Source organism: Pseudoalteromonas sp. OANN1 (assembly GCF_024124685.1).
Lineage (GTDB): Bacteria > Pseudomonadota > Gammaproteobacteria > Enterobacterales > Alteromonadaceae > Pseudoalteromonas > Pseudoalteromonas piscicida.
Genome location: NZ_JAMXSE010000003.1, coordinates 1 through 115,343 on the forward strand (window position 1 = coordinate 1; position 115,343 = coordinate 115,343).

The window sequence follows — 115,343 nt, forward strand, 5'->3', positions numbered from 1 at the left end:
TGGATTGTTAGTATGTAACATGAGAGTTACTCCTTAGTTGTTTTGAACAAAGATTCGACACCTTTATCAAAACGGGTAACTCTCAATTTTTCAAATCGAATTGTCAGGTCTGGTCAGAACTAATTCATATAAATTAATTCTCGCGGTATTCGTAACGTACACCGCCACGTATACTTGTACCGCCACCGTTGTTTTTCAGAGTTAATCTATAGCTGCCACGAGGAAGGTATCTTCCGATATGAGTACCTCGATCAATTTCTCTATCATCACGGTATAAAATTAATTCCATATCATGGCCATCATAGTTTCTTTCTATTGTGAAAAAGTAAGAATTACAAGTACCGCCAAAGCTTGAAAAATTGGTAAGAGTAATTTCTTGATCTACTTTAGCACTTGCATACTTTGTATATTTATAGGTCTCGCAGCGTCCCCATTCAGCATTTAATTCAGCTGCTCTTTGATTTACGTCTAGCTCGCCACTTTCAGAACGGTCTAGCAGCTCAGCCATAGTAATACCTTCAGCTTTAGCGACCGCTTCAGCTCTTTGAACTAATCCACCTTCGGCTTGAGCATAAGATATAGCAGAAGTGCTAACCAATGTCGCTAACATAAGCGATTTTAATAAACCGGTAACTTTCATAATATTCCTTTGTCCTTGAAGTTATTTTGTATGATGAGAAAAAGAGAGTGATTTTGTAACTTGACTCTTGAAAGCCTTTTCTCAGAATCAAACTCGGAGAAAATTTTAATTTATCTATGTTCCTATTACAATACAAGGTAGTTCGAAATTTACTTCTAATTATATGATTGCCAGTATCATAACAATTTGTTATTAAATAATTTATATTGAATTGCTTCAGAGCCTTAGAGTTGTTGTTAGCGCGCTATTGATATAGGTAACTGGGTGAAAAATAAATAAATTTATCCTTTATTTCATCCGAGGGGTATTAAGTGGGGTATCGCCACTTTTTCCCATGTTAATAGTTAAATAGAAACAAAAGCTTAAGCTCTGTATGGGCGACATGATGTAAACATCATCTCCTAAGCACTACACGCTTTAAAAACCCAGCTTCGGCTGGGGTTTGTGCTTTTTATATTTGATACTAGGTGCTACACGCTCAGGCAAATGAACTTCTATTTCTTTGAGGTACTCGACTCCATGAGTAATAATTCCCAAACTTTTTCTCTATAGCACCTTGCTGCTTTTATTTATCCCCCAAGAATATAAATAAACGCCCTTATATCATCCAAACACCGTGGATGTGTAGCCCATAACTGCTTATTCGTAAGAATACCCACTCGCTCTTCAGCAGATGTGTAATGATAGATAAGGTCTTTATTCTTTTGTGTTATTTTTCGTGATTTAATTTTTCAATTTCATAGCAGAGCATCAAAGTTTTTAGTGCTTTATATCTTTATTCACCAACTCCCTCACTACCGGCCACTTTTTGATTCCCTCTAATAAGGCGTCTGTTGTCCACTCGACCTCATTAAATGGGATGTCAGGTTGATAAAAATCACCATTGCCACGAGCTCTATTTACATAGACTTTATTAGGAATAATGACCTTGCTCAAGCCTGATGGGGTATCAACCAACCTTACATCCATATAGGTTGAATCTGAGCTACTTGGGGCGCCAAATAACACTGTATTTGAAAACAACTTAAAAGTATCGACAGCATCCAGACAGGCGCTGCCACATTGCCCCGGCACGATCACTATCGCTTTATTTTTAAAGTCACTTTCAGCTAGCTGCTTTGAAGCATTGTTTGCTTGTGGCTTATGCTCTACATAAAATGGCTTTCCAGCTTCTAAGGATGCACGCATACCTACAGACACTGCTTTCACCATTTCATGCATCTCAGGCTGGTCGCGTAATACAGTTATTAACGACTCTACATACTGAGTATTATCTTTTGATGCTCGCCACCACACCTGTGATTTTTCGTCATGTTTATCTTTTCGATAATTAACGATTTGCTGCCCCCATAATTGCTCGGCGATTTTCAAACTCCAATACGTTGAACCACCTTGATTATGACGAAGGTCTAATACCACAGCTGTAGCTGTGAGAAGTTGTTCGCGTTGCCTAGCTAAGTCAGCAAATAGTTGCTGGTAATTTGATTTTTCTGTTTCGTTAGGTGCAAAGGTGGGCATTGCTATCCAGGCTATATCTTCGACAGGCCAATGTAAACCGACCTCCAACTTATCGCCATTGTAAGCATTTACTAGATGTTGACTAACACTATCTGGTCGTTCTACCCACTGTAATTGTAGACTGTAGGCCACGCCACTCGATTGCACAAAGTCGCATGTTTTTAATGGTGGTAAAAATGGATTACCGTCGTCGATTAATAATCGCCACCCTTGATTCCACCAATGACCTGGCTGCTCAACTTGACCATGAAACTTAAACAACGTGTTACGCATTAACGGCTTAATAGGTGTATCATTACAGCTTATGATCTTGTCGCCCTTAGTCACTTTATCATGCTCGCTGTAATACACTTTTAAACCATCACCACGCCAGACTACCGAGAACCCCGGCCAACGTCTAGGTTGCCTCACCGATTTTGGTAAAACCGCCACAGCGCCAGCATGACCATCCTGTAAAACCGTATTAAAACGGGCAATTGTGGCCTCATAGCCTGAGGCATTTTTTGATCTTTTCAGCAAGCACTAAGGCTTGTTGCTTTGCGTTTTCAAGTAACTGTGCAAAGCCAGGATTGTGGCTATCCAACATACCGGGGTGGTTAGTAGCTGATTGCTGATAGGCGTAATGGATATCTTGTTTTGCAACAGCTTGCCACTGCAGAGCTGTGCTAGGCAGGTTGTCGATTGAATCGTTGTCATTTCCAAGCGCATGAGAATTCGTTACAAGCACACAAAGGCAGCTCGCTAACGTTCCAAGGTAGGTGTTAATTGTTTTTTTCATATAGGTGCTTTTAATTATTATAATTTGACTATTTAACACAGCACAAAAAATCGAGAGATAGTGAGCTCTTTCACAATGACAAGCGCAATATGACAGGATAAATCTCGACCTAAAAAATCATCAAAATAGAAGGCTGATTGCTCAGCTTACCAACTCACTTACTATTGCAAACAAATCACTTTTGGTGCGAATTGCGCTAAACCCATGACCAATAGTGAGCTATTGATGCACTAATTTACCTAGTTACCACTTGGATAATTGAAAGTGAACTTAAAGGATTAGTTATCTTATTCTTAATCCAATCTCAAGTTAGCTACAAACTAGCGATACCTGCTCTTGGCCTTTTTTATTTCTTGTTATGACAACATGGCAGTCTTTAATTGATGTGCTAGCATTACCTTGACCACTATTATCTGAGTTATATATGGGCACGCCCCGATCTTCCACCCTACTTAGCCATTCGGTGAGCCACTTCATGCTACCAGCGGTTTCCTCATTTAATGCTCTGTCTTTGGCCCAAAGCCTAACCCCTAAGACGCCACCACCAATAGGAATAATCTGGCCTTGTTTATCGAGTGCTTTCATGAGACTTCCCTCTACGGCTACACTTGTTCCATTAGTTGTGAGCAAATCCAACTTCACCCAAGCATTGGTGCCATCTTTAAAATTTATTACCAACACAGGTTTCAGGTTTAAGCCTAGTGATGATAACCCAATATCTAGACCCAGATCAGCTTTTAGCTGTTTTAGTTGTGTATGAATGAGAGTGAATTGATTTTTAACCTTTTTGTCTGTTTTAATCCGAGTGGCAATTTTACTTATGAAGTTGTGCTCGGGTAAGGCAATTTGAAATGCACTTTCAAATTCCTCGTCGACTAGTAACGTGATCTCAGCTGTCCGTTTACGGAGCACCTCTACAGTCTTTTGAACTTCGATTAGTTTTTCTTTGAGTTGCTGTGACATAACCGAGCCTGGCCCGTGATATTCAATACTAAATGCGTGGTATTTATTAGGTGCAGTTACTTCATCAGTACTTAGGTCTAAAACAGATTTATAAAGTGTTATTTTAGGTGATGAGTGAACGAGATCTACAACATATATCCGCTCGCCTTCATAGCGAGTGACTTCTTCTACTAGTTTTTGCGAGTGCTCTGGACTACAAGCATTACATAGTACTGTTCTTTCAGCATGTACATAAGTGCTGCACAGACTCATGATTAACACACTGAGATATAAGAAATACTTCATTTGAAACAATGTCCTTTTGTGTTTCTAAAAAGTGTATTTTGGTTGGTTTTTTGTGAATGTCAATAGTGGGCGGATTTATCATGCAAAATAAATAGCAGTGGTTTGATGGGGATAAAAGAGCATAAGGATGAAGCTACACGATTGCTTGTAGTCGTAAAGACACCGCTTTGATTACATCCGTTTGAGAACGATTTACCCTAATTTAGGTCTTACTAACTATAAGCTAACTTGAACGCTAGCAATTGTGATTCCTTAGAATGCTTTAACTTTGGTTTTTAATAACTCCCAGAAATCCTACATTGCTTTTGAGCAAGCACTTATCTAGGGTGGAATAGTATTAGTGAACTTAGTTTTTCATTCAGCTAGCTAACTTTTGTGTACAGCTTTAGGTTGGTTATGTAAATGTAGTCAAATGTCACACTGCGTAAAAGGGTGTGATCTTGCTTTACTTCGCACAATGAAGGAGTAAGGTGATGGTAGAGTTTGAAGGAGATCCAAAGATGAAAACACAAATTGCAATACTTGCTTTATTTATGACTCCCTTGTTTGTCAATGCAGGTGAGGTCGCTGTGACTTGGAAGGACTTTAAAGAGTATCGCGATGTTAGACCTGGTAATGAAACGCGAGGTTCGTTTCATAAACGGGTTGAAAAGCAACTACAGAAGCATCTAGAAGAATTAGCGACGAAATTACCCGAGGGCTACAAGCTCGCAATTACCTTTGATGAGATAGACCTTGCTGGTGATGTTCATTACGGTACCACTGATATTCGGGTGATTAAACCAATCCATTTCCCTCGTTTTGAAATTAGCTATAAGTTAACAGATAAGTCTGGTAAAACCATCGCAGAGGAAAATGGCGTGACGTTAAAAGATATGTCGTTCATGGATAGAATAAAAAGAGGCATGGACGAATCTTTTTATTATGAAAAGCGTCTCTTAACTGATTGGTTTGAAAATGACCTGATTAAAAAGGTTAGTTAATTAACAGGCATTAGCCTTGAGATAAGCTTACACGCAGCGGCCAAGCTGCGTGTTTGGTTAACTAGCTGGCTATTTAAATGTAGCCAGTAGCTGTAGTAAGGATTGTAACTTTTTAACAACCAGTGCGAGTTTTTGCTCGTCAATTTTTTCAGTTGTCGATAGGCCTTCAACGTCGGCTGCAACATCCAAAACATAAGGTTTAAAGCGCTTTGCTTCAAACGTAAACCCCGCTTCTTCTGTAAATAACGCTTTAAACTTACCATGACCTTGCTGCTGCAATTCATCGAGTTTTTTATCAGCATCCAGCGCTTGGCGGTATATGATCTTGAGATTTTCATTAAGTTGTTCGATAACGGCTTGCATGGTCATTCCAAACAGATTTTCAAAGCTCCATATTTTAAGGGTTTAGGGATTAAATGTCAGGTAGTAAGTTGGCAATAATTTCCTTAAACCACACATGGCTTCAATTGTGTCGCGTCTTATACCAATTCGCTTACTTAAGAGATCTATTTTGAAGCGAGAAAATCTAGCCGATAACCAGACGAAAATTTTGGTATTTAAACTGAACTCGGGATAAGAAGTAAGTTAATTCAATAGTTTAAAGGTTGCAGTATCACTTTAGCCTGAAGTTATTTCTAAATACAAGGCAAATTTGTGCGTCAATAGCTGGCCTATTGCAAGCAAATTTAACGCAGTAGTAAGGGATGACTGCTAGAGAACAAGTTGTTATCCCTAGTTCAGGTTATTTAGTTGCTCTAAATGAGAAATTTTTAACGCAGTTAGTGTCAGATTTACTCCTTCAAATTGAGCAACTAGTAAGACTAATTGGTATTAATCTAGAGGTTAGGCTGCATACCACACTTAATAAAGCATATCTCGTTGTTTCTCAGACAACTCATCGTGATCTTTGAATTGGCTTCTATATTCTTTTGGAGTAAGCCCTGTTATGCGCTTAAATGTCCGCCTAAATTGGCTGTCATCGTTATAACCTAAGTTATCGCTCACGACGTTGATTGTTTGTGATGTCAAAACCAAGAGCTCGCAGGCACGGTTAATCTTGATTTGCTCTATTAATTTTAGAACGGTCATGTTGAGCAGCGTCTTGACCCTTCTTGCTAGTGTTCGCTCAGTTAAGTTCAAATGGTCTGCAAGGTTTGATACCGATAGGTCGCATGCGAGTGTCTTATCAACCCAATGAAATACTTTTTTCAATAACGGATCGTCAAGATAAACCAGATCCAAGTGCCTAAAGGGCAAATAGTCTAAATGTGGTCGAGGTAGTACTAAAAATTTGAATACATCTCGCGCAACACTTTCTTCGAATTTATGTCGCATAAGATTATGGAATATTTGTAAATAGCCATTGGCGCCAGAAGTTGTAGCGTCACCATCAGGGTGATAAATACACGCTAAATGATTATTCCATTTTACTTTAGAAAAGCGTGAAGCCGCTTGATCCGTTAACCACCATGTAATCGTGGCTTTCGTTTGATTTAAGCGCCCAGACTCCGCGTGTAATGCGACGCCGGTGCAATATGACCAAACTTGCGTTTCGCTGGGTAACTTTTTTAGCTCGTTAATTAATCGCCCATAGGTAATAGGCAAGCAATGGAGATCTGTACTTCCCCAAAAGCCAGGTAATAATATCGCGTCGTATTGATAGTCATTGATAACGTTATCGACGTTGAGCTTGATGTTGTGTGCGCATGTGACTTCAGTTTTCTCTAAGCCTACCCAAGATACCTCAAATGCGGGTTGAGATAGCCGATTATTAACGGTCTCTAATAAGTCTAAAAAGTAAAATAATCCTGCAGGCATGCAATGTGGGTATAAAAAAAGCCCAATCCTTATCATTGTCAGAAACTGTCCGTATTTGGTCCAATTATGCAATGATACCACGTTTACGTTTTGCATACAATTCGGGGTGTAATGTTAATTTAGTGTGATTTTAATCCGACAGGGGAGTTCTATTTTGAGCATTGAAACTCAAATTGCATCTCAGCCAAGCAAAATGAAACGCTTTACTGAGCTGCTGATACGTTTTCGATATGTGGTTACGCTGATAGTCGTCGCCATTTGTATAGCCACAAGTCTTGGACAAAGCAGGGTTGGCTTTAGTAGTGACTACAGGTACTACTTTGGTTCGCCATCACCTGTGATTGCTGCGATGGATGAATTAGAAAGTGATTATGCACTTTCCGATAGCATCTATATTTCTATTAGCCCTAAGTCTGGGGGAACTGTATTCGACAAAGCTGTGCTATCTGCTGTGTTACATGCAACGGAAGAAGCTTGGAAAGTTCCTTATGCGACGAGAGTTGACTCATTGAGCAATTATCAAAATACAGTAGCAAATGATGATGATCTTACTGTCGCGCACTTATTTAAATCTGAAAGTGAATTAATCGGCTCTAATATTGATTATATCCGTCAGGTTGCGCTTGCTGAACCTATGTTGGAAAACCGTATTGTTTCTCAAAATGGGGAACACACAGGTGTCAATGTGGTGCTAACGCTTCCAGGTAAGTCGCCGATGGAGACTTCTGAGGCCGTATCTGCAGTGAGAGAATTGGCTCAAGAGCTTGAAGCTCAGTACCCGGTAGAAGTTCGATTATCTGGCGTACATATGCTAAACCACGCTTTTGCTGAGATAGGTATGCAAGATATCGTGAACATCATGCCTGTTATGTATATGGTGATGTTGGCGATATTGCTGGTGTTATTCCGCTCTGTATTGCAGGTATTAATGACAGTTGCAATAGTGCACTTATCGACTATTACAACGATGGGAATTGTTGGCTGGCTTGGTATCCCGCTTACGGCTCCATCTTCAATCGCTCCGACTATTATTCTGACATTAGCAGTTGCTGATTCTGTTCATATCATAATGAGTTTTGTTATTGCCAAACGCCGTGGTGTGAGCGATGCCGAAGCAATTAAAGAGTCAATGTCGGTTAACTTCTTGCCAATTTTACTGACTAGTTTAACAACAATTATTGGTTTTGTTGCCTTGAACTTTGCTGATGCACCTCCTTACCATGACTTAGGCAATATTACGGCGATTGGTGTATTTATTGCGTTTGTTTTATCGATCACATTATTGCCTTGCTTACTGTATATTTTACCAAATTGGATTAAGCAAAAAGAGCAAGACACAAAGTTTTCAGATAAAATTTGGGCAAAACTCTCTCACTTTATTGAAAGTAAATATAAGACCGTCATTATTATTTTCTCTGCATTAACTATTGCTTTTATGATCCCTATTCCAAATCTTAAATTAGATGATAGGTGGGTTGAGTATTTCTCTGACAAAACACAGTTTAGAAATGATGCAGACTTTGTTCAAAAAAATGTAACAGGATTATACAGTATTGAGTTTAACATTCAGTCTTTAGGCTCTCAGGGAATTAGTGATGCTGAATATTTAAATACGCTAGATGATTTTGCGAAATACTATCGTAGCTTTGATAACGTTTATAATGTGAGTGTCTTGACCGATACCATGAAGCGATTGAATAAAAACCTTCATGGTGATGATCCAAGCTTTTATCGTATACCTGAAAATAAAGAGCTCGCTGCGCAATACTTATTGCTATACGAAATGTCACTACCATACGGTCTAGATCTAACCAATCAGATCAATATGGATAAATCTAGCTCGAAGGTAGTCATTACGATGAAAGATGTTTCAACTAATGAGCTAAGAGAGGCGGCAGCTAAAGGCGAAGCATGGTTAAAAAATAATGCGCCAGCTTATATGCATGCGATTGGTTCAGGCGCTACGGTGATCTTTGCTCACCAGTCAGATGTGAATATTCAAGGAATGGTCACAGGCACATTATTATCTCTCATTATGATTTGTATTGTCGTATTTATTGCAATGCGTAACATCAAATATGGCCTTATTAGTGTATTACCTAATGTATTACCAGCGATCTTCGCGTTTGGTGCTTGGACGCTGTTAAGAGGGCAGGCCGGAATGGAAGTTTCTATTGTGGTGTCTGCAACACTAGGTGTCATAGTCGATAACTGTGTTCACTTCATGATCAAATACTTGCGTGGTAAAGAGCAATTTAACCTTGCCCCTGCCGATGCTATTAAATACGCGTATCAAAATGTGGGAAATGCATTGCTATTTACGTCAGTTACGTTAATTGCAGGTTATACCGTCCTAACTATGTCTTCTTTCTCGTTGAATAGTTCTTTAGGTTTGATGTCTGCGTTAACTGTGGTAGCAGCTCTATTAGTCATCAACATTTTACTTCCAGCGATCATTTTGTTTGTTGACCGTGCCGAGCAACGAGCTGCTGATGAAAGATTGATCAACGCGCAACTAGCATCATAAGGAGAAATAATATGCTGAATTTAAAAAAGGTTTTTGTGGCAACTAGCTTGCTAGCTAGCTCGACACTCACATTTGCAGCGAGCGATGAAGATAAAGGACTACAACTTGCCCAGCTGGCAGATCAAGTGGATTCTGGTTGGGTAGATCAAACCGTTGATATCACCATGACGCTGCAAGACAGAGCGGGTAATCAAAATATCCGTAAGGTTAGAAATGAGATGCTTGAAGTTGAGGATGATGGAGATAAAAGTTTGGTGGTATTTGATACCCCATATGATGTGAAAGGCACAGTGATGCTGTCGTTTAGCCATAAGGTTGGAGATGATGATCAGTGGCTTTACCTACCAGCGCTTAAGCGAGTAAAGCGTATTTCGTCTAGTAACAAGTCAGGCCCTTTTATGGGAAGTGATTTTGCATACGAAGATATGAGTTCACAAGAAGTTGAAAAGTATACCTACAAGTTTATCCGAGAGGATGAATTTGAAGGCCAAGCGGTCAATGTTGTTGAGCGTACTCCGGTATATGAAAACTCAGGGTATTCAAAACAGCTTGTTTGGTTGGATAAAAAGCGCACGATTCCGCTTCAAATAGAATATTTTGATCGTAAAGGGAGTGCTTTAAAAACCCAGCATTTTAAAGGCTATCAGCTTTACAACGAGAGATTTTGGCGCGTTGACGATTTGCTGATGGTGAACCATCAAAAGGGCACGCAAACTACGATTTCTTTTGATAATTATAACATTAGCCAAGGAGTACGATTGACGAATTTTGCACAAGCAAACTTGTCACGTATTAGGTAAAAAACAATTGGCTGAGTGAGCGTTCACTCAGCCAAGCAGCAAAGGATTAGAGATGAAGTTAATAATGATGCTGTTAGTCGGTGTGTTAACCACCTTTGCTTGTATTGCGGATGTGGACATTAGAGGTACTGCGAACTTCAGCCAGCGACAATATACGGATGCGCAACCAGAGCACCATGAGAGTCAATCTTTGATTTTTATTGAGCCTGAAATATACCTGCCAATCAATACAAATTGGAGTGCACTTGCCAAACCTTATGCAAGGTACGACAGCCTCGGAGCTGCAAGACATCAGTTAGATTTTAGAGAGCTTAATCTGAGTTACATTAATGGTAACTTTGATGCAAAGATAGGAGTGAGTGAGGTATTTTGGGGCGTTACAGAGTCCCAGCATTTAGTTGATATTGTTAACCAGACAGATGTTTTAAGTAGTATTGATGGCGAAGATAAGCTCGGTCAGCCTATGCTACAACTTAATTGGCTTCATGGCAGCGGTTCGCTGCAAATGTTTGTAATGCCATACTTCAGAGAGCGAAATTTTGCTAGCAAAGTACAGCGTTTACATCCTGATGTTGTCATTAGTTCACAGTCTAAATATGAAGATAACCAAGAAAATAGCCATACAGATTTCGCATTGAGAGCGACAAATTCTTTTGATAGTTGGGAGCTTGCCGCTTCATATTTTATTGGTACAAACCGTACACCGAGCATGCTACTGGAAAATGGCCACTATACACCTTATTACAGCCAACTTACCCAGTATGGATTGGAAGTTCAGGGGGTTTTCGGCGGATGGCTGATTAAGAATGAAACCATTTATCGAAAAGGCCTACATGATTGGGCTATCGCGCATACTAGCGGTTTTGAGTACACACACGCAGGTGCTTTAGGTCAAGCAGATTTAGGTTATTTGGTTGAATATAGCTTTGATGAATTAGATGAAAACAGCACTTCCAGTTTCCAGAATGACGTCTTTTTTGGGGTTCGAGTTGCAATAAATGACGTTTCTGGGTCTGAGTTATTGATCGGTGCCATTCATGATATTGACGCGCATCACTGGTCGATGTTTAGAGTAGAAGGTAGTACACGAATAACTCCCGCTTTGAGATTAAGAACTGAGATATGGGTCGGGGATGAAACCAGAGAAAACGATCCGTTTTTTAGCACGAAAAAAGATGACTTTATTCAGTTAAGTATTGAGTATTATTTTTAAATGTTAATTATTTAAATGAACATCCTGCAATATTAGTTATTTTCAATTTTAAAATTTCCCTTTTGATTTTTGCCCCTTTTTAGGGGCTTTTTTGTTTGTGATTAACATAATAAATATTTTGTAACAAAGTTGTTTATTGTGTTTATATCTTGTGTCAATAATTGGCTGGTTTTGGTCGGTAATTGCCATAAAAAAGGTTCTACGAAAACATACAATAATTCTATTATTTATTTAATGATGGAACCAAAATGGAGTATTTAAATAAACTGGTTAGTTCAATAAATGCGCCAGTCTCAATATCGAATCTACAGCTCAACAATCGCGTTGTAATGGCACCTATGACTCAGGAAAGCTCTGTAAAGCATATTCCTGGTAAGGTGCAAGTCGAACACTACGGACAAAGAGCAAAGCATGGCGTTGGTCTCATCATTACAGAAGGAACCGTTATTCCGCATGCATCTGCTAATGGACATTTCAACGTCCCGCTTATGTATTCGGAATCCGCACTGTCGGGTTGGCGCAAAGTGGTTAATGAAGTGCACCGCTTTGACAGTAAGATCTTTGCGCAGCTTTGGCATGTCGGTGGTGTAAGAGAAGCTGCAATGCCACCTGAAGTTGGTGTACCTGCAGTTAGCCCCAGCGGACTGTCAGCGCCAAATATACCAAATGGCAAAAAGCTAACCATCAAGGAAATTGACGAGGTCATTGCTGCGTATGCAAATGCTGCTAAGAATGCACAGCTTTGCGGGTTTGATGGTATTGAAATACATGCTGCCCATGGATACTTGATCGATCAATTCTTATGGCAAGCGACTAACTTACGAAGCGACCAATACGGTGGTGGGGCAAAAAACCGTTATCGCTTTGCTGCCGAGGTTGTGACTGCTATCCGTGATGCGGTTGGTCCCGATTTCACTATCGGTTTCCGTTGGTCTCAATGGAAGATTCAGAATTTTTCAGCGCGTGTTTTCCAATCACCAGAAGAATTAGCTCCTTTCTTGCAAACAGTTTCCGAGGCCGGTGTGGATGTTTTTCATACGAGCACAAGAAGGTTTTGGGAGCCTGGATTTGAAGGCAGTGAAAGGACACTGGCAGGCTGGACAAAAGCGATTACACAAAAACCTTGTATAGCCGTTGGGGGAGTCGGACTTGGTAATGACTTCTTGCTCGGTGGGCCGTCAAGCGCCAGTCAACATGTTTATGAAAGCTTGATCCGGGGACTAGAAGAAAATGAGTTCGACTTGATTGCAGTAGGTCGAGCGCTACTCGCAGACCCTGCGTGGTTTTCAAAATTAAATCAAAGAAGTACGCAAAATAATAACCATGTTTTGGCTTAGCGATATTTTCGCTAAAGCGCCAAGCATTGGATGAATAAGTTTATAAGGACTGAGATTTATGTCAAACCAGAATGTAGCGGAGTTATCCCGTCAGATACTGCAACTCGTATTTCGTGAGCGAAAGTTGGTAGAGTCCGAAGTTTCGCAAGCGGACGAGAACCATGAGTATTTAAGTGAAGATGAACTGTATCCTCACTTAGATAAAATAGAGCGGATGGTCGCGAAGGGTGAGCCGATAACAATGGTATTACCGGCCTATCCGGGAAAATCACCAAATCGCAATAAAACATTGAGTAAATACCCTGATTTAGCCGAGAAGCATTCTATCGATATGCTTCATGTACTTTGCGACAGAATTGAAAAAATCTATTCGCCGGGTGTAAAGGTATTAATTTGTTCCGATGGGTATGTGTTCTCTGATCTTGTACGGATCCCCGATACAGACGTACATAGCTATACCGAGGCTATCAAAGAATATTACAGCAGCAATTATCCTACCCAATTTGATTTTTACGACATTAAAGATGCCTTCCCCGAAATAAAATGTTTAGACGCGATGCGAGAAGAGTTAATGATCCGCTATGGTGAGTCATTGGTTAGTTTAACAAATCGCTCGCAAAGCGAAAAAGAAACTCGCTCCATGTATCAAGGAATAACTAAGTTCTTATTTGAGGATTTTCTTGGTTTAGTTGAGTTTGCTGGGGTGAGTAAAACTCAGGTACAAAAAGCAGCTAAGTCTACGGCCTTAAGGGTAATACTTCGAAGTAATGCTTGGAGTAAGTTGCTAGAAGTGAGATACCCAGAAGCCTTGAGATTATCCATTCATCCACAATTTAGAATTTCGCAAAAAATCGGTATCAAACTCGCTAATTCAGCAGATTGCTGGCGCACACCATGGCACTCAGTCGCAGTACTGAAAAAGGATCAAATTCACCTTGCTCACAGAAATATGGTGAGCGAAAGCAGTCACCGATTGATGTTTAGTCAAGGAGCGCCAAGTCATTATGTTATGTCTTGGGAAAATGGAGCAGCAGCGCATGTATAAGCTCGCAATTTTCGATCTGGATGGCACCTTGATTGACACGCTCAGCAGCATCACCACTAGCGTCAATATTTTGCGCGGAAAAGGTGGGCTTGACGCTGTGGATCAAGACGTTGTTTTACCATTTATTGGTAAGGGAAGTGCAAACATGCTGCAAGCACTCTGTGGAACTTCTACTGGATCGTTACATGAAACTGTAGCTGCATACAACAAAGTATATGACGACAACCTATTCACTCAGCTCACTGTTTATCCCGGCATAGTGCAGTTACTTGAAAGCTTGCATGCACAGGGAGTGAAAACCGCAGTTGTAACCAATAAATATCACCGTCAGGCGCTAGATGTATTGGAGTACTGCTTTAAGTATTTCGCATTCGATGCAATTCAAGGTGTCACCGATGAAACGCTCAAAAAACCGAATCCTACTCAGACTTTAAGGCTTATTGAAAAGCTTAGCGTTCAACCCAATGAGGTGGTGTTTATTGGTGACTCTGAAATCGATCAATGCACAGCACAGGCCTCGAATATTGATTTCAGGTTTGTTACTTGGGGATACGGTGTGGCAGAGCAGCTTAAGCTTAAAGCCGATGAAATTGTGAGTTCGGCTACAGAATTACAAAAATCAATTTTAAGAAGTGTTTAAGAGAACATCATGGAAATTTATAATTATATAAAAATAAACGATAAGGTTGCATTAGCAGGTCAGCCATCAGCACATGAGTTTGAAGTGTTGATAGCAAATGGTGTGAATTGCGTTATCAACATTGCACCATATGACGAGCGTTATTCTATCGAGAATGAAGCTGAACTAGTTGAAAAGCTCGCTGCGACATATATTTATTACCCAATTGATTTTGCGAACCCAACTCTTGCCGACTTTGCAAAAGTAGAAGCATTGCTTTTGGATAACCAAGATAACAATGTGCTATTACATTGCGCTGCCAACTACCGAGCTTCGCTGTTATTTGGGCATTTTGCGATCCGCCACTTAGGCTGGAGCCGAGCAGAAAAAAATGCCTTAATCAATCAGATTTGGTCATTGGATGATTTCCCTGCTTGGAAGGTTTTAGATGAAAAGTTAGAGGCTGGATTAAACGATGATATTAATACGCGGGTAGCTGATGTTATCGAAAAGTACTTAGTACAAACTGGTGACGGTTTTGCAAAGCAGGGTCGAGCTGAGCTCGCAAAAGCTATTGCGGCATTTACGAGCCAAGACCAAGCAGTGCAGCTTGTGCTACCTGGGTTTCCTTGCAAATCACCAAATATAGATGCGAAATCATTTTCTAACTTACCAGATTATGGTGAGGTATTGGCCTTAGAGCGAATGCAGTCTTTGTGTGATGATATCCAAGATATTTATCCAGTTGGCGCGAAATTAACCATTATTAGTGATGGCGCAACTTTCTCAGATCTTGTTGGTGTCGATGACGCTATTATGCAGGAATACAATGCGGCATTAAGAACGTTAACCATAACTCATGACATACAATGGGCAGATTTAACCGATTTATGTCAATTAGAAAAAGCAAACTCAGAGTATGACTCTGCTTATCTAAGAAAGCAGCTACTTAAGAATTTAACGACGAATCCCAGAGCACTACAAAATTATACTGATAAGGTTAAAAAAGATGCGCAGCTTCGCATCGAACATGATGATTTATGTAGCTACCTATATAACGATGTTTGTCTTGTACATCTCTCACAAAATGATAGAGACGATTACTTAGCAAGCATATGCGATAAAGCCTACGAGATGATGTTTCGAGGAAAGGCGCTGACGCATAGCATCAATGAACGATTCTCAAACCATATCCGTTTATCAACGCACCGATACGACAATACAGGGCCAAAGTTTACTATCGCTTTGTCGGCGAACAATCAACAAGTGCTAGCACCTTGGCATGCTGTTCCTGTGATGCGTTTGAATGGCAATGTCGAGTTGATGCCGCATGCAACGGCTAAGGAGCTCAATGTTGCTAATGTGACTTTCGAAAATAGCAACTGGATGTATATAGAAGTTTCAGAAGCGCGCTTTACAGCAATGCAGTTTGAAGTGCTGAAGTCACCACGTTTCGGACTGAGAATAAACCTACCTTCAGATATCACCTATCAAGAGTTGTCTCCTCAATTCCTCACGATGTTAAGTCAAGAATTTGGTTTTGTTTTACTACCAAATGCAGGCCTTGAAGAAGAGCAGGAATTAGTCGAGTTAACTGCGCCTTTTGGTGAGATTTATCAATGGCAGTTTGGACCTGTTCACGTGGTGAAGCCTGAAGAGAAACCTCATGGATTTGTTCACTCCATTGAAAAAACACCATTACATTGGGATTTGAGTATGTTACCGCTCGATCATGAGCGTGTTATTGATAATGAGCGTTTCTACGCATCAACCTTTTTACTTTACTGTAAAACAGCTGCGCAGCCCGGCGAAGGGCAAACAACGATTGTTGACAGCCGTAATGTGTTGAAGCTTGCAGGTCGAAAAAAGGTGAGAGAGTGGCAAGAAACAGAAGTTATCTATTCCACAAAGATGACTTATTTTGGCGGTGTGCCGCGCGTGTACCCTTTGGTGTTTGAACACCCAAAAAATGGTGAGTTATTACTGCGTTATCAAGAGGGTAGCGACTCTCAGTTGCAAACTTTTGAACTGAGTTCAGAGCAACTGGAAAGCAATGCATTTAATGCGCTGATCTCTGAAGTCAACGCATTGTGTTATGACGAGCGCTGCATGATTGCCCATGATTGGCAGGATGGTGACTTAATCATAGTAGACAATCATTACACCCTACACGGAAGGTTGCCCATGACGGAGCTTTCGATGAACCGTGAAGTGTGGCGAGTACAGGTAATTTAAGGAATATATAAAATGAATAACAAAATGACATTTGAACAAATAGATAACAATATTGATGGAATTATTAATCAAATAGCTGCGGCGAGTGCAGATATTGAAGCACTGAGAAGATTACCAGAAAGCACGGTTACTCTGCTCAAAGAGACCGGTGTATTCAGTATGGCGATGCCAAAATCAATGGGGGGCGCTGAGCTAGATCCAATCAATCAAATTAAATTGATTGAGAAAATATCTCGAGCCAATAGTGCGGCAGGGTGGTGCACTATGATCGGTTCAGACAGTGGTTACTTTGCAGCAATGTTACCTCAAGAGCTGGCAACAAAAACCTATCCAAACCCTCATGTTATCAGTGGTGCAGCTCTATCACAAACGGGTAAAGCGCGTAAAGTTGCGGGCGGTTATATGGTAAGTGGTCGCTGGCCCTTTGTCAGTGGTTGTAATAATGCTGAGTGGTTGATTGCGGGTTGTAAGGTGTATGACGGTGAAGACATGGTGTTACTAGAGGGAGATATTCCGCAAACACTGCAATGTTTTTTAAATATGTCAGATCTCGAAATCCTTGATACTTGGCATGTGATGGGGCTACGGGGCACTGGTAGTAATGATGTCGCATTACAGCAAGAGATATTTGTGGCAGAAGAAATGACGTTTAGCTTCCAGCAACCAAGAAGTTTTCAGGATGGGGCGCTTTATCAATTCCCCATGGCCTTTATGTTTAATTTCTCTGCTGTACCGCTTGGGGTGGCACAATCTGCATTAGACTTTTTCCTTTCGGAAGCAAATAAGCCAACCAGGCAAGTGCATCAGGCAGGGCAATTTTTAAAAGGCCGGGCATTAAAAGATGAATCTTTTGTACAAGGTGCAGTTGGCGAAGCGGCAACTAAACTTAGAGTGTTAAGAGCATTTTTGTATCATGAAGTTGAGCAAATCTGGTCTTTATTGAAGCAAGGTGAGATGCCTTCACCTGTGCAACAGGTGGCCTTTTTAGCTGCTACCACTGAAGTATTTAGTGGCTGCCAAGAGATTGTAGAAACGTTAGTTAAGTGTCGTGGTGGTTCGGCGGTTTATCAGGGAAACCCATTAGAGCAAGCGCTTCGAGACATCGTCACTATGAATCAACACGCCATGACATCGCCGCGTAATCAACATCAATTGGGGAGAGCCTTACTTGGTGTTCCTCCAGAGCAAATCTTACTTTAAAAGGTGCAACCCGTATCCTTGATACGGGTCATCTCCTACACTTGTTAAAGAGCAAGGAGCCACGAAATGAATTCGTTAGAAAACTACTTTTTTCCTTACCGCGAGGGAATTATAGGTACAGAGCACAAGGTTTCTAGAAATAATCAGAGCAAGTCTTTAATTTATGCTGATTGGACGGCTAGTGGGCGATTATATGAGCCAATTGAACGCTATATAAATCAAGAGCTAGGGCCTTATATTGCCAACACCCATACTGAGTCCAATGAGACTTCTCGGGTGATGACTAAGGCATACCATGAGGCGCAAGATATTATCAAAGCGCATGTTAATGCGGATGATAATGACATCTTATTGTTTACTGGAAATGGTTCAACAGCGGCTGTAAATAAGTTGCAGCGTTTAATGGCATTGAAAAGCCCTCGTGTTGGTGATGAGCCCCTTCCCGTGGTTTTTGTTACACATATGGAGCATTACTCAAATCACGCTTCATGGCTGGCGTGCGACGTCGAAGTGGTTGTTATTCCTGCGGCTAAAGGTAAGCCAGCATCAGACTTAGCTGCCTTTAAACGTTTATTATCCGCATACGAGGGGCGTAAGATCATTGGTGCATTTAGTGCGGCCTCTAATGCATCGGGTGTATGTACACAACTCAGTAGCTTAGCGGCTTTAGTACATCAATATGGTGGTGTTTGTATTGCCGATTTCGCCGCCGCAGCCCCGTATCTTGAAATCAATATGCACCCAGAGCGGGACGAGTGCCGTTTAGATGCGGTTTTTTTCTCCCCACATAAGTTCCTTGGCGGTCCAGGTGCTTCAGGTGTGCTGATATTTAATAAAAATTTATATCAGCTAAATACGCCAGATCAACCCGGTGGTGGTACGGTGGAATCTGTAGATAAACAGGGTAATCCCACTTACATCGCAGACATTACACAAAGAGAAGATGGTGGAACGCCTGGTACATTACAAGCTGTTCGTGCTGCTTTGGCTGTGGTACTAAAGGAAAAAATGGGAGTGAAAAACATTCTTGCAAGAGAAAAAGAGCTCAGATTTTTGCTTGCACAGCAGTTACGAGAAATTTCAGGCCTTCATATTGTCGAAGATCAACCAGTTGAAAAACTGGGTATTATTTCCTTCTTTGTTAACAACCTTGACCACAATGACATTGCTGAGGAGTTAGATAACCAATTTGCGATCCAGGTTCGAGGTGGGATCTCTTGTGCAGGTTATTATGCACATCATATTTTTAAGAAGGAATTTGAAAAGCTTGGATGTGGTGTAAAAAGTGCGACGCCAGCAGGCTGGGTAAGAATTTCGTTACACCCGACAATGACGACAGCAGAAATCAATGAAATCGGCACTGCCGTTAAGGCTGTTGTTGAGCAGCTAAAGTCGAATAAAAAAGCCAGTAGTAAATTAAGCACAGATAAGTTAATGGCTCTTCGTGAGGTGGAACTATTTTCGCCTACAATAAACTGGAATAAACAGAATGAAGGAGTAGCAGTTGGTGTTTAACCTTTATTTTTTCGTTATTATGGATGATGAAATAAGTTAAAATTTATCCTAAAGGTTTAGTTTTTTACGTCGATAACTAACCTGATCCATCAAAAAGTCAGGTAATCACTTATGAATATTTCCGGAAGTAACCTACCTGCTATGTCTGGAGCTGGTCAAAGCGGTGAAGTATACAGCGCCGTTTTGGCAAAAAAGCAACAGAAAGCAGATGGACAGGCCGCGCTTGCTTTAATTGAATCTGCGGGCAGCAGTGCAGCAGCACAAACGCCAGCTAAATCAGTGACAGCAACGCTAGGCAACAACATCAATACATATGCGTAAGCTTATGTCTGATGGCACGTTGTCTTCGGCATGTCCGATAGATATGTGCAAAGCAATCGGTGCTAGGGTCATTAGCACCGATTTTTTGCTATTTTAGTCTAGTAAATTTAAGTCAATCGGCGTTTTACTTGGCTGACCACCAATTTCTCGCACTAATTTAGGCACCAAGAATCCCGGCAGTACTTCCAAAAGCTCAGCCATTATCGCCTTGGCTTCACGCTCTTCTACATCAAAATGACTAGCGCCTTCTACCTTATCGAGTAAATGCAAATAATAAGGCAGTATATCTGCATCGAACAGGGCTTCACTCAATTGGGCTTGGGTTGCGACATCGTTATTAATTCCTTTAAGTAGTACAGCTTGGTTTAGCAAGGTCACATTGGCTTGTTTAAGCTTTTGCATTGCCGCTTTAAAAGTACCATCGATTTCATTTGCATGATTAATGTGATTTACCAAAATCACCTTTAAATGACTCTTTGCTAAACGTTGGCACAATTCCTCGGTTACTCTCGCTGGGATCACCACCGGTAAGCGGCTGTGAATACGTAAACGTTTGATTTGTGGTATAGCCTCTAACTGTTCTAGCACCCAAGCTATCATGTCATCTTTGGCCATCAGCGGATCACCGCCACTTAAGATCACCTCATTGATTTCATGATGGGCGCGCAAATAATCAAATACAGGCTCTAAGGTGCGTTTGTTGACCTGATTATCCTGATAAGGGAAGTGGCGTCGAAAACAGTAGCGGCAGTTGATCGCACAACCAGTTTTTAGCATGAGTAATACCCTAGAGCGGTACTTATGTAACAAACCTGGTACAGGCGCGTCTTGTTCTTCGAGTGGATCTTTACTAAATCCCGCTTCAGTTAAATATTCCTGATGTACAGGTAACACTTGTAAAAGCAAGGGATCATGACGATCTCCGTGGCGCATTTTAGCGATAAATGGGCGAGGTACTCGCATAGGAAACAAGCGCTTAGCTGCAAAGTCTCGTGCATCAAACTGGTCATGCAACCCCAAGATGTTGAGTAGCTCTTGTGGGTCGGTGACAACATTTGCTAATTCTTTTTGCCAGTTAGTCTGCAAATTTACTTCATTTATTTGTATCATTAGCAGGTTAATTACTCGAATATACGTAGATTAGAGGATACGATGGCGAATTATAGCACCAACGAGTTCAAGGGCGGCCTAAAAATTATGATGGACGGCGAGCCTTGTTCTATCTTAGAAAATGAAATGGTCAAGCCTGGTAAAGGACAAGCGTTTAACCGCGTTAAAATCCGTAAGCTTATCTCAGGTAAAGTACTAGAGAAAACATTTAAGTCTGGCGACTCAGTGGAAGGCGCAGACGTAATGGATACTGATCTAGCGTATTTATACACTGATGGTGAGTTCTGGCATTTCATGAACAACGAAACATTTGAGCAGATCGCAGCTGATGAAAAAGCACTTGGCGATAGCGTAAAATGGTTGGTTGAAAATGACGTTTGTACTATCACACTGTGGAATGGTAACCCAATCGCAGTAACACCACCTAACTTTGTTGAGCTTGAGATCACTGAAACCGATCCAGGCCTGAAAGGCGACACTGCGGGTACTGGTGGTAAGCCTGCAACGCTGAGCACAGGTGCTGTTGTTCGTGTTCCTTTGTTCGTTCAAATTGGTGAAGTGATCAAAGTTGATACGCGTAGTGGCGAATACGTAAGCCGCGTAAAATAATAGCGTAAAGCAATTTACGATGTTTTATAAATCCCAGCATGTTGCTGGGATTTTTTTGGAGTAAACAATGACGGTGAACAATTGGCAGCCAAGTGCAACGATAGAGACGCTTAGGCAAAGGGCTGCGATTTTAGCGAAGATACGGCACTTTTTTGCTGCTCGTGATGTGATGGAAGTCGACACGCCGAGCCTTTCTCAAGCCTCAGTGACTGATCCTCACTTAGATACTTTCCATACTCGATTTGTTGGCCCAAATCACTGCCAAGGCTTGCCGTTATTTTTACAAACGTCACCTGAGTATGCGATGAAAAGACTACTTGCCGCGGGTAGTGGTGCGATTTTTCAATTATGTAAGGCTTTTCGTAACGAAGAGTCAGGGCGTCATCACAATCCAGAATTTACGATGTTAGAGTGGTATCGTCCGGGCTTTGACGAATTTGACTTAATGGCAGAAATCGATGAGTTGATGCAGATGTTATTGGACTGTCCAGCTAGTGATTCGATGACTTACCAGCAAGCCTTTGAGACCCATCTTGGATTTGACCCTTTAAGCGTGTCGCTGACGGAATTGAAAGCGCACGCCAATAAATACGGTTATGGTGATATTGCAGCTATCGAGAATAATCCAGATACTTTACTGCAATTGCTATTTTGCATGGAAATTGAGCCTAAAATCGGTCAGCAGCAACCTTGTTTTGTTTATCACTTTCCGGCATCGCAAGCGGCACTGGCAAAACTTAACCCGAAAGACAATCGCGTTGCAGGGCGTTTTGAGCTCTATTACCGCAACATGGAACTCGCCAACGGATTTAACGAATTGACGGATGCAGTAGAGCAAAGAGCGCGTTTTGAGCAAGATAACCAACTCAGAGCTGAGATGGGATTGCATCCAGTGCCGGCTGATGAGCGGTTATTGGCTGCACTTGACGCGGGGATCCCCGATTGTGCTGGTGTTGCACTGGGAATAGATAGGCTAGTCATGCTGGCGCTAAACAAAGCGAGTATCAGCGAAGTGCTCACATTTGATGTTTCGCGGGCTTAGCGCCGCGAAACAAAGCGAGTAAGTTCTTTTTGAGTGGTTTCTGTGAGCTTTTGGGCACTTTGGCATTCAGCTAACGCGCCATCAATTTGTGATTTAGATTGCTGACCCAGTTCGACAATTTGTTGCACTGCTTGGTGGGTATGTTTTTGCGTTTCTTCAAGTTGGTGTACCGCACTAACGATTTCTTCTAATTGCGCTTGATTGCGTTCAAAGTCATCACTCATCGAAATAAAGCCTTGAGAGGTATCGCTGATGGCTTTCTCTGCTGAGCTTGAATGAGAAATCAATTGTTCTGATTCTTGATTGGTTTCACCGACTAGCACATTCATTTGATTGATAAAATCGCTGATCTGGCGGGTGGCCGCATTGACCTTGACCGACAGCGCACGAACTTCATCGGCAACCACTGCAAAGCCACGCCCAGCTTCACCTGCTCGAGCTGCTTCAATTGCCGCATTGAGCGCAAGCAAGTTGGTTTGGTCAGAAAACTCTTCAACCATTTTTAGAATGTTGCGAATGTTCTCACTATTTTCTTTTAGGCCTGAAACCGTCGATGAAAAGTTACCTAGTAGCGTGGTGATTTGTTTTACTTCAGCGACAAGCTTAGTTAGCGACTGTGATGAACCGCGAACAAAGTGCAAGCTTTCAGTGTTGGCCTGATAAACCTGATCGGTATTGTGCACAATACTTTGTAAACTGTGACTGACCTGATCGGAAGCGGCAATAATCGTGTCACCTTGGCTCAGCTGCTGCTGTCCATACTTTGCGGTACTTTGCATGGAGCTGGTGATATCGCGGTTGCTTTGTGTCGCCGCAGCGGCACTTTCGTATGTTTTTTCCAATAATAGACTAAGGTGGGTGGTAAAGGTGTTGTACTGCTCGCTTAAATCTCTAAATTCGTCATAAGTGAATTGTGGCAGTTTCGCATCTAAGTTACCGTTTTGGCGATTAACACGCTCCAATGACTCTTTCATCGCTTGTACAGGTCGTACGATTAAAAAGCGCATATAGAAGACGGTAAACGCAAACGCGGCAAGGATCACAATAGTGATAAGCCAAAACAGTCCCATACTCGCACCGGAGTGAGCAAGTTCAGAATATAGCCAAACCAAGCTAATAACCTGAAATAGGAGTAAAAAGCCTAAATTGCCAACAATTTTACGAGAAAGGGTATAGAAAAACGTCTGTTCTACAAAATTATAAATGCGCATATATAAACTCATATTGGGCTCATCATTGTGCCACTTTATTTGTCTCAGTATAGATGAGCTAAATGGAATAACAATGCTAAAGCGATCAAGCAGTTACTCAATTGGGGTGGCGTAGGCGCCAATGCCCTGTAAATACATTTTGGTTTGGCATGGAAAGTTGGTGAAAATACCATCCACCCCGAAATCTAGCATCATATCTATGTCTTGCTGTTTATCGACCGTATAAGCAAATACCTTTAATCCGCGAGATTTTGCGTCCAACACATATTCATGATTAATAAAGTTTTTGTCCATATGAATGCTGTAGGCATGGAGCGATTCGGCAAATTGCGCATAATGAATTGGAATAGAAGCGGTTAACGCGCCAATTCTTACCCAAGGTAATTTTTGCTTTAGCCACAATAGTTGATGATGGTCAAAAGAGGAGATGAGTAGCTGCTCTCTGGTGATCACGCCTTGCTGGATATGTTCTTCAATATAGGTAACGAATTTATCTAGGCCAAAGGTATGCTTTAGTTCTAAATTGATATCTGTCTGTTTGCCTATCGTAGCGAATACTTGCTGCAACGTGGGAATTGATTGCCCTTTACCGGCATCAAGCGTAGCAAGGTAGGCTTGAGTTTGTTCATTAACTCTACCCACGCCGTTGGTGGTTCTGTCTAGCCAAGTGTCGTGGATAATGGCGTAATCATCCGCGCAACTTTGCACATCCAACTCAATACCATCAACGCCAATATGGAGAGCCGCTTCTATTGCAGCAAGTGTATTTTCTGGATAGCTGCCACTGGCTCCACGGTGCGCTAAGACTTGAATCATGCTTTTTTCCTTGTAATAGACCAAGTTTCAAAACAGGCTGCACTAACTACCAACAACCCGCCAAGTAATGTTGTAAGTGTCAACGTCTCGTGTAACAGAATATAAGCTAATAGCGTTCCATACAATGGCTGTAAACAAGAAATTAACCCTGCAGTGGTGGCAGATAAATAACGTAGGCTAGAGGCAAACAAGGCGTGTGGAATTGCCGTAAATATTGCTCCTGCAAGCAAGATTAACCAGATGTTTTCTGTGGATACTTGCTGAATTGGCACTTCCACAAATGCTAACAGCATGAGGCATGCAACAAGCGTTTGATAAAGCATTGTGTGTGGGCCGCTATAGTGAGAAAAGAAGCGCTTTTGGAGCAAGTTGCGCAGCGCAAAGAGTGCGCCCGAGAATACGCCGGTAATAATCCCCAAGGTAACTTGGTTGCCAAGATTCGCTTCTGGTACTAACAGATAGATACCAAATAACACCGCGCTCGCACTGATAAAATCTTTTAGTTGTACACGGCTGCGAGTGAAAAGTGGCTCTAAAAAAACGGTGATCACGGGGTAGGTGAAAAAGGCAATGATCCCAACTGCAATTCCCGCCATTTGCATGCCTGCAAAGTAAGTCACCCAATGGAGTCCCACGATGACACCAAGAACTAAAGCAGTTAGGTAATCTTTTGTGTGTATTAATTTTATCGGCTGCCGTTGTATTTTGAGTAAGAGGAGTAGCACAACGAAAGCAACGGCGGTACGGTAAACGGTGATATCCAGTGCTGAGAGTGAAATTAATTTTGAAAATAATGCTGTTCCACCAAATAATAAAACGGCACTATGAAGCGAGAGCAAAGCGGATTGTTGTGGGCGCATATTGAATATTAGAACTGTTTTTTAGCAGTCTATCATTTAATCGCTTTGAGATGACAAGATTGTTGACACTTGTCACTCAACATTCTGCGCTTAAACGTAAATAATAATAAAAAGAGTGAATCAGAGAAGCTTGTGTCCATTACCACAGAATTTACCCTAGTTGAGAAACGGCGCTCATTTTGGAATGCCGGACCCCTTATATTTTCAACCTTTTATTTTTTCCCATTGATATTTAACTGGGCGCAATTGAGTGCAGTTAATATTGCGTTGCAAGTTGTTGTGTACCTTAGTTTTGTCGTGCTCTATTGGCAGAGTATTACAAAAACGGGCAATGCGTTGGTGATGAATTTAGTACTGATGGCAGGGCTTTGTGTCGCAGGTAGTTGGGTGACGACCGGGACGAGTTCGTTATTTGGCTTTATTGCTTTTTTCTGCGGTTTTAATTTTCTGCCTCGCTATAAAATCATTGCGATGCTGGTCATCATAGCGTTGGTATTGCTAACGGCTAAATTTATCGCCACCCAGCAAACGGTTTATTTCTTGATGCCTGCACTGTGTGTGGCGTGTGGACTCTTTATTTTTGGTTGGATGTCACACCGAGAGCGAGTACACAAAGAGTTGCAGAGGCAAAGTGAAGAGGAGATTAAGCGATTAGGCGCCGTGGCTGAGCGAGAGCGTATTGCGCGCGACCTACATGATTTACTCGGCCATTCACTCAGCTCGATAGCATTAAAAGCTGAGCTGGCGAGTAAATTTGCTGCTGCAAATGCATTAGAGCAAGCGCAATCAGAAGCGCAGCAGGTTGCAGGCTTAGCGAGAGAAGCACTAAGCGAAGTGCGCCAAGCCGTCACCGGCTACCATCAGCTAGCGCTTGATGCTCAGCTGCACATTTTGGCATCGAGGCTAAAAGATAAGGGCATTGCCGTAACGCTAGAATTGCAGGCGGTCACTTTAGATAAAGTAAGCGAAGCCTGTTTGTGCTTTTTTGCTAAAGAAATATGCACCAACATTATTCGTCACAGCGATGCAGATAAGGTTTGTTTCACACTGCGGCAAACTGACAATAATGTCTTTGTAGAAATTAAAGATAATGGCTCTATAAAGTCCATAAAAGAAGGAAATGGTTTAATGGGGATCCGTACCAGACTGAAAGAATGTGGTGGCCAATTATTTTATCACACCGAACAGGGCGGATACTTTAAGGCAGTATTAGGGGAAGTAGGATGATCAAAGTTTTTATTGTTGAAGATCAAGCATTAGTAAGAGGGGCTATCGCGGCATTATTGAGCTTAGATAGAGAGATTGAAGTGGTTGGCGAGGCTGAAAATGGTCAAGTTGCAAAGGAAAAGTTAGCAAAGTTAACGCCTGATATCGTGCTAACGGATATTGAAATGCCACAAGTCACTGGACTTGAGCTTGCTCAGCACTTACAACAAAAAATGCCAGACACAAAAGTAGTTATCATGACGACCTTTTCTAAAGCGGGTTATATTCGTCGTGCGATCACTTTAGGGGTAAATGGTTTTGTATTAAAAGAAGCTCCAAGTGAGTACTTGCTATCAACGCTGAAAAAGGTCATGAATGGATATAAGGTTATTGACCCAGAGCTGGCTTTGTACGCTTTGGAAGATGCTGATCCACTTACCGACAAGGAACGCAAAGCGCTGCGCTTAGCCAGTGAAGGACTAAAAACCGCTGAAATCGCAGGGCAGCTATTTTTGAGTGAGGGAACGGTAAGGAATTATTTATCCGATGCTATCGCAAAATTACATGCGACAAACCGGGTAGATGCAGCAAGAATTGCTAAGCAAAAAGGATGGCTGTAACTAGGTGTAATAGCATATATCCAGTTAATACTTCAAAATAATGCTGTGCGGTAATATACTGCACCATTCGCCAAGTAATAATAATGTATTAATTTTGAGTGCAATAATGGATCCTAAATTACTTATTCAAGTTACCGCAATAACGACTGTGATCTGTACAGTTTTTATGGCCGTAAACTGGTTTATTAATAAAGGCCTACCAGGCACTCGAGATTGGCTTATTTTCATTGCGCTCACTGCAATTGGATGTGGCCTGTTGGCCGCCTATACACTTCCCATTACGTTCTCAATTTTTATTCCCAATCTCACTATCGCATTTGGGCTTTTTTATCTGGCTCGTGGTGTTGATGCGTTTTTTAGTGTGAAAAGCAATTACATGCCTTGGTATGTATTAGCCGCATTGGGTATTCCCAGTTTTACTTACTTTTTGTACGTGGATTTTAATTTTATCGCTCGCGTCGGGATCAACTACTTAGTCTGGGCGATGGCGATGATTTACTGCCTGCGAGCGTTAAATAAAGGCCATAAATTATTATCACAACAGTTTAGTGCGGCACATTGGGCGTTTGGCCTATCGTGCTTGAGCTTATTGGCCGTGTTTACTTTTAGAGTAGTCATGCTTGGCGGCTACTCAGTGACAGACAGCCTTGTTTCGGCAAATTGGGTTAATCAGTTTTTTGCTGTCTCTGTGAGCACGATGCCGCTGCTGTTGTGTTTTTCTTTATGCCTGTTATGTAGCAGCCGTCGTGAAAAAGAACTCTGCCTGTTAAAAACTGCTGCTGAGCAGTCAGCGCAAGTAAAAGGACAGTTTTTAACGTTATTAAGTCATGAACTGAGAACACCACTAAACGCCATTGTGGGTCACGCAGAATCACTTAAAAAAGTGCCGCGTGAGCCCAATCGCCATGCTCAATTATGCGATGTTATCGTCCACGCCGCGATGTCGATGTCAGACTTAGCCAATCAAGTATTATTGCAAGCGAAAGGGGAATATGCGGCGCAAAATCGCGTGCCTGTCTCGCTTTATAGTCTTTCGCAAGAGTTAGTTCGCCTCTTACAGCCGCTGGCATTGGCTAAAGGGTTGAGTTTGAGGGTCGAGGTTAAAGGCCTGTATCCACAGGACGTTCATGTCGTCGAGCAAGATACATTGTCTTTGGTACTTAGAAATCTGCTCTCGAACGCGATTAAGTACACAGATAAAGGCATTATTACGCTGATCCTTGAAGGTACAAGTCGCGCTGAGGATAAGCAAACTATCCGCTTTGCAATTAAGGATACAGGCAAAGGACTGACTGAAGTACAAATGGAAAAGATCTTCGAACCCTTTGTCACATTAAATACCGAACAATCCATCTCGCAAAGTGCAGGATTTGGGTTGGCGTTATGCAAGCAACTGCTGCAAGGGTTAGACTCTGAGCTTAACGTCGACAGCAAGCTTGGCAATGGCACCGTGTTTAGCTTTGAGTTAGATTGCCAGTGTAGTGATTCACCGTTACAGAGCGCAGAGTTTAATACAGAGAAGCTAGCACTCAATGTGCTTGTTGTTGAAGATAACGCCATGAATATTGATGTGATCAGCACCTATTTAAACGATATGGTGAGTGAGTTTTCTATTGCTAAGTGCCTCGCAGAAGCTGAGGTCGCGCTATTAGAACACAATTTCGATATTATTTTGTTGGACATGCGACTGCCAGATGGTAATGGTCTTGAGTGGTTTAAAGAAGGCTTCAACGAAATTGGCTTCACCTCCAGCGTTAAGGTTATCGCGTTAACGGGTGATGGCGATCCTGAATTGAAAAGGCGATGCCTCCGAGCTGGCATGCAGGACTGTTTAACTAAACCTATCATGCCAAGCCGTTTATATGCGGCACTGGAATGTGCGACTGTAAAAACAACTTCTCGCTTGGAATGTAAGACTCTGATTGATCAATCAAGATTTATGGATCTCGCAAATCGTGAAAGTTCAGGCGTGCTGGCGACGAAATTGATGTATTTAGCAGATCGATTTGAGTACGAAATTGCGCAAATTAAAGGGCTCACAGAGTTGAATGTAACTGACTTAGCCGTTGATAAACTTGCCTACATTGAAAACGAAGCACTGGAGCTTGGCATGGTGAATTTTGCCGAGCTTGTTCAAGCAGCAACTGCGCAGCTAAGTTACTCGGAAGAGCAAGTTGATTGGGACGGTCTTGCTATGGTTGCTAGACGCTCAGTTGAGCGTTTATTAGAACTTCATGCCCAAATTGCAACACTGGAGTCGGTATCAAATTCAGTGGTTAATCTATCTGCATAAAAAGATTCATCGATCTTGGCCTAGGTCATTAGGCTATTTTGGGTTAAAATAACAGCATAGCTTATTTAACAAGACAGTAATGCCAAAACAGGATCCCTATCTCGATAGAGAACAGCAAAAATACGACAATCCAGTACCTAGTCGCGAATTTATCTTAGAACACATTAAAAGCGCGGCCAAACCACCTTCTTTCTCTCAATTGTGTAACGATTTAAAAGTGCAAGACGAAGAACGTCAAATTGCGCTTAGACGCCGCTTGCGCGCAATGGAGCGAGACGGTCAGCTGCACTTCAATAAATTTAAGTGTTACACCATTCCAAGTGATGATGGTCTAGTCAAAGGCCGCGTTGTTGGACACCGTGATGGCTTTGGCTTTTTAGAAGTGGAAGGCGAACCCAAAGATTGGTTTATCACCAAGTATCAAATGGAGCGTGTGCTGCATGGCGATTGGGTGTTAGCGAAGGCTGGCAGTCGAGGCTCAGGTGGTAAGGTGGAAGCGCGCATTGTGCGGGTACTAGAAAAAGAGCGTGCGCCAGTCGTCGGTCGTTATTTTGTTGAGTTTGGCATGGCAGTTGTGGTGCCAGAAGACCCTCGCATTACTCAAGATATCATCATCGTACCTGGTCAAGAAAATGGTGCTCGCCATAATCAAATGGTGCAGGTAGAGATCACTCAAAGCCCTAGCAAACAAATGAATGCAATGGGTAAAGTACTTGAGGTGCTCGGCGATCATATGGCACCGGGTATGGAAATTGAGGTGGCACTTCGCAATCATGACATTCCTCATGAGTGGCCAAGTGAAGTAGAAGCACAAGTTGCAAATCTTGGTGAGTTTGTTGAAGAGTCAGCCAAACAAGGCCGTGTCGACCTTCGCGATTTACCGTTAGTGACCATTGATGGTGAAGACGCCCGTGACTTTGATGATGCCGTATATTGTGAGCGTAAAAAGTCAGGTGGTTGGCGTTTATGGGTTGCTATTGCGGATGTGTCTCATTATGTCGGTAAAGGCACTGCGCTTGACAAAGAAGCGATTGAGCGTGGTAACTCAGTGTATTTTCCTGAGCAAGTTGTGCCAATGCTACCTAAGGTGCTATCGAACGGTTTATGTTCATTGAATCCGAAGGTAGACCGTTTATGTATGGTTGCGGAAATGACCGTGTCCGAAGCGGGTCGTTTGTCTGGCTACCGTTTTTACGAAGCCGTGATGAACTCTCACGCTCGTCTTACTTACACCAAAGTCCATGCGATTTTACAAGGTGACGAAAAGCTTAGAGCGGATTATCAGCCTCTTGTGCCTCATCTAACTGAGCTCCATAACATGTATATGACGCTGAAGGCTGCAAGGCAGGAGCGTGGTGCAATTGAGTTTGAAACCCTAGAAACGCGCTTTGTATTTAATGCTCATCGGAAGATTGACTCTATCGTGCCTGTGGTTCGTAACGATGCCCACAAACTCATTGAAGAGTGCATGATCTTGGCGAATGTGTCAGCAGCAAAGCTGTTGGAAAAACACGAAGCCCATAGCTTGTACCGTGTTCATGATGAGCCAGATCCTGAAAGGTTGAGCCAATTTAGACAATTCTTGCAAGACTTGGGTATTGAAAGCCAATTACCTAACGATCCGTCGCCAGAGGAGTTGACCCAAGCGCTTGAGTCATTGGGAGATCGCCCTGAAAAAGAATTGATCCAAACTATGTTACTGCGCTCAATGAAGCAAGCGGTATATCAGCCAGAAAATATTGGCCACTTTGGTTTGGCATTAAAAGCCTATGCACACTTTACCTCACCTATTCGCCGTTATCCGGATCTGGTGGTACACCGCGCAATCAAAGGCATTTTACAGCAGCAACAACAGCCAGTAAGTGGCGCTTACATCTACAATGAAGATGAAGTGAAACAACTAGGTGAGCAGTGCTCGATGACAGAGCGCCGCGCTGATGACGCCACTCGTGAAGTCGCTGATTGGCTTAAATGTGAATTTATGCAAGATCATGTTGGCGATGAATTTACCGGTGTGATCTCATCGGTCACCAACTTTGGATTATTTGTGAGGTTGGACGACCTGCAGATCGACGGGATGATCCATGTTAGCAATTTAGGGCATGAGTACTTCCACTTTGATGGTGCAAAGCAATGTTTGATTGGTGAGCATAGTCGCACAGTATTTAGACTCGGCGATAAACTTACCGTTGTGGTCGCTTCAGTTAGCTTGGATGATCGTCGCATCAACTTAGCTTTAGCTGAAGAAGGTCAGCAAGACAGATATGCAAGGCGTCGAAAATCGCCAAAAAGCACTGCAAGTAGTGTTCGTGAGCAGCTAAAAACGGGTAAAATCCCGGGAGCTAAGCGCCGTGACGGTGAAGCGTCTGGTCGCGATAAAGATAATAAAGGCGATGACAAAGCCAAAAAGCGCAAAAGAACGACCCCTAAGGGGGAGCTCAAACAGGCGAAAAAGGCAGGCACGCTGAAGTCGAAGAAAAAATCGACGAGTAAAAAAGCCAAAGCGGCAAAGGGCAAAGCAAAACGCCCAGGCAAAAACGAAAGAAATCGTAGCAAAAAAGCGCAATAGATTATAAAGCGGGAGCTTTAACGTGAGTAACGAATTAATTTTTGGCTTTCATTCAATCGAAGCCATTTTGAATAACGCGCCGGAGCGCTTTTTAGAAATTTATGCACTAAAGGGACGTGAAGATCAGCGTTTAAATCAAGTCGTAAACGATGCCCGTAAGTTTGGTATTTCAGTGCAGTTTATGCAGCGTAAAGCGCTTGATAACAAAGCGAATGGTGAGCAACATCAGGGCATTATTGCTAATGTTAAAGCGGCGCGCGCATACAATGAAAAAGATCTTGATGAGATCATTCAGAGAGAAACCACGCCGTTTTTCTTAGTGTTGGACGGAGTTACCGATCCTCATAACTTAGGTGCATGTCTACGTAGTGCGGATGCAGCAGGTGTACATGGTGTGATCGTACCAAAGGATAAGTCTGCAAAGCTAAATGGCACTGCAAGAAAAGTAGCGTGTGGCGCTGCAGAAACGGTTCCGCTTATCCAAGTAACCAATCTTGCTCGCACATTGCGTGATATTAAAGAAGCCGGTGTGTGGGTTGTGGGTACTGCAGGTGAAACCGATACAGCTGTTTTTGATGCAAACCTGACTGGGCCTATGGCCATTGTAATGGGCGCTGAAGGTGATGGCATGCGCCGCTTAACTCGAGAGCATTGCGATGAACTGGTTAAGATCCCGATGGTAGGTAGCGTGTCTAGTTTAAATGTATCGGTTGCGACCGGTGTGTGTTTATTTGAAGTGTTAAGACAGCGCTCAGCACTTTAATCACTTAATAAGCGCTGGCTTTTGCGGCGCATCTTTAACGGCTTAAAGAGCTTTAAGAGCTTTAAGAGCTCGCAAGGTAAACTTGCTCCTACACGATTCTGTCTGTGGCAGGAGCCGAATTATTCGGCGAGCTTTTAAAACCCGCAAGATCAACTTACTCCTACACAGGTCTACCTTTGGTAGGAGCCGATTTATTCGGCGAGCTTTTAAAACCCGCAAGGTCAGCTTACTCTCACACAATTGTACAGGGTATTACCCCATTAAAATTTCTTGCAACTCTCTAAGAGACTCTACGGTATAGGTTGGCTTGATATGGTCGGGGCAGACTTTGCCATCATGCTTTAACCAACAGCTATCAATCCCAAAGCGGTTTGCGCCTAAAATGTCACTCGCTGGTGTGTCGCCAACCATTAATACTTTGGATTTGTCGGGATTCCCCAACAGCGTTAACGTATGCGCAAAAATACTCGGATCTGGTTTTGCTTTACCTACCAACTCAGAGATCACCACTTCAGAAAAACGATCCACAAGGCCGGTATGTTCCAATCTTTTTTGCTGAAGCGCGGCAAATCCGTTGGTAATAATAGCCAAAGTACATTGGCCTTTCAGGCTGTCGAGCAGGGCTTTAGCTCCCGGTAACGGTTGGCAAATTTCAGCCATCGCTGCCAAGAATCCCGCGTTGAGTGTTTCTGGCGCGATATCGAGTTTTTCAGCCCAGCGACTAAAGCGCGTTACCTGAAGTGTTTTTGCGTCAATCTCACCATTTTGATACTGCACCCAAAGTGGCGCATTTAAGCCGTTATATTCTTCGAAGTCCTCGTCAGTGAACACAACGTCATATTGAGTAAACAGCGTTTGTAATCCAAGTTTGGCATTAAAGCTAAATAAGGTTTCATCCGCATCAAATAAAATATGTGTATAGTTCGGCATTATAAATACATCTCTGGGTGATTAAAGGGCGCCATTGCGAGCAATAAGGCTTGCGTGTAGCTACTTTCTCTGGTGGCAAGGTGGTTGGTTAGTAAACCGATAGCACCGCCTTGTTGCTTGATATTAGTGGTATTGAACAGGTCATCCATTACATGTCCTAGCTCTTCACCTTGTTCAAGACGCGCGTAGACCGATGCCGGTAGCGGCAAATTACAACTACGGCCGACACTCGTACGACGGTTATCCGCAATGACGACATAAGCAAAAGTAGCTGCACCGTATTCAAATTTGGCAGCGCCTCCTTCCATGGCACAATAAAAATCGGCTTGATGATGTTGCTGTAAGTAAGTAACACGATTCTCTGCGCCTTCGCGGGTGGCTTGTTCACCTAAAGGCTGATCCGCAACGAGGCTCGGCGCTGAGATACCCTGACAGTCAATTTTTGCATTGGGAAAGTACTGCGCAAAGATGGTTTTTGCAGCATTGATTTTTACTGGGTTTTTAGACCCCACTAAAATGGTAAGCACGTCCATATAACAACTACTCGTGATGCCCTAAAAGGCGTCAGTGTAAAGTGTGATATGGAGCGATGCAAGGAAGCTATTATTCCTAATCAAAACATCAGCTGGGTTAAATCGGTAAATCGACTGGCGCCATATTCTCAAGGGCACGTTTCTTTACTAATAATTCTTTGATAAGTGGAGTCAGTACTAACTCCATTGCCAATCCCATTTTTCCACCCGGCACAACTAACGTGTTTACACGAGACATAAAGCTGCCTTCGATCATTTGTAAATAGTAAGGAAAGTTAACATCTTCGATGCCACGAAAGCGAATAACCACAAAACTTTCGTCTAATGATGGTATGTCTTTAGCACTGAATGGGTTAGAAGTATCCACGGTGGGCACACGTTGAAAGTTAATATGCGTGCGAGAAAACTGGGGAGTAATGTGATTAATGTAGTCATCCATTGAGCGCACAATTGACGTCATGACGGCTTCTTTGGAGTGGCCGCGCTCATTGGTATCGCGAATGAGCTTTTGGATCCATTCAAGGTTGATGATAGGCACCATGCCAATCAATAAATCAACGTTGCTGGCCACATCATATTCTGGGGTCACGACACCGCCGTGCAGTCCCTCATAAAACAGCATATCGGTGTTTTGTTCTAGTTCTTGATAAGGAGTAAAAGTGCCTGGTAGCTGATTAAATGGCACGGCATCGTCAAACGTATGAAGGTAGCGACGGACTTTGCCATTGCCGGTTTCGCCATAGCTTTTGAACAGACTTTCTAATGCGCCGAAGTCATTGGCTTCTTCACCAAAGTAGCTAATGTGCTTACCTTCTTGTAGCGCTTCGCGACGCAATTTATCCATTTCTGGGCGAGTGTAGCGATGAAAGCTATCGCCTTCGACATAGGCGGCTTTGGTATTAAGACTGCGGAATATGTGTTTTATCGCGCTTGTCGTTGTTGTAGTGCCTGCGCCTGAACTACCAGTAATGGCGATAATAGGGTGTTTGTCTGACATAAATCTGCCTTAGCTTTCATCATCCGTTAATTCGATGTTACGCGAAGCAAAGTTTTTGGCAAGCTTTGCTTGAGGGCGAGTGTTGGGTATCATAGCGGGGTGATATAACTACAATGAAAAATCAAAGGAACGTCCATGCCCATTTCAATGCGTGTGAAGCTCGCAGTTTGTTTATTCGCTTTCGCGTCCTGTTTACCGGCTTATTCAGCCATGCCCAAAAGCCAAATTTGGCTAGCTGAATTAGGTGAACATTTCAGTGCTAAACCAATTACCGAAAACACCGCGTATTTTAATCAGCCGCTAGTGACTGATTCTGGGGTTTACTATACCGCGGAAGTCAGCGCTGATGGCAATAGCCAAACGGATCTGTTTTTTTACGACTTTCAAAGCCAAAACACAACCAACCTCACGCAATCTCCTGTCTTTGAATATTCACCCACACTACATCCTAATGGAAAAGGATTAACGACGATTGTGGTTGAGGGATCCGGTAAGCAAAAACTGTGGTTTTATCCGTTTGATAAGGCTACAAAACCGAGTCGTGTTTTTGAGCATATTGAACCTGTTGGATATCATGCTTGGGGGAGCAACCAAGATCTGATTATGTTTATTTTAGGTGCGACTGAGAGTGCTCCGCATACCTTACAATACACAGATATTAACGGTCATTTACCACAAATTCTTGCTGAAGATATTGGCCGAACTTTGTCTTACAACCGTGCGCGTGACGTGTTTGCTTTTACTTATCAAGTCAATGGTTTGATGTGGTTCGCAACCTACCATAGAGAGAGCGATCATATTCAGCGATTTTTTGCTCTTCCCAGTCAAGTGCAAGATTATACCTGGTTGGATGATAACAAAGTGGCGTACTCATTGGATAACAAGATTTATTACCGAGATTTAAATGCGCCTAAAAAAGTCCACTTATTAAGAAACTTAAGAAGTTACTGTCAGACTTCAATTTCTCGCTTGAGCTTTTTTGATAACAAGCTGGCATTTGTATGCCACAGTGAAGACTGATAGCGATACATTAAATTGCATGTTAAACGCAATACATAGACAACAACCATAGGAATAGATATGACGATTCTCGTAACAGGTGGTGCAGGCTATATCGGCTCTCACACTGTATTAGAGCTGCTACAGCAAGGCAAAAAGGTAGTGGTCGTAGATAATCTAAGCAATTCTCAGCAGACTTCATTACATAGAGTCGCTGAGATAGTAGGAAAGGAAGCGACATTCCATCAAGGTGATATTCTTGATAAGGCATTTCTTGATAGTGTATTTGCGCAATATGATATTGAAGAAGTGATCCATTTTGCAGGCTTAAAAGCCGTAGGAGAGTCGGTTAAAAAGCCAATCGAGTATTACCAAAACAACGTCCAAGGCACGTTGACGCTTCTTGATGCAATGCGTGACGCCAATGTATTTAAGCTAGTTTTTAGCTCGTCAGCGACGGTATATGGAGATCCTGCCAGCCTTCCTATTCGTGAAGATTTCCCTGTTGGTGGCACAACCAATCCTTATGGTACGTCAAAGCTGATGGTTGAAATGGTACTACAGGATGTTGCTAAATCAGACCCGCGTTGGGCCTTTGCTATTTTACGTTACTTTAACCCGGTTGGCGCACACGAGTCGGGGTTAATTGGTGAAGATCCAAATGGTATTCCCAATAACTTACTGCCCTACATCTCACAGGTTGCTGTTGGTAAACTGGCGAGTTTAGGCGTCTTTGGCAACGACTATGACACCAAAGACGGCACGGGAGTGAGAGATTACATTCATGTGGTTGACCTTGCTATTGGCCATTTAAAAGCACTTGAGAAAATCGCAGTAGCGGCAGGCACGCATATCTATAACTTAGGTACCGGCAATGGCTACTCGGTACTTGAGATGGTTACCGCGTTTGAAAAAGCAGCGGGCAAAGCCATACCCTATGACATTAAACCGCGTCGCGATGGCGACATTGCCGCCTGTTACGCAGCGCCTGAAAAAGCCAAATCTGAATTAGGCTGGCATACAGAGCGTGGATTGGATGCCATGATGCAAGATACATGGCGCTGGCAAAGCAATAATCCAAATGGGTATAAATAACCTAAATTCTTATCCTGAGTTCAGGTTAAATAACCTAAACTCGGGAGAACAACCAGAGCCTCTGTTGGCTCTCTTCGCCTTTGCCATTTAGGGTAAAGGCGAGGTTTCATTGAACATCATTACGACATCAATCTTAGTTTCATAAAACTGTCATGCCGTTGTCACCTAAACTCGGTTAAATAATCTGGTATAGACCAGTTTAGAGGCAAGTTATGAACAACGATTATTTACTCCTGACGCCAGGCCCACTCAGTACCTCTCACACCGTGAAAGAAGCCATGTTGAAAGACTGGTGCACCTGGGATGATGAATATAACCAAGGTGTAGTGCAAGTTATTCGCAAGCAGCTTTGTGAAATTGCGGTTGCAGATCCACAGTATCGCAGCGACTACAGTGCAACCTTAATGCAAGGCAGTGGTACAGCAAGTGTAGAAGCGGCTATTGGAACTTTTATTCCTAAGTCTGGCACTTTGCTGGTTATCAATAATGGTGCCTATGGTGCGCGTATTATTGAGATAGCCAATTATCTAAATATTAATGTGATAGCGCTCAACTTTGTTGAAACTGAGCTGCCGCAACTAGAGCAGATCTCACAAGCGCTTGAGCAACACCCTGAGATCACCCACGTAGCAATGGTACACTGCGAAACCACAACGGGGATGCTGAACCCGGCTAAGCGCGTAGCTGAGCTTGCGAAACATCACAATAAAGTAATGATCCTTGATGCCATGAGCAGTTTTGGCGGCATTGAGATGGATATGCACGAGTGGCAAATTGATATCCTCATTAGCTCAGCAAATAAGTGTATTCAAGGTGTTCCAGGTTTTGGCTTTGTGATCGCAAAAACGGCGCTGCTGGTTGCCGCTGAAGGACAAGCGCGTTCACTCTCGCTGGATCTTCACGCCCAGTGGAAAACCATGGAAAACCACCATGGTAAATGGCGTTTTACCTCGCCAACGCATGTTGTCAGGGCTTTTGCCAAGGCACTAGAAGAATTGGCGCAAGAGGGAGGCGCTTCTGCGCGATTTAAGCGTTACAGCGAAAATCAAAAACAGCTCGTTAGTGGCATGAAAGCTCTTGGTTTTGAAGCCTTGTTACCAGAAGTCATGCACTCACCTATTATCACTTCTTTTTATTCACCAAGTGACGAAAGCTATGAGTTTAAGCGCTTTTATGAAGCATTGAAGCAAAAAGGATATGTGATTTACCCCGGCAAAGTATCAAACGCAGATTGCTTTCGAATTGGTAATATTGGCGAAGTATATGCCGCAGATATTAGTGGACTACTTAAAGCTATCGCACAAGCAAAATACTGGTAAACCGTTAGGGCAGGAGCCGCTTTACGCGGCGATGGGTTAAGGGGGTTACACCCCTTAGCTAAATAAATGAGTAGCGAATCTTAAATTGTGTTAACGATGGCCTAATCTGGGCTGTCACCTTCCCATAAAATGATTCTGCACTCATTAAAGCTGGAGGCTAACTAAGAAAAATCACGTTATACCAAATTACAAGTTATCGCAGTGCTAACAGAAGCTGGAAAGTCTCGGGTGTATGTAATAAACACTGCGTAAGCAATGGTACGTATTCCAACCTAATCTGTATCAATTTTAATGACAGGTGCATCAGGGTATTTTTGAACATATTTCTTACATTCATCTACCGAAAAAACACATTACATGCGACAACAAAGCGGGACAAATCATATTCCTTGGTTATGAATGGTTAAATGGGCTAGGTAAACCAAGGCATTCATGAATTCCTGTATTTAGCTCTTTTAAGAATAATAAGTTTGCACTTAGATTTTGACCTTCCGCTTTAGATTCCAAGTATCGCCATTCTTCAAATGTTTTTGACGACTTTATTAGTGTTGCTTCAAACTCAGTGGAGGTTATATTTTTTTTAATCCTATCTTGAGTATCAGCGTCTAGCTCAGTAAATAGTTTAAATAAATCATGAGTTTTTTTTGGTTGCTTATTGCTTTTTAGTAGGAGAGATTTCAACCCCGCTTCGCAACTAAAAGAAATTAGCACCACCAAAGGCGTAAAAAGCCAGCCATAGCTTGCATTATTTTTTGACAGCTCTTGATTCAATTTATCTTCTATGACTTTTCCGGCCACACCAAACCAATATGAAGTGCCGCTTCTACGATCTTCTTCGGCTTGCATTCTGTGATAATTAATATCTGTATTGGACATATACCTTCTGCGCCTTATTCCAATGGTTATTTTTTAACAGGTGTCCACCGGTGGACACCTGTCGCATTCCAATAAACTTAAATCAACTTAGTATAGATATGCTCCGCCTTATCATAAAGCCGTAGGATACAATCGGGCCAGCAACAACAAACTTGCTCAGTATCAAATCCACGAGCGACACTGGAGCATAAACAGCGAAAACTTTACATATAGGTCTAAATATCTGTCTATATTAGGTAAGCCTAATTATTCTATGTCATTTATTTTTTGTTCCATTTTTATAGAGTTGATCCAATCAACAGCAGCTATACCTGCACCATCAGCACTAGGATAAATTGTAGCTCCATTAATCCCTGCTTTTAGGCACAACCTATACAGGTTAAGAGCTTCTTTTTTAGGTAGAGTTACTTTAATTAAAGGGGTGTTATCTATTGATTTAAATTCATTTTCCAGACCTAAATACTCATAATCAACATCTTGAAATGGAGAATGAAATGTGAAAAGCCCTGATTGAGCTGATACATGATTAGAAGTACTTCCTGGTACTTTCACAATCTTTACATTAGGGTATAAAGCAATACGTTCTATATTGAGGATCCATAATGCTAGCCTATCATTAGTATCACCAGTGGGATCATAATTAGCCATAGCCGTTGATGCAGCAAAGTAAGCTGCAACATAGGGCTTTCTAGACCAGTCCAATAATCTAGTTGGTACACCATGATGTTGCGCTAAAGCCATCAATTCAAGCAACTCAAGCTCTAATTGTTTGTTAGGTACTCGACCGTATTTATTTTTAATGACTTCTATATCCATAATTTTATTGCGAAATCTTATAGAATCATTTGGTATACGCACTCCTACATCGTCACAGTACTCTACAAATTGATTTAATAACCAAGCCTCATGAAAAACTTGTTCATGCAACGAATTTCTTTTCCCATTTGCATTGTTCATAACTTCTGAAAACTGAGGTCTAAAAATAGAAGGAGTAAGGTGCCAGGCAGAATTCTCTTGACCACGGTAGATTAACTTATTTGGTTCATCGAATAGCGAATTTGTAGGGCTTAATAAATCCCATAATTCACAAGCAGTGCTAACTTTTTTTTCTATAAACCCAGTATTATTCATCTTTTCTATGTCTTTCTGTTCCATTTCTCATTCCAATAAACTTAAACCAACTTAGTATAGATATGCTCAAACTTATCATTAAGACTTTCGACTGAGAAACCGCAGTGTTTAACTAATGCTATTGGGAAACGATCCTCGGGAATGTAATCTCCAACCTTTCTAGAGTAATCTTCAATATCAATTTTTGAAGAAGCCACAAAAGTACTAGATTCCTCATCAAACAAAAGATTCTCAATAATAGAGTTTACTTTTTTGATACCCACCCCAAACCTCATAGTTAATCCAACAGTCGGCAAGCAAGGCATATCAATAACTTTGGAAAATTCACCTATAAAGTCGCTTTTAGAACAAATTAAGACTCTGTGTTTCACTTTCATGTTCATTTATATTCCAATGCTCATTTCTAGTATTTTCAGCAGGTGGCACCCGTTTATCTAACTAAATACCGTGTGCGTACTTTTTAATGTTAAAATTAGTGCAATTTTTTTCATTTGAATAGGCTTTAGTAGAGTATCCACTATCGTATTTGTGCTCCCACCTTTTAGTGTAAGCATTAAATGAGTAGTTGAAGTCACGCCACCCACAAAAGTTGAGAGTACCATCTAGGAATAGTTCACTATACTTAAAAAATCGAACATGGGAGAATTCAGATTTAGCTTCATATTTACATACAATAACGAGCTTATTTTTAACAGATTCATCAATAACGTCGTAAATACTATTTTCATCTTCGCAATAACTATAGTCCCTGTTTTCCCTCCCATTTTTGTACTTAATTGCTTGAAACAGTTTCTGTCGATCACTTTTTATCAACTCAAAGTCTAAGCGTTCTTTCGCGCCCTGTTTCTCTGGTGTCGTGTCTAAAAAAATCCCAGCAATTAAGCCCAAGAAAAATAAAGGTAAAAACAAATTTCTCATTCTGTTTAACCGGTTATCTGCACTTAGCAGCCTGCAACCCACTTACATCAACACCAAACTCTAACTGATATAAATACACGGCCTTTTGCCATGTTTCTTGACTATCTTCGTCTGGGATATGGTGCAAAAATGCGCCAAAGAGGTTTTTACAGTCATTGTGATACGCGAGTGTATCGGTGATATGCTCATGCCATACCTCATCGGCCAGTTGCGGCGGTGTGATTGGCGTATCTGGATATTTTTGACTTTAACACAAGAAATTGCCTGTACAGCACTTCTGCTTGTAAATAATCAGCTTCTGTCATACCTGTTGCGATTATGAGTCTATGTGTTATCTGGCTCAGATCTAGGTCTTTAAGTCGCTCATTAAAATTAGCCATCATGATGTTCCTTGCAGTTGTCAAATGTGGGAGTACCAAATTAAAACTTAGCGCTATTTCTAAAATAGGACAACCGCAGGTTATAGGAAAGGTTGTCGTGCTAAAGCACGACCTACGTGTATAAGGGTTACACGCTTTCAACAATCATCGCTATGCTGTCATGGAGCTGATATTCAATCGAATGATTGTTCGCGACGATATGCGAAAAGGTTGTCGTGCTAAAGCACGACCTACGGGTATGGGGGTTACACGCCTTCAACAATCATTTCTATGGCGTCATGGAGCCAATATTCAATATTGTAATCCACCAGTGCTTGCTCGGCGTCATAGCGGGCGCGCAGTACTTTTAAGCAAGGTGCGCCGTTGTTCTTTTCTAATTTGTCGGCAACATCATCGGGTAGTACGGTGACGCTTATTACGCACTGTTCAAAGCTGACGTCAACTTGGTAGTGAGTCGACATCACTTCTGTGATAGAACCATCCAGCGGTTGGTTATGTAAGTCGGCAAAACGTTCGGCTGCACAATAGATCTGTTCCATCATTATTGCGCGACCATCTAACGCGCGTACTCGGGTTAATTCATACACAGGCTGGTCGTTAAAATGAGAGTGGCTAAACTCAGGCTCTGTGGACGGGGCATTAATTGCGACTACTTGAGTTGTTGGTGTAAAGCCTTGTTCAATGGCAAGGTGGTTAAAGTTCACTTTTTTAGCTGGATGCCATTTGAGCTTTTCTGGCGTGACAAACCAGCCGCGACGCTTTTGGCTAAAGATAAGTCCTTCGGCTTCTAGTCGTGCAAGGGCTTCACGGACAGTGATCCGTGTTGAGCTAAATGTTTCTTGCAGCGCACGCTCTGAAGGCAACTTGGCGCCGGGCGTCATGCTGCCAGCGGCTAGCAGCGCTTGGATATGGTTTCGAATACGTTGATAAAGCAGCATAATTGAGTCGATAAAACCTTTTGTGACAAGCTTACTATCGTTTTATGACAGGATAAATATGACTTGTAAACTCAGATTGGTCTAACTCGCCAAATAGGCTTCTATTTGGCTAAACCAATAGCTACTCGGCAAAACGGCTAAACTCGGATCTTTCCCTAAATCATCAAAACGACGCAGCGCGATAATAGCGTCCAATTCAGGCAACTTGGAGAATGCCGCAAGTTCTTCGCTGCTCATCTTTCCGCCTTGTCTTGCTAGAGTCAGTTGGCTGGCAGAAGAGAGCGTTTGGTAATACTCCTCATCCATACTCACCAGATAGCGTTTCGCATCTACGTGTTTGCGTACTAGCATTGTCACCGCGTGATCAAAGCCAAGCTGAGTTAAATGATCTGCCCCTAAATCGCCATGATTGCTATATCCTTGTGGGGTAAAGTCCGGGTTATTCTGAGATTGAGCAACAAAATGGCCAATATCATGTAAAAATGCAGCGATTTGAGTCGCTTGATCATAACCACTTTCTTTCGCGAGGGTGGCGCATTGCTCGGCATGATAAATTTGGCTGCATGCCTCGTCATAGGTGGCGTGACCATATTGCTCGAATAGCTGTTTTATTTGTGCAATGGCATTCACTTTATATACTCCTGCTTTACGTTCGAGTCTAATTTTGCTGCGCTGCCACTAAGCTTGCTTAGCCAAACATCGAGTTTATGCGGTGGCATGTTGTTATCCTCAGCGCTTTCTTTACGGCGAATGGCATTTCTCACCATTAAGGCCCCCGCGGTGCGAAATGGCTCGACGGGAAACTGTTTCAGTGTTTGGTTGACCAAAGCGCAGTGACGCCAGTCGTTACGTTGATTAAGCAGTAGACTCGCTAAGATTTGCCCACCTAAATAGGATTGCACCACGCCGTTGCCTGAGTAGCCGCTGCCATAAAACACATTGGCTTGACCATTTAAGTGACCAAAGAAAGGCATGCCAGAGACACTTCGGTCTGAAGGTCCAGTCCAGGTTCTTTCTATCGCGAGCTGGTGATGTGCAAAGAAATGGCTAAATGAGCGTTCAATAATGGCTTGATAACGGCTAGCGCGGTGAAAGGTGTCTCTCACTTGGTTATTGAAACTAAAATAATTTCCGCCTTTGCCAAGCATTAATCGACCGTTTGAGGTGGTGCGGTAGTAATTCACAAAAATACGAGCATCAATCACCGGAGCGCCGTGGTTCAACCCCATTGCTGCAAGCTTTTCAGACGCAGGGGTGGTGATCGCCATATCGCTCGAAACCAACACTACGCTGCGAGAAAACTGCGGCAATAAGCTTGGCAGCCAAGCGTTAACGGCAAATACTAGCTGATTGGCTCTGATCTCGCCTTTGTCTGTGGTGATGGTTAGCGTGTCTTGGCCTTGGTGCTTTAGGTAGCGGGTGTGTTCAAATACCTTGACCCCAAGGGCTTTTGCCACCTTCATCAGTCCACGCACAAGCTTGGCGGGTTGAACACTACCCCCGTGGGGGGAGTAAATTCCAGCAAGGTTGGCATTAGAGCCGGTTGCTTGTAACTGCGCTTTAGTTAATGTTTGCCACGCATTAAGCTGGTGTTGCTCGAGTAGGGTGGTAATGGGGCCAAAGGCATCACGTTGGCTGAGATTTGAAGCCGTATAGTAAGTACCATCAACGCGGCAATCACATTCAATCCCGTGTTTACTGGTAAAGGCTTTAATGTCATGAACGGCCTGCTCCGACTGGCGTACTAAAAAGCAGGCTTGTTCTAAGCCAAACGCTTTAATTAAGCTGGCAAACTTAGTCGACCATGTCAGCATAGCTCCGCCATTTCGACCCGAAGCACCTTGTCCACAGAGGTCTTTTTCAATAATGACGATATTCAGCTCAGGTTTTTGCTTTTTCAGCGTTATGGCTGTCCAAAGGCCAGTAAAGCCGCCACCTATGATACAAACTTGGGTATCAAACGCGCCATGAGGCGGCGCGCTGGCTGCGGCTTTAATATCGGCTTGAGTGATTGCTTCATCAAACCAAAAAGGCTGAAAGCGCATTACGGGCGCTCTCCACGGGCGATACGAGCAGAAATATCCACCAAAACCATTTCGATGTCGGCTAGTGAGTCAATCACATAATGCGCACCGGCCTCGCCAAGCTGCTGATAAGCACTAAGGGAACGTGCTTTTTGCTCTTCGTGACTGAGCGCCGTCCATTCTTCTTCGCTAAGCCCCACCGCATTACCCGTTAAAGCAAGTCCTACGGTCCACATGCCGGCATTTAATCCCTCGCTTATTCCCGGCGCGGAATCATCGACTTTTACGCATCCTGATACGCGATTAATCCCAAGTCGTTGTACGTTTTCTAACGCCATCCAAGGCCCAGGGCGAGAGCCAGCTGCACATTCATCACTGGCAATCACACAATCTGGCTGATAACCATAGTCGGCAGCGGCAGGCACTAGTACGTCCATCACGGGCTTGGGATAGCCAGAACAACTACCAATCTTAACGCCTTGTTGTTGTAATCGTTTGATCACCGCAAGCACGCCCGGAATGGGGGCTGCTCGGTCGGCGACTTTTGCCTGTTGGAGCGGCATAAAGGTTTGATAAATATGGTCAACATCTGCCGTACTCGGTGCCTGACCAAACTGTGTTTTCCAGCGGGTGCGGACGCTGTCCATTTGTAGCAAGGTATTAATGTGATCCCATTTACCCATTCCCATCGGACCGCGCGCTTCAGCTAAGGAAATATCAAATTGATACGCTTGCTTAAATGCTTCAACAAAAATACTGGTAGGGGCAATCGAACCATAGTCGACCACAGTACCTGCCCAATCCAAAATTAATGCTTCAATGTGTTTCATGTTGCTAAGACTCCTAGCTAGGAAATATGTGATGAAAGTGCCGTGGCGCGTAGTTGCGCTGACGCCTTACGTGGTCGCTTTAATTTCACGGCAAAATAAATAATTGAGCTCACTACGAGGGCGCTTGCGATAAACGCTACCCAGTAGCAGGCCATGGTAAAAAAGTGCAGCCAGCTGAGCTCAGGTGTGGCAAAAGTTTTATAGAGCAAAATGCCCACTGAGCCGATGTAGCCCGCCGAATCCGCCAGATAAATCAAAAAACCGGCGTTCGCAGTCGAGCCAACTGCTGAGATCATGCGGTCGAACAAAAAGCAGTTATAGGGGATATAACTGATATAAAGACCAGCCCCCAGCATTACCATCCACGTTTTAGGATCGAGGCTTTGGGTTTGGTATAAGTACGTACTGCCTGCCAGTAGTAAAGCCCCGAGTAAGACAAAGCCATGATTGGCGAAAAATGCGATGCGGTTATTTTTAATTAACACCAAAGCGGCAAGCGCAATGAGTACGATAAAGGCGATGCGGATCCCGGCATAAGCAAAAATCGCGGGTTCTTGCCCATAACCTAAGGCCTGCCAGATCTCGGCTGAGAAGTTATCTCTAAAGTCACGAAAGCCAGTAAAGAGTAAAAAGCTAAGCACCAGCACGGTTATTCCAAACCAATACTGTTTAAAAAACGCCAGCCGTGCTTTGCCATCCATTGGCGCGCGCTTTTGTCGTAATTGTTCATCTTCTTGTGTAGGCTCAGGAATACTATTTAGACAAGCAACGCTGAGTACAAGCAGTGGTAGAAAAATCGCTCCGGTTGCCGCTGGCATCCACAGTTCAGGCACATTGAGTTCGGTTACCAGCCATTTGCCCACAGTTCTGACCAATCCAGAGGCAAGAATAAAAGTAACGCTGAGTACCGCACCTAAGATTTCGGTGGTTTTACGACCTTCTAAAAAGCTAAAAACCAAACCCCAGATCATGCCAAGGGAGAGGCCATTGGCAAACAGCCAAACCAAATTCCAGCCCGTGGGAGTGATGGCAAATAGCACCAGTGCGAGCTCGGCGGCTAAAATCATGGCCAAAATCGCACGACCGCGATAATGATGCTGCATTTCAGCAATCACTTTAACGCCGATAAATTTCGCGCATAGGTAGCCAAACACTTGCGAAAGGATCAGGGCAATTTTAAAGCTAACAACCCAGCTCGGGTCATCAAAGGCTTCATAGGTATTGACCGAAAATGGCTTACGAAAGGCGTACATACAAAAGTAAGTCATAAACGCACTGGTCGCGGCAAATAGCACAAAGCCGATACCTTGGGCGTCTTTTAGCCAGCACGGGCGGGCGTTAAATAGGGTGATCTGCAACATCATAGGATCCTCGGTAATTCGAGGGCAATCCTTCGTGGATTGCCCGTCAACCGGTGTATACCAATCGGCTTAATCAAGTGAATTGGTATTAAAACTGGTAGTTAATGCCGACCATGCCGCGGATACCATAGTATTCCACCTGTAATGGACGACCTTCCTCACCTTGGTAGTACTGCAATGCTTCATTGGTGAGGTTACTCAGCTCTAGGTAAACTAACGTTTGTTCGTTAAGTTGGTATGACGTTGTAAAGTCGACGCTGGTATTGGCACCATAGTAGCTATCCGACTGGCTATCACCGCCGTGCTCTTCGATATAAGCACCTTTATGATTAAGTGCTATTCGAGCTGCAAAGCGGGTGTCGTCGTAATACAGCGTAAAGTTGTAAAGCTCATTGGCCTGACGTGGAATGGCAACCTTTTCTGTGCGCTCTGGAATTTGCATTTCAGAATCCATAAAGGTTGCATTGGTCATTACCCCAAAGTTGCTCAAACTGTCAGAAATAAAACCAAGGTCGCGGTTAAATGCCAGCTCAATACCCGCAAGCCAAGCGCTATCGCCGTTTTCAGGACGGATGATGGTCACGCCTTGCTTGTTGTTGTAATTGCCAACGCTGGTGGCTTGGAAGATTGGGTCTTGGATATCTTTGTAGAATACCCCCGCAGAGACCAAGCCAACGCGGTCAAAATAATGTTCCACCATCAAGTCGAGATTATTTGAGTACGTAGGGTCGAGCGCTGGGTTTCCTGAGTTAAGCTGGTTGTCCTGCTCAAGGTAAGTTGCGCCTGGTGTTAATGAGCCAAAGTCAGGACGGGCAAAGGTGCGAGTTAGTGCGAGGCGATAATTGGTATCGTCATTGGCACGATAAGTAACATGTAGTGCGGGTAATATTGACCAATAATCATTGCTGTTGGTGGTATCAACAACTTTGTCTTCGTCGGCTAAATAAGTGTAACCAGACACTTCGGTATCGGTGCGGGTAACGCGTAAGCCACCTAATACTTCCCAGTTGTCACTGGCTTGGTAAGTTGCCATACCGTAGAGCGAGGTGTGGGTTTCTTCAACATCAAAGTTTCTGCCCAGCGCTCCACCATTGCTGATGAGTGCTGATTCACCCGCATCTAGCTTGAACTTATTGCGATTTTGCGTCCAAAACTGAGCAAGAGCATCGGTGGAAGCCACCTGCGACAACTGCGTGCGATAATCAAACTTGGCTTCGCTTAAGTAATCGCTGCGACCGGGTTGATCGCTTAGAGCAAAGTCTGCAAGCGTTGGCGCTGCGCCAAATTGTTCGCTGTCCCACGCGTAAAACTCATCGGCAAAGTCAGCTTTACGGACTTTATCGCGGTATTTTGCCCCAAACTTAACGGCTAGCTGGTTATTGTATTGCCAGTCAAAGTCGGCATTGGCTACCAGTCTGTCTTTTTCGTTGACGTAGACCTTGTATAGCTCAACCCAAGACAATCCCATTTTGCTTGGATCGAGTGTAAAGCCCGAGGGGAAGTGATTGCTAATGGCGTTCCAAGGATCGCTGCCGCCGTCTACTTGGTTGTAAGCATAATTTTTACCGGTATCGCGGTCTTCAAGTCCAACATATCCAACCTCTTTTTGATCAAAACGGGCGACAAAATAGCTATTGTCTTCACTGTTGGGTTTGTCGCCATAGCGAAACTCATTTTCGTAGGTAGCTATTTGCCAAGAGAGCATCTTATCAAAGCCAAAGTCATGTTCACCTGCAATTTCAAAGCCTTGCATTTCGGTGATGAGTTCGTTGCGAATATGCTGCAGCTCAGCACGGTCTTTATCAAAACGTAGCCTGTGCTTATAGTGGGTTTCATCGTCAATCAGTGTGCCATACAGCGCGCTGGCGCTGAGCGTGCCGTTTTCAAGTTGATATTCCAGTGAGCCATTTAAGCCATAAGTTTCACGGGTTCCCGTATAATCACGCAGTTCTAAGCGATAAATACCTAAGCCATCGTTACCACGACGTGGCTCATAGTTATCGGTTGCCCAATCTCGCTGCCAAGCTGTGGCATTAATGATAAAACCTAGCTTGTCGTCGAGTAGACGGTCGCCGTACACTACATTGGCAGAATAGTTTGTGCCATCGGCCAGTTCGTTTTGGCCCACAGCAAAGTTGGTTTTGAGGATAAAATCATCAGCGCCTTTTTTGGTCACGAAATTAACATTACCGCCAATCGCATCACCTTCCATGTCAGGGGTGATAGCCTTAGACACTTCCACAAATTCAATCAATTCGCTTGGAAAAAAGTCGAACGCAGTGGCGCGGCTGGTGGTTTCCTCTTCTGCGGTTGGAAGGCGGTTACCGTTGATGCTGGCTGAGCTCCATTGTGACGGTAAACCACGCACTGCAACAAAACGGCCTTCGCCTTGGTCACGCTCTATCGACACACCTGGAATACGTTGCACAGCTTCAGCGGCATTTCTATCTGGTAACTTACCAATCCCATCAGCAGAAATGATACTTTTGATATTACTGGCATTTTTTTGGTTATTTGCTGCTGCCATTTCGCCACGGAAGATTTGCCCAACCGTGACTACTTCTTCCATCGCTTGTTGGTGGTTTAATAAGATTGGAGACAAGGTAGTGACTTTGCCATCAGTTACTTCCACCTGAAGTTCAGTTTCCTGATAACCCATATATTTCACGACTAGGGTGTAGCGACCGGCATCTAGTTTTGGCAGTTCAAAGCGACCACGATAATCAGACACAGTGGATACATCTTGGCCTTTTACCGAGATAACGGCGCCAGACAGATTACTTTGTGGGTCTTTTACAACACCAACAAGTTTACCTGTCGCAGCATATAAGCTGGGACTGGTGGCGAGTAACACGGCAGCAGCGATTTGGGTTAGTTTTTTCATTGCTCTTTTCTCAAAAGTTTGGGTTAATTTTTCTGGTCTAGTCCAGTTTGTTGCAGATAGAGTAATGACGGTTTTTTACATTCCGATGACACAAAGGTGAAAAATTAACTAGCGCCTACTGCTCTTTGTTGTTTGATTCGCTTTAAATGAGATAGGAGGATGTTGTTAGATGTTTGGCTTAACTGAATAAGATTTGTCATACTCGCGTTATCAGCAGCAGGTTTTCAGTAAAGGAATGGCAACGTGATTTATGCTTTGATTGCGGCGATTGGACTTTCTCTTTTTATCTATAGCATCACAGCTCGACAACTAGATAGGGCGGAGCTCACCGCACCTATGTGGTTTGTGCTAACGGGCGGGGCGATAGGCTTTGTGCTTGGTAATATTGAAGGAGGGCAACAAGCTTTAGCGGTAGATATTAATGGCCTACAAACTTGGTTGCCGATTATTGAGCTGACGCTTGCGATTTATTTATTTTCCGATGCTGCAAAAACGCGATTACGGGTGTTATCTCACAGCTTTCAGCTACCGGTTAAATTATTACTCGGGCTGCCATTAACCATGGTATTTGGCGCGTGGGTGGCCCATGAGCTGTTCCAGTTATCTTGGTTGGCTTGCTTTTTAATTGCGGTGATCATCACCCCAACTGATGCTACTTTATGCAAAACCTTCATTCAGGATAAGTCCGTGCCCACCAGATTGCGTGAGGCAATTAATGTGGAAAGTGGCTTGAATGATGGCCTATGTATTCCGGTATTTCTGTTTTTACTGGGGGTATTAGCTGAGCGAATGCAAGCGACGACTGAATCATTTGCTTGGATTTTTATACGTGAAGTGGGGATTGCACTCGTTGTCGCGGGGTTACTGACTGCGGTGATAATTTGGTTACTTAAACGCGCCTATCAACATCATTACTTTGCGTCTAAAACTAGCCCTTTTCTCTTTGTTGGCATCGCTTTTTTAGTTTTTTCGGTAACCCAAGCTTTGCATGGCAGCGGTTTTATTGCTGCATTTGTCAGCGGTTTGCTGTTTGATAAATATTATCGTGATGAGTTTAAAGATCAGCTTATCGAAGAAGGGGAGCATCTCGCCGAATTTGCGGCTTTTATGATCTGGATTGTGTTTGGTTTGTCGGCCAGTGTAGTGCTGCTAAATGTTACCCAATGGCAGGTTTGGGTGTACGCAGTGTTAGCAACTGCCATGTTTAGATTGATCCCGGTATTCCTCTGTTTGTTAGGTGGTGCACTGACAACCAAAGAGCGCTTTACGTTAGCTTGGTTTGGCCCCAAGGGATTGGCTTCGGTGGTGCTAACCTTAATGCTACTCAGCGAAGAGTTGCCAAATGGTTTGCAAATTACTCAAGTGGCAATGGCAACGGTGCTGTTGAGCATTTTTGTGTTTGGATTATCTAGTCGACCCATTTCTAAATTATTTACCAGTGCTTCTGGTCGAGAGTGATTACTCTAAATAACAATTGGTATAGCGTATGATTTCGTATCTGAATTGTACTGTTATATTGTAACTTGTTGTGAAATAAAATATTTTTTGTCACTTTGCTGAAATAAAAAAGTCATGTAACGCGCCTAGACTGTGCCCGCCTTACAGACAAATATTACGTTTCAGGAACAGTACAATGAATAAAAAGTTACTTACAGTTGCTATCTCTGCAATTCTACTTACCGCGTGTGATGACGATACAAAAACCGTTGAGGTGATCAAAGAAGTTGAAGTCATCAAAGAAGTACCAGTGCAAGAAGTGACACAAGTAAAAAATGTGATCCTTATGATCGGTGACGGTATGGGACCACAGCAAGTTGGTTTACTTGAAGAGTATGCTCAGCGCGCGCCAAACTCAACTTATAAAAACAAAGGCAATCAAACTGCGCTGTCTAAACTTGCTGCGGGTGGTCATTTAGGCCTTTCCATGAACGCACCACATGGCGCGACTGGCAGTCTAGTGACTGACTCTGCTTGTTCGGCAACACAATTAGCAACCGGCCTTGCTGCAGGCTCTGAAATGATAGGCCTTGATGCCGATGGTAATAAAGTAGCGACTATCTTAGAAAAAGCCAAAGCCGCAGGTAAAGCGACGGGTCTTGTTTCAGATACGCGTATTACGCACGCGACGCCTGCTGCATTTGCTGCCCATATGCCGCATCGTTCATACGAAGCTGAAATCGCTGAGCAATTAGTTCGCTCTGGCAGTGTTGACGTGATGTTATCTGGTGGTGCTCGCGTATTTGTACCAAAGAGCACGCCTGACAATGCTGAAGTAAAAGCACAACTTGACGCGCTTGGCATGCCTAGCAGCGTATACAAAAAATCAAAACGTGGCGATGAAACTAACCTAGTTGTTGAAGCAAAAGAGCAACATGGTTATGGCCTTGCTTTTGATAAAGCACAATTAAGCAGTTTTGAAGGCGAAAAAGTACTAGGCCTATTCGCAAACTCTGGTATGAGCGATGCAATTGCTTACAAAGCTTGTCAACAAAGCAACAGCTGTACTCAGCCTTCATTAAAAGAAATGACGGTGAAAGCGCTTGATATCTTGTCTAAAGATGAAGATGGCTTTTTCTTGATGATTGAAGGCGGTCAAATTGACTGGGCGGGTCACGCAAACGATGCAGGTTGGATGCTAAATGAGCTGCTTAAATTTGATGAAGCCGTTGAAGCTGTTCATGAATGGGTAAAAGACCGTAACGATACACTAGTCGTTGTGACTGCAGACCATGAAACGGGTAGTTTTGGCTTTAGTTATTCAAAGCATGAGCGTCCTGAAGCACAAACGCTGTCTGGCGATGGTATGTATGTAAATGGTGTTGCTAAAGAATATCATCCTAAGTTTAACTTTGGCCCACTTGCGCAACTAGACAAGCTTTACGCGCAAACAGGCACCTTCTTCGATATCCTTGCAGAAGCCGCGCCTGATGAAGCCTATGAGAATGTATCGGGCCCAACTTGGAAAGCGACTATTGAAGATATGACGGCTTACACGGTGACGCTAGATAATGCAGAGAAGGTTGGTCAAAGTGTCTATGACGATAATGATGCAACGATGATCCCTGCGTTTGAGGACTTCGGTGACTTTTATGTATACGCCAAAGAAGATTACACCGGAAAAATCGCTCGCGCGATTGCTTCAGAGCAAAGCGTAGTGTGGGGTACTGGTACGCATACGGCTGCGCCAGTACCAGTTTATACTTTCGGTCCTGCGGGTGTAACTAAGCAGTTCTCAACCATGCAGCACCATGTGGACGTTGCAAACAAAATGATGACTGCGCTTGGTTTAACTGAATAAACCAAGCACCTAGATTTAAGTAACTTCAGTTAAGCCACAGCAATGTGGCTTTTTTCTGTCATTAAGGTTAGAAACTCGCGTTGTGGTAGCGGTTTTGAATAGTAATAACCTTGACCAAAATCACATCCAGCCTGTTTTAATAGCTGATGCTGGGTCGCGGTCTCAACGCCTTCAGCGATGACTTTTAAGCCAAGGCGGTGGGCCATCAAAATAATGGTTTCACACAGGGTTAAATCGTCTGCATTGGTTGCGATGCCATCGACGAAGCGCTTATCAATTTTCACAAAGTGACAATCTAATTGTTTTAGATACGCAAGTGACGAGTAACCCGTGCCAAAGTCATCTAACGCAAATTGAAAGCCTTGCTGCTTTAAGCGTTCAACTCGTTGTTTAGTGCGGCTATCATTGTGCATCATCATTCCCTCAGTGACCTCTAAAACCACGTGTTCAGGGGGGATCGCAAGCGTCGTGAGTTTGTCACTCCAGCTTGCTAAGGTGCAATTTTTAGCGGCAAATTGGACCGGTGACACATTGATGCTAATTTGTGTTGTATGGCCTAAGTGCTGTAGTTGCGTCAACGTGTCAACAGACTGCGCAAAGGCTAAATCTCCAATATGATGAATGAGCTGGGTTTCTTCGGCTAACGGAATAAACTCAGCGGGACTCACCATGCCTTGCTCTGGGTGTCGCCAGCGGATCAAAGCCTCGGCTTTGGCGACGCGATTGTCGTCAAGTGACACGATTGGCTGGTAGTGCATTTCAAATTGATTGTTATGCAGTGCAGTGCGAATACCTTTGAGCATTTGCATTCTAGATTCCGCGACTTTGCGTAAGGTATCGTCAAAAATCACATAGCCATTGCGACCTTGTTGCTTTGCTCGATACATTGCTTGATCGGCGGCCTTTAATAGGGCTTCTGCACCATTACCATCTGTTGGTGCGGTGGCAATCCCCATACTTGCCGTGATATGGCACTGCTCATCTTTGATCTCAAAAGGCTGTTTGAATGCGGACTGGATCTGAGCTGCTAGTGCTTTGCACTTTGCTTTATGTTCATCATCCTCCAACACAAAGACAAACTCATCACCTCCAATGCGGGATAAAAACGCATGCGGAGCTATACTCTTTAAACGTTGTGCGACTAACTTTAAGAGTAAGTCGCCGTAATAATGGCCTAAAGTGTCGTTAATATCCTTGAAGTTGTCGAGATCGAGTAACAACACGGCGGTTTGTTGTTGTCCGCTGGCAACCTGCTTTTTTAAGTGCTTTTTAAGTCCCACGCGGTTGTGAAGATCGGTTAATTCATCAAAATGTGCTTGTTTCCAGATCAGCGCATCTTTACGCTTAACTTCGGTAATATCGGTGAAGATCGCGACGCGGCGATAGATCTCACGGTTGCTATCATAAACGCTATCAATAGTTAGCCATTCGGTGTAGAGCTCGCCATTTTTCTTACGGTTGACAATCTCACCTTGCCAACGGCCATGTTCGTTAAGCTGCTGCCACATTAACTCGTAAAAGCTACGGTCGTGTTGACCCGACCCCAACATGGCAGTGGACTTACCTAGCACCTCTGAGCGTGAGTAACCAGTTACACGCGTAAAGGCGAGGTTGACGTCCAAGATAAAGCCATTGGCATCCGTGATGATCATGCACTCACTACTATTGTTGTACACCAATGCTGCAAGGTTTAATGCCTCTTCTTGATGTTTACGTTGGCTAATATCGCGGAAAATCAACAACGCCTGAGGGTGTGATTCAATGGCGCACAGGCGACATTCAACCACTTGATTGCTGGTTGGAGAAAACTCAAGTTGCACATAGGTTTTATCGTTTAGCAGAGCAAGTTCTGCTCGGATCCGCTTATAGATATGTTCTGGGAGCAACTCTCTAAGTGTTTGTGCCTTATCGGTATAATCACCATAGCGAGATAAGATCTGAGCCTGTTGATCTAAGCGCACATAGCTATCGGGGAGTGCATTAATCAAGGCTTTTACAACTGCAAGCCTATGATTTGCATTGTCTTCAGCGGCTAGGCGTGTTTGTGCCATATGAGCAAAACGCTCGGCGATATGCTCAAATTCACTGGGTACTTTGGTTGCATCAAAACGGGGATCTTGCTTGCCAGATTCAAGCTTTGCAATAGCATGCTTGAGTGCACTAAGCGGTTTTAAAAGTTGTTGTTTTAATTGCCAATGGGTTTGCCAAAACAAAATGCATACAAGCACAAAGAAGATCCCTAAAAAGAGCGCAAAACGCTTGTCTATGCTACTCAACTGGGACTCAAAATCGAAACTAAAGTAGATTTGTAACGCTCGGTTGCTGTTATTGAGTGATTGCTTTACATACACCAAGCGATTGCCTTCTGGGGTGTTTAGTAGCGTCGCCTGTGTGCTTAAATTGCTTGGCCAAGAACTGCTAACAGCACGACCAAGCTCTGTATTTGCTGCTGGATATTGCGCAATGATTTGCGCTTTAGCGTCGGCAATCATTACCCGAGTACCAACAGGAAGAGGCAGTTTTGCAAGGGTCTGGCTCCAATGGGTTAAGCCTTTCACCGCAACAAGCATAAATAAAAATTGCTGCTGATCATCGTAAATTGGTAGCGCGAAGTTGACTGTTGCACGCTGCATGCTGCGGTCAATTTGATACTCACCAATACTAAACTGGGCAGTGCGCATTGCGGTTTTAAAGTAACCACGATCGGCGATATTGATCTCGCGTTGATCTGCTTGATGCGTAGTACAAAGTACGTTCCCTTGAGCGTCAACTATGCCAAGGTTAGCTAGGTTGGGGCTGAGCAGCATCGCGTGATAAAGCAGCGGCGGACATTTACCGTGCTCTACCGTAAGGTGATCAATACGGGTCGACAGTTGCTGTAAGACTTGTTCTGTATCTGCGAGTTCTACCTGCTGGATCGCCGCAACTTGTTTGGCGTAATGCAGCGCCTGTTGTGACTGTTGTGTTAATGCCTGCTGACGTTGCTCACATAATAGAAATAAAATAATGATCAGACATGGCAAGCACAGTAGAACGAGTAAGCGATAAAATCGAAACTGTATTGAAGATTTCAGAATAATCCCACCTATGGAGCTGATCAGAGAGCGCGAATGATACCGAATCGAGTAGGGACAACCAAGCTAATTTGCATAAATAATTCAGCTGCAAAAGCATCCTTAAACAAGGGTTAACAAATGGAATTTTTAATTTCTAATTTGAAAGTATGACGTGATTATCCGGCCAAAAAATATGGCATTTTTTCATCTCTCCACTTTTTTCCACAAAATTCATGATCTTCCACAAATCCCGCGATTTTTCTGGCTTTCAAAGGCGTTAAAGGTACCGACTGAGCTTGACAAAAGTGCTTGTCAAGCCCTAGACTGTTCTTCTGTGGTAAAAAGTGGGTTTTAGTGGATCAAACTGGATCAACCAACTTAGAAATAGGATCACGCATGTTTCGAGGTGCAAGTTCGCTAGCTTTGGATGACAAAGGGCGTTTTGCGGTACCGACTAAGTACCGTCAACCGCTGCTGTCCGAAGATCAGGGAACTGTTATTTGTACTATTGCGATCAACGAACCGTGCTTGTGGCTCTACCCACTCTCCGAATGGCTAGAAATTGAGACCAAACTAAGTCGCATCTCTAATACCAATCCCAGAGTGAGACGTTGGCAGCGGATGTTGCTAGGTCATGCTACAGAATACCAACTAGACAAAAATGGCCGAATTTTACTGGCGCCTTCATTGCGATCCCATGCGCAATTAGGCAAAAAGATCATGCTAGTTGGGTTACTCAATAAATTTGAAATTTGGGACGAAGAACGCTGGTATCAGCAAATGCAGGCAGATACCGAAATTGAACACTCAGGAAACTTTGAGGAAAGCCCTGAACTGGAAAACTTTTCCTTGTAGGGGTAAACAAATTAATGAGCGAAGAGTTTAAGCATATTTCGGTATTAATGACCGAAACCCTAGATGCCCTAGCAATTAACCCTGAAGGTATATATATCGACGGGACATTTGGTCGTGGTGGGCACTCAGGTGAAATCCTCAAAAGATTGTCGACTGGGCGTTTACAAGCCATAGATCAAGATCCTCAAGCAATTAAGGCGGCTGAAAAGTTTGCCGATGATGCGCGTTTCTCTATAGCGCGAAGCCGCTTCTCGCAAATTAAATCTGTCGCGGAACAAGCCGGTATCTTAGGACAGGTTGATGGCATCTTGTTGGACATTGGTGTGTCTTCCCCTCAGCTTGATGATGCAGACCGTGGCTTTAGCTTTATGAAAGATGGGCCACTAGATATGCGTATGGATCCTGATTCAGGTCGCAGCGCTGCACAGTGGCTAGCTGAAGCAGAGCTTGAAGAAATGGTATTCGTGATCAAAAAGTATGGCGAAGAAAAGTTTGCCACTCGTATTGCTCGTAAAGTCATTGAAGTACGTGAGCACACCGCGATTACAACAACTGCACAACTGGCTCAATTGATTGATGAAGCTGTGCCTGTCAAAGATAAACACAAGCATCCTGCAACACGTACTTTCCAAGCTATTCGTATTTATATTAACAGTGAGTTAGAAGAAATTCAGACTGCATTGCAAGCGTCACTTGAGGTGTTAAAACCTGGTGGTCGGTTAGTGGTGATCTCGTTTCATTCTCTAGAAGATCGCATTGTAAAGCAGTTTATCAAGAAGCAGAGTAAGGGAGAGGCGATACCCAGAGGTCTGCCTTTAACGGATGAACAACTTAAACAAAATCTCACCTTAAAGGCAGTGGGTAAAGCCATTAAGCCTAGCGATGCAGAGATTGCACAAAATCCACGCTCGCGAAGCTCAGTATTAAGAGTGGCGGAGAAGCTCTAATGAATGCAAGTAAGCAACGTCAACCGAATCTATTTGTAGAAATAGGCTATTACATCATTGCGAATAAGTTGACTGCATTCTTGCTACTTACGATTTTGATTTCTGCACTCGCCGTAGTGCAAATTACCCATTTAACTCGCCAGCAATTGATACAGCAGGATGAGTTATTGCAACAGCGCGATGAGCTAGACCTACAATGGCGATATCTCGTTGTGGAAGAAGAGTTTTACTCCCAGCATGCAAGGATTGAAGAGATAGCCAAGATGCAGTTAGAGATGAAACGCCCAACCAGTAAAGATGAACAGGTGATTGTGCTGCCATGAATAAACAAAAGCAAAAAACTCAATCTATTATCACCTGGCGCTTTGCTCTAGTTTGCGGCGTGATGCTCACCGTTTTTATGACGCTGGTTGCACGCGCTGCATTTTTGCAAGTAATTGAGCCTGATAAGGCCATTGAAGAAAATGATAAGCGCACCGTACGGGTTGAGAAGCTCAATGTCCAACGAGGCATGATCTTCGACCGTAATGGCAAAGAGCTGGCAGTGAGTGTGCCGGTTGTGAGCGTTTATGCAGATCCCCTTGCCATTGATAAGGCACTTGCCAAAAAAGTGTTACGCAAAGCCCGTAAAGAAGGTGAAGATTATAAAGCGTTAGAGCAAAACGATGCTGAACTGAAAATACGGAAACAAGCTTGGTACGATGATGAGCTCAGGTGGAAAGAACTTGCAGATGTGCTCAGACTTAAACCAGAAAATGTCGATGAACGGCTTAGGGGAGACCCAAGCCGTCGTTTTGTCTATTTGAAGCGCCAAGTGACGGCGGTTGTTGCCAACTATATTCGTCAAATGCGCCTGCCGGGCGTGCACTTGCTTGACGAGTCCAAACGTTTTTACCCAAGCGGCGAAGTAACCGCGCACATGATTGGTGTTACCGATATTGATGGCAAAGGTATTGAAGGCGTCGAGCGTATGTTCGACTCTGCATTAACCGGTACGGCTGGTAAACGCACCATTCGAAAAGATGCGCAAGGTCGTGAAGTACAAGTACTTTCAGAAGAACAGCGTGTCGAGCCAGAAGATGTTTACCTGAGTATTGATTTACGGATCCAAGCCATTGCCTACCGCGCGTTAAAGTCGGCGGTACTGAGCTATAAAGCTACCTCTGGTTCGGCGATAGTTGTTGATGTACACACTGGCGAGATTTTAGCTTTGGTGAATAGCCCAAGCTTTAATCCTAACGACCTAAGTACTGCTGCACCTTATAAACGTCGTAATCGTGCTATGACTGACCTATTTGAACCCGGTTCAACCTTAAAGCCTTTAGCGGTATTGGCTGGTTTAAATTATGGTGCAGTTAAGGCAACAGACACGATAGATACTTATCCGGGCTGGATGAACTTAAGCGGTGGCTTGGTGAAAGACACTCGCAACAATGGTGAGCTGAGCTTAAGAGAGATCCTTAAAATCTCCAGTAACATGGGAGTTGCGAAGATCTCGCAAATGCTGCCAAAAGAGTATTTTATCAATTTATACCAAGAAGTAGGTTTTGGTGAGCCAACGGGCTCAAACATGATTGGTGAAAGCGCTGGCTTATTTTATCCAAACCGCCGTTGGTCTAACTTTGAAATTGCAACACTCTCTTATGGTTACGCAGTATCTGTAAGCACTGCACAAATGGCGAGACTTTACGCTATGTTTGGAGCCGGTGGTATCTTGCGACCACTTACAATTGTGAAGCAGGATGAAGTTCCTGAAGGTAAGCGTATTTTTAGCGAGCAAGATACACATGCCGTGGTAGAGATGATGGAGTCAGTATTTGAACGTGGTGGTACTGCCCACAACGTAAAAGTTGATGGTTACCGTGCTGCTGGTAAAACAGGTACTTCAGAAAAAGCGGTGGCGGGTGGCTATGGTGATGAGTACGTTGGTTACTTTGCGGGTGTTGCACCGGTAAGCGACCCAAGGCTTGCGGTTGTGGTGATGGTCAATGAACCAGCGGGAGACGTTTACTATGGTGGTCAAACTGCAGGGCCTGCATTTGCTGAGATTATGTCTAATGCACTGAGAATTTTAAACGTAGCGCCTGATAAAGAGCGCGTAGCTTATATTTCGGGAGCAGATAACGATGCGTGATCTGGCTCAGGTACTCAGTGATTATGGTGTCAATATTGCCCCAGTTGAGGTTGAGCATCTACGTATAGACAGTCGAGCGATCGAGCCGGGTGATTGTTTTGTTGCACTGCAAGGTCATGCCCAAGACGGTGCTAAATATGCCGCCAGTGCCGTTGCGCAAGGCGCTAAATGTGTGCTTGCAGAAACGGGAAGCGAGCTTAATATTGCCCCAGAGCAAGCGATTTTTATCGATAATCTTGCCGATAAGTTGGCGGCAATTGCAGCGCAGTTTTATGCATACCCGAGTAAAAAGCTCAAACTCACAGGCGTTACTGGCACCAATGGTAAATCTACCACGACAGCAATGATTGCCAATTTAGCTAGCCTAACCGGTAGTGCAGGGGCTGTGATAGGTACGCTTGGTTATGGTCAACCAGACAGTCTTATTCCGCTGGCAAACACCACGCCGTCAAACGTAGATTTACAACGTATTTTGGCGTTTTTACAGCAACAATATGATCAAGTCGCGATGGAGGTCTCTTCCCATGGCTTGGTGCAAGGTCGAGTTGATGAGTGCGACTTTGATGTGGCTGTTTTCACCAATTTGACGCGCGATCACTTAGATTATCACGGTGATATGCAAAGCTATGCAGAAGCCAAGAAACTACTATTTACTCGCTGTGCGCCAACTCACAAAGTCATCAATATTGACGATGAAGTGGGGGCTAGTTGGGCCGCTGAGTTCAACGACGACACCGTGGTTGCTTACGGTCGCTGGAGTGAAGCGCATAGCTACCAACAATATGTATTTTTTGATGCTGTGTCGGCACACCCAAATGGTTTAACAGCGACGTTAAAAACCAGCTGGGGTGAATGTGAAGTCAATGTGCCACTGTATGGTGAGTTTAATCTTTATAATTTAGCTGCTGCGATTGCGACCTTACTATTACAAGGTGCAAGTCTTGAAGCATTAAGCGAAGCTTGCTGCCAGCTTGCGCCAGTTGCAGGACGCATGCAGCCATTTAGTGCCCCTGAAAAGCCTACCTGTATTGTTGATTATGCCCATACCCCAGACGCTTTGGCACTTGCACTACAAGCCTTGCGAGCACATGTACCGGGTAATCTTATCTGTGTGTTTGGTTGCGGTGGTGATAGAGATAAAGGTAAGCGTCCTGAAATGGCGCGAGCTGCGGAGAAATATGCAGATAAACTGGTGATCACCAGCGATAATCCACGAAGTGAAGATCCTAATTTAATCATTGATGACGTTAAGGCAGGACTCATCCACCCTGAGTATGCTGTCTGCCAGCCTGATAGAGGGCTAGCCATTCAACACGCGATAGACCTAGCTGATGAAAACAGTGTGGTGCTAATAGCGGGGAAAGGGCACGAGGATTATCAAATTATAGGTACTGAGCGCATTGATTTTTGTGATAGGCAATGCGTTGCAGCGATTTTACGAGGGGAAAAGGCATGATCAAGATGGATTTTTCTTGGCTTGCAGCAGTCTTAAAAACCCCTTACGACGGGGAGAATTTGGCAGTCGCCAATATTAATACTGATACCAGAACAATACAGTCTGGTGAGGTGTTCTTAGCACTTAAAGGGCCTAACTTTGACGGCCACCGCTTTTTGGATGTGGCCAAAGCGCGAGGTGCTATTGCAGCTATTGTTTCTGAGCACGATGAAGATATCGATTTACCACAGTTTGTTGTTGCAGATACGCGCATTGCTTTAGGTCAAATTGGTCGAGCAGTAATTGAAACCGTTGCCCCTAAAACCATTGCAATTACTGGCAGTGTCGGTAAAACCACAGTGAAAGAAATGTGTGCAGCGATTTTGGCGCAAAAAGGCAAAGTCCTTGCTACTAAAGGTAATTTTAATAACGACATCGGGGTACCGTTGACGCTACTGCGCTTAAGTGAAGATGATGAATTCGCGGTGATAGAGCTCGGCGCTAACCACTTGGGTGAAATTGCTTATACCACAGAATTAGTGAGCCCAGACGTGGCGACAGTGTGTAATGTCGCACCAGCACACATAGAAGGGTTTGGTTCAATTGATGGCGTAGGAAAAGCGAAAGGTGAGATTTTCTCGGGCCTAAAAGCTGACGGTGTTGCAGTCATCAATGCGGATAGTGATTATGCTCAGATGTGGCAGGAAAGCTTAGCTGTTTCTAAAGTGAAACGTTATAGCTTAAATGCTCAGCTTGATATTTGGGTGGAAGCAATTGAGTTGGATGAGTTAGCTCGCCCTACCTTCACGCTATGCCAGGGTGAAGAGCGTACCACCATTAGTTTACCGCTTAGTGGCCAGCACAACGTTGGCAATGCGCTGATTGCGGCAGCATTGACAACTGAACTGGGCGCAAGCTTAAGTGAGGTGGCAACGGGTCTTGGACAAATGGCTGAAGTAAAGGGCCGTGTCAACATGATCCAAGTCTCGGACACGTTGCGTGTGGTCGATGACACCTACAATGCAAACGTGAAATCTGTCAACGCGGCGATTGATTTACTGGCGTCTATGTCTGGCTATAAAGTATTGGCGTTGGGTGATATGGCAGAGCTGGGTGAAGATGCCCGCGAATATCACCGTGAAGTCGGCGAGTATGCTAAGCAGCAAGGCATTGATGAATTGTTTTCATTGGGGGTGCTGAGTAGTAGCGCTAGCAATGTATTTGAAAAGCCAAATCGTCATTTCTCGACTCGCGAGAATTTAATGAAGGCGTTACGAGTTGTATTGGCCGAGCAATCAGGACAATGCACCGTTATTGTTAAAGGATCACGTAGTGCGCGGATGGAACTGCTCGTTGAAGAATTAGTAAACGCTGGCCAGTCGGATAGCGAGACAGGAGAAGTATCATGTTAGTTTGGCTAGCCGAGTATCTTACCCAATATTATTCTGGGTTTAACGTATTTTCTTACCTTACGTTGAGGGCGATTTTAGGCATTTTAACGGCCTTAATGATTTCGTTGTATTTTGGCCCTAAACTCATCGCTGCATTACAGCGTATGCAGATTGGTCAGACCGTACGTGATGATGGCCCGGAGTCGCATTTATCCAAGTCGGGTACGCCAACCATGGGTGGGCTGTTAATTCTGGCTGCGATCTTTACCAGTACGCTACTGTGGGGCGACCTTAGCAACAAATATGTATGGGTGACGTTATTTGTCATTGGCAGCTTAGGTATTGTTGGGTTCGTGGACGATTACCGTAAAGTGATCAGAAAAGACAGTAAAGGCCTAATTGCACGTTGGAAGTACTTCTGGCAGTCGGTTATTGCGATATCTACCGCGGCATTTTTGTACTTTACGTCCACCAGCGCTGCGGAAACCACGTTAGTCGTGCCATTTTTGAAAGATGTGTTACCACAACTTGGTTTGTTCTATTTGGTCATGAGCTACTTTGTGATTGTGGGTACGTCAAACGCAGTTAATCTAACAGATGGCTTGGATGGTCTTGCCATTGTTCCGACCATTTTGGTTGCCTCAGCACTCGCTATTATTGCTTACGTTACCGGTAATGCGAATTTCTCAAGCTACCTTCATATTCCTCATTTACCACTCACAAGTGAACTGGTTGTGGTATGTACGGCGATTGTTGGCGCTGGTCTTGGTTTCTTATGGTTTAACACCTATCCGGCACAAGTTTTTATGGGCGATGTGGGTTCATTGGCGTTAGGTGGTGCACTCGGGATCATCGCTATTTTGGTACGCCAAGAGTTAGTGCTTATCATTATGGGCGGTGTATTTGTGATGGAGGCATTATCCGTGATTTTACAGGTAGGGTCTTACAAACTCAGAGGTCAGCGGATCTTTAGAATGGCCCCTATTCACCATCATTACGAATTAAAAGGATGGCCTGAGCCGCGCGTGATAGTCCGTTTTTGGATCATCTCGATTATCTTGGTTTTGGCCGGCCTTGCGACGTTGAAGATTAGATAATGACGTATATTGAGCAATTACAGAAAAAGCATGTCACAGTACTGGGACTTGGAGTCACAGGACAGGGGATTGTGCGTTTTCTGCTGTTGCACGGTATTAATCCAAAAGTGGTTGATAGTCGTCCAGTGCCTCCGGGCTCGGACTGGCTAAGTCACAACGCACCTGAATGTGAAGCGGTATTTGGCAATCTTGCTGATGCCGCTTTAGCGCAAACGGATCTGATTATCATTAGCCCAGGGATCCCGTTATTTGAACAGAGCGTTGCCGCAGCCATTGCCGAAGGCGTTGAAGTCATCGGCGATATCGAGCTATTTGCACGCCTTAATACCCGTCCAGTGATTGCCGTTACGGGCTCTAACGGTAAGTCCACCGTTGTTACGCTCGCGACAGAAGTATTGAAAGCCGCAGGTTTAAAAGTTGGACTTGGCGGCAATATTGGCACGTCTGTGCTGTCGTTGTTAGAGCAGCCGCATGATGTTTATGTGCTCGAGCTGTCTAGTTTTCAGCTTGAAACCACTCATAGCTTGGCTTGTTTGTCGGCAATGATCCTCAATATTACTGAAGATCACATGGATCGCTATCCTGATTTTCAAGCTTATATTGAAGCGAAGCAGCGTATTTACCAGCATGTTGAGCATATTGTCTTTAATGCTGAAGATCATTATACCTTTGCGCAGCATGGGCAAGGCAGCAGTGTATCCCTCACTGAGGGGGATTATCACTTAATGACCTTTGACGGTGAGCCGCATTTTGCACACAAACAAACACCACTGCTAGCGGTAAAAACGTTGGCGATGGTGGGGCGACATAATCAATTTAACGCCTTGGCGGTATTAGCGTTATTAGCGCCGATGCAATTACCTATGCAGGCATTTGCCAGCGCGTTTGCGAGTTTCACGGGGTTACCTCATCGTTGTCAGTTAGTTGCCGATGTTGCAGGGGTTCGTTACTTCAACGATTCAAAGGCAACGAATGTTGGCTCGACGGTCGCCGCCATTGATTCTTTAGCTTCAGGTCGCAAAAATATTATTTTGATCGTGGGTGGTGATGCTAAAGGGGCAGATCTTTCACCACTCAAGACGCCACTCACTACGCATTGCAAAGCGCTATTTTGTTTCGGACAAGACGGCGCACAGTTTATGCCACTGCTGCGCAATAGCCATCAAGTCCACAATCTGGAAGAAGCCGTGTTGGCGGCAAAAACGATAGCGACTAATGGCGATATTGTGCTATTAGCACCAGCCTGTGCCAGCATAGATATGTATCCAAACTATATGGCGCGAGGGGATGAGTTCGTCCGTTTAGTGGGGGAACATGCTTGATTAATGTCGCTGATATCAAAGAGGCGCTAACGCCTCGCCAGTCCGAGAGCTTATTTGACGTACCTTTGATGTACTGCATGCTCATGCTTATTGGAGTGGGATTTGTAATGGTGACAAGCGCTTCTATGCCAGTTGCCGAGCGACTATTTGATAATCCTTTTCACTTTACTATTCGCCACGTTATCTTTTTAGTGGGCTCGTTTATTCTCTTTTGGTTTGCGACGAGTGTGCCAATGACTTGGTGGAAACGCAGTAATCCATATTTGCTGCTTTTTGGTTTGGTACTGTTAGTGGCGGTACTCATTATTGGTCGCGAAGTAAATGGTGCAAGGCGCTGGATCCCGCTTGGTCCTTTTGGTTTGCAAGTAGCGGAGGCATCTAAGCTATTTTTCTTCAGCTATATTGCCGGCTACTTGGTACGTAAACGCGATGAAGTACAAGAAAACATCAAAGGCTTTGCCAAGCCAATGATTGTGTTTGCGGTGTATGCGTTCTTAATTTTGATGCAGCCGGATTTAGGCACTGTGGTGGTTATGTTTGTGACGACCGTTGGCCTGTTGTTTTTAGCCGGTGCAAGGCTTTGGCAGTTTTTTACTTTAATGCTTACCGGTGTCTCTTTGGTGGTACTGCTTATCATCATTGAGCCATATCGTATGAAGCGTGTCGTGGGCTTTTTAAACCCTTGGGAAGATCCGTTTGGTGCCGGTTATCAATTGGTACAATCCCTAATGGCATACGGCCAAGGTGGCTGGTTTGGCCAAGGCCTGGGTAATAGCATACAAAAGCTACAGTATTTGCCGGAAGCACATAATGACTTTATTTTTGCTGTAATAGCGGAAGAGCTAGGCTTTATTGGCGTATTTAGCATTATTATTGTACTCGGTGTATTGGTTACTCGAGCGCTTTTTATCGGGCAAAAAGCCCTTAAAGCAGGCAAAGAATACGAAGGGTATTTTGCCTTGGGCATTGGTATTTGGTTTGCCTTTCAGGCAGTCGTTAATATTGGTGCGAGCGCCGGCATTTTACCTACTAAAGGCTTAACACTGCCATTTGTTTCTTACGGTGGGTCGAGTCTTTGGGTTATGACAATTGCGGCAGGTATTTTACAGCGCATAGACTTTGAGACAAAAATGTCGACAAGACAGGCAACATCCCGTGGAGGTAGACGATGACTAAACGTCTTCTAGTGGTCGCGGGCGGTACAGGTGGACATATTTTTCCAGGTATTGCAGTGGCACAATTTTTACAAGCGCAGGCTTGGCAAGTGAGCTGGGTTGGCACTGCGGACAGAATGGAAGCCGATGTGGTGCCGCGTTACGGTTTTGAAATTGATTTTATTGCCATGAAAGGCGTCCGAGGTAACGGGGTCAAACGATTACTAACCGCACCATTTATGGTTTTAAAAGCGGTACTTGCAGCAAAGCGTATTTTACAACAGCGTAAACCTGATGTGGTGTTAGCCATGGGCGGTTATGTAACTGGCCCTGTAGGTGTTGCTGCGAAACTGCTTGGGATCCCTTTGGTGATCCATGAGCAAAATGCGGTTGCGGGTATGAGCAATAAGTTGCTGGCGAAAATTGCAAGTCGCGTATTGGCGGGTTTTCCCGGCGCATTCAGTGAAAAGCTCGCTCAGGTTGTGGGAAATCCGGTACGTGCAAGCGTTGCTGAAATTAGCGATAAACCCGTTTCAGTGCCGTTAAATCTATTAATTGTCGGTGGTTCATTGGGAGCAAAGGCACTGAATGAAACCGTACCAGAAGGACTCAAGTTACTAAAGCAACAGGTGGCCAGTATCGGATTAAATATTCGTCATCAAAGCGGTAAACATAACCAAGACGATACACAACAACGATATGAAAGTGCAGGCATTAATGCTGAGGTCAGCGAGTTCATTCATGATATGGACGCCGCATACGCTTGGGCTGATCTGGTTATTTGCCGCGCCGGTGCGTTGACCGTAAGTGAGATAGCCGCAGCTGGGAAAACGGCGATTTTTGTGCCTTTCCCACATGCAGTTGACGATCACCAGACGGCTAACGCGCAATTTTTAGTGTCTGCTGGGGCTGCTTTTATATTGCAGCAAACTGCACTGACGCCAGAAACGCTAGCAACTACACTGCAGCCACTTGTTATTGAGCCGCAAAAAATTGCGACGATGGCAGCAAAAGCGAGACAATGCGGCAAGTCGGAGGCAACAGCGAAAGTTGCCCAAATTTGTACAGAATTATCGAACTAGGATATTAAATGGAAGCTTCAAGCAGAAGAGCAATGCGACGTATCAACACCATCCACTTTATCGGAATTGGTGGTGCTGGTATGGGTGGGATTGCAGAAGTGCTGGCCTTTGAAGGTTACCGAATTACAGGCTCAGATATCGCCAAAAGTACGATGACAGAGCGACTAACAAATATGGGCGCCGAGATCTTTATCGGCCACCAAGCTGAAAATGTAAAAATGGCCGATGTGGTTGTGGTATCGAGTGCAATCAATGACCAAAACCCAGAGATCCAAGCGGCGAAGGCAAACCGTACGCCAATCGTTCGTCGCGCCGAAATGCTCGCTGAGTTGATGCGCTTTCGTCACGGGATTGCGGTGGCAGGAACACATGGTAAGACCACAACGACGAGCCTGATTGCGAGTATTTTTGCGCGGGCTGAGCTGGATCCAACCTTTATTATTGGTGGTTTGCTCAATAGTGCTGGCAGTAATGCCAAAGTCGGCAGCAGTGAATACCTTATCGCAGAAGCGGACGAGAGTGATGCATCGTTTTTGCATTTGCAGCCGATGGTGTCGGTGGTAACAAATATCGAAGAAGACCACATGGATACTTACGATGGTGACTTCGAAAAAATGAAAGACACCTACATCGAGTTTATCCATAACTTACCATTTTATGGTCTGGCGGTGGTGTGTATCGATTCGCCAGTCGTGAGAGAATTATTACCACGCTTTGCAAGGCCAACAATCACGTATGGTGAGGCTAACGACGCGGATTATCAGTTACTGGACTTCAAGCAAACACAAAGTGAATCACACTTTAAAGTCAGAACCAAAGACGGTGAGCTACTTGAAGTGAGGCTAAATATGCCAGGTAAGCACAATGCATTGAACGCCTTGGCATCTATTGCGGTTGCAAAAGATCACAATATTGAAAACGAAGCGATTTATCAGGCATTAGCCAATTTTGAAGGTGTGGGACGTCGCTTCCAGCATTACGGCTCATTCAATAATGAAGTGGGAGAGGTGATGTTGGTTGATGATTATGGTCACCACCCATCTGAGGTTGCGATGACGATAAAAGCAGCTAAGTCTGGTTGGCCTGATAAGCGTTTGGTTATGATTTATCAGCCACATCGCTATAGTCGAACACGCGATTTATATGAAGATTTCGTAAAAGTGCTTTGCGATGTTGATAAACTACTGCTGTTAGATGTATATAGTGCCGGTGAAGCGCCCATCGTTGGTGCGGATAGTAAAAGTTTGTGCCGTAGTCTCCGTCAACGTGGCGTTGAGCCGATCCATATCAGTGACCATGGTGAATTGGCGAAAGTGTTGGCAAGCACCATGGCAGATGGTGATTTAGTGTTGACGCAAGGGGCCGGCAATATAGGTCAGATCGTGAAGCAGTTAGCCGCTACCGGGCTATCGATAGCGCAGTTAAAACAGAGTGAATTATGAGTAGTCAGTTTGGAAAAGTAGCCGTATTACTTGGCGGTAGTTCAGCAGAGCGAGAGGTGTCACTAAAGTCTGGTAATGCAGTGTTAAATGCCTTCGTCAATCAAGGTGTTGATGCGATTGCTTTTGATCCAGCAGAACGTAATTTATGGCAACTTAAAGACCTAGGTGTGGATCGCGTATTCATTGCACTGCATGGCCGTGGCGGTGAAGATGGTACTATTCAAGGTGCGCTTGAGTTTATGGGAATACCATATACAGGAAGCGGTGTACTTGGTAGTGCGCTTGCGATGGATAAAGTCCGCTGTAAGCATCTATTTCAGTCTGCCAAGTTAAGTACGGCACCTTATGCTGTCGTAAGCAAAGAGACGGGTTTTGATGCTAAGGCGCTAATCGCTGAGTTTGGCAAAGTCATGGTAAAGCCAAGTCACGAAGGCTCAAGCATAGGTATGGCTCAGGCAGACAGCGAAGAAACCCTGACTGCGGCATTAAATAATGCCTTTAAGTTTGACGATCAAGTGCTCGTTGAACAATGGATCACTGGACGTGAGTTTACCGTGTCTATGCTCGGTAAAGAGGCATTGCCTGTTATTGAAATGCGTACGCCTCGTGGTTTTTACGATTATGAAGCGAAGTACCAAGTTAATAGTACAGAGTATTATTGTCCGGCGGATATTAGCGCTGCACACACTGAGCAATTACAAGTGATGGCAAAGCACGCTTTTGAATTGGTTGGTGCCACTGGTTGGGGACGTGTTGACGCCATGCAAGATGAGCAAGGTCATTTCTATCTACTCGAGGTAAATACCGTACCTGGTATGACCGAAAAGTCGTTGGTGCCGATGGCAGCAAAAGCAACGGGTGTAAGTTTTGAACAATTAGTTGTTCGCATTTTGGAGCAAACGCTTTAATATGCGAGCATTTTTGGCAGGGTTGAAGCTGATCAGTTCTAGAGTGAACTGGCCCCTTTTTTGGGGACTTAGCTTCTTCTTTGTGGTGATTTTTACATTGGTAAGAGGAACATACTGGGTAAGTGATTGGTTAGTTGCACATCATGATGCGCAAATAAAAACACTCAAAGTGCTCGGTAAACCGCATTATACCAATGAAGATGACATTGTAGCGGCAATTAAAACCGCAGATTTAAATAGTTTTTTTGAGCTTGATGTTAAAGCAGTCCACAAGGCGGTAAAGTCTTTACCTTGGATTGCGACAGTATCAGTCAGAAAACAATGGCCGGATACGCTGCAAGTCTATGTAGTGGAACATCAGCCGGTTGCGCATTGGAATAGCGATTCATTACTCAATGATGATGGCGAAGTATTCCAAGCGCGTAGTAACAAATTGCCGCCAGGGCTGCCTGAATTATACGGCCCTGAAGGGAGTGCTGAAGAAGCATGGCAAACATTTAAGCAGTTTAAAGCCTTGTTGGCGGTAAATCAGTTTACGTTGGAAAGTTTAGCGCTTTCAGAACGATTTGCTTGGCAGCTATGGCTGGACAATGGGATCCGCTTAAATTTAGGGCGTGAAGATAAAGCCAAACGAGTACAACGTTTTATCGACGTGTATCCACGTATGGAACGCCCTGAAGGTAAAGTAATCGATGTCATTGATTTACGCTACGACACGGGACTGGCAGTGAGTTGGAAAGAACCTACTGAGCAGCAAGAACAACAAAATAACAAGAGTGAAGCATGACAAAGTCGGCAGAAAGAAACTTAGTGATTGGATTAGATGTTGGCACATCAAAGGTCGTCGCCACAGTTGGGGAGATCACTGTGGACAATCAACTTAGTATTGTCGGTGTCGGACGCCAAGAGTCTCACGGCATGGATAAAGGCGGGGTAAACGATTTAGACCTCGTTTCTGAGTCTATTAAACGCGCTGTAGATGAAGCAGAGCTAATGGCTGATTGCAGAATAAGCTCGGTTTATTTGGGGATCTCAGGCAAACATATTCAGTGTCAAAACGAAAGTGGCGTGGTGGCAATAAACAATGCGGAAGTCACAGACGATGATATTGCCAATGTTATTCACATTGCACGCTCTGTGCCTATGTCTGCCGAACGCAAAATGCTGCACTCATTGCCGCAAGAATATAGCATCGACATGCAAGAGGGGATCAAAAACCCTCTGGGTATGAGTGGCGTAAGGATGGAAGCGAAAGCACATATCATTACGTGTTCGAATGACATGGCAAAGAATATTGAAAAGTGTGTTGAACGCTGTGGTTTACAGGTAGACCAATTAACGTTTAACGCCTTGGCGTCATGTTACTCGGTGTTGACTGAAGACGAAAAAGAGCTTGGTGTTGCGGTATTAGATATCGGTGGTGGCACCATGGATATTGCGATTTATGTGAATGGGGCGCTGCGTCATACTGCCGTGATCCCGGTTGCGGGTAATCAGGTCACTGGCGATATAGCAAAAATATTTAGAACACCTATTTCGCATGCCGAGTCTCTGAAAGTACAATATGCCTTCGCGTCGAGCCAAATGGCATCAAGCGAAGAAACCATCGAAGTACCAAGTGTTGGTGGACGTCCTGCTCGGGTAATGTCTCGTCATACTTTGTCTGAAGTGGTAGAACCAAGATTTAGAGAACTGTTTGAGCTTGCGCAAGAAGAATTGCGTCGCTCAGGTTTTGAAGATCAAATTGCGGCAGGTCTTGTTATCACGGGCGGCAGTGCCAAGATGCAAGGTGCACAAGAAGTCGCAGAAGATATATTCCAAATGCCAGTAAGAATAGGGAAACCAATTGGCATTAAGGGGTTAACAGATTATGTGGATGACCCTGCATATGCAACGGCGGTAGGTTTGTTACAATACGGCCGTTCACTACAATCGATGAATGCACAGAAGTCGAAAGTAGATGCAGAGGGGAGTTGGTGGAACCGTGTTACAAAATGGTTCCAAGGCGAGTTTTAATACTCAAGTCGGAGAGTGAAGATGTTTGATATTATGGAACAGCACAGCGAAGAAGCTGTCATTAAAGTCATCGGTGTCGGTGGCGGCGGCGGTAACGCCGTAGAACACATGGTAAACCAAGAAATTGAAGGCGTACGTTTTATCGTAGCGAATACTGACGCACAAGCGTTACGTCGTTCGTCTGCGGATATTACCGTACAGCTAGGTACTCAGATTACCTCTGGTCTTGGAGCTGGCGCAAACCCAGAAGTGGGCCGCAGCGCAGCAGAAGAAGATCTAGAAACCATCAAGAGCAGCCTTGAAGGCGCAGACATGGTATTTATCGCAGCCGGTATGGGCGGCGGTACAGGTACCGGTGCCGCACCTGTTGTTGCACGCGCAGCAAAAGAACTAGGTATTTTGACTGTGGCTGTAGTAACGCGTCCTTTCGATCTTGAAGGTAAAAAGCGCATGGCTGCGGCTGAGCAAGGCATTGCTGAGTTGTCAGAAATTGTAGATTCACTTATTACAATTCCAAACAACAAATTGCTTAAAGTTCTAGGTAAAGGGACTACACTGCTAGATGCCTTCGCAAAAGCAAATGACGTACTTTATGGTGCGGTACAAGGTATTGCAGAGTTGATCACACGTTCAGGTCTAATCAACGTTGACTTTGCGGATGTTAGAACCGTGATGTCAGCAATGGGTACTGCAATGATGGGGACTGCTTCGGCAACAGGTCCTGATCGTGCACAAGAAGCTGCGGAAGCCGCGATTTCTAGCCCGCTTTTAGAAGATGTTGACCTAACTGGCGCGAAAGGTATTTTGGTTAATATCACCGCGGGCATGGACATTACTATCGAAGAGTTTGAGGTCGTTGGTAACCATGTTAAAGCGTTAGCGTCAGAGAATGCGACTGTGGTAGTGGGTGCTGTTATTGATCCTGAAATGAGCGAAGAGCTAAGAGTGACCGTGGTTGCCACCGGCTTAGGTGGTGACCGTCGTCCGCAATTTGGTATTGTAGACAATGGCTTTAGACAAGCTTCAGGCTCAGATGCGGTAGGTGGAACACAAACTAGCTCACAAACGAGCATGTATGTGCCAAGCTTTACGCAACCACAAACGTCAGCGGCAGAACCTGAGCAGCCAGCTGAAGCGCCTGCCCCACAAGTGCAAGAACAGAAGCCACAACAAGCTTCTAGCTCAGCAAGCGCAAAAGGCAACGACAGTAAAGAAAAAGGTGACTACTTCGATATTCCGGCTTTTTTACGTAAGCAGTCAGACTAAAGTTGGTATAAAAAACAAACAGAGATTGGCAGTTTGGTGGAACTATGTTATACTCCGCCGCCTATCTAGAATTTAAGTGGGCGAATATATGATTAAACAACGTACGATTGCACAAGTCGTTAAAGCCACAGGTGTAGGTTTACACAAAGGTGAAAAGGTCACGATCACTCTCCGACCAGCTGGTGTGAATACAGGTGTTGTATTTCGCCGCGTTGATCTAGACCCTGTTGTTGATTTTGAAACAACACCGGAAGCTGTGGGCGACACGCAACTGTGTACGTGTTTAACAAATAAAGACGGCGTTCGCTTGTCTACTACCGAGCATTTGATTGCCGCGGTAGCTGCGCTTGGGATTGATAACCTCATCGTAGAGCTAGACAGCGCCGAAGTGCCTATTATGGATGGCAGTGCATTGCCATTCATCTACTTAATTCAAAAAGGCGGTATTGAAGAGCAAAACGCTGCCAAGCGCTTTATTCGCATCAAAGAAAAAGTGCGTGTTGAAGATGGCGACAAGTGGGCTGAAATTGAGCCTTACGATGGTTTCCACATCGACTTTGAAATCGACTTCAATCACCCCGCGATCAATGCTAGCCGCCAGCGTATTGGATTAGACATTACCGCTCAAAGCTTTACTGAAGAGATCAGTCGTGCTCGTACTTTTGGTTTTATGCGTGATATCGAATACATGCATGCAAACAACCTAGCCTTAGGTGGCAGCATGGATAATGCGGTTGTTTTAGACCAGTTTAAAGTATTAAATCCAGATGGCCTGCGCTATGCAGATGAGTTTGTTAAACACAAGATCTTAGACTGTGTGGGTGATATGTTTATGGCAGGTCACAACATTTTAGGTAAGATCTCATGCTATAAATCAGGCCACGGCCTAAACAATATGTTGCTTCGTGAAATCATGGCAACTGAGTCAGCATGGGAGTGGGCAACATTCGAAGAGCCAGTCAGTATGCCAGCGCCAGGAATGGAAGCGGGTATCAATACCGCAACGGCATAAGCCTCTTAGGCTAATACAGTTTGAGAAAAAATGACGCTAAGGCGTCATTTTTTTTGCGTAGTGTTTGCGTGTTTAGCGAGTCTTTCTAGTTTCGCCTTAAGCGACGGTGGAGCGGATTGCGCTAGCGCTAGCAAATGCTCGCCAGTGGCTTGGCTCATACTTCGATTGGTTTGATAGGTCGAAGATTGGGACTCCACCTTGTTGGTAAGACGCTGTTGGGCTTCTGGATTGGTGGTAATTTTAACCAATGCACAGTCATGTAAGCCAACTTTTCTAAATGCACTGAGAATATCCATTTTCAAAAAGTTTAACCGAGTAGCAAGCGTTGCTGAAGCCGCTTCTATCGTCAGTGTCCCCTCTTTGTAGTGAGCGACACGGCATTTCTTACTCAGGATAGGGCCTAGAGTGTCTTCCAAACAGCTCTGTAACTGTGCCGCTTGGGCACTTTTTTGGCCATATTGATTGAGCTTGTCTGACCACCCACCCATCACTTCATCAAGCGGTTTTGGATTGTAGCGATTTTTAGCCAATGACTTACTTCCCATAGGTTGAAAAATAAAAAATAACCGCCATATCGGGATAATACGGAGTCAAATTACTCCGTACTGGTGGTTTCTCAGTCTTCTAAGTATATCAGAGACAAATTTTTGAGAAATCCAAAAGTACCAACATTTGTTGTCGAAAGCGCTTAGCTCTGTACTCGAATAAATGAGTCGAGTTAGATGCTAACTAAACTTTATCACTTGCAACGGTACGCTTACGCCCAACAGTAAAGATTTCTTGCAATTGAACTTGGTATTATTTACCCAATAAGGTTTGCAGAAACAAAGAGTCTGGTATGATAGGGCATAATTTTAACTCGGCAAGATACAAAATGCTCACTCCTAAATTGGCAAAATGAAAACCGTAATTTAGGAAGGCTTTTGTCGCCAACAGGACAAGCGCGACCCAACCTTAACAACATTGGCTTAGAGAGATGGGTCAGCCAATACACAGAGTGAAACGGTTTAAACATGTTAGCAAATATTTTTACCAAAATTTTTGGTAGTCGTAATGATCGCACCATCAAAAACCTAAGAAAAACAGTCGCTTTAATCAATGCGTTAGAAGAACAATACGGCAAATTAAGCGATGAGGAACTGAAAGCAAAAACGGCTGAATTTAAACAGCGTATCGAGCAAGGTTCAACGCTAGATGATTTATTACCAGAGGCGTTCGCTACGGTGCGTGAAGCATCTAAGCGCGTATTTGGAATGCGTCATTTCGATGTGCAAATGATTGGTGGTATGGTGCTTCACCAAGGTCGTATTTCAGAAATGAGAACGGGTGAAGGTAAAACACTAACAGCAACATTGCCTGCGTATTTAAATGCGGTTTCAGGCAAGGGTGTTCACGTTATTACCGTCAACGACTACTTAGCTAAGCGTGATGCTGAGACCAACCGTCCACTCTTTGAATTCTTAGGCCTTACTGTAGGTTGTAACGTGCCTGGCATGATGCCACAGCAGAAAAAGCAAGCCTATGCTGCGGATATCACTTACGGCACCAATAACGAGTTCGGCTTTGATTACTTGCGCGATAATATGGCGTTTAGTGTTGAAGAACGTGTACAACGTCCACTTAACTATGCGGTTGTGGATGAAGTGGATTCAATCCTAATCGATGAAGCGCGTACACCACTGATCATTTCTGGTCCTGCTGAAGATAGCTCTGAGCTTTATGCCGAAATCAATAAAATTGTGCCTGATCTTGTACAGCAAGAAAAAGAAGACGAAGAAGGCGTGGAAGGCGATGGCGATTTCACCATTGATGAAAAAGGTAAACAAGTTCACCTTACCGAGCGTGGTCAAATCAAGGTTGAGGAATTACTAACTGAACGTGGTTTGATTGAAGAGGGCGACTCGCTTTACTCAGCAGGTAATATTTCACTACTTAGCCATGTTTACGCAGCACTTCGTGCTCACAAGCTATATCAAAAAGACGTTGATTACGTTGTAAAAGATAACGAAGTTATCATCGTTGATGAGCACACTGGTCGTACGATGGAAGGACGTCGTTGGTCTGAGGGTCTTCACCAAGCCGTTGAAGCGAAAGAAGGGGTTCGTATTCAGAACGAAAACCAAACCTTGGCTTCAATCACATTCCAGAATTACTTCCGTTTATATAACAAGCTTGCAGGTATGACAGGTACAGCGGACACTGAAGCGTTCGAATTTCAGTCAATCTATGGCCTAGATACGGTAGTTATCCCAACCAACAAACCTATGGTGCGTGATGACCGTGCGGATCTTGTATATTTGACGCAAGAAGAGAAATTTGAAGCCATTCTTGAAGACATTCGTTCTTGCCAAGAACGTGGTCAGCCTGTGTTGGTGGGTACGGTATCTATCGAAAGTTCAGAGTATCTTTCTCACTTCCTTCGCAAAGAAAAAATTGAGCATAACGTACTGAATGCTAAATTCCACGCGCAAGAAGCGGATATCATCGCGGACGCGGGTCTACCGGGCAAAGTAACGATTGCGACGAATATGGCTGGTCGTGGTACCGATATCGTACTGGGTGGCAGCTGGCAGTCGGATGTTGAAAAATTAGAAAATCCGTCAGAAGAGCAAGTAGCAGAAATTAAAGCCGCTTGGAAAGCGCGTCATGATGCAGTACTAGCTTCTGGTGGTTTACATATTATTGGTACTGAGCGTCACGAGTCGCGCCGTATCGACAACCAGTTGCGTGGACGTGCAGGTCGCCAAGGTGATGCAGGTTCAAGCCGCTTCTACCTATCGATGGATGACGCATTGATGCGTATCTTTGCTGGTGAGCGTATGACTAACATGATGCGTAAGCTAGGTATGCAACGTGGTGAAGCCATTGAGCACCCATGGGTTAACCGTGCCATTGAAAACGCACAGCGTAAAGTAGAAGCGCGTAACTTTGATATTCGTAAACAATTACTTGAATACGATGACGTTGCGAACGATCAACGTAAAGTGGTTTACGAACAGCGTAACGAACTACTTGAAGAAGGCGACATCTCAGAGACGATCACGGCTATTCGTGAAGATGTATTGAATGCGACTATTGATCAGTATATTCCACCGCAAAGTCTGGCGGAAATGTGGGACATCCCAGCACTTGAAGAACGCTTGAAAAATGACTTCCATGTTGAGCTTCCGATCGCTAAATGGCTTGAAGAAGACAGCAAGCTATATGAAGAAATGCTACGCGATCGTATCGTAGAGGACGTGGATAAAGCGTACAAGCAAAAAGAAGAGATGGTAGGCCCTGATGTGCTACGTCACTTCGAAAAAGCGGTTATGTTACAAAGCCTAGATCAGCATTGGAAAGATCACTTAGCGGCAATGGATCATCTTCGCCAAGGTATTCATCTACGTGGTTATGCGCAGAAGAATCCGAAGCAAGAATATAAGCGTGAGTCGTTTGAGTTATTCTCACAAATGCTTGAAAACTTGAAGATTGACGTTGTTGGCGTACTAAGTAAAGTTCAGGTTCGTGCTGAGGAAGATGTTGAGAAGGTTGAAGAACAACATCGTAAGAGTGAGCAAGCACCGCGTGAATATCAACACGAAGAAGTTGAGCGCGTGGGCGGCGAAACGCCTGAGGGTGCGGTTGTTGCTGAGCGCGCAGAGCCTAAAGTTGGTCGCAATGAGCCATGCCCTTGCCAATCAGGTAAGAAGTTTAAGCAGTGTTGTGGCAAACTAAAATAACAGGCCCTAAATCTAAATTGGTATAAAAAGCGACGCTAAGTCGCTTTTTTATGGAGTAAATGATGCAAAAAAAACGTGTTGAAGTCGCTGTTGGTGTTATTGAAAAGGCGCAGCAAATCTTTGTATGTTTAAGAGGTGAAGATCAACACCAAGGTGGGCTTTGGGAGTTCCCAGGCGGGAAAATGGAAGCGGGTGAAGATGTCTTTTCGGCATTGAAACGTGAGCTGAAAGAAGAAGTTGGCATTGAGATCTATAACTCATCTGAGCTAATGCGTATTGAGCATGACTATGCTGATAAAGCCGTATGCTTATACATCCATCATGTTGAGGATTTTTCCGGTGAAGCTCATGGTGCAGAAGGGCAGCCTTCTAAATGGGTTGCAGTTGAGCAGTTGCATGAACTCGCGTTTCCTGAGGCCAACAAAGCAATTGTGGAATTATTGCAAGCGCGCCAAAGTTAGTGACAAACTTTGTTACTAAATTCAGCACTCAGAGTCATAGTCATTCACTATGTGCATAGGTAGACTAGTGAATGACCGCTTACGTGTAAATAAACATCAGCCAACGATTCTCGTTACTCTGAGGTTTGATAGGAAACACAGTTAGAAGGAATTCTTTTCAAGCCATAAAGGTTATGTCTATATTACATTCATCTATATGCAATTGACTTGCTTGATTATTTAACCTGAGGTTTGGATAAGTAATTTAAGCATTATTTTATCTAGATGAATGGAATTCGGCGTTTACAAGCGAAACTCTATCAGGGGAATAAAATGAAGAAATTATCACTGACCGCTGCAAGTGTTGCACTTGCATTGGGATTGATTGGTTGTAGTGAACAACCGCAAACACAACAACAAAAACCAGCGGAACAAGCCGAAGCACAAAAGGCAGTTTTGAATTCTGGTATCGAATTAGAAAATATTGATAAATCAGTGCGCCCACAAGATGACTTCTATTTTCATGTGAATGGTCACTGGTTAGAAAAAACTAAAATCCCTGCAGATAAGTCAAATTATGGCTCTTTCTCGCAGCTCTATGATGAGTCGCAAAAAGCACTGCGTAAAGTACTGGAAGATGCTGCAAATAATGCATCTGCAAAAGCGGGTAGCGATGAGCAGAAGCTGGGGGCGTTTTATCAAAGCTATATGGATGAGGGGGCGAGAAACGAGCTGGGCTTAAACCCAGTTAAGCCTTATCTGAAAGAAATTCAAGACTTGAAGAGTAAGTCGGAGCTACCAGCTATCTTTGCTAAAATGCGTTTAACGGGCGCAAGTACACCGTTTGGTTGGTACGTTAATAATGATGCCAAAAATTCAAGCGAAAATGCACTTTATATGTTCCAGTCAGGGCTTGGTTTACCAGATCGCGATTACTATCTGAAAGATGACGAAAAATTCAGTAAGATCCGTGAGCAGTACCAGCTTTACATTGAACAGTTGTTGGCAAAGGCTGGTCATAAAAATCCAGGCCAAGCTGCACTGAATATTGTAGCGTTAGAGAAGCAAATTGCCGAGGCGCAATGGACACGTGTTGAAAGCCGCGACGCGACTAAAACCTATAACAAGCTAAGCAATGATGCGTTTAATCAATTAATGCCAGACTTTGATACGTCAGCATTTCTAACTGCGCTTGGTATCAAAGCAGATTCACTTATTGTAAGCCAACCTAGTTTCTTTGAAGGGCTATCAAAAATCATTGCTGATTCAAAGTTAGAGACATGGCAAGACTACTTAACGTTCCACTTCACCAATGACTACGCAGAGCTACTAAGTAAAGATGTAGTTGACCTTAAATTTGGGTTCTTTGGTAAAACATTGACGGGTGTAGAGGAACAAGCACCAACGTGGAAAAAAGCGGTAGATGCAAGTAATTCTGTACTGGGTGAAATGTTAGGCAAGATTTACGTAAAGTCTTATTTCCCACCAGAAGCGAAAGCGCGTATGGAAGAGTTGGTTGCTAACCTTATTAAAGGGTTTGATCAGGCAATTGATGGTCTAGAGTGGATGAGTGCTGAAACAAAAGTAGCAGCAAAAGACAAGCTCAATAAGTTTACGCCGAAGATTGGTTATCCTGACAAATGGAAAGATTACTCAGCACTTGAGATAAGCCCTGACGATCTTGTTGGTAACTATGTACGCTATAGCCAATTTGCTAATCAGGAAATGATCGATAAATTAGGTAAGCCTGTGGACCGTAGCGAGTGGTTGATGACACCACAAACGGTGAACGCGTACTATAACCCAGTGAATAACGAGATTGTATTCCCTGCTGCGATTTTACAGCCACCATTCTTTAACTTAGAAGCGGATGATGCAGTAAACTACGGCGCAATCGGCGCGGTTATCGGTCACGAGTTAGGTCACGGCTTTGACGACCAAGGTGCTAAGTACGATGGTGATGGTAACCTACGTAATTGGTGGAGTGAGTCTGACCTTTCACAATTCGAAGCGCGTAGCCAAAAGCTGGTTGAGCAGTTTAATGGTTTTAAACCATTTGAAGACGCTGGTGTTAATGGTCAGCTGACACTGGGTGAAAATATTGGTGATTTAGGCGGATTAACTGTCGCTTATAAAGCGTACCAAATTTCACTAGGCGATCAAAAAGCGCCGGTTATTGACGGTTACACTGGAGAGCAGCGCTTCTTTATGGGCTGGTCACAAATTTGGCGTCGCAAATACCGCGATGAAGAGCTGCGTAATCGCCTAATGACAGATCCGCATTCACCAAGTCATTATCGAGTGATTGGTGTGCTGCCGAATATGCCAGAGTTCTATAAGGCATTTGATGTGAAAGAAGGCGATAAGATGTATCTTAAACCAGAAGACAGAGTGAAAATCTGGTAATTTCACATTTTGAATTCGTGGCGGTTTTATTGCGTTCCAGCAGTAAATCCGCCGCTTTTTACGACATCCAATTACAACTCTCTGAACTTCCTACAAAATATCACACTCAATTCTGCACTTTCTGCAAAAACTCGCTATTTCCAAGGTCAAGTTCATCGCTATTTGATGGTATTTACAGCCAAATCAGAGTAGCTTCATTTTGTCTAACACAAGGATATGAAAAAATAATGATAGCGCTGTCATTTTAACTTTTATATGATGTTTAGGAACAATAAGTGATTAAATGATGTTCATTTTGAATTGAACATAAAGACTGGGAGCAAAAGATGAGAATAAAAACGACTTTGCTTGGGGCGATAATTGCTGGGTGCTCGTTCTATACACAAGCATCATTCACGCAGCAGCAGTTAGCGCAGTTTGCAAGTGACACGCATTTTGAATTTGCGGTAGAAAATAACTTCAGTAATGGTGCAGGGGGCTTTAGCGGTGCTATTACACTGACTAACAATTCAAAAGTTGATCTACCAAAAGGACAAAGCGATTGGCAAATCTATTTGCACTCAGTTCGTCATATCTCAACGGAAACAGCTGAAGGTCTGCGCTTTGAGCATATTAATGGCGACCTTCATCGTATCACCCCTACCGATTCGTTTGCTGGTTTAAAAGCGGGTGAAAAGCTCAAGTTAGCTTTTGATGGTTCGGCTTGGGTTGCTGCATACAGCGATTTTATGCCGCGTGCCTTTATTGTGTCAGGTAAAAATAAACCGGTCATTTTTACAAATACTGATACAGAAGATATGACGCAATTCGTTGCGCCATTTGAGCGTGAGAACCAGCTGAAAAGATACAATACACCTACCGATTACACGCAGATAGCGAACGCAGCGCTGCGTTTTGAACGTAATCAAAGCAATATTTCCGTCTCAAAAGAAGATGCGCTAAGACGTATCATTCCAAAGCCTGAGCACATCGACTTTAGTCGTGGCGAAATCACTCTTAACAAAAACTGGCAGATCCGCTTTGCCGGACGTTTGAAGTCAGAAGTCGCCGTGTTTCAAGAAGACTTATCAGAGTATGGACTGGATTTAAAAGCTGAAGCTAATCACGTGCCAGAAGGAAATATCCCGACGATCCGCCTTAAAGTTGCGAAAAGTCTAGGGCGCGATTATGACTACAACCAAGCTGGGTCGTATACATTAGATATTGATGATGACGTGATTGAAATCACGGGTATTGATAACGCCGGTGTGTTTTACGGTATTCAAAGTTTGCTAGCGCTATTTCCTGCCGATAGTAAAAATGAAATTACCTTGTCTCACGTAGAGATCAAAGACTCTCCGCGCTTTAGCTGGCGTGGCATGCATTACGACAATGCCCGTAACTATCATGGTAAAGATGCGTTATTTAAATTAATTGAACAGATGGCGCGTTATAAGTTAAATAAGTTCCATTGGCACTTTTCTGATGATGAAGGTTGGCGCTTGGAGATCCCCGGGCTCCCTGAGTTAACAGAAGTCGGCGCATTTCGCTGTTTTGATTTACAAGAGCGTGAGTGCTTACTGACTCAGTTGGGCACAGGTCCTTTCAAAACGGGAAGTGGAAATGGTTACCTCTCTCGCGAGGACTTTGTCGAATTACTTAAATTTGCCACTGCGCGTCATATCGAGATCATTCCAGAAATCGAAAGCCCAGGGCATGCTCGTGCTGCGATTAAGTCGATGGAAGCGCGTTATCACAAATTGATGGAAGCAGGTAAAGCGCAAGAGGCCAAAGCCTATCTTCTGAACGATGTTGATGACACTTCAAAGTATCTAACCGTGCAGCTATACACAGATAACTCTATTAATGTTTGCTTGGACTCAAGCTATGCCTTTATGGAGAAAGTGGTATATGAGCTGCAGGAAATGTATCGCGATGCTGGCACTATGCTAACGACAGTCCATTTTGGTGGCGATGAGGTTGGAAAGGGATCATGGACTGAATCACCAGCATGTAATGAGCTATTTGCGGTCGCCGACAACGGAGTGGCTGGACCCAATGATTTAAAACCATACTTTACTCAAAAAGTAGCAAAATTGCTTGCTAAGCGTGGGATCACCCCAGCCGCTTGGGAAGATGGTTTAATGTATAACACCACGACGACCTTTAAACGTGATGAATTTCCAAATCCACAGTTTTTGGTAAATACTTGGGATAATATTTGGGAGTGGGGCGTTGCAGACAGAGCCCACCGTTTTGCTAACAACAATTACCAGGTTATTTTGTCTCACGGTACTCATTTGTACTTTGATCACCCTTACGAAGCGCACCCTGAAGAGCGCGGCTATTATTGGGCAACTCGTTACACAGATACGAAAAAAGCATTTTCGTATATGCCAGATAATATTTATGCAAATGCGGACTTCACGCGAAACCGTGAGCCTATCGTGAACCTAGAAGCCTTAGTTGGTCGAGAGTTGCCCGCGCTTAAAAGACCGCAAAATATCCTTGGTATGCAAGGGCAAATATGGAGTGAGACCATTCGCTCGGAAGACCAAGTGTTACGATTGATTTTCCCTCGTTTGCTTTCGCTTGCGGAGCGCGCTTGGCATAAAGCGGATTGGGAAGGGCGTCGTATTAACCAAAAAGAGTTAAATAAGGACTTCTCAACCTTTGCCGCAGCCTTGTCTTTAAAAGAAATTGCAAAGTTACAAAACGATGGCATTAAGCCAAACCTTCCGGTTCCGGGTGCCAAAGTGGTGTTGGGTAAACTTGAAGCGAATAGTGCTTTCCCTTATCTTGCAATTGAAGTGAGCTTAGACAATGGCGAATCTTGGCAGCCTTATACTGATCAGATGAGTATCTCTGATGAAAGTAAGGTATTGTTGAGAACGCGAGCCGGAGAAAAAAATACGAGCCGTGTCACAGGGTTGAAATAAACCCTCGTATTCAGTTTATCGCAAAAAAGGGCAATGGCCCTTTTTTGGTGATAATTTTGCTCAAATTCTAACTGGTAATGAAATAGATTTTAACGTAAAGTTAAATGTCAGCGCTGTCATTTTTGTAAAGAAAGCAGTGAGCAAAGCAAAAAATAACAAGGCAAAAAGCCATACAAACAATAAACGATGAGTAATGTTTATGGAAGCTACCGTGTCGAATACAACAAAACGAAGTAACGCGATCCCTATGGCAATTGTCGCCGCCATGTTTTTTATTCTTGGCTTTGTGACTTGGCTTAATGGGTCGCTAATGCCATATTTGGAGCAAGTATTAAAACTAACTCCTCTCCAATCTTCATTTATTCTTTTCTCTTTTTATATTGCGGTGACATTTACCGCGGTTCCTTCTGCTCTAGTTATCCGCAAGGTAGGTTATAAAAATGGTATGGCCATCGCAATTGCGATGATGATGTGTGCGGCGTTGCTATATATTCCAGCGGCTAAAACACAAATGTTTGCATTGTTTTTGTTTGCTCAATTTACTATGGGTATTGGGCAAACATTATTACAAACTGCTGTAAACCCTTATGTGGTACGTATTGGGCCTGAAGAGTCAGCAGCTGTACGCGTAAGTATTATGGGTATACTGAATAAAGGTGCTGGTATTGTTGCGCCGCTTGTATTTACCGCGTTGGTGCTGAGTAACTTTACTGATATGGCTGGTAAAGAGCTGACTCAAGCTGATATTGATGCAATGGCCAATGGTCTTATCGGGCCATATCTAGGCTTGGCTGCATTTATTGGTATTTTTGCCTTGGGTATTAAGTTTGCACCACTACCTGAAATAGAAAAAGATGACGAAGAAGAGCATGGCTCGGTGAGAGAAGCGCTATCTCATCCTAATCTAAAGCTTGGTGTGATCGCGCTGTTTTTGTATGTTGCGGTTGAAGTGATTGCTGGTGATACGATTGGTTCATTTGCATTAGCACTGGGTGTCGAAAAATATAGTGTGATGACCTCTTATACTATGGCTTGTATGGTTACGGGCTATATTCTGGGCATTATATTGATCCCGAGAGTAATATCTCAGGAGAAGGCGTTAACAGCATCTGCGGTGCTTGGTGTGCTTCTCACGCTCGCAATTTCATTTGGTAGCCCAGACTCATTTGTCATTTCAAATCTATTTGGATTATCAGCGTTGCCTGATATTCTATTGATGGTCGCTATTTTAGGTTTAGCAAATGCCATTATGTGGCCAGCTATTTGGCCGCTCGCATTATCTGGACTTGGCAAGCTAACCAGTGTAGGCTCTGGTCTATTGGTTATGGGTATTGCCGGTGGTGCATTCGGTCCCGTGTTCTTAGGTTTAGCAAAGGGCACCTCAGGTACGGTGGAATCACAGCAAATTGCACACCTTGTAATGTTACCTTGCTATCTATTTATAATCTTCTACGCTGTGAAAGGTCATAAGATCAAAAAGAAAGCGTAGCAAGAAAATGTAAAGCATTTCTATGTATGTAGAAATAATCCCGTGTGTGATGCCACCTGAATAAGGTGGCATTTTTTTATGTCTAAATCACTCCCTACCTGCAAAACCGCCTCAATGCCAAGATCTTTTCCGCGATATAAAATCGCTGCTACGCAGATGCCTAGTGCTTATTGTTTGGTGTTTGTCGTGTAGGAGCTACTTTATGTAGCGAGGTTTTCATTCTTAAGTCGCGATATAAAATCGCTGCTACGCAGATATCTGGTGCTCGTTATTTGGTGTTTATTGTGTGGGAGCTACTTTATGCAGCGAGGGTTTCACTCTTAAGTCGCGATGTAAAATCGCTGCTACTCTGATATCTGGTGCTTATTGTTTGGTGTTTGTCGTGTAGGAGTTACTTTATGTAGCGAGGGTTTCATTCTTAGTCGCGATATAAAATCGCTGCTACTCTGATATCTGGTGTTTGTCGTGTAGGAGCTACTTTATGTAGCGATGTTTTCATTCTTAAGTCGCGATATAAAATCGCTGCTACGCAGATATTTGGTGCCTGTTGTTTGGTGTTTATTGTGTGGGAGCTACTTTATGCAGCGAGGGTTTCACTCTTAAGTCGCGATATAAAATCGCTGTTACGTTGATATCTGGTACTTGTTGCTTGGTGTTCGTCGTGTAGGAGCTACTTTATGTAGCGAGGGTTTTATTCTTAGTTGCGATATAAAATCGCTGCTACGCAGATGTCTGATGCTTGCTATTTAGTGTGTAGGGGGCGATGTGTGTAAGAATAAAAAATGTGGAATACATTTATATAAAGAGTGGGGCGACTGATGGGACTTGAACCCACGACAACCGGAATCACAATCCAGGGCTCTACCAACTGAGCTACAGCCGCCACAAAAGACTTGAACACCTTGTCTGGTGTGGCGCGCATAATACATAAGTTTTTTGCAAATGCAAAGGGAAATATCGAAAAAACTTAATAAAAGTTTTTTTTCGGAGATTATTTCCGCATACAGCAAATATTCATATATCCTATGTATGATCCAGCCGATCTAATGATAAATAACTGCTTAATATAAAAAAGGGGGATGAGTATGGAAGCTGTTTGGAAATGGGTTAATGAGAACTCAGATTTAATCTTACACTATGTGCTTCAAGGCGTTATAGCACTAATAATTTTCTTCGTTGGCTTAAAACTAGCTAAGCTCAGTGCTGATCTCACCGAAAAAGCATTTGGTAAACGCAAAGTAGATAAAGCGGTAGGCTCATTCGTTGCCAACATTGCTTATGCGATTGTGTTTGCCGCGACACTGCTTATGGCATTATCTCAGGTTGGTATCGAAACCACCTCATTCATTGCTATTCTAGGTGCAGCCGGTTTGGCTGTTGGTCTCGCGCTGCAAGGTTCACTTTCTAATTTTGCATCTGGCGTACTTATTATTATGCTACGTCCGTTCAAGTCAGGTGACTATATTGAAGCTGGCGGTAGAGCAGGTAGCGTACAAAAGATAGAAATCTTCTCTACTGAGCTACGTACTCCTGATAACAAAGTGATTGTAATGCCAAACTCTTCGATTATGTCTGGTGCAATCGTTAACTACTCGCGTGAAAAAACACGTCGTATTGATCTTGTTATTGGTGTTGGCTATGACGCAGATCTAAGAGAAGCAAAAGCAGTATTAAAGTCTGTACTAGACAATGAACCAAGAATTCTTAAAGAACCTGCATACAATGTTGCGGTACTAGAGCTTGCGGATTCAAGTGTTAACTTTGTCGTTCGCCCTTGGGTTAAAACAGAAGAGTACTGGCCAACGTATTTCACTCTTGTGGAAAATATTAAAATTGCGCTAGACGAAGCCGATATCACCATTCCATTCCCGCAAATGGATGTTCACCTACACAAAGATCAGTAAAAGGTTAGTTAGAAATGAAATTAAAGGTTTTAACCTGTTGTATTCTTGTTGCTGCAAGCGCTAATGCAGCGGCAGAAAGCAAAGCTAAGAAGCCAAAGAAAGTTTGGGATGTAACCAGTGAAGTGGGTGCGATTATCACCAGTGGTAACACAGAAACAACAACCCTAAAAGGTGGGATCAAAGCTAAGCACAATCTAACTAACTGGAATAACGAGTACAAGTTAGACGGCTTCTACAAAGAAGACACGCGTGAAAACGATGCGGGTGTAGATGTTACATCTCGTACTAACGAAAAATACTCAGCATCAGTTCAAGGTAACTACAAGTTAAATGAAGATAACAGCCATTTATTCGTGTTTGGCTCTTATGTTTCAGACTACTTTGGTGCTTACCGCAGTGAAGCGGTTATTTCAGTGGGTTACGGTCAACGTTTATTCGAAAACGACGACATGTATCTTAACGCTGAAATCGGTCCCGGTGTAAAGCGCTTTGAGCACCAAGACGATAGCACTGAACTTGACGATGACGGTGAATTACTTGCTGGTACTTCTGAAAGCGAGTTCATTGGTGTTGGTAAGCTAGATTACCAATGGCAGATCTCAGAAAACGCACGTTTTACACAGCTTATCGCGATTGAATATGGTGATACCAACACCAAGACAACGTCTGAAACAGCATTGTTGACTAAAATCAACGGCTCTCTACAGATGAAAGTGGCATATAACATCATCCACAACTCAGACGTAGCTGACGATAAAGAAAATACTGATACAGAAACCTCACTTACTTTGGTTTACAGTTTCTAACAAGTATCTTGTCAAAGGGCACCTCAGTGCCCTTTTAATTCTTCCAAACTTCGGTAGAATGCCTGAAGTTTAACAAAAATCCACAATGGAAGAGATTTACGTGAAGTTCCTCAGACTACTACTCCTCTCAATGCTTTTTTTGATCTCACATCAAACAATAGCGGTAACACCCAGTAAACAGCAGATAGAGCAGTTTAAAAAGCTCCCCAAAGCACAACAAGAAGCCTTAGCAAAACGTTATGGTTTCGATGTAAATGCATTAGATAACAACAAAAAAGGTGATAAAAAGAACGAAGAGAAGGAATCTTCGATTTTACCACGTGACAAAAAGGGGTTACTGGAAGAGGAAGAAGAAGAGGATAAATTCAAACCAAAGTTAGAAGAGCTTAAGCCTTTTGGTTATGAACTCTTTGCTGGTGAGCCTACGACTTTTATTCCTTCTGAGTTGGCTGCTATTCCTGATACTTACTTGCTTGGGATTGGAGATACAGTAAAAATCAACCTGTATGGTAAAACCAATGAAGAGCACGAAGTACAAATCGATCGTGAAGGACGTCTCGCAATTCCTAACCTAAGCCCAATTCATGTCATTGGCTTATCATTTAAGGAATTGAAAGCACTGGTCTCGAAAAAAATCTCTGAGGAAATGATCGGTGTTCAAGCTTTCGTCTCGATGGGTGAGCTTAACCCTATGCGTATTATGGTAGTGGGTGAAGCCTATAAGCCTGGTAGCTATACAGTGTCTCCTCTCGCCACTGTCACACACGCTCTGTTTGTTTCTGGTGGAGTGAGTGATAATGGTTCGCTGAGAAAAATCCAAGTCAAAAGGGCTGGTAAGCTAGTTACTACCTTCGATCTCTATGACTTATTGCTATTTGGTGATAGCTCTGATGATGTAGTTTTAAAGCCCGGCGATGTTGTATTTATTCCGCCAGCAGCTAAGAAAATAAAAGTAAAAGGTGAAGTTAACCGTCAAGCTATCTTTGAGCTTAAAGAATCAGACTCGCTTGAGAGTGTGATGGCTATGTCAGGAGGCTTCAAAGCTAATGCGAATAAATCGAAAGTGGTTGTCTCACGCTACAACGGTGATGGAAGGCGCATTACCCTAAACTACAACTTTACTGAAAACACAAGCTACAAACCACAAAACGGTGATGAGATTTCGGTCAACGCTGCTTCAACTCGTTTCCAAAATACTGTTACTGTTGTTGGTGCGGTAACCAGCCCAGGTCATTATGAATGGCATCAGGGTAAGACACTCAAAGATATCTTCAGTGCGCCACGTGAAGATTTGCTATCCATTGCAGATTTTGGCTACTCATTGATTATTCGTGAAGTTAACTTTGAAGGCGATATCGCTATCCATCAGTTTTCTTTACAAGATATTTTTAACGGTAAAGCGGGAGATATAGAGCTCGAGTCTAACGATACAATCGTCGTATTTAGCCGTTATCAGCTTAAAGAAGAAGAAGAACAGTTATTAGAAGACCTCGCGTATAACAAAGAGCAACTGAAACTACGTGAAAACGTGAAGTTATGGGAGCAATTTGAGCGTGATGAGTTCTTAAAATATATTGGTTTGAAAGAAGATGAACTATTTGAACTTGAGGAAGAAGTTAAATTAATCACAAGTATTGATGCACTTTTTCAAGAGCCTGAAGAAGTAGAAGAAGAAGACTATGCGGTATTTAGTCGTCAAAAGCTACTTGCGCCAATTGTCGCTAAGCTACAGAGGCAGGCAACACCTAGCGAACCTGCAAAATTGTTTGCAGTAAACGGTCAAGTTAAGTTTCCTGGTGTTTATCCATTATCTGAAAATGCAGATTTCCAAAAAGCGGTGCAAGCTGGCGGTGGATTTCTAGAAGCTGCGTATCTCGAGCAGGTTGAGCTAACTCGTGTTGTTTATAATGATGGTAAACAGGTTGAACACATCCAACTCAATGGTTTGAACGAGTTGGCTAATCCAACTCAAATACTGACGAGCAAAGATACTGTTAACATTTTCCCTAGACCTAATTGGCAAGAAAGGCTACAAGTTAAGGTTGTTGGTGAGGTTAAGTTCCCTGGGACGTACACCATTAAGCGTGGTGAGACACTTGATAGCCTACTAGAAAGAGTTGGTGGTTTTAATCAATTTGCACATAAAGAAGCAGCAATTTTTACGCGTGAATCTATCAAGCGTAAAGAAACCTCTCAAATTCAACGCCTAACTCAAGAGTTAAGACGCGATATCATTACTAATACTTTCCAAAAAAGTGCCACTGCAAATACTTCTATGCCATATGAAGATATGGATCAAATATTAAAGGATTTATCGAAGGTTGAAGCGTTAGGACGTTTGGTTATTGATCTTGATAAACGCTCGACCCAATCTTTGCAGTTAGAAGATGGTGATGCGTTATATATCCCAGCGATGCAAGACTCTGTTAGTGTCATTGGTGAGGTTAATCTGGCTGCAACGCACTTATTCGATTCATCCAAGTCTGTTGATGACTACATTAAAGCTAGCGGTGGATTAAAGCAAAAAGCGGATGATGAGCGTATTTATATCATTAAAGCCAATGGTTCAGTTGAATTACCAAGTTCAGGATCATGGTTTGCAGTCAGCAGCCATGGAGGCCAACTAGCGCCAGGCGACACGATCGTTGTACCTCTAGACGCTCAACATATTGATAGCTTGACACTGTGGAGTACAGCGACACAGATTATTTATCAGCTTGGCTTAGCTGCGGCTTCAATTGCAACGCTTAACAAATAATGGATAACAATAAACAGATGACTGAAGCTGATATTATTAAAAAAAATGAAGTTGATTTGACTGAAATTTTGTCAGTGCTTTGGAGGGGAAAGTGGCTAATTATATTAATCACTGCTGTATTTGCTGTATCCAGTGTGTTTTTTGCACTTTCTCTACCGAATACTTATAAAGCGACAGTATTACTTTCACCTGTTGAAGATACTCAAGGTGGCATGCTCTCAAATTTGAAATCGGAGTTTGGCGGCTTAGCTGCAATGGCAGGGGTGAACTTAGGTGGAGGAAAGGGCGATAAATCAGCACTTGCGCTTCAAGTAATGCAAAGCCGCTCGTTTTTAAATAACTTTGTTGAAAAATATGAGTTAAAGCCAAAGCTGATGGCTACTGAGGGGTGGGATCTAGGCAGTAATCAGCTGATATATAACGCTAAAGTTTATGATAAAGAAGCAGGTATTTGGCTCAGAGATGTTGCAGCACCTTTTAAGCCTGAGCCTGGCATTCAAGAAGTCTTTGAACATATCAGAGCACAAAATTTAGCTGTGATAGAAGAAAAGGAAAAGGGACTAATTACGATTGCAATGACTCATTATTCCCCCTACTTAGCGAAGGAAATGGTGGAAAACATCGTTGTGGAAATTAACGATTACATGAAAGCTGAGGCAGTAGCAGAGTCCAATGTAAAGATAGAGTATTTGAAAAAGGCATTAGCGGAAACATCGGTTGCAGATATGCAGAAGATATTTTACCAGCTGATCGAGCAACAAGAGCAGACAAAGATGCTAGCGCAAACACAGTCGCAATATGTGTTTAAGACAATTGATCCTGCCATTCTGCCGATCCAAAAAGCTGGACCAAAGCGTGCATTGATTTGTCTTGGTATTACTTTCCTAGGCAGCGTACTTGCGTTTGTTCTGTTATTATTTAGACATTTTGTGCTCAGAAAGTAATTTTTGGGTAGGGTATAGAGTTGTTATTTAGTGTTATTGGCAATTTAGTTTAAATTTAATTTCTATTACAATGGCGCGTTAATTAGATAATGATGGAAGCATGTGGATCTCTATGGTCATTTTCTTTGCATTTTTAGCATCGTACTGTTCAATTTTTATGATTAAGCCTGTCGCTGAGCGTTTTGGCTTAGTTGATGTACCCTGTAGCCGAAAAAAGCATGTGGGTGCTATTCCGCTTATCGGTGGTGTATCGATTTTTGTGGCAGTGTTGGCTTCAATCATTGTATTTTTGCCACTTGAGAAAAAGCTGATAGTTTACTTAATTTGCGCTGCTGCTATCGTCCTTCTTGGGGTAATTGACGATTATCGCCAATTAGGAGTCAAGATCCGTTTAGGTGTTCAGGCGTTGGTTGCACTCATTATGATGTGGGGCTCCGATGCGTATATTCATAACTTGGGCAATTTGTTTGGGTTTGGCTCTATTGACTTAGGGTTGTTGGGTATTCCTTTTACGGTAATTGCTGTTATTGCTGCTATAAATGCCTTTAACATGATTGATGGTATAGACGGCCTAGCTGGTGCCATGAGTATTACAACGTTTGCAGCCATTTTAATATTGATGGGGGTCAATGGTGGGCAGTTGTCGGTTTTACCGTTAATCATTATTGCAACCATAGTTCCTTATCTCGCCTTCAACCTAGGCGTACTGGGTCACCGAAATAAGAAAATATTTATGGGTGATGCGGGCTCTATGTTCATTGGGCTGAGCGTTATTTGGCTGTTAATGATAGCTACCCAATCAGAAGTAGATAACGCTTTCAGTCCAGTTACTGCGCTTTGGATAATTGCTATTCCACTGATGGATATGATGGCAATTATCATTAGGCGTGTTAAAAAAGGCCATTCTCCATTCAAAGCAGACAGAGATCACTTACATCATGTCTTCATGCGTATAGGTTTTAGCTCCAGAAAGGCCTTAATTACGATATCAATGCTGGCTGTATTTCTTGCGTCGATAGGGATTGTTGGAGAGTTGATAGGTATTCCCCATTGGTTTATGTTAGTCTTATTTATCGGTATTTTTGTTGCTTATTCTGCTTGTATTCAACACGCATGGAAGGTAGCACGGTTTTTAAGAAAGCACGTCTTTATCAAAAAAATTAAAGAGTAGTTCAATGACAAACAATATGAAGGCAAAGAATAAACATAACGGCTTCACCATGATGGAGTTGTTAATTGTGATCGTAATTTTAGGCCTGTTAATGTCTTTAGTCGCTCCTGACTTTTTCAAAAGGCTGAGTTCATCAGAGCGTAAAATAGCAGCTGCTCAAATGTCATCATTTGAAACTGCAATTGATACTTATCGACTAGATGTTGGTAGCTATCCAAAATCATTGCAGGAATTGAGAAGCAGTGATGTGGCGAGGTGGGATGGACCGTATCTACCAAAAGATGTTCCTATGGACCCTTGGGGTAACGCATATGTTTATAAAGCTCCTGGAGATAATGGCGCGCCTTACTTATTGAAATCACTGGGGGCTGATGGCCAAGAAGGTGGTGAAGAAGCTAACGCAGATATCGTTCATCAGTAACTTTATGGAACTTAATCAACTACTAACTGAACGCTTTGAAGTCAATTCTAGTGATATTGAAAAAGCGTTAAACTACCAACAAAAATATGGCGGTAGGCTTGAGCAAATATTGGTAAATATGGGTAGTTTACCAGAGGACCAATTGCTCGATCTTTATGCGCTGTATCTAAATCTACCAATGATTACTTCGGAGCAGCTTAGTGATTTCGATGGTGAAGAAATAAAAATTTCCTCAGATGTTGAGGTTTGTCTCGAGCATAATTGGGTACCGCTAAGCACTGATGAAAGTAATTGGAGTTTTGCGGTACTAGAGCCTCTAGATCCTTTCATGAACCAATGGCTATTCAAGCATAAGATTAACCCTAATATCATCTTAGCTTCTGCATCAGATATTAACTTACTTAAATCAAAACTTGATACATCTGAAGAAGTTGAATCAGATATCTTCAGCGCAGAAGAAGAAAAGCTCAAAGAGTTGGCAACGGAAGCGCCGACAGTTAACTTACTAAACTCGTTAATAAGCCGAGCGCTTCGACAAGGAGCTTCTGATATGCACCTTGAGCCATATGAGGGGCGCTATCGAGCAAGGTTTCGTGTTGATGGGGTATTACACGAAGCAGAGGTTATTCCCGCTAGCAAACAGTTACCCATCGTTACTAGGCTGAAAATTTTATCAGGTATGGATATCGCTGAGCGTCGGCGTCCGCAAGATGGCAAGATTGAAATGAAGATTGCTAATCAAGACATCGATATTCGGGTTTCGGCTTTACCACTTAATGATGGTGAGTCTATCGTAATGCGTTTTCTTAGGAAGGAAAGTGTCAGATATGAAATGTCTGTATTAGGGTTATCTCAAGATATAGAGCAAAGTATCCGAGAAGATATAAAGAAGACTGCGGGGGTTGTTTTGTTAACTGGACCAACGGGCTCGGGTAAAACGACAACACTTTATACTTTCCTGAACGCACTAAATAATGATGACGTTAAAATTATAACACTCGAAGATCCTGTCGAGTATCAGCTTGAGGGTATCAACCAAGTTCAGGTAAATAGTGAAATAGGTTTTGATTTTGCTGCTGGTCTTCGCTCAATTGTTCGTCAAGACCCAGATGTGATTATGCTAGGTGAGATCCGGGATAAAGAGACTGCACAAATTGCATTACAATCCGCATTGACTGGGCATTTAGTGTTTTCAACGGTGCACACGAATGATGCGGCGAGCGCATATACTCGTCTTCTAGATTTAGGAGTTGAAGAGTTTTTGCTAAATGCGGCACTAATTTCTGTGGTTGCCCAACGTTTAGCGCGCAAGGTTTGTGAACACTGCGCGACAAGCGATCCGGACAGTATTGAGTTAATCAAACAATATGATCTAGACAATATAGCGACCAAATTTTCTTTAGATAAAATTAATCTACAGCGTGGTACTGGTTGTGAGAAATGTGCACATACAGGTTACAAAGGGCGTTTAGCTATTACTGAATACTTAGCATGTGATGATACTATCAAAAGTACTCCAAAAGATGCTGATTTCATTCAAAAAGCTAAGGTGCATAATGCGAGTAGAAACCGGCGCACTTTACTAGAGGATGGTCTTTATAAAGCGATCCTCGGTCAAACTACCATTGATGAAGTTGTGAGGGTTGCTGGCTAATGGCTTCGTTTAGCTACAAGGCTTTCGACTCTATGGGAGGAAAGTGTGACGGCCTTATTGAAGCGGATAGCCTTTCCTCAGCTCAGTTACAGCTAGAAAAAGAAGGTTTACTCCCCTATGAGTTGAAAGAACAACAATCATCACGTCAGGGAAACCGCTTTTTTGAAGAACGCGTCAGTTTAGCCGATTTAGAGTTTGTAACCTCTGAGCTGAGCTTACTACTGGCAACCGGAATCAGGATCGACCGAGGTCTAGACATTATTCGAAAAACGAAGGCTAAGCCTGTATTAGCTAAGCTGTTGTCTGATCTTAGTCAAAGCCTAAAAAAAGGCAGTAGTCTCTCTCAAGCCTGCAGAGCACATCCTAAAGTTTTCGATAGCCTCTATTGCAATTTGATTGAACTCGGCGAAGCATCTGGAGATCTCGCTGGTACGTTCGCAGGGCTGTCTCAGGATTTAAAGTTTAAGCGTGACCTTAGAAAAAAAATTATTAGCGCTATTACTTATCCTGTCGTCATCTTTTTTGTCTGTGTACTCAGTATTTTATTTATCTTTAATGTGATCATTCCCAAAATGGCTGATATGTTCGCGAATATTGAGCAACTACCTTGGTACACACAAGCAATGCTCGGGACTAGTGCATGGTTTAACCAAAATCAATCATTACTATTTCTAGGGCTCGTTACTGCTTTTGCGGGAGTTTATTTTGCCAGTAAGAATGAACGTATAATTGCTTGGTGGCATCGAATTGTATTACAGCTTCCCATTTGTGGTACTGCGGTAAAAACGGTTGAAAGGATCCGTTTTAATACCGGTTTAAGCTTAATGCTAAAGGCTGGGGTACCAATTGATAAAGCGCTAGCACTCGCAACTGGTAATATCCGGAATCAGCAGCTTTACGCTGAATTGGAAGTCGCTCGAAAAAAGGTCAAACGCGGAAATCAATTAACTCCTTCACTACAGCAGTCTTCTCTCTATCCGTCTTTTTATATTTCCCTACTAGAAGTTGGTGAGGAATCTGGAAAATTAGAAACTGTATTTGATGAAATTGCGAGTCGCTCAAGGCAGGATTTTGAAACTTGGACCGATAGAATCACTTCGCTTCTAGAACCTCTGATGATCCTTTTTATGGGGGTTTTTGTTGGTGGTGTCGTGGTTGTGATGATGCTGAGTATGATCTCACTCAATGATGTTGGCTTTTAAGCATGAATACTATGCGTGGGTTCACAATGATTGAGTTGTTAATTGTGCTTACCATTATGGGCTTGATCATGTCTTTGGTAGCGCCTTTATCTCTAAAAGCAATTAACCGCTCAGATGCAAAGATGGAATTAGTTGAGGTAAAAAACTGGTTGCGAAATAGAGCCAATAAAGCATTTCTAGAGCAAAGAGATTATTTGGTGGTATTGGAGAAGGATAACGGTATTGTTTTTCAAGGCGAAACAGCAGTCGAAAGCAAGCAACTAAAGTACATACAGTTCCCTAAGCAAGAAATTACGCTTAATCGCTTCGGTATGATCTCAACCGACAGCATTACTACTCACTACCTGGGACAGCCTTTTCAAATTGAGTTGCAGGGTAATGATGCACCATAAAAAAGGCTTTACGCTTGTTGAGCTTCTCGTTTCAGTTGTTATTTTATTGGCGGTGATCACTACAGTCTCCATGCTTTACCGAGGTGCATTTATTAGTTCAGAGAAAGCATCGAAGTATGTTCAATTTTCAACAGCGATTACGGGAGTGTTAGATACTGTACGATTTGACATAAGGCATGCTCCTTTTAATCAAACTAGATTGGAAGGTACAGGTACTAATGGAGGGGTATCATTTCGCTGGGATGCCTCAGCAATTAAGGAAAAAGGTGATTCTATTTCAGGTACCTCAGATATTGCGATCCAACTACAAACAACGAGCAATCAATATAAGTTATGGCAAGTCTCGCTTGAGGTTGAAGCTCAAGGCATAGTCCGTCAATACCAATTTAAAGAGGTGAGTTGGCGTGGCCGTTAAGCAAAAAGGATTCACATTAGTTGAGCTACTGATATCAATTACCTTATTAAGTTTAGTAATGGCGACAGGTACCTTTGCGTATTTTCAGTTTGCAAGTCGATGGGATAAAGAACTTGGGGACTTTCAGCAGCAAGCCCGAACAGCGAAAGTAGTAGCACAGCTTGATCAGGTACTTAAAGGGGTCATTCCATATGTTGTTAGGGATAAAACGGGGGAGCCCACCTTCTTTTTTGTAGGTTCTGAGTCAAGGTTACTGGCTGTGACGAATAATGGCCTGATTAATGGTGGACCTGAAATATTTCGCTTGGTGCTCCAGCAGAACAAAAATGACTTTCAATTGGTGTATCAGGCCATTTCCTTGGAACAAACGATATTAACGTCTATGGAGCAATCGCTGGACTTCAGCAATAGTAAAGTGTTGCTTAGCAACCTGCAGCGAGCTGATTTAAGTTATTTCGGATGGCGGGATTTGACGCTCAAGTCAAGTAGAACGCCAGGCACAGCGCCAAACTGGTTTGAAAACTATCACTCGCAAGAGCGAGGATTGACGCCAGAGTATATTAAATTGAATATTGATGATTTTACACTTTTTTCCCAGCTAGATAGGGATCCCAGTCGTTGGAAAGGCCACTTTATTGAAAGCGGGAAGTTCTAATGCAACAAGGAATAGCTTTACTACAAGTTTTACTTATCACCGCTGTGCTTAGTTTACTTGGTTTGTTCATGACTAAAACAGCGCGGCAGCAAGTTGAAATAGCAGCTGCATTCGACAACAGAGCGCAAGCTTTGGTAGATAATTATGATGCTGAAGCAACGGTTCTTTTTGCGTTATTAACAGAGTCAAAGTCACCTACTTCGCCTTTTTCAAATGATCTGCCAGCACTAACTGGCGTCTGGAATTTTTATGGTGAAGATTTTCGTTATGGGGAGCACGCGAGCATCAGCCTTCAAGATTTAAGAGGGCTGCTTAATCTTAGTTATCCATCGGAACAAAGGTGGTTGCGAGTATTGACGCATAAGGGACTAAGCGACTATGATGCTCGGCTACTGTTGAGCCAAATACAAGATTGGCAAGATGTCGATAAGTTATCTAGGCACTCTTTACCAGAATCAGATTATAAAAATGGTATTATTCAAACTTGGTCTGAGCTATCACATTTGAATATCTCAAGTTCTTTGCGTAAGTACTTGGAGCAAAATGCCACAATGTATAAGAAAAGTGTGTTTAATCCGATGACAGCTCCTGATAGTTTATTACATAGTTTGTATGACGCACCAGTAGTAGAACAAATTATAAAGATGCGTAATGAGAAAACGTTAACCCCAGCATTATTTTCAGCGTATACAGGGGTTGAGGAAAGCCGAAACATCACTTTGTTTCCGTCCAGTAATTATAAGATAAAAATCGAGACTCAGCTGGACGATGCACGCGTAAGTCGTACGCTTTATTACCTATTAGATCCAAACAAGTCAAAGCCAGTAAATTTAGTGGCTTCGGAAGGTTAATAACACAATGAGTGAACATGCATTGCTAGGTTGGCAAAAAAGGCTGATTTGTAATCTGGTTAGTTACTACAAAGATAGTCAGCACTTTCATCTTAACTATGACAAGGATGGGTGGCATTTAATCAAGTCGTCATCACCAAAGCTTATCCAAATCGTTGCTAGAAACCATTATATTGAGCAAGTCGACAAACTACCTGTTACTGATCGTAAAGCATTAAATAGCTTGTTGAAACTGCGTAAGCAGAAGCACAGCGCTGAGTGCTATTCCACGCAGATCCGCGCTCAAGATGAAAGTACGTCAATTTTAAACAGTTGGTTATTCGATATAAAAGCCGAAGGCTCATTAGTTGTGATACCTGAATCGGTGTTAATTGCCATCAGTGAATCTAATTCGAGCATCACCTTGGTTAATAACGAGTATTACCTTGCACAAAGAAATCAGGTGATATATTCCGTTGCTCGCTTTGGGTTAGTGAATTCCCCTGAGCGTTTTGCAAACACGGTTGGAATAAGCTTTGATACTGTATCTGAAATAGATTCAGAGAGAAGTCTAGTAAAGCGCATGGTCGAGTCTATCTTTCCTTTTCTTAAGCGCTCTGTATCTAGCTTTATTCAGCCACAAGGTTTATTGGCTTATCAAGCTTATTTCAAAAAAGCTGCAGTGTTCAGCGCCATTGCATGCGTATCATACTTCGCGCTAAGCAGTGCTTACTTGGTGGCCAAAAAAGAATATCTCCAAGCTGAGCTCAGTGGAAATCAAAGTAATATTAATCAAGCATTATCAACATTTTCAGAGTATGAAAAGAATCAGAGTAGAGTCGAAAATTGGCAAGCAGTAATGCAGGATATACCTAAGGTTTCACCAAACTTGCTTTTATTGGATAGCGTTCGGGATAAAGCAAGGATCGAAAGCTTACAATATAAAGGCGACCGATTTGTAATTCGAGGAGAGAGCTCAAATGCTATTGCCGTCCTCGAGTCACTCAGTGAATTTGACTGGGTTCTAGATCCTAAATTTGACTTCCCTGTTAGAAGTTATCAAGGAAAAGAAGAGTTTGTAATTAGCTATACAATTCCGGTAAGTACCTATAAAGCTGAATATCAGCCAATAAATGAACGTTCGGGTGGCGACCATGGTTGAGCAACTAAAACAATATAAAATGCTCCTAGCATTGGTGATTCTGTTAGCCACAATAAAATTTGCATTAGTCCCGCTTTTCACATGGCAGGAAGAACAAGTTGAGAATATCGCGCAAATTGAGAAGCGCCTATTTAAAGCGGAACAGGTAATGACACAGCTTCAAGAAATCGAGCTCGCAAAAGAGCAAGTTGCTGATGTAGCACGTTTTTTTACCACGATGTTATTTGATTGGCAAGAACCCTCGAAGTTTAGAATTGATACACAAAAGCAAGTTAATCAATGGCTCACAGAACATAATTTGTCGACCATTAATATAGGTTGGCAGCCAGCACTAAAATATCAATTAGCGGCTCTGCACAAGGAGCAAATTAGACTAAATATTTCGGGAAAATTGACCGATCTTGCTGCCTTTTTGGTTATGCTCGAATCTCAATCACCAGTCGTGGTTGTTGAATATTTTGATTTAAATATACGAGGGTTGAGCGCTGAAGAAACAGGGAGTGGAGAAGTCAGCTTGTTGCTCTCCTTTTACTTACAAGAAGGGGCTAAGGGTGAATAAACTATACATCTATATCAGTATTTTTATGCTATCACTCTTTGCTATTGACGCCGTCACTCGCTTACAAACAGAAGTTAATGCTGACAGTAAGCCGTTTAGGCTGAATAACGCTGAACAAACGTTTTTACCTAAGCTATCAGAACAAAGTAAGCATGATATTGAGCGTACGCTTGACACATGGGTTGTTAAAAAAGTAGAACAGCCAGAGTCACAAGATAATGGCATGAGTCCAGATGAGCAGGCAAAACAAACAGGGGAGCTGACTTCTGTTTTTGCTCGCGATAAAGAATTGAGATTGAAGGCGGTGGTACACTCACCTGAGTCTACATACGCCCTGATAGATATTACGTCAGTCAAAAATGGTGCCAATGAGCTAAAAAGGTTTAATCAGGGCGAAGTGATAGAAGATTTTATTTTGACTATTAACTCTAATGTAAAAGTAGAACTCAATAAGGGTGACCAGCATATCACGCTTATTATGTACCAAAGTACGAAGCAATAACGACGGAAGCACTATGAAACAAGCACAGAAAATCTTACTCGGTTTTATTGTCACAGCGGGACTGTCGGCATGTAGTTCAGTACCTAACTCAGTTGCAGTCAACGGCTCGTACTTAGAAAAAGAGAGTAAAGGCAAAACAGTCAACAACGACTTGTCGTCACACGACGAAAAAGCGCGTCCGCAGACGCAATCGAGCGGCTTGGTCTATTTGCCTGCATTACCTGATGGTAAAGTAACACAAACCAGCCAACCAAACTTAGCGCAACAGTTTAGTGATAACGAGCAAGTAAAGCTGACCGCGGACAGCCTCAAAGTTAAGGATTATTTGCATTATGTATTTGGCGATTTACTTGGCGTTAATTACATCATTGGAGATGCAATCACCAATAGTGACGATGCAATAACAATTAATCTTAAAGAGCAGCTAAGCAAGCGTCGTTTATTTTCTATCAGCCAAGACTTGTTAACTGAACGCGGTATTATTATTCGCGAGCAGGATGATATTTTTTATATCCACCCCTCTGAGAATGCCTCTGGTGGAAGCGTGGTGTATGGCTATGGTAATAAAGTGGAAGATGTACCTAACACCGCCAATAGCATAATACAGATTGCGCCATTTACCAGTGGCATGCAGACGCCACTTGCGAACACTATTAGGCAGATGACAAACGTAGACGCGCAGCCTCTTTTTGACCAGCATGCGATAATGTTCAAAGGTAAGCGTGCCGAGGTGATCAGAGCCCTTGAATTTATGCAAATGATGGATAAACCTGCGTTCAGAGACCGTCATATAGGTATGTATAAATCAGTGTTTATGCCTGCAAAAGAGTTAAGTAAAAAACTGGGCGAGCTGTTAAAGCAAGAAGGCATAAGCAGTAATAGCTCAGGTTCTACAGAACAAGCGGTTAGCATGGTCGCTATTGAGCGCACTAATAGTTTGGTCTTCTTCACCAATAATGAGGCTTTTTTACAGCGCGTTGAGTTTTGGTCGCAGCAACTCGATCAGCCAGCAGATGGCAACGAGAAGCAATACTTTATTTTTGAGCCCGAGTTTGCACGAGCCGTAGATTTAGGCCAAAGTTTGCAAAACTTGCTGGGTGGTGGAAATAGTTCTGCTGTTAGTCGCTCTACTTCGGCAGCGTCAGAGGCAAAAGAGCAGCGCGAATCAACACCTCGAAGTACCAATGTGAGCGTGAATAACGAAGACCTTCGTATGGTAGTGGATGAGCGCTCCAATGCCATTATTTTTCACACGTCTGGTTCGGAATATCGCAGCTTACTTCCCTTAGTGAAACGCTTGGATGTGATGCCAAAGCAAGTTGTGCTTGAAGTACTTATCGCAGAAGTCACATTGACAGACGAGTTTAGTCAAGGGGTTAAATTTGCACTGGCTAATAATCGCGCCGCGAGAACGGGTTACTACAATTTTACTGGAAATACAGAAACCGGGCTTAACTACGTATTAGAGGGATTAACGGGTAAGCTAGACATTCAGCTATTTGAGAAAAACCAAAACGTTAATGTACTCTCAAGACCAACCATTGCTGTGCGTGATGGGGTTGAGGCGAATATTGCTGTGGGAGATGAAATCCCAACTGCGGGTGATATTATAACCGATCCAGTAAATGGATCTCGCGCTTCTGTGGTGTATCGTAAAACAGGTATTGATTTAAATGTAACTCCAACCGTCAATGCGCAAGGTGTTATTTTGATGGAAATTGAGCAAGAGATCAGTAATCAAGCATCAGGTGATAAGGCTGCGGATAATCAACCGACAATTTTTACCCGCAATATTAAAACTGAGGTGATAGCAGCGGATGGACAAACCATTATGCTTGGTGGCTTGATTAGTCAAAACAATAGCCTAACGAATACTGGGGTGCCTTTCTTCTCGGATCTTCCGGTGCTTGGTAGGCTGTTTGACGGTAAAAAAGACACCAATACCAAAACCGAACTTGTTGTCATGGTGACACCAAGAGTAGTTGAGGCATCTGAGCAGTGGCAAGGTGTGATGGATGCATTTAAGAAGAATCTAAGCAATTTAGATTTTAGTAATAATAAATCTAACTAGATGAGGTAGATTGCGCTAATATAGTCATAAAACTGACAAAAAAGTTGCTTATCTTATTCAATAGCATACAGTAAATCTGGGTTTTATACTTTTTTTTACAATTGAAAACGCCTAAAAAAAACAACAGTTTATTTGGTTTTATAATCTTATCCTTTTGATTTTTAGGTGTTTTTTTGGTGGTCTTTTTGGTTGTGCTATGTTATTTGTATTAATGCTTAGTATTTGCAAAGTTAACTGCTTGACAATGCAGAGACAATGGTTAGACTAAGCATGGATTTGATCGGATGTCACTTGGGTGACGGCCTAATTGAATGATCAAATATAAGAAAAATGGGAACACGCATTGTTCTTGTTTCATGAAACTTTGGAGAATGGAAAACATGTTCAAAAAATCTCTACTAGCAGTAGCGCTTACAACTGCTGCAACTTCAGCTATGGCTGTAAACACAACTGCAGGTACTGCTCAAAAACTATCTGTTGAAGGCGCGGTTGCTACTTCTGCTGCTATCACTGCAAATGCACCTACTGTAGCTCTTAACTTAAATGCTCAGTATACAGCTGGCGATACGGTAACTCTAACTCTAACTGGTGGTGCAGAGTTTGCTGACACTGGTTACAGACTTACAAAGCAAGGTAACGCTGGTGACACTGTTACTTGGGGTCTAATCAACTCTTCGAAGACGGAATTAGTTTTCCGTGTTACTGAGACAAATGACGCTGATAACAGCGGAAGTGTTTCAACTGAAGGTTTAGTTTATAACCTTGAAGCAACAGGTAACAACAGCAACGAAGTTTTAGTTAAGCTTCCTGATTTAGCAGACAAAGCTAAAGTAACAGTAACAACTGTAGCGAAAACATCTACTGGTATTACTATTGATACAGCAACAGGCACAGGTAACACTGACTCTGCGGACCTTTTCGTAGGTACTAAGCAGTTTTCTGTTACTTCATTCTCAAAAGCTGATGGTACAGTTGACGTTGCTCAATTGCGCAAAGGTTTCGAGAAAACTGGTGGTGTAGAACAAATCCCAGCACCTTCTTTTGTTGTTGCTGAAAATGCTACTGACATCGCTACAATTGCTGATGACAATGTTGAATTAACCCTTAAAGGCGACTTCACTGGTGTTAGCAAGGTAACAGTTAAAGATAACGCTGCTGCTGCAGACGAACTTAAGATTGCTGCTGATGCTAAATCTGCAACAGGCAAAACTGGTGCTGCTTTAGTTGCTGGTACTTACACAATCAACTTTGAATTACCAGCTGCTGACAAGCGTGTAGCACTTACAGCTCCTCAAGATTTCACTCTTGACGTGAACGTACTAGAAGGTACTACTAAGTCATCAGCTCTAGTTTCTGGCTCAGTTGCCTCTTCATGGAAGCTAAATGGTGACTCTGAGTTTGTTGAAATCATGCCTTTCTCAGACGTATACTCACGCGCAATCATGGTAACTAACAACGGTACTGTTGAAGGTGACATCATGGTTGAGCTATACTCTGGTGGTAAGATGGTAGCTACTAAGAAAGTTGGTACTGCTGCTAAGTACGCTGTAACTAACGTAACAGCTGCTGTTGACGCACTTGCTAAAGAAAACGAAATCACAGGTGTTGCTGGTATCCGCGTTACTACTAATGCTCCAGCTGCTAACATCGAAGTAAGCGCGCTTTACTACAACAAAGAAGTACAAGACCACGTTAAAGTTAACTAATTTAACTTTTAGCTAGTCTAAAAAAGCGAGCCGAGGCTCGCTTTTTACTTTTATACGCTTTACCGTTATACAAAATAAAAAGTATAAAAACTTTGTACTTTCTATCTATTAAGCCATTCGGTAAACTGCTTGGCAGTATTGCAAACATGTAGAGTGCCGAGTGAAATACCCCATAGTACAGCCCTTCCTACCTGAATTAGATTTATACCAAAAACAAATCACAGAGATCTTTGCAAGAAATAGGCTGACGAACAAGGGCCCATGTGAAGCTGAGTTAGTCGAAAAGCTAAAAGCGTATTTAGGGGTTGAGCATATCCTGCTTGTGGCGAACGGCACTATGGCGCTGCACATTGCTTATCAAGTTATGGGGATCACAAAAGCCATTACAACACCGTTCACGTTTGCCGCCACCTTGGGCTCGCTACGTATGCAAAATATTGCAACCCGCTTCAGTGATATTTGCCCCAATACATTTAATTTAGACCCAAGCAAATTAGATAGCGCGGATCTAGAGTGGGCGGATGCTTTAGTGCCCGTGCATGTATTTGCTAACCCCTGTGATGTAGAAGCAATTGACAGTATAGCCGAGCAATACCAACTAAAAGTCATTTACGATGCTGCGCACTGTTTTGCGAGTAAATACAAAGGTGAGTCTTTGTTAAAGTACGGTGATTGTGCAACCCTTAGCCTCCATGCAACAAAGCTGTTTCATACCGTAGAAGGGGGAGCGGTTATCTTTAAACATCGTAGCGACCTAGAAAAAGCACAGCAAATAATAAACTTTGGGCAAAATGAGCAGCAAATTCCAGTACTCGTCGGCACGAATGCAAAAATGAGCGAAATGCACGCCGCAATGGGCTTATGTGTGTTTAATCATATTGACGATATTCTCGCGCATCGAGTCGAGCTATTTAATCGTTATAAATACCGTCTCAAAGGCTTGCTCAATTTCCAGCATTGGAAATCTAATACGAGCACGAATGGCTCCTACTTTTCTGTACTATTTAATAGCGAACACGAGTTGTTGTATGTGCGTGAACACCTAGAAAGTATTGGCATTCAAACACGTCGTTATTTCTTCCCTGATCTCAATGAACTTAAGCTATACACTGAGTATAGAGACTTACCTTGTTCAAAATCGATTTCACGAACGATCTTATGTTTGCCTATGTATTATGAGCTGCGGTTAAAAGACATAGATTATATTTGTGATAACATTATCGTTTTACTAAATAAATTTCGAGAAGTAGATGGCGCACAAACAACACTATAGCAAAGCTGAGTTGATAGAATTAGGGATTAAAGCCGTCGGCGATAATTGTTTGGTATCTAGAAAGGCTTCTTTATTTGGCATTGAGAGAATATCGCTCGGTGATAATGTACGCATAGACGATTTTTGTATTCTATCCGCAGGCTCTGAAGGGATCACGTTAGGTAGCTATATACATATAGGCGCATACTCATCACTCATAGGTGACTCAGCTATCATCTTAGAGGACTATGCGGGACTGTCTGCGAGAGTAACGATTTATTCAAGTAGTGATGACTACAGTGGCGAGTGGATGACAAACCCTACGGTAGATGAGGCTTTTACCAATGTGACTAGTAAGCCGGTTTATCTTGGCAAACATTGCATTATTGGTGCCGGTGCCATTGTGTTACCAGGCGTTACGCTCAAAGAAGGTGTGGCGGTTGGTGCACAAAGCTTAGTGACTCGCTCTGTGGACGAATTTAAAATAGTGGCAGGTTCTCCTGCTCGTTTTGTCAAAAGTCGCAGTAGAGCACTTCTTGAAAAAGAAAAAGCGTTCAAAGGTCAATGTTAATACATATCTTTTCAGATACGCCTCATCACTATAAACCGATGGTTGAGTTTTATTTACGCTACATTGAGAGTGAACAATGTTTTTGGGTGTTGGGGAGCGATACGAATAAAGATAAAGACATTTTATTTTTTTCGTGTGAAAAGGAACTGTATCAAGCGCTAGATGCGCAACCTAGTGAAACTAGATTAGTATTTCATGGTCTATTTTCTCCTGTGCTAATTCGTAACCTAGCGTTAAGCCATATGCTAAGCCGAGCTACCTGTGTATTGTGGGGAGCGGAAATTTATCGTAATAAAAATGTGCAGGGCTTAAAAGGCTTTCTTAACTGGTTTGCTCATCGGCTACTATTAAGTAGGGCTCAATGCGTTATCACGCTTAACTCTGGTGATGCGGAACTTGTTAAAAATTATATGAAGCTAAAACGAAAAGTCGATATTTTACCTTACCCCCTAATTGACTTCGGTTTAACTTTAGCGAATGGGCAGAACGAGAAATTAAAGATCTTACTTGGTAATTCTGCCGATCCTGCAAATAACCACAAGCAATTGATTGACCATGTTGCAAATGCTGATTTACCCGAATTTGAAGTTTATATGCCACTCAACTATGCGGGAACAAAAGAGTATATCCAAGAAATCATTACCTATGCTCAGAAAAGGTTAGGGCAATGTTTCATACCTATTACTGCTATCATGTCAAAGCCAGAATATGACAGTTTACTTTGTAAAGTAGATTTGAGCTTGTTTGCCCATCAACGTCAACAAGGGCTATATGTTGTTTACGCAATGCTCTTGCAAGGGAAGCCTATATTTTTAGATACGTGTACGAGTAGTTATAGCGACTTAACTAAACAGGGGTTTTCGCTGGGTGATATAAATAAATTCTCAAAGCTAACTAATGCAGAGTTGACTCAACTAATTATGCAGCCGATGGAGATAAATCAGCAATTAATGGTAAGCACTTTTACCGAGGCAGCGCTTGGCCCTAAATGGGCTGCTATGTTGGTCGATTCTAATGACTAACCTTAAGCGTTTTGCTCAAGGTGTATCATGGTCGGCCGCTGCTACGCTGGTAAAGGCTGGCGTACAGTTTGTTATATTTATTTTATTAGCGAGATACTTGTCCTTAGGTGAACTCGGTCTAGTTGCTTTTGTGACTCTACTTATCAGTATTTCTCAGCTACTGAGTGATGCCGGGATTTCTAACGCATTGATTTATTTTGACAAGCTAGACAAACAAGTTAAATGCCAGCTATATGTGCTGGGCTTGCTTTTAGTTGCTGTTATGGCTGCATTAATCCTATTTTTGCTGCCTGTTATTGAGGCATTCTTTAATATTTCGAACCTTGCTGATTATCACCTTTGGATTGGCTCACTATTGCTTTTAAGAGGTGCTGCAGCGCAGCCAACGGCAATATTACAAAAGCGACTCGCGTTTAAACAGCTAGCAACAATTGAAGTGTTTGCCTCGGTAGCTTCTTTATTGACCCTAGTATATCTGCTTCAACAAGGTGCAACCATTGAAGCCGCGCTATCAGCGCAGTTAACAAACGCGATGTTTATCGCCTTATGTACCAGCTGGTACGGTAAAGATGAGTTAGGATTTGCTTTACCTCGAGTAAAAAAACTCAGAGGACCGTTGCGTTATGGTATCTATCAAAGTGCTGAAGGTGTGGTGAGTTTTTTAAGTCGACAGTTTGATCAGCTGGTTGTCGCCAAGGTTATGGGAGCTGAGGTGTTAGGCGTTTACTCCTATATTAAGGAACTTGTTGCCAAACCGGCACTGCAGTTTATTAATCCGATCGTTAATCGAGTGACGTTTCCATCATTGGTAAAGCTCAATGTGCAACAAAAGGGAATCTTATATATTAAATTAATGATGGCGCTTGGCTGTATTAACATACCTTTATACATAGGCATCGCTTGCTTTGCAGAGCCGACACTTGTCCTGGCTTTTGGAAAAAGTTGGCTGGAGCATAATCAGCTAGTGTCTGTTATGGCAATAGCGATGCTTTCGACGGCACTTATCAATCCATGTGGTCCACTTTTACAAGCATCGGGTGCTGTTCGGCGCTCATTTATTTGGAATTTGGCGCTCTCTTTGCTTAGAGCTGCCATCATACTCGCTATGGTATCGCGTGGCTTATATGAACTAGCTTTGGCATTGGCTGTTTTACAGGGCGCTGTATTGGCAGTACATTGGTTTATTCTGGTTACCCCTTTCACAAATAAAGGTATCTTTGAGTTTATTAAATCTCTACTACCAGGACTGACGATCACTATGCTGGCTTTGCTTATTAGTTTATTAATTCAGCATTACTTCTTCGTATCAGATTTCTTTGCTCTAGTCATTTATGCTTTGGCTACGTCTGCTGGCTTGGTTTTACTTATAACTTTGCTAAAATCCAAATCCACCACTTCATTGACAAGACAACAGTAAATCAACATGAGAAACAGTGAGTCCTGGACACCAAGTAAGTTTGTTTATAAAAATGGTGAACTAAGAGCAAATAAAGACCTGCAACAAGTTAGTTTGTCATCTAGGTTAGCTGTTGAGCTGGTTGCTATGCAATATAACCGCTATCTAGGTGATTTTGCTACTGGCTCTTTACTTGATCTAGGATGCGGAAAAGTGCCTTTTTACCAAGCTTATTCAAGTAACGTTAGTCAAACGACTTGTGTGGATTGGGGAGAATCACTGCATCAAAGCTCCTATGTGGATGAACTTTGTGATTTAAATCAACCGCTGCCTTTTGCAACTGAAACATTTGATACTGTTTTAAGTTCTGATGTACTTGAGCACCTGCTAGAACCTCAAATGACAATACGAGAAGTCGCTCGTGTGCTCACACCAAATGGTACATTTATATTCAATACCCCTTTTATGTACTGGCTTCATGAGCAGCCTCATGATTATTATCGCTATACGCGCTTTGCGATAGAGAGGATGGCGAGTGAGGCTGGTCTGGAAGTGGTCGTACTCAATGAGGTGGGCGGGGCACTTGAGGTAGCTGCTGATGTCTTAAGTAAGTTTTTTAATAAACTTCCCATCTTAGGAAAGCCGGTATGTTGGCTAATTCAGAGCGCTGCTATCGCGCTAGCTCGAACTCGCTTGGGTCAAAAAATTATGCAAAGAACCCAATCCGTTATGCCTATGGGGTATTTTACTGTGTTAAGGAAGAAGTAAGGCATGAGTTTAAGCTGTGGAGAAAGTCCTAAGTCAAAAGTTATTATTGGTATTCCTACCTATAAGCGCCCTCAAGGACTAGCTAAGCTTTTGGAATCCATTACCAAGCTTGAGTGCTCGAATATCGAACTATCAATCGTGGTTGCCGAGAACGATCAACAACATAGGGCAGGTGCTAAGCTGGTTACTAAAGTATCTGACAATTATCCATTGCCTTTGGCATCAATTGATGTCTCACATCGTGGTATTTCTTTTGTTAGAAATGCCTTACTCGACGTTGCCTTTTTAGACTATGAAGCTGACTTTCTAGTTATGGTTGATGATGATGAGTGGGTTGAGCCCAAGTGGCTGAATGCTTTGCTCGAGACACATTTCAAAACAGGGTGTGAGGTCGTAGGTGGCAACACGCTTGCTGAATTTGAAGGCGAACCACCGAGCTGGACAAAAGCATTGGCTATCTACTTTCCAGAGCAGGCAAGTCTTTCCCAAGAGATACCACTATTAGAAAGCTCAGCCAGCGTACTATTGCATAAGTGTGTGTATTTTGGTTTTGGTCAGCAACGCTTTGATCCCTTTTATTCTGTATACGGTGGTGGTGACAAGGAGTACTTTACTCGTCTGAAAGCACAAGGCATAAAGTTTGCCAGCGCACACACTGCTATTTCACACGAACTATTTGATGGCGCTAGAGTCACCAAGCGCTGGGCGCAGGAACGTGCATTTCGTATTGGAGCTGCGGATATGCGAATAATCTTATTGCATCATCGCTCTAGTTTATTGAGTGAGATTATAAAAATACTTCTCGCAACTTTAGTTGGTGCTTCTGGTAGTGTACTCTCCCTAAACTCTAAAAGTAGAATGAAGTATTGGTTGCTATTACAACGTCAGCTGGGCAAGTTAAGTGGCTTGCTGAACAAACAAAAGCCAGTCTATGAAAAGGTGCATGGGAAGTAACAATGGCAAGTAAATATAAGAAACTGGATCAAGCCAAAGTTATGGTAACTGGAGGTGCTGGTTTTATTGGTAGTGCCGTGATCAGGCATTTACTAGCTAATACTAACGCTCAGATACTCAATATTGATAAGCTTACATATGCATCCAACAAAGCAGCACTAGATACATTCTCTGAAGAGCCAAACTATCAATTTATTCAATTGGATATATGTGAGCGTGAAGCCTTGGCACAAGCGGTGTTATCTTTTGAGCCGTCACATATTCTTCATTTAGCCGCAGAAAGTCACGTAGACCGCTCTATTAGCGGGCCTGCTGAATTTATTGAGACTAACATTGTTGGTACTTATCAGTTGTTAGAGGTGTCTCGTTTATACTACGCTTCTTTGACAAAAGAAGCGCAAAGTCATTTTAGGTTTCACCATATTTCAACGGATGAAGTATATGGTGATTTAGATGAGAATGCAGCGCCATTTACGGAAGATCACAAATACCAACCAAGCTCCCCCTATGCCGCTTCTAAAGCCAGTAGCGATCACTTAGTAAGGGCATGGGGAAGAACCTATGGACTCCCATATATTATCACTAATTGCTCTAATAATTACGGACCTTACCAGCACCCGGAAAAGCTCATTCCGCTAATGATACGCAACGCGTTACAGGGAAAAGAACTACCAGTGTATGGTGATGGTACACAAGTGCGGGATTGGCTACATGTAGACGATCATGCTAGCGCACTTTGTACCGTGTTAGAACGTGCTGCTCCAAGAACTACCTTTAATATTGGTGGTAAGAATGAAATAAGAAATATTGAACTGGTATCGATGATATGTCACCACCTAGAGCTACTGATGCCAAATCACCCTATAGCAATAGCCGCTGGCGGACATGGATTTGCTAAGTTAATTCGCTTTGTGGATGATCGAGCTGGGCATGACACTCGCTACGCTATAGATAACACAAAAATTCAACAAGAACTTGGTTGGTATCCAGAATATCAATTTGAACATGGGTTGTTGCAAACCATTCAATGGTATCTTAAAGACTTTGAGGTAGGAGATAAGTTGTGAAAGGAATTATTCTAGCTGGAGGGAGTGGTACCCGTTTATATCCAGTAACCCAAGGGGTCTCAAAGCAATTGTTGCCAATATACAATAAACCAATGATTTACTATCCATTATCAGTATTGATGTTGGCTGGTATTAGGGATATTTTGGTGATAACAACGGCACAAGAACAGCAGTTATTCAAAAATTTATTAGGCGATGGAACGCAATTTGGTGTCAAATTAGAGTATGCGGTTCAAGAAAAACCCGAGGGGCTTGCTCAGGCTTTTGTGATTGCAGAGAGATTTATTGGGAATGAGTCTGTTTGCTTGGTATTAGGAGATAATATTTTTTACGGTCAGGCGTTTTCTCCATACCTGAATAATGCAGCTCAATTGACTCACGGAGCAATGGTATTTGGTTATCCTGTGGCTGATCCTGAGCGTTTTGGTGTTGTCGAATTTAACGAAGTGGGTAAAGTAACATCAATAGAAGAAAAGCCCAGCCAGCCAAAGTCAAACTTTGCGGTGACAGGACTGTATTTTTTTGACAATCAAGTTGTAGATATCGCTAAAACAGTAAAGCCATCATCACGTGGGGAACTAGAGATTACTTGTATCAACCGAGCATACTTAGAGCGCGGTCAATTGCAAGTCAGCGTACTAGGACGTGGTTTTGCTTGGCTAGACACTGGTACACACGACAGCATGCTAGAAGCGAGTCACTTTGTGCAGACCATTGAACGTCGGCAAGGGCTCATGGTCGCATGTTTAGAAGAAATAGCTTGGAACAAAGGTTGGTTAACTCTTGAGAGCCTTGAAAAACAATCAAACCTATTAGCAAAAACAACATACGGTGATTATTTAAAGGCACTTGTTACGAAAGAGAAAAGAGTGAGAGCTCAGTAGCTCTCACACCCCGTATTGCTTGCTGGTGATACTTGCGAAATAAACTTGAACTGCAAGTTTCCCCTTCGTCAAAATAGCTACTCTTCCAGTGCAGTATCAAAAATAAATATTCGACTTGTCATTTGGGTCGTAAACGCACCTCCAATTTGGTACTGCTTCTGATCAACTGACTCCATTTTAAAGTCACGCAAGTAGTAAGTTTCAGAGCCTTGTTGCTCCGTAGCACTTGGATTGCTTGATAGGTTACTCCACTGCATAGTTTGAGTATCGTAATTCAAAACGTGTGCTGCGCTATGAAGCTGAATGTTTTGCTTATTATGCGTCAGTGTATAGTAGCTCCCGAAGAGTTCAGCCGGTACCTGCTCATTTAAGAGTATCTGAGTGCTTGAGAGTTGATACTGAATTAAGTGAGCTTGTTGCTCTTGAGTATTGTTAGCCGTTATAAATAATTCGTTTCCGATAAACTGGCAATCAGTAATCGATAGATTTGGTAGTGATGCCGGTTTGTGAGACCAAGTTGTATCAGCGGTGGACAGCTGGTAAGCATACGTGGTGTTACCTTGTTGGGTGAACGCAACAATCGTGTCATTGTTTGCACAACTCGCTAGAACATTATTTTCAAAAGGGGCAAATTTGGGCGCTGCAATTGATGTCCATTGTTGTGTACTGAAATCAAAGATCTCCATTGTTTCCTTGGGTGTCGATGTGCTTGGGCAGGCCTCTGTTCCACCGAAGAGAAATAGCTTACTGTTTGATATTTGAGCTTGATAGTAATAGCGAGACTCGTTTGCAGAAGGTAATGCTTGCCAATCCGTGTTTGTGGTTGCAAGTGAGTGGATCTCAGGTGCGCTTAAAGGTGCATTTGCGCAGCTCATTGAGGAAGAAAGTGATGCTGCATGACTTGCAATGATGATTTCCTTTCCAAGTGTCGCAGACTGTAAGTGACTACCTAGATTGTTTGGGAACTCTGAAAAAGCTTGCCATGGTTGAGATACAACCTCTATGTCGAAAGGGGGCAGCGATACGCTATGTTCGCCATCTAGTACGGATATAACAATTTGCCGATAGTTACCAAGCTGTTCGATATTAGCAGGCTTTCCACTTAGCTCACCGGTTGTTGTATCAAATTCCGCCCAGCTAGGTTTGTTGGTAATTCCGAATTGATATGTGCTAGTTTCACCGTCAACATCTTCAACAGTTGGCGTGAAATGATAGTTGTCGTTAAGTTTGATAGCTTCGGGCGAGGGGGTTCCTGAAATAGTGGGAGCGTCGTTAATCGCTTCGACTGTGATATCGACGGTCACTTCATTACTTAATACCCCACCTTTTTTAAATTTGTAAGTGAAGCTGTCAGTGCCATTTTTGTTTGGTGCTGGTTGATAAATTAGGTTCAAGCCACTTTTGGTGAGTGTGCCAAGAGTGGGGGACTTTATGACTTCAACCGTTAATGTGTCGTTTCCACTTGGTGCGGACTTTGGGCTAACCGCAAGCGTATAGGTTGTATCTTCTTGGGTGGTAAATGCTGTTGATGTTTCTACAGTAAAGTTTCCTTGGCCGCCGATTACATCATTGTCATTGTTATCTGAACTCCCTCCACAGGCGCTTAACAAAGCACTAGCAATGATAGTAGAGATTATTGACCTTTTCATAAATACCTTCTCCTTGAATGTTGTGCTCAGCTCTAGTGTGAGTATCTGTTGGACGAAATTCAAGCAATATCTTTTCAATACCTTGAACGCTAATATTATGGCTTACGATAAGGTATTTTGTGGCGTAGATGAGTTGCATTGCTCGTGTTAGAATGGAAGTTTGATGATGAAGTCAAGGTTAATACTTTTCGCGTAGTGACTGGTTTGACTGTTGATGTGTTAATATTGCAAATTAAAAGATACGCGCTTGGCCACAAATAACTTTTTAAAAAATATCCTAACTCTTGTTTCGGGCACTGCTTCGGCGCAACTCATTTTGTTACTGATCTCGCCTGTTTTGACACGACTCTATAGTGCGCAGCAGTTTGGTAACTTCGGTGTGTTCGTCAGTATTATCACTATACTTTTAGTACTCGTCAGCTTGAAGTATGAGCTCGCGCTTCCCCTTGTAAAACAACATTCAATTGCTAAGGTGCTACTACACCTCTGCTTTATCTTGATCATATTGAGCTGCACAGTGGTTGCAGTTGTTGTCTATGCATTTGATTCATGGTTGGTAGAGCATCTCAATCTATCGCTAAATAAAAGTGAGCTTTATCTTATCCCTGTTGCGCTATTTGCTTGTGGTTGTTATCAACTTTTGCATTTTTACGCGATTAAAACAGAATCTTTTCGGGTGTTAAGTGTGTCAAAAGTGACGCAGTCTGTGATTATAGCAATAGCGCAAGTTGGACTTTCGTTGTGGACGGTTTTTGGTTTAGTGCTTGGGCATACTTTCGGGTTTATTGCATCGACTTTGATGTTTTTATTACAAAAGCGAGATACGTTACACTTTAACGGCTACAACCCAAAACGGTTGCTAGCGGTTGCTAAACGCTTTAAAAACTTTCCTAAGTATACGCTTTGGGCCTCATTAGCTAATACCTCAAGTACGATGTTGCCTGTAGTACTGTTCTCCGGCTACTACTCTGCGGCACTTGTTGGGCTCTACATTTTGGCACATAGAATGTTATTTGCACCTGTAACGCTCATCGGAAATGCGGTTGGAAATGTCTTTATGTCAAACGCCAAACATTATTTAGTTGCTGGAACGTTGGCAAAAAATACCCTAGATATTCATAATCGCC

Annotated in this window: 97 protein-coding genes and 1 tRNA gene (1 of these 98 running past the window's edge); 70 read left to right on the plus strand and 28 right to left on the minus strand. The window is 43.0% G+C overall.

What is annotated here, in order from left to right; translation table 11 throughout:
• Positions 1-133 precede the first annotated feature (133 nt).
• The 4 genes from NH462_RS03410 to NH462_RS03425 form a co-directional block, all read right to left on the minus strand.
• On the minus strand, positions 134-640 hold the full coding sequence (locus NH462_RS03410) for a hypothetical protein (RefSeq protein ID WP_010368749.1): 507 nt from the start codon (positions 638-640) through the stop codon (positions 134-136).
• Positions 641-1,399: 759 nt separating this feature from the next.
• Positions 1,400-2,677, minus strand: a complete 1,278-nt coding sequence (locus tag NH462_RS03415; RefSeq protein WP_253104048.1) for a S41 family peptidase — start codon at positions 2,675-2,677, stop codon at positions 1,400-1,402.
• A complete protein-coding gene (locus NH462_RS03420; protein ID WP_253104051.1) occupies positions 2,643-2,936 on the minus strand; it encodes a hypothetical protein in 294 nt (97 codons plus the stop codon). Before NH462_RS03420 ends, NH462_RS03415 begins: the two co-directional genes overlap by 35 nt.
• A 309-nt stretch (positions 2,937-3,245) precedes the next feature.
• Positions 3,246-4,184, minus strand: a complete 939-nt coding sequence (locus NH462_RS03425; protein ID WP_253104054.1) for a hypothetical protein — start codon at positions 4,182-4,184, stop codon at positions 3,246-3,248.
• Positions 4,185-4,657: 473 nt separating this feature from the next.
• Between NH462_RS03425 and NH462_RS03430 the strand changes: the two genes are divergently transcribed.
• Positions 4,658-5,167: a DUF3016 domain-containing protein gene (locus NH462_RS03430; protein WP_010368743.1), complete on the plus strand. Its 510-nt coding sequence runs from the start codon at positions 4,658-4,660 to the stop codon at positions 5,165-5,167.
• 69 nt (positions 5,168-5,236) lie between these two features.
• Here NH462_RS03430 and NH462_RS03435 read toward each other — a convergent pair whose 3' ends face one another.
• Together NH462_RS03435 and NH462_RS03440 are read right to left on the minus strand one after the other, a co-directional pair.
• Entirely contained in the window at positions 5,237-5,530 is a 294-nt protein-coding gene (locus NH462_RS03435) for a prephenate dehydrogenase (RefSeq protein WP_253104056.1), read from the minus strand.
• Between the two features lie 498 nt (positions 5,531-6,028).
• Positions 6,029-6,985, minus strand: a complete 957-nt coding sequence (locus NH462_RS03440) for a helix-turn-helix domain-containing protein (protein WP_010368740.1) — start codon at positions 6,983-6,985, stop codon at positions 6,029-6,031.
• A gap of 154 nt (positions 6,986-7,139) precedes the next feature.
• Between NH462_RS03440 and NH462_RS03445 the strand changes: the two genes are divergently transcribed.
• The 10 genes from NH462_RS03445 to NH462_RS03490 all read left to right on the plus strand — a co-directional run bounded on the left by NH462_RS03445 (position 7,140) and on the right by NH462_RS03490 (position 19,797).
• On the plus strand, positions 7,140-9,512 hold the full coding sequence (locus tag NH462_RS03445) for an MMPL family transporter (RefSeq protein WP_253104058.1): 2,373 nt from the start codon (positions 7,140-7,142) through the stop codon (positions 9,510-9,512).
• A gap of 11 nt (positions 9,513-9,523) precedes the next feature.
• Complete coding sequence (locus tag NH462_RS03450) at positions 9,524-10,312, plus strand: outer membrane lipoprotein-sorting protein (RefSeq protein ID WP_069021402.1); 789 nt, start codon at positions 9,524-9,526, stop codon at positions 10,310-10,312.
• A gap of 52 nt (positions 10,313-10,364) precedes the next feature.
• Positions 10,365-11,525: a hypothetical protein gene (locus tag NH462_RS03455; protein ID WP_010368733.1), complete on the plus strand. Its 1,161-nt coding sequence runs from the start codon at positions 10,365-10,367 to the stop codon at positions 11,523-11,525.
• A 248-nt stretch (positions 11,526-11,773) separates the two neighbouring features.
• The gene (locus tag NH462_RS03460) at positions 11,774-12,862 is read left to right on the plus strand and encodes a 12-oxophytodienoate reductase (protein ID WP_045987961.1); all 1,089 of its coding nucleotides are present in this window, start codon (positions 11,774-11,776) and stop codon (positions 12,860-12,862) included.
• A 58-nt stretch (positions 12,863-12,920) separates the two neighbouring features.
• Positions 12,921-13,907, plus strand: a complete 987-nt coding sequence (locus NH462_RS03465; RefSeq protein ID WP_253104060.1) for an isocyanide synthase family protein — start codon at positions 12,921-12,923, stop codon at positions 13,905-13,907.
• Positions 13,900-14,547 (plus strand): HAD family hydrolase, encoded by a 648-nt coding sequence (locus NH462_RS03470; protein WP_010368728.1) that lies wholly within the window; start codon positions 13,900-13,902, stop codon positions 14,545-14,547. The genes NH462_RS03465 and NH462_RS03470 overlap by 8 nt, the downstream gene beginning before the upstream one ends.
• A gap of 9 nt (positions 14,548-14,556) precedes the next feature.
• The gene (locus NH462_RS03475; protein ID WP_010368726.1) at positions 14,557-16,761 is read left to right on the plus strand and encodes an L-tyrosine/L-tryptophan isonitrile synthase family protein; all 2,205 of its coding nucleotides are present in this window, start codon (positions 14,557-14,559) and stop codon (positions 16,759-16,761) included.
• 12 nt (positions 16,762-16,773) lie between these two features.
• Complete coding sequence (locus NH462_RS03480; RefSeq protein WP_010368725.1) at positions 16,774-17,961, plus strand: acyl-CoA dehydrogenase family protein; 1,188 nt, start codon at positions 16,774-16,776, stop codon at positions 17,959-17,961.
• Between the two features lie 66 nt (positions 17,962-18,027).
• The gene (locus NH462_RS03485) at positions 18,028-19,476 is read left to right on the plus strand and encodes an aminotransferase class V-fold PLP-dependent enzyme (protein ID WP_253104064.1); all 1,449 of its coding nucleotides are present in this window, start codon (positions 18,028-18,030) and stop codon (positions 19,474-19,476) included.
• A 111-nt stretch (positions 19,477-19,587) separates the two neighbouring features.
• Entirely contained in the window at positions 19,588-19,797 is a 210-nt protein-coding gene (locus NH462_RS03490) for a hypothetical protein (RefSeq protein WP_010368721.1), read from the plus strand.
• Positions 19,798-19,890: 93 nt separating this feature from the next.
• Here NH462_RS03490 and epmB read toward each other — a convergent pair whose 3' ends face one another.
• Positions 19,891-20,907 (minus strand): EF-P beta-lysylation protein EpmB, encoded by a 1,017-nt coding sequence (epmB, locus tag NH462_RS03495; RefSeq protein ID WP_253104067.1) that lies wholly within the window; start codon positions 20,905-20,907, stop codon positions 19,891-19,893.
• A gap of 42 nt (positions 20,908-20,949) precedes the next feature.
• Between epmB and efp the strand changes: the two genes are divergently transcribed.
• Together efp and epmA are read left to right on the plus strand one after the other, a co-directional pair.
• Complete coding sequence (gene efp, locus NH462_RS03500; protein WP_017217199.1) at positions 20,950-21,516, plus strand: elongation factor P; 567 nt, start codon at positions 20,950-20,952, stop codon at positions 21,514-21,516.
• A gap of 67 nt (positions 21,517-21,583) precedes the next feature.
• Positions 21,584-22,558: an elongation factor P--(R)-beta-lysine ligase gene (gene epmA / locus NH462_RS03505; RefSeq protein ID WP_253104070.1), complete on the plus strand. Its 975-nt coding sequence runs from the start codon at positions 21,584-21,586 to the stop codon at positions 22,556-22,558.
• On the opposite strand, the gene NH462_RS03510 is transcribed toward epmA, so the two are convergent.
• The 3 genes from NH462_RS03510 to NH462_RS03520 form a co-directional block, all read right to left on the minus strand.
• Positions 22,555-23,769, minus strand: a complete 1,215-nt coding sequence (locus NH462_RS03510) for a methyl-accepting chemotaxis protein (protein ID WP_045987953.1) — start codon at positions 23,767-23,769, stop codon at positions 22,555-22,557. The two genes, epmA and NH462_RS03510, sit on opposite strands and share 4 nt — an antisense overlap.
• Before the next feature lie 93 nt (positions 23,770-23,862).
• Positions 23,863-24,585 carry a glycerophosphodiester phosphodiesterase family protein gene (locus NH462_RS03515; RefSeq protein ID WP_017217196.1) on the minus strand — a complete coding sequence of 241 codons (723 nt, stop codon included), beginning with the start codon at positions 24,583-24,585 and terminating at the stop codon, positions 23,863-23,865.
• Positions 24,582-25,445, minus strand: coding sequence for a DMT family transporter (locus NH462_RS03520; RefSeq protein ID WP_021032591.1), 864 nt, complete (start codon positions 25,443-25,445; stop codon positions 24,582-24,584). Before NH462_RS03520 ends, NH462_RS03515 begins: the two co-directional genes overlap by 4 nt.
• A gap of 132 nt (positions 25,446-25,577) precedes the next feature.
• Here NH462_RS03520 and NH462_RS03525 point away from each other — a divergent pair, with 132 nt between their 5' ends.
• The 5 genes from NH462_RS03525 (at position 25,578) to rlmB (ending at position 32,896) form a co-directional block, all read left to right on the plus strand.
• Positions 25,578-26,672, plus strand: coding sequence for a sensor histidine kinase (locus tag NH462_RS03525; protein ID WP_253104073.1), 1,095 nt, complete (start codon positions 25,578-25,580; stop codon positions 26,670-26,672).
• Positions 26,669-27,271, plus strand: a complete 603-nt coding sequence (locus tag NH462_RS03530) for a response regulator transcription factor (protein WP_010605828.1) — start codon at positions 26,669-26,671, stop codon at positions 27,269-27,271. Before NH462_RS03525 ends, NH462_RS03530 begins: the two co-directional genes overlap by 4 nt.
• 106 nt (positions 27,272-27,377) lie before the next feature.
• Positions 27,378-29,564, plus strand: a complete 2,187-nt coding sequence (locus NH462_RS03535; RefSeq protein WP_253104076.1) for an ATP-binding protein — start codon at positions 27,378-27,380, stop codon at positions 29,562-29,564.
• A gap of 79 nt (positions 29,565-29,643) precedes the next feature.
• Complete coding sequence (gene rnr, locus NH462_RS03540; RefSeq protein WP_253104079.1) at positions 29,644-32,133, plus strand: ribonuclease R; 2,490 nt, start codon at positions 29,644-29,646, stop codon at positions 32,131-32,133.
• Positions 32,134-32,155: 22 nt separating this feature from the next.
• Entirely contained in the window at positions 32,156-32,896 is a 741-nt protein-coding gene (gene rlmB, locus NH462_RS03545; RefSeq protein ID WP_010368698.1) for a 23S rRNA (guanosine(2251)-2'-O)-methyltransferase RlmB, read from the plus strand.
• 252 nt (positions 32,897-33,148) lie between these two features.
• Here the strand turns inward: rlmB and yjjG are convergent, their stop codons facing one another.
• The 3 genes from yjjG to NH462_RS03560 form a co-directional block, all read right to left on the minus strand.
• A complete protein-coding gene (gene yjjG, locus NH462_RS03550; protein WP_253104082.1) occupies positions 33,149-33,826 on the minus strand; it encodes a pyrimidine 5'-nucleotidase in 678 nt (225 codons plus the stop codon).
• Positions 33,826-34,359 (minus strand): inosine/xanthosine triphosphatase, encoded by a 534-nt coding sequence (yjjX, locus tag NH462_RS03555; RefSeq protein WP_010605825.1) that lies wholly within the window; start codon positions 34,357-34,359, stop codon positions 33,826-33,828. The genes yjjG and yjjX overlap by 1 nt, the downstream gene beginning before the upstream one ends.
• Positions 34,360-34,456: 97 nt before the next feature.
• Entirely contained in the window at positions 34,457-35,356 is a 900-nt protein-coding gene (locus NH462_RS03560; protein WP_010368692.1) for a phosphoribulokinase, read from the minus strand.
• 135 nt (positions 35,357-35,491) lie between these two features.
• Between NH462_RS03560 and NH462_RS03565 the strand changes: the two genes are divergently transcribed.
• The 3 genes from NH462_RS03565 (at position 35,492) to phnW (ending at position 38,769) form a co-directional block, all read left to right on the plus strand.
• Entirely contained in the window at positions 35,492-36,376 is an 885-nt protein-coding gene (locus tag NH462_RS03565) for a hypothetical protein (protein WP_253104085.1), read from the plus strand.
• A 60-nt stretch (positions 36,377-36,436) separates the two neighbouring features.
• Entirely contained in the window at positions 36,437-37,450 is a 1,014-nt protein-coding gene (galE, locus tag NH462_RS03570; RefSeq protein WP_253104088.1) for a UDP-glucose 4-epimerase GalE, read from the plus strand.
• A gap of 212 nt (positions 37,451-37,662) precedes the next feature.
• Positions 37,663-38,769, plus strand: coding sequence for a 2-aminoethylphosphonate--pyruvate transaminase (phnW, locus tag NH462_RS03575; RefSeq protein WP_253104092.1), 1,107 nt, complete (start codon positions 37,663-37,665; stop codon positions 38,767-38,769).
• A 393-nt stretch (positions 38,770-39,162) separates the two neighbouring features.
• On the opposite strand, the gene NH462_RS03580 is transcribed toward phnW, so the two are convergent.
• The 11 genes from NH462_RS03580 to NH462_RS03630 all read right to left on the minus strand — a co-directional run bounded on the left by NH462_RS03580 (position 39,163) and on the right by NH462_RS03630 (position 50,111).
• Positions 39,163-39,645: a HEPN domain-containing protein gene (locus NH462_RS03580; protein WP_222242312.1), complete on the minus strand. Its 483-nt coding sequence runs from the start codon at positions 39,643-39,645 to the stop codon at positions 39,163-39,165.
• Between the two features lie 246 nt (positions 39,646-39,891).
• Entirely contained in the window at positions 39,892-40,800 is a 909-nt protein-coding gene (locus NH462_RS03585) for an FRG domain-containing protein (protein WP_253104095.1), read from the minus strand.
• Between the two features lie 17 nt (positions 40,801-40,817).
• A complete protein-coding gene (locus tag NH462_RS03590) occupies positions 40,818-41,159 on the minus strand; it encodes a hypothetical protein (protein WP_222242316.1) in 342 nt (113 codons plus the stop codon).
• 55 nt (positions 41,160-41,214) lie between these two features.
• Positions 41,215-41,694 carry a hypothetical protein gene (locus tag NH462_RS03595; protein WP_253104098.1) on the minus strand — a complete coding sequence of 160 codons (480 nt, stop codon included), beginning with the start codon at positions 41,692-41,694 and terminating at the stop codon, positions 41,215-41,217.
• Positions 41,695-41,891: 197 nt separating this feature from the next.
• Positions 41,892-42,074 (minus strand): hypothetical protein, encoded by a 183-nt coding sequence (locus NH462_RS03600; protein WP_253104101.1) that lies wholly within the window; start codon positions 42,072-42,074, stop codon positions 41,892-41,894.
• A 245-nt stretch (positions 42,075-42,319) separates the two neighbouring features.
• The gene (locus tag NH462_RS03605) at positions 42,320-43,012 is read right to left on the minus strand and encodes a UTRA domain-containing protein (protein ID WP_253104104.1); all 693 of its coding nucleotides are present in this window, start codon (positions 43,010-43,012) and stop codon (positions 42,320-42,322) included.
• A gap of 81 nt (positions 43,013-43,093) precedes the next feature.
• Complete coding sequence (locus NH462_RS03610) at positions 43,094-43,642, minus strand: HD domain-containing protein (protein ID WP_253104108.1); 549 nt, start codon at positions 43,640-43,642, stop codon at positions 43,094-43,096.
• Positions 43,639-45,057 carry an FAD-dependent oxidoreductase gene (locus tag NH462_RS03615; protein WP_253104111.1) on the minus strand — a complete coding sequence of 473 codons (1,419 nt, stop codon included), beginning with the start codon at positions 45,055-45,057 and terminating at the stop codon, positions 43,639-43,641. Before NH462_RS03615 ends, NH462_RS03610 begins: the two co-directional genes overlap by 4 nt.
• On the minus strand, positions 45,057-45,866 hold the full coding sequence (gene phnX / locus NH462_RS03620; protein WP_253104113.1) for a phosphonoacetaldehyde hydrolase: 810 nt from the start codon (positions 45,864-45,866) through the stop codon (positions 45,057-45,059). The genes NH462_RS03615 and phnX overlap by 1 nt, the downstream gene beginning before the upstream one ends.
• A gap of 17 nt (positions 45,867-45,883) precedes the next feature.
• A complete protein-coding gene (locus NH462_RS03625; RefSeq protein WP_253104116.1) occupies positions 45,884-47,230 on the minus strand; it encodes a DUF5690 family protein in 1,347 nt (448 codons plus the stop codon).
• A gap of 85 nt (positions 47,231-47,315) precedes the next feature.
• Positions 47,316-50,111 carry a TonB-dependent receptor gene (locus NH462_RS03630; RefSeq protein ID WP_253104119.1) on the minus strand — a complete coding sequence of 932 codons (2,796 nt, stop codon included), beginning with the start codon at positions 50,109-50,111 and terminating at the stop codon, positions 47,316-47,318.
• A gap of 243 nt (positions 50,112-50,354) precedes the next feature.
• Between NH462_RS03630 and NH462_RS03635 the strand changes: the two genes are divergently transcribed.
• Positions 50,355-51,569 carry a cation:proton antiporter gene (locus NH462_RS03635; protein WP_253104121.1) on the plus strand — a complete coding sequence of 405 codons (1,215 nt, stop codon included), beginning with the start codon at positions 50,355-50,357 and terminating at the stop codon, positions 51,567-51,569.
• A 175-nt stretch (positions 51,570-51,744) separates the two neighbouring features.
• Complete coding sequence (locus tag NH462_RS03640) at positions 51,745-53,409, plus strand: alkaline phosphatase (protein WP_253104124.1); 1,665 nt, start codon at positions 51,745-51,747, stop codon at positions 53,407-53,409.
• Positions 53,410-53,438: 29 nt separating this feature from the next.
• Here the strand turns inward: NH462_RS03640 and NH462_RS03645 are convergent, their stop codons facing one another.
• A complete protein-coding gene (locus NH462_RS03645; RefSeq protein ID WP_253104127.1) occupies positions 53,439-56,432 on the minus strand; it encodes an EAL domain-containing protein in 2,994 nt (997 codons plus the stop codon).
• 429 nt (positions 56,433-56,861) lie between these two features.
• Here NH462_RS03645 and mraZ point away from each other — a divergent pair, with 429 nt between their 5' ends.
• The 16 genes from mraZ to lpxC all read left to right on the plus strand — a co-directional run bounded on the left by mraZ (position 56,862) and on the right by lpxC (position 74,526).
• Complete coding sequence (mraZ, locus tag NH462_RS03650; RefSeq protein WP_010368661.1) at positions 56,862-57,320, plus strand: division/cell wall cluster transcriptional repressor MraZ; 459 nt, start codon at positions 56,862-56,864, stop codon at positions 57,318-57,320.
• Between the two features lie 14 nt (positions 57,321-57,334).
• Positions 57,335-58,267 carry a 16S rRNA (cytosine(1402)-N(4))-methyltransferase RsmH gene (gene rsmH / locus NH462_RS03655; RefSeq protein WP_010368659.1) on the plus strand — a complete coding sequence of 311 codons (933 nt, stop codon included), beginning with the start codon at positions 57,335-57,337 and terminating at the stop codon, positions 58,265-58,267.
• Positions 58,267-58,590 (plus strand): cell division protein FtsL, encoded by a 324-nt coding sequence (gene ftsL / locus NH462_RS03660; RefSeq protein WP_010368658.1) that lies wholly within the window; start codon positions 58,267-58,269, stop codon positions 58,588-58,590. The genes rsmH and ftsL overlap by 1 nt, the downstream gene beginning before the upstream one ends.
• The gene (locus NH462_RS03665; protein WP_253104130.1) at positions 58,587-60,401 is read left to right on the plus strand and encodes a penicillin-binding transpeptidase domain-containing protein; all 1,815 of its coding nucleotides are present in this window, start codon (positions 58,587-58,589) and stop codon (positions 60,399-60,401) included. Before ftsL ends, NH462_RS03665 begins: the two co-directional genes overlap by 4 nt.
• The gene (gene murE / locus NH462_RS03670) at positions 60,394-61,857 is read left to right on the plus strand and encodes a UDP-N-acetylmuramoyl-L-alanyl-D-glutamate--2,6-diaminopimelate ligase (RefSeq protein WP_253104133.1); all 1,464 of its coding nucleotides are present in this window, start codon (positions 60,394-60,396) and stop codon (positions 61,855-61,857) included. Before NH462_RS03665 ends, murE begins: the two co-directional genes overlap by 8 nt.
• Complete coding sequence (gene murF, locus NH462_RS03675) at positions 61,854-63,248, plus strand: UDP-N-acetylmuramoyl-tripeptide--D-alanyl-D-alanine ligase (RefSeq protein ID WP_253104136.1); 1,395 nt, start codon at positions 61,854-61,856, stop codon at positions 63,246-63,248. Before murE ends, murF begins: the two co-directional genes overlap by 4 nt.
• Positions 63,242-64,324 (plus strand): phospho-N-acetylmuramoyl-pentapeptide-transferase, encoded by a 1,083-nt coding sequence (gene mraY / locus NH462_RS03680; protein WP_010368649.1) that lies wholly within the window; start codon positions 63,242-63,244, stop codon positions 64,322-64,324. Before murF ends, mraY begins: the two co-directional genes overlap by 7 nt.
• The gene (gene murD / locus NH462_RS03685; RefSeq protein WP_253104139.1) at positions 64,324-65,646 is read left to right on the plus strand and encodes a UDP-N-acetylmuramoyl-L-alanine--D-glutamate ligase; all 1,323 of its coding nucleotides are present in this window, start codon (positions 64,324-64,326) and stop codon (positions 65,644-65,646) included. Before mraY ends, murD begins: the two co-directional genes overlap by 1 nt.
• On the plus strand, positions 65,643-66,818 hold the full coding sequence (ftsW, locus tag NH462_RS03690) for a cell division protein FtsW (RefSeq protein ID WP_010368646.1): 1,176 nt from the start codon (positions 65,643-65,645) through the stop codon (positions 66,816-66,818). Before murD ends, ftsW begins: the two co-directional genes overlap by 4 nt.
• Positions 66,815-67,882: an undecaprenyldiphospho-muramoylpentapeptide beta-N-acetylglucosaminyltransferase gene (gene murG, locus NH462_RS03695; protein ID WP_253104143.1), complete on the plus strand. Its 1,068-nt coding sequence runs from the start codon at positions 66,815-66,817 to the stop codon at positions 67,880-67,882. The genes ftsW and murG overlap by 4 nt, the downstream gene beginning before the upstream one ends.
• An 8-nt stretch (positions 67,883-67,890) precedes the next feature.
• Entirely contained in the window at positions 67,891-69,324 is a 1,434-nt protein-coding gene (murC, locus tag NH462_RS03700; RefSeq protein WP_253104146.1) for a UDP-N-acetylmuramate--L-alanine ligase, read from the plus strand.
• The gene (locus tag NH462_RS03705; protein WP_017217162.1) at positions 69,321-70,232 is read left to right on the plus strand and encodes a D-alanine--D-alanine ligase; all 912 of its coding nucleotides are present in this window, start codon (positions 69,321-69,323) and stop codon (positions 70,230-70,232) included. Before murC ends, NH462_RS03705 begins: the two co-directional genes overlap by 4 nt.
• Before the next feature lies 1 nt (position 70,233).
• A complete protein-coding gene (locus tag NH462_RS03710; protein WP_253104149.1) occupies positions 70,234-71,019 on the plus strand; it encodes a cell division protein FtsQ/DivIB in 786 nt (261 codons plus the stop codon).
• On the plus strand, positions 71,016-72,248 hold the full coding sequence (gene ftsA / locus NH462_RS03715; RefSeq protein WP_010605798.1) for a cell division protein FtsA: 1,233 nt from the start codon (positions 71,016-71,018) through the stop codon (positions 72,246-72,248). Before NH462_RS03710 ends, ftsA begins: the two co-directional genes overlap by 4 nt.
• A 21-nt stretch (positions 72,249-72,269) precedes the next feature.
• The gene (gene ftsZ / locus NH462_RS03720) at positions 72,270-73,514 is read left to right on the plus strand and encodes a cell division protein FtsZ (protein ID WP_253104152.1); all 1,245 of its coding nucleotides are present in this window, start codon (positions 72,270-72,272) and stop codon (positions 73,512-73,514) included.
• An 88-nt stretch (positions 73,515-73,602) separates the two neighbouring features.
• Positions 73,603-74,526 carry a UDP-3-O-acyl-N-acetylglucosamine deacetylase gene (gene lpxC / locus NH462_RS03725; protein ID WP_010368639.1) on the plus strand — a complete coding sequence of 308 codons (924 nt, stop codon included), beginning with the start codon at positions 73,603-73,605 and terminating at the stop codon, positions 74,524-74,526.
• A gap of 44 nt (positions 74,527-74,570) precedes the next feature.
• Here lpxC and NH462_RS03730 read toward each other — a convergent pair whose 3' ends face one another.
• Positions 74,571-75,056, minus strand: coding sequence for a DciA family protein (locus tag NH462_RS03730; protein WP_226899328.1), 486 nt, complete (start codon positions 75,054-75,056; stop codon positions 74,571-74,573).
• A 483-nt stretch (positions 75,057-75,539) separates the two neighbouring features.
• Here NH462_RS03730 and secA point away from each other — a divergent pair, with 483 nt between their 5' ends.
• From secA to nagP, 5 genes are all read left to right on the plus strand, one after another.
• The gene (gene secA / locus NH462_RS03735; protein WP_253104154.1) at positions 75,540-78,248 is read left to right on the plus strand and encodes a preprotein translocase subunit SecA; all 2,709 of its coding nucleotides are present in this window, start codon (positions 75,540-75,542) and stop codon (positions 78,246-78,248) included.
• A 62-nt stretch (positions 78,249-78,310) separates the two neighbouring features.
• Positions 78,311-78,709, plus strand: a complete 399-nt coding sequence (mutT, locus tag NH462_RS03740; RefSeq protein ID WP_253104466.1) for an 8-oxo-dGTP diphosphatase MutT — start codon at positions 78,311-78,313, stop codon at positions 78,707-78,709.
• A 312-nt stretch (positions 78,710-79,021) separates the two neighbouring features.
• Entirely contained in the window at positions 79,022-81,094 is a 2,073-nt protein-coding gene (locus tag NH462_RS03745; RefSeq protein ID WP_253104156.1) for a M13-type metalloendopeptidase, read from the plus strand.
• 326 nt (positions 81,095-81,420) lie between these two features.
• A complete protein-coding gene (locus NH462_RS03750; RefSeq protein WP_253104159.1) occupies positions 81,421-84,012 on the plus strand; it encodes a family 20 glycosylhydrolase in 2,592 nt (863 codons plus the stop codon).
• A 199-nt stretch (positions 84,013-84,211) separates the two neighbouring features.
• Complete coding sequence (gene nagP / locus NH462_RS03755) at positions 84,212-85,501, plus strand: N-acetylglucosamine MFS transporter NagP (protein WP_366033263.1); 1,290 nt, start codon at positions 84,212-84,214, stop codon at positions 85,499-85,501.
• An 807-nt stretch (positions 85,502-86,308) separates the two neighbouring features.
• On the opposite strand, the gene NH462_RS03760 is transcribed toward nagP, so the two are convergent.
• Positions 86,309-86,384 (minus strand) — tRNA-His (locus NH462_RS03760).
• 202 nt (positions 86,385-86,586) lie between these two features.
• Between NH462_RS03760 and NH462_RS03765 the strand changes: the two genes are divergently transcribed.
• The 25 genes from NH462_RS03765 to rfbA all read left to right on the plus strand — a co-directional run bounded on the left by NH462_RS03765 (position 86,587) and on the right by rfbA (position 112,567).
• Positions 86,587-87,405 carry a mechanosensitive ion channel domain-containing protein gene (locus tag NH462_RS03765; RefSeq protein WP_010368624.1) on the plus strand — a complete coding sequence of 273 codons (819 nt, stop codon included), beginning with the start codon at positions 86,587-86,589 and terminating at the stop codon, positions 87,403-87,405.
• A gap of 14 nt (positions 87,406-87,419) precedes the next feature.
• Entirely contained in the window at positions 87,420-88,211 is a 792-nt protein-coding gene (locus NH462_RS03770) for a DUF481 domain-containing protein (RefSeq protein ID WP_010368621.1), read from the plus strand.
• A gap of 130 nt (positions 88,212-88,341) precedes the next feature.
• Entirely contained in the window at positions 88,342-90,969 is a 2,628-nt protein-coding gene (locus NH462_RS03775; RefSeq protein WP_253104469.1) for an SLBB domain-containing protein, read from the plus strand.
• On the plus strand, positions 90,969-91,913 hold the full coding sequence (locus NH462_RS03780; protein WP_253104162.1) for a Wzz/FepE/Etk N-terminal domain-containing protein: 945 nt from the start codon (positions 90,969-90,971) through the stop codon (positions 91,911-91,913). The genes NH462_RS03775 and NH462_RS03780 overlap by 1 nt, the downstream gene beginning before the upstream one ends.
• Positions 91,914-92,025: 112 nt before the next feature.
• On the plus strand, positions 92,026-93,084 hold the full coding sequence (gene wecA, locus NH462_RS03785) for a UDP-N-acetylglucosamine--undecaprenyl-phosphate N-acetylglucosaminephosphotransferase (protein WP_223193498.1): 1,059 nt from the start codon (positions 92,026-92,028) through the stop codon (positions 93,082-93,084).
• A gap of 4 nt (positions 93,085-93,088) precedes the next feature.
• Positions 93,089-93,505, plus strand: a complete 417-nt coding sequence (gene gspG / locus NH462_RS03790) for a type II secretion system major pseudopilin GspG (RefSeq protein ID WP_253104166.1) — start codon at positions 93,089-93,091, stop codon at positions 93,503-93,505.
• A gap of 4 nt (positions 93,506-93,509) precedes the next feature.
• On the plus strand, positions 93,510-95,159 hold the full coding sequence (locus NH462_RS03795; protein WP_253104472.1) for a type II/IV secretion system protein: 1,650 nt from the start codon (positions 93,510-93,512) through the stop codon (positions 95,157-95,159).
• Positions 95,159-96,361 (plus strand): type II secretion system F family protein, encoded by a 1,203-nt coding sequence (locus NH462_RS03800; RefSeq protein ID WP_253104169.1) that lies wholly within the window; start codon positions 95,159-95,161, stop codon positions 96,359-96,361. Before NH462_RS03795 ends, NH462_RS03800 begins: the two co-directional genes overlap by 1 nt.
• Positions 96,362-96,372: 11 nt before the next feature.
• On the plus strand, positions 96,373-96,753 hold the full coding sequence (locus NH462_RS03805; protein WP_275041409.1) for a type II secretion system protein: 381 nt from the start codon (positions 96,373-96,375) through the stop codon (positions 96,751-96,753).
• Entirely contained in the window at positions 96,740-97,168 is a 429-nt protein-coding gene (locus NH462_RS03810; RefSeq protein WP_045987918.1) for a type II secretion system protein, read from the plus strand. The genes NH462_RS03805 and NH462_RS03810 overlap by 14 nt, the downstream gene beginning before the upstream one ends.
• Complete coding sequence (locus NH462_RS03815) at positions 97,158-97,823, plus strand: prepilin-type N-terminal cleavage/methylation domain-containing protein (RefSeq protein ID WP_253104172.1); 666 nt, start codon at positions 97,158-97,160, stop codon at positions 97,821-97,823. The genes NH462_RS03810 and NH462_RS03815 overlap by 11 nt, the downstream gene beginning before the upstream one ends.
• Positions 97,823-98,674: a type II secretion system protein GspK gene (locus NH462_RS03820; RefSeq protein WP_253104175.1), complete on the plus strand. Its 852-nt coding sequence runs from the start codon at positions 97,823-97,825 to the stop codon at positions 98,672-98,674. Before NH462_RS03815 ends, NH462_RS03820 begins: the two co-directional genes overlap by 1 nt.
• A 7-nt stretch (positions 98,675-98,681) precedes the next feature.
• Positions 98,682-99,815, plus strand: coding sequence for a hypothetical protein (locus NH462_RS03825; protein ID WP_253104178.1), 1,134 nt, complete (start codon positions 98,682-98,684; stop codon positions 99,813-99,815).
• Positions 99,808-100,374 carry a type II secretion system protein M gene (locus tag NH462_RS03830; RefSeq protein ID WP_253104182.1) on the plus strand — a complete coding sequence of 189 codons (567 nt, stop codon included), beginning with the start codon at positions 99,808-99,810 and terminating at the stop codon, positions 100,372-100,374. Before NH462_RS03825 ends, NH462_RS03830 begins: the two co-directional genes overlap by 8 nt.
• Positions 100,367-100,876 (plus strand): hypothetical protein, encoded by a 510-nt coding sequence (locus NH462_RS03835; RefSeq protein WP_253104185.1) that lies wholly within the window; start codon positions 100,367-100,369, stop codon positions 100,874-100,876. Before NH462_RS03830 ends, NH462_RS03835 begins: the two co-directional genes overlap by 8 nt.
• 13 nt (positions 100,877-100,889) lie before the next feature.
• The gene (locus NH462_RS03840; protein WP_253104188.1) at positions 100,890-102,947 is read left to right on the plus strand and encodes a secretin N-terminal domain-containing protein; all 2,058 of its coding nucleotides are present in this window, start codon (positions 100,890-100,892) and stop codon (positions 102,945-102,947) included.
• Between the two features lie 380 nt (positions 102,948-103,327).
• On the plus strand, positions 103,328-104,653 hold the full coding sequence (locus tag NH462_RS03845) for a hypothetical protein (protein WP_253104191.1): 1,326 nt from the start codon (positions 103,328-103,330) through the stop codon (positions 104,651-104,653).
• Between the two features lie 160 nt (positions 104,654-104,813).
• A complete protein-coding gene (locus NH462_RS03850) occupies positions 104,814-105,926 on the plus strand; it encodes a DegT/DnrJ/EryC1/StrS family aminotransferase (RefSeq protein ID WP_253104193.1) in 1,113 nt (370 codons plus the stop codon).
• Complete coding sequence (locus NH462_RS03855) at positions 105,904-106,476, plus strand: acyltransferase (protein WP_253104196.1); 573 nt, start codon at positions 105,904-105,906, stop codon at positions 106,474-106,476. Before NH462_RS03850 ends, NH462_RS03855 begins: the two co-directional genes overlap by 23 nt.
• A complete protein-coding gene (locus NH462_RS03860; RefSeq protein WP_253104198.1) occupies positions 106,470-107,498 on the plus strand; it encodes a TDP-N-acetylfucosamine:lipid II N-acetylfucosaminyltransferase in 1,029 nt (342 codons plus the stop codon). The genes NH462_RS03855 and NH462_RS03860 overlap by 7 nt, the downstream gene beginning before the upstream one ends.
• A complete protein-coding gene (locus NH462_RS03865) occupies positions 107,491-108,915 on the plus strand; it encodes an oligosaccharide flippase family protein (protein ID WP_253104201.1) in 1,425 nt (474 codons plus the stop codon). Before NH462_RS03860 ends, NH462_RS03865 begins: the two co-directional genes overlap by 8 nt.
• 6 nt (positions 108,916-108,921) lie before the next feature.
• Positions 108,922-109,662, plus strand: coding sequence for a class I SAM-dependent methyltransferase (locus NH462_RS03870; RefSeq protein ID WP_253104204.1), 741 nt, complete (start codon positions 108,922-108,924; stop codon positions 109,660-109,662).
• Positions 109,663-109,665: 3 nt separating this feature from the next.
• On the plus strand, positions 109,666-110,616 hold the full coding sequence (locus NH462_RS03875; protein WP_253104206.1) for a glycosyltransferase family A protein: 951 nt from the start codon (positions 109,666-109,668) through the stop codon (positions 110,614-110,616).
• 2 nt (positions 110,617-110,618) lie between these two features.
• A complete protein-coding gene (rfbB, locus tag NH462_RS03880; RefSeq protein ID WP_253104209.1) occupies positions 110,619-111,683 on the plus strand; it encodes a dTDP-glucose 4,6-dehydratase in 1,065 nt (354 codons plus the stop codon).
• Positions 111,680-112,567 carry a glucose-1-phosphate thymidylyltransferase RfbA gene (gene rfbA, locus NH462_RS03885; protein WP_253104212.1) on the plus strand — a complete coding sequence of 296 codons (888 nt, stop codon included), beginning with the start codon at positions 111,680-111,682 and terminating at the stop codon, positions 112,565-112,567. The genes rfbB and rfbA overlap by 4 nt, the downstream gene beginning before the upstream one ends.
• Positions 112,568-112,644: 77 nt before the next feature.
• Here rfbA and NH462_RS03890 read toward each other — a convergent pair whose 3' ends face one another.
• The gene (locus NH462_RS03890) at positions 112,645-114,216 is read right to left on the minus strand and encodes an Ig-like domain-containing protein (protein WP_253104215.1); all 1,572 of its coding nucleotides are present in this window, start codon (positions 114,214-114,216) and stop codon (positions 112,645-112,647) included.
• 247 nt (positions 114,217-114,463) lie between these two features.
• On the opposite strand from NH462_RS03890, the gene NH462_RS03895 reads away from it, so the two are divergent.
• Positions 114,464-115,343 carry the 5' portion of an oligosaccharide flippase family protein gene (locus NH462_RS03895; RefSeq protein WP_253104218.1) on the plus strand. The gene runs 512 nt beyond the window's last position, so the window shows 880 of its 1,392 coding nt (coding positions 1-880); its start codon is at positions 114,464-114,466; the stop codon falls past the right edge of the window.

Bases quoted from the DNA above. Each gene is read 5' to 3' on its own strand.
- NH462_RS03580 (WP_222242312.1), bottom strand. From the start codon at position 39,645: ATGTCCAATACAGATATTAATTATCACAGAATGCAAGCCGAAGAAGAT.
- NH462_RS03490 (WP_010368721.1), top strand. From the start codon at position 19,588: ATGAATATTTCCGGAAGTAACCTACCTGCTATGTCTGGAGCTGGTCAA.
- phnW (WP_253104092.1), top strand. From the start codon at position 37,663: ATGAACAACGATTATTTACTCCTGACGCCAGGCCCACTCAGTACCTCT.
- lpxC (WP_010368639.1), top strand. From the start codon at position 73,603: ATGATTAAACAACGTACGATTGCACAAGTCGTTAAAGCCACAGGTGTA.
- NH462_RS03600 (WP_253104101.1), bottom strand. From the start codon at position 42,074: ATGGCTAATTTTAATGAGCGACTTAAAGACCTAGATCTGAGCCAGATA.
- NH462_RS03875 (WP_253104206.1), top strand. From the start codon at position 109,666: ATGAGTTTAAGCTGTGGAGAAAGTCCTAAGTCAAAAGTTATTATTGGT.
- NH462_RS03605 (WP_253104104.1), bottom strand. From the start codon at position 43,012: ATGCTGCTTTATCAACGTATTCGAAACCATATCCAAGCGCTGCTAGCC.
- NH462_RS03425 (WP_253104054.1), bottom strand. From the start codon at position 4,184: ATGAAGTATTTCTTATATCTCAGTGTGTTAATCATGAGTCTGTGCAGC.
- NH462_RS03820 (WP_253104175.1), top strand. From the start codon at position 97,823: ATGCAACAAGGAATAGCTTTACTACAAGTTTTACTTATCACCGCTGTG.
- NH462_RS03745 (WP_253104156.1), top strand. From the start codon at position 79,022: ATGAAGAAATTATCACTGACCGCTGCAAGTGTTGCACTTGCATTGGGA.
- NH462_RS03840 (WP_253104188.1), top strand. From the start codon at position 100,890: ATGAAACAAGCACAGAAAATCTTACTCGGTTTTATTGTCACAGCGGGA.
- NH462_RS03775 (WP_253104469.1), top strand. From the start codon at position 88,342: ATGCTTTTTTTGATCTCACATCAAACAATAGCGGTAACACCCAGTAAA.
- NH462_RS03615 (WP_253104111.1), bottom strand. From the start codon at position 45,057: ATGCGCTTTCAGCCTTTTTGGTTTGATGAAGCAATCACTCAAGCCGAT.
- wecA (WP_223193498.1), top strand. From the start codon at position 92,026: ATGGTCATTTTCTTTGCATTTTTAGCATCGTACTGTTCAATTTTTATG.
- rfbB (WP_253104209.1), top strand. From the start codon at position 110,619: ATGGCAAGTAAATATAAGAAACTGGATCAAGCCAAAGTTATGGTAACT.
- ftsL (WP_010368658.1), top strand. From the start codon at position 58,267: ATGAATGCAAGTAAGCAACGTCAACCGAATCTATTTGTAGAAATAGGC.
- NH462_RS03520 (WP_021032591.1), bottom strand. From the start codon at position 25,445: ATGCGCCCACAACAATCCGCTTTGCTCTCGCTTCATAGTGCCGTTTTA.
- NH462_RS03890 (WP_253104215.1), bottom strand. From the start codon at position 114,216: ATGAAAAGGTCAATAATCTCTACTATCATTGCTAGTGCTTTGTTAAGC.
- NH462_RS03475 (WP_010368726.1), top strand. From the start codon at position 14,557: ATGGAAATTTATAATTATATAAAAATAAACGATAAGGTTGCATTAGCA.
- NH462_RS03530 (WP_010605828.1), top strand. From the start codon at position 26,669: ATGATCAAAGTTTTTATTGTTGAAGATCAAGCATTAGTAAGAGGGGCT.
- NH462_RS03510 (WP_045987953.1), bottom strand. From the start codon at position 23,769: ATGCGCATTTATAATTTTGTAGAACAGACGTTTTTCTATACCCTTTCT.
- NH462_RS03765 (WP_010368624.1), top strand. From the start codon at position 86,587: ATGGAAGCTGTTTGGAAATGGGTTAATGAGAACTCAGATTTAATCTTA.
- NH462_RS03625 (WP_253104116.1), bottom strand. From the start codon at position 47,230: ATGATGTTGCAGATCACCCTATTTAACGCCCGCCCGTGCTGGCTAAAA.
- NH462_RS03440 (WP_010368740.1), bottom strand. From the start codon at position 6,985: ATGCCTGCAGGATTATTTTACTTTTTAGACTTATTAGAGACCGTTAAT.
- phnX (WP_253104113.1), bottom strand. From the start codon at position 45,866: ATGAAACACATTGAAGCATTAATTTTGGATTGGGCAGGTACTGTGGTC.
- NH462_RS03585 (WP_253104095.1), bottom strand. From the start codon at position 40,800: ATGGAACAGAAAGACATAGAAAAGATGAATAATACTGGGTTTATAGAA.
- nagP (WP_366033263.1), top strand. From the start codon at position 84,212: ATGGAAGCTACCGTGTCGAATACAACAAAACGAAGTAACGCGATCCCT.
- NH462_RS03515 (WP_017217196.1), bottom strand. From the start codon at position 24,585: ATGATTCAAGTCTTAGCGCACCGTGGAGCCAGTGGCAGCTATCCAGAA.
- ftsZ (WP_253104152.1), top strand. From the start codon at position 72,270: ATGTTTGATATTATGGAACAGCACAGCGAAGAAGCTGTCATTAAAGTC.
- galE (WP_253104088.1), top strand. From the start codon at position 36,437: ATGACGATTCTCGTAACAGGTGGTGCAGGCTATATCGGCTCTCACACT.
- murD (WP_253104139.1), top strand. From the start codon at position 64,324: ATGACGTATATTGAGCAATTACAGAAAAAGCATGTCACAGTACTGGGA.
- mutT (WP_253104466.1), top strand. From the start codon at position 78,311: ATGCAAAAAAAACGTGTTGAAGTCGCTGTTGGTGTTATTGAAAAGGCG.
- NH462_RS03450 (WP_069021402.1), top strand. From the start codon at position 9,524: ATGCTGAATTTAAAAAAGGTTTTTGTGGCAACTAGCTTGCTAGCTAGC.
- NH462_RS03705 (WP_017217162.1), top strand. From the start codon at position 69,321: ATGAGTAGTCAGTTTGGAAAAGTAGCCGTATTACTTGGCGGTAGTTCA.
- NH462_RS03630 (WP_253104119.1), bottom strand. From the start codon at position 50,111: ATGAAAAAACTAACCCAAATCGCTGCTGCCGTGTTACTCGCCACCAGT.
- NH462_RS03430 (WP_010368743.1), top strand. From the start codon at position 4,658: ATGGTAGAGTTTGAAGGAGATCCAAAGATGAAAACACAAATTGCAATA.
- NH462_RS03410 (WP_010368749.1), bottom strand. From the start codon at position 640: ATGAAAGTTACCGGTTTATTAAAATCGCTTATGTTAGCGACATTGGTT.
- NH462_RS03870 (WP_253104204.1), top strand. From the start codon at position 108,922: ATGAGAAACAGTGAGTCCTGGACACCAAGTAAGTTTGTTTATAAAAAT.
- NH462_RS03750 (WP_253104159.1), top strand. From the start codon at position 81,421: ATGAGAATAAAAACGACTTTGCTTGGGGCGATAATTGCTGGGTGCTCG.
- NH462_RS03665 (WP_253104130.1), top strand. From the start codon at position 58,587: ATGAATAAACAAAAGCAAAAAACTCAATCTATTATCACCTGGCGCTTT.
- NH462_RS03770 (WP_010368621.1), top strand. From the start codon at position 87,420: ATGAAATTAAAGGTTTTAACCTGTTGTATTCTTGTTGCTGCAAGCGCT.
- NH462_RS03470 (WP_010368728.1), top strand. From the start codon at position 13,900: ATGTATAAGCTCGCAATTTTCGATCTGGATGGCACCTTGATTGACACG.
- murF (WP_253104136.1), top strand. From the start codon at position 61,854: ATGATCAAGATGGATTTTTCTTGGCTTGCAGCAGTCTTAAAAACCCCT.
- NH462_RS03565 (WP_253104085.1), top strand. From the start codon at position 35,492: ATGCCCATTTCAATGCGTGTGAAGCTCGCAGTTTGTTTATTCGCTTTC.
- NH462_RS03855 (WP_253104196.1), top strand. From the start codon at position 105,904: ATGGCGCACAAACAACACTATAGCAAAGCTGAGTTGATAGAATTAGGG.
- NH462_RS03595 (WP_253104098.1), bottom strand. From the start codon at position 41,694: ATGAGAAATTTGTTTTTACCTTTATTTTTCTTGGGCTTAATTGCTGGG.
- NH462_RS03810 (WP_045987918.1), top strand. From the start codon at position 96,740: ATGATGCACCATAAAAAAGGCTTTACGCTTGTTGAGCTTCTCGTTTCA.
- NH462_RS03805 (WP_275041409.1), top strand. From the start codon at position 96,373: ATGCGTGGGTTCACAATGATTGAGTTGTTAATTGTGCTTACCATTATG.
- mraY (WP_010368649.1), top strand. From the start codon at position 63,242: ATGTTAGTTTGGCTAGCCGAGTATCTTACCCAATATTATTCTGGGTTT.
- murC (WP_253104146.1), top strand. From the start codon at position 67,891: ATGGAAGCTTCAAGCAGAAGAGCAATGCGACGTATCAACACCATCCAC.
- NH462_RS03480 (WP_010368725.1), top strand. From the start codon at position 16,774: ATGAATAACAAAATGACATTTGAACAAATAGATAACAATATTGATGGA.
- rnr (WP_253104079.1), top strand. From the start codon at position 29,644: ATGCCAAAACAGGATCCCTATCTCGATAGAGAACAGCAAAAATACGAC.
- efp (WP_017217199.1), top strand. From the start codon at position 20,950: ATGGCGAATTATAGCACCAACGAGTTCAAGGGCGGCCTAAAAATTATG.
- NH462_RS03455 (WP_010368733.1), top strand. From the start codon at position 10,365: ATGAAGTTAATAATGATGCTGTTAGTCGGTGTGTTAACCACCTTTGCT.
- secA (WP_253104154.1), top strand. From the start codon at position 75,540: ATGTTAGCAAATATTTTTACCAAAATTTTTGGTAGTCGTAATGATCGC.
- epmB (WP_253104067.1), bottom strand. From the start codon at position 20,907: ATGATACAAATAAATGAAGTAAATTTGCAGACTAACTGGCAAAAAGAA.
- murE (WP_253104133.1), top strand. From the start codon at position 60,394: ATGCGTGATCTGGCTCAGGTACTCAGTGATTATGGTGTCAATATTGCC.
- yjjG (WP_253104082.1), bottom strand. From the start codon at position 33,826: ATGCCGAACTATACACATATTTTATTTGATGCGGATGAAACCTTATTT.
- gspG (WP_253104166.1), top strand. From the start codon at position 93,089: ATGACAAACAATATGAAGGCAAAGAATAAACATAACGGCTTCACCATG.
- yjjX (WP_010605825.1), bottom strand. From the start codon at position 34,359: ATGGACGTGCTTACCATTTTAGTGGGGTCTAAAAACCCAGTAAAAATC.
- murG (WP_253104143.1), top strand. From the start codon at position 66,815: ATGACTAAACGTCTTCTAGTGGTCGCGGGCGGTACAGGTGGACATATT.
- ftsA (WP_010605798.1), top strand. From the start codon at position 71,016: ATGACAAAGTCGGCAGAAAGAAACTTAGTGATTGGATTAGATGTTGGC.
- NH462_RS03640 (WP_253104124.1), top strand. From the start codon at position 51,745: ATGAATAAAAAGTTACTTACAGTTGCTATCTCTGCAATTCTACTTACC.
- NH462_RS03560 (WP_010368692.1), bottom strand. From the start codon at position 35,356: ATGTCAGACAAACACCCTATTATCGCCATTACTGGTAGTTCAGGCGCA.
- mraZ (WP_010368661.1), top strand. From the start codon at position 56,862: ATGTTTCGAGGTGCAAGTTCGCTAGCTTTGGATGACAAAGGGCGTTTT.
- NH462_RS03465 (WP_253104060.1), top strand. From the start codon at position 12,921: ATGTCAAACCAGAATGTAGCGGAGTTATCCCGTCAGATACTGCAACTC.
- epmA (WP_253104070.1), top strand. From the start codon at position 21,584: ATGACGGTGAACAATTGGCAGCCAAGTGCAACGATAGAGACGCTTAGG.
- NH462_RS03800 (WP_253104169.1), top strand. From the start codon at position 95,159: ATGGCTTCGTTTAGCTACAAGGCTTTCGACTCTATGGGAGGAAAGTGT.
- NH462_RS03460 (WP_045987961.1), top strand. From the start codon at position 11,774: ATGGAGTATTTAAATAAACTGGTTAGTTCAATAAATGCGCCAGTCTCA.
- NH462_RS03780 (WP_253104162.1), top strand. From the start codon at position 90,969: ATGGATAACAATAAACAGATGACTGAAGCTGATATTATTAAAAAAAAT.
- NH462_RS03485 (WP_253104064.1), top strand. From the start codon at position 18,028: ATGAATTCGTTAGAAAACTACTTTTTTCCTTACCGCGAGGGAATTATA.
- rsmH (WP_010368659.1), top strand. From the start codon at position 57,335: ATGAGCGAAGAGTTTAAGCATATTTCGGTATTAATGACCGAAACCCTA.
- NH462_RS03845 (WP_253104191.1), top strand. From the start codon at position 103,328: ATGTTCAAAAAATCTCTACTAGCAGTAGCGCTTACAACTGCTGCAACT.
- NH462_RS03435 (WP_253104056.1), bottom strand. From the start codon at position 5,530: ATGCAAGCCGTTATCGAACAACTTAATGAAAATCTCAAGATCATATAC.
- NH462_RS03535 (WP_253104076.1), top strand. From the start codon at position 27,378: ATGGATCCTAAATTACTTATTCAAGTTACCGCAATAACGACTGTGATC.
- NH462_RS03860 (WP_253104198.1), top strand. From the start codon at position 106,470: ATGTTAATACATATCTTTTCAGATACGCCTCATCACTATAAACCGATG.
- NH462_RS03825 (WP_253104178.1), top strand. From the start codon at position 98,682: ATGAGTGAACATGCATTGCTAGGTTGGCAAAAAAGGCTGATTTGTAAT.
- NH462_RS03420 (WP_253104051.1), bottom strand. From the start codon at position 2,936: ATGAAAAAAACAATTAACACCTACCTTGGAACGTTAGCGAGCTGCCTT.
- NH462_RS03830 (WP_253104182.1), top strand. From the start codon at position 99,808: ATGGTTGAGCAACTAAAACAATATAAAATGCTCCTAGCATTGGTGATT.
- NH462_RS03795 (WP_253104472.1), top strand. From the start codon at position 93,510: ATGGAACTTAATCAACTACTAACTGAACGCTTTGAAGTCAATTCTAGT.
- NH462_RS03590 (WP_222242316.1), bottom strand. From the start codon at position 41,159: ATGAACATGAAAGTGAAACACAGAGTCTTAATTTGTTCTAAAAGCGAC.
- NH462_RS03710 (WP_253104149.1), top strand. From the start codon at position 70,234: ATGCGAGCATTTTTGGCAGGGTTGAAGCTGATCAGTTCTAGAGTGAAC.
- NH462_RS03865 (WP_253104201.1), top strand. From the start codon at position 107,491: ATGACTAACCTTAAGCGTTTTGCTCAAGGTGTATCATGGTCGGCCGCT.